Annotated in this window: 113 protein-coding genes and 1 tRNA gene (2 of these 114 running past the window's edge); 66 read left to right on the forward strand and 48 right to left on the reverse strand. The window is 63.5% G+C overall.

The annotated features are described in order from the left end of the window. The 5 genes from NLY33_RS05955 to NLY33_RS05975 all read left to right on the forward strand — a co-directional run. Positions 1-82: the 3' portion of an ABC transporter ATP-binding protein gene (locus tag NLY33_RS05955; protein WP_023706796.1), read on the forward strand. Its footprint begins 1814 nt before the window's first position; 82 of the gene's 1896 nt are visible here — the last part of the coding sequence; its start codon lies off the left edge, out of view; it ends in the stop codon at positions 80-82. Further along, positions 79-1977, forward strand: a complete 1899-nt coding sequence (locus tag NLY33_RS05960) for an ABC transporter substrate-binding protein (RefSeq protein ID WP_023692891.1) — start codon at positions 79-81, stop codon at positions 1975-1977. The genes NLY33_RS05955 and NLY33_RS05960 overlap by 4 nt, the downstream gene beginning before the upstream one ends. Positions 1978-1979: 2 nt before the next feature. Beyond that, positions 1980-2978 (forward strand): ABC transporter permease, encoded by a 999-nt coding sequence (locus NLY33_RS05965; protein ID WP_023672136.1) that lies wholly within the window; start codon positions 1980-1982, stop codon positions 2976-2978. Further along, positions 2975-4156, forward strand: coding sequence for an ABC transporter permease (locus NLY33_RS05970; protein ID WP_031196756.1), 1182 nt, complete (start codon positions 2975-2977; stop codon positions 4154-4156). The genes NLY33_RS05965 and NLY33_RS05970 overlap by 4 nt, the downstream gene beginning before the upstream one ends. 147 nt (positions 4157-4303) lie before the next feature. Beyond that, positions 4304-4783 carry a class I SAM-dependent methyltransferase gene (locus NLY33_RS05975; RefSeq protein WP_023672134.1) on the forward strand — a complete coding sequence of 160 codons (480 nt, stop codon included), beginning with the start codon at positions 4304-4306 and terminating at the stop codon, positions 4781-4783. A 15-nt stretch (positions 4784-4798) separates the two neighbouring features. Here the strand turns inward: NLY33_RS05975 and NLY33_RS05980 are convergent, their stop codons facing one another. Then, entirely contained in the window at positions 4799-6214 is a 1416-nt protein-coding gene (locus NLY33_RS05980) for an adenylate/guanylate cyclase domain-containing protein (RefSeq protein ID WP_023685078.1), read from the reverse strand. A gap of 298 nt (positions 6215-6512) precedes the next feature. Here NLY33_RS05980 and NLY33_RS05985 point away from each other — a divergent pair, with 298 nt between their 5' ends. The 3 genes from NLY33_RS05985 to NLY33_RS05995 all read left to right on the forward strand — a co-directional run bounded on the left by NLY33_RS05985 (position 6513) and on the right by NLY33_RS05995 (position 9362). Next, complete coding sequence (locus NLY33_RS05985) at positions 6513-7334, forward strand: hypothetical protein (protein ID WP_023706798.1); 822 nt, start codon at positions 6513-6515, stop codon at positions 7332-7334. Positions 7335-7470: 136 nt separating this feature from the next. After that, entirely contained in the window at positions 7471-7989 is a 519-nt protein-coding gene (locus NLY33_RS05990) for a GNAT family N-acetyltransferase (RefSeq protein WP_023698122.1), read from the forward strand. Continuing rightward, entirely contained in the window at positions 7989-9362 is a 1374-nt protein-coding gene (locus tag NLY33_RS05995) for a hypothetical protein (RefSeq protein ID WP_031196757.1), read from the forward strand. The genes NLY33_RS05990 and NLY33_RS05995 overlap by 1 nt, the downstream gene beginning before the upstream one ends. Before the next feature lie 20 nt (positions 9363-9382). Here the strand turns inward: NLY33_RS05995 and NLY33_RS06000 are convergent, their stop codons facing one another. Beyond that, on the reverse strand, positions 9383-11146 hold the full coding sequence (locus NLY33_RS06000) for an adenylate/guanylate cyclase domain-containing protein (protein WP_023706800.1): 1764 nt from the start codon (positions 11144-11146) through the stop codon (positions 9383-9385). Between the two features lie 289 nt (positions 11147-11435). Between NLY33_RS06000 and NLY33_RS06005 the strand changes: the two genes are divergently transcribed. Next, positions 11436-14720 (forward strand): adenylate/guanylate cyclase domain-containing protein, encoded by a 3285-nt coding sequence (locus NLY33_RS06005; RefSeq protein WP_023706801.1) that lies wholly within the window; start codon positions 11436-11438, stop codon positions 14718-14720. Positions 14721-14739: 19 nt separating this feature from the next. Continuing rightward, positions 14740-15420 (forward strand): redoxin domain-containing protein, encoded by a 681-nt coding sequence (locus tag NLY33_RS06010; protein ID WP_023672127.1) that lies wholly within the window; start codon positions 14740-14742, stop codon positions 15418-15420. A gap of 145 nt (positions 15421-15565) precedes the next feature. On the opposite strand, the gene NLY33_RS06015 is transcribed toward NLY33_RS06010, so the two are convergent. After that, positions 15566-17467, reverse strand: coding sequence for an SAM-dependent methyltransferase (locus NLY33_RS06015; protein WP_286439501.1), 1902 nt, complete (start codon positions 17465-17467; stop codon positions 15566-15568). A 323-nt stretch (positions 17468-17790) separates the two neighbouring features. Further along, positions 17791-17865 (reverse strand) — tRNA-Gly (locus NLY33_RS06020). 216 nt (positions 17866-18081) lie between these two features. Here NLY33_RS06020 and NLY33_RS06025 point away from each other — a divergent pair. The 4 genes from NLY33_RS06025 to NLY33_RS06040 all read left to right on the forward strand — a co-directional run bounded on the left by NLY33_RS06025 (position 18082) and on the right by NLY33_RS06040 (position 20723). Continuing rightward, a complete protein-coding gene (locus NLY33_RS06025; RefSeq protein WP_023672125.1) occupies positions 18082-18579 on the forward strand; it encodes a prolyl-tRNA synthetase associated domain-containing protein in 498 nt (165 codons plus the stop codon). An 80-nt stretch (positions 18580-18659) separates the two neighbouring features. Beyond that, positions 18660-19667, forward strand: a complete 1008-nt coding sequence (gene trxA / locus NLY33_RS06030) for a thioredoxin (protein ID WP_023672124.1) — start codon at positions 18660-18662, stop codon at positions 19665-19667. 111 nt (positions 19668-19778) lie between these two features. After that, positions 19779-20450, forward strand: coding sequence for an LON peptidase substrate-binding domain-containing protein (locus NLY33_RS06035; protein ID WP_023672123.1), 672 nt, complete (start codon positions 19779-19781; stop codon positions 20448-20450). A gap of 30 nt (positions 20451-20480) precedes the next feature. Beyond that, on the forward strand, positions 20481-20723 hold the full coding sequence (locus NLY33_RS06040) for a Trm112 family protein (RefSeq protein ID WP_023672122.1): 243 nt from the start codon (positions 20481-20483) through the stop codon (positions 20721-20723). A 120-nt stretch (positions 20724-20843) separates the two neighbouring features. Here NLY33_RS06040 and NLY33_RS06045 read toward each other — a convergent pair whose 3' ends face one another. The 3 genes from NLY33_RS06045 to NLY33_RS06055 are packed head-to-tail and all read right to left on the reverse strand — an operon-like array spanning position 20844 to position 26585. Beyond that, positions 20844-24116: an error-prone DNA polymerase gene (locus NLY33_RS06045; protein ID WP_023672121.1), complete on the reverse strand. Its 3273-nt coding sequence runs from the start codon at positions 24114-24116 to the stop codon at positions 20844-20846. Further along, positions 24113-25591 carry a DUF6504 family protein gene (locus tag NLY33_RS06050; protein ID WP_023706803.1) on the reverse strand — a complete coding sequence of 493 codons (1479 nt, stop codon included), beginning with the start codon at positions 25589-25591 and terminating at the stop codon, positions 24113-24115. The genes NLY33_RS06045 and NLY33_RS06050 overlap by 4 nt, the downstream gene beginning before the upstream one ends. After that, positions 25533-26585, reverse strand: coding sequence for an ImuA family protein (locus tag NLY33_RS06055; protein ID WP_023706804.1), 1053 nt, complete (start codon positions 26583-26585; stop codon positions 25533-25535). Before NLY33_RS06055 ends, NLY33_RS06050 begins: the two co-directional genes overlap by 59 nt. A gap of 221 nt (positions 26586-26806) precedes the next feature. Here NLY33_RS06055 and NLY33_RS06060 point away from each other — a divergent pair, with 221 nt between their 5' ends. After that, entirely contained in the window at positions 26807-27229 is a 423-nt protein-coding gene (locus NLY33_RS06060; RefSeq protein WP_023673918.1) for a metallopeptidase family protein, read from the forward strand. Positions 27230-27393: 164 nt separating this feature from the next. Here NLY33_RS06060 and NLY33_RS06065 read toward each other — a convergent pair whose 3' ends face one another. Next, positions 27394-27600, reverse strand: a complete 207-nt coding sequence (locus tag NLY33_RS06065; protein WP_023673921.1) for a DUF1737 domain-containing protein — start codon at positions 27598-27600, stop codon at positions 27394-27396. 39 nt (positions 27601-27639) lie between these two features. Then, on the reverse strand, positions 27640-28536 hold the full coding sequence (locus NLY33_RS06070; protein ID WP_023706805.1) for an HpcH/HpaI aldolase/citrate lyase family protein: 897 nt from the start codon (positions 28534-28536) through the stop codon (positions 27640-27642). A gap of 587 nt (positions 28537-29123) precedes the next feature. Between NLY33_RS06070 and NLY33_RS06075 the strand changes: the two genes are divergently transcribed. From NLY33_RS06075 to NLY33_RS06090, 4 genes are read left to right on the forward strand one after another with little or no spacing between them, the layout of a single operon-like run. Next, entirely contained in the window at positions 29124-30650 is a 1527-nt protein-coding gene (locus NLY33_RS06075) for a DUF4153 domain-containing protein (protein WP_023706807.1), read from the forward strand. Positions 30651-30654: 4 nt separating this feature from the next. Further along, on the forward strand, positions 30655-31350 hold the full coding sequence (locus NLY33_RS06080; protein WP_023706808.1) for a response regulator transcription factor: 696 nt from the start codon (positions 30655-30657) through the stop codon (positions 31348-31350). Then, positions 31338-32933: a sensor histidine kinase gene (locus tag NLY33_RS06085; protein ID WP_023694560.1), complete on the forward strand. Its 1596-nt coding sequence runs from the start codon at positions 31338-31340 to the stop codon at positions 32931-32933. The genes NLY33_RS06080 and NLY33_RS06085 overlap by 13 nt, the downstream gene beginning before the upstream one ends. A gap of 29 nt (positions 32934-32962) precedes the next feature. Continuing rightward, positions 32963-34129 carry an NAD(P)/FAD-dependent oxidoreductase gene (locus tag NLY33_RS06090; protein WP_023706810.1) on the forward strand — a complete coding sequence of 389 codons (1167 nt, stop codon included), beginning with the start codon at positions 32963-32965 and terminating at the stop codon, positions 34127-34129. A gap of 207 nt (positions 34130-34336) precedes the next feature. Here the strand turns inward: NLY33_RS06090 and NLY33_RS06095 are convergent, their stop codons facing one another. Both NLY33_RS06095 and NLY33_RS06100 read right to left on the reverse strand, forming a co-directional pair. Further along, positions 34337-35068 carry a DUF72 domain-containing protein gene (locus tag NLY33_RS06095; RefSeq protein WP_023687646.1) on the reverse strand — a complete coding sequence of 244 codons (732 nt, stop codon included), beginning with the start codon at positions 35066-35068 and terminating at the stop codon, positions 34337-34339. A gap of 144 nt (positions 35069-35212) precedes the next feature. Beyond that, positions 35213-35638 (reverse strand): GNAT family N-acetyltransferase, encoded by a 426-nt coding sequence (locus NLY33_RS06100; protein ID WP_023709754.1) that lies wholly within the window; start codon positions 35636-35638, stop codon positions 35213-35215. Positions 35639-35800: 162 nt separating this feature from the next. Between NLY33_RS06100 and leuD the strand changes: the two genes are divergently transcribed. The 5 genes from leuD to leuB all read left to right on the forward strand — a co-directional run bounded on the left by leuD (position 35801) and on the right by leuB (position 39700). Next, positions 35801-36406: a 3-isopropylmalate dehydratase small subunit gene (gene leuD / locus NLY33_RS06105; protein WP_023694556.1), complete on the forward strand. Its 606-nt coding sequence runs from the start codon at positions 35801-35803 to the stop codon at positions 36404-36406. 64 nt (positions 36407-36470) lie between these two features. Beyond that, positions 36471-37394 (forward strand): Ivy family c-type lysozyme inhibitor, encoded by a 924-nt coding sequence (locus NLY33_RS06110; protein ID WP_023706811.1) that lies wholly within the window; start codon positions 36471-36473, stop codon positions 37392-37394. A 307-nt stretch (positions 37395-37701) separates the two neighbouring features. Next, positions 37702-38085, forward strand: a complete 384-nt coding sequence (locus NLY33_RS06115; RefSeq protein WP_023683820.1) for a RidA family protein — start codon at positions 37702-37704, stop codon at positions 38083-38085. A gap of 12 nt (positions 38086-38097) precedes the next feature. After that, positions 38098-38448 carry a VOC family protein gene (locus NLY33_RS06120; RefSeq protein ID WP_023706812.1) on the forward strand — a complete coding sequence of 117 codons (351 nt, stop codon included), beginning with the start codon at positions 38098-38100 and terminating at the stop codon, positions 38446-38448. A 148-nt stretch (positions 38449-38596) separates the two neighbouring features. Then, complete coding sequence (leuB, locus tag NLY33_RS06125; protein WP_023706813.1) at positions 38597-39700, forward strand: 3-isopropylmalate dehydrogenase; 1104 nt, start codon at positions 38597-38599, stop codon at positions 39698-39700. Positions 39701-39708: 8 nt separating this feature from the next. Here leuB and NLY33_RS06130 read toward each other — a convergent pair whose 3' ends face one another. Beyond that, entirely contained in the window at positions 39709-40107 is a 399-nt protein-coding gene (locus NLY33_RS06130; RefSeq protein WP_245259985.1) for a MarR family winged helix-turn-helix transcriptional regulator, read from the reverse strand. Between the two features lie 49 nt (positions 40108-40156). Then, positions 40157-40585: an SRPBCC family protein gene (locus NLY33_RS06135; protein ID WP_023708789.1), complete on the reverse strand. Its 429-nt coding sequence runs from the start codon at positions 40583-40585 to the stop codon at positions 40157-40159. A gap of 263 nt (positions 40586-40848) precedes the next feature. On the opposite strand from NLY33_RS06135, the gene NLY33_RS06140 reads away from it, so the two are divergent. After that, the gene (locus NLY33_RS06140; protein WP_286439502.1) at positions 40849-42045 is read left to right on the forward strand and encodes an IS256 family transposase; all 1197 of its coding nucleotides are present in this window, start codon (positions 40849-40851) and stop codon (positions 42043-42045) included. 82 nt (positions 42046-42127) lie between these two features. Here the strand turns inward: NLY33_RS06140 and NLY33_RS06145 are convergent, their stop codons facing one another. Continuing rightward, the gene (locus NLY33_RS06145) at positions 42128-42850 is read right to left on the reverse strand and encodes a DUF805 domain-containing protein (RefSeq protein ID WP_023683826.1); all 723 of its coding nucleotides are present in this window, start codon (positions 42848-42850) and stop codon (positions 42128-42130) included. 324 nt (positions 42851-43174) lie between these two features. Then, positions 43175-45016 carry a DEAD/DEAH box helicase gene (locus tag NLY33_RS06150; RefSeq protein WP_023709358.1) on the reverse strand — a complete coding sequence of 614 codons (1842 nt, stop codon included), beginning with the start codon at positions 45014-45016 and terminating at the stop codon, positions 43175-43177. Between the two features lie 190 nt (positions 45017-45206). On the opposite strand from NLY33_RS06150, the gene NLY33_RS06155 reads away from it, so the two are divergent. From NLY33_RS06155 to NLY33_RS06170, 4 genes are all read left to right on the forward strand, one after another. Then, on the forward strand, positions 45207-45332 hold the full coding sequence (locus tag NLY33_RS06155; protein ID WP_023671697.1) for a hypothetical protein: 126 nt from the start codon (positions 45207-45209) through the stop codon (positions 45330-45332). Between the two features lie 106 nt (positions 45333-45438). Next, entirely contained in the window at positions 45439-46473 is a 1035-nt protein-coding gene (locus NLY33_RS06160; RefSeq protein WP_023671698.1) for an aspartate-semialdehyde dehydrogenase, read from the forward strand. 227 nt (positions 46474-46700) lie between these two features. Next, positions 46701-46916, forward strand: coding sequence for a GNAT family N-acetyltransferase (locus NLY33_RS06165; RefSeq protein WP_023706770.1), 216 nt, complete (start codon positions 46701-46703; stop codon positions 46914-46916). A gap of 11 nt (positions 46917-46927) precedes the next feature. Continuing rightward, positions 46928-47152 (forward strand): GNAT family N-acetyltransferase, encoded by a 225-nt coding sequence (locus NLY33_RS06170; protein WP_023706769.1) that lies wholly within the window; start codon positions 46928-46930, stop codon positions 47150-47152. 3 nt (positions 47153-47155) lie between these two features. Here the strand turns inward: NLY33_RS06170 and NLY33_RS06175 are convergent, their stop codons facing one another. After that, positions 47156-47557, reverse strand: coding sequence for an ACT domain-containing protein (locus tag NLY33_RS06175; protein ID WP_023694551.1), 402 nt, complete (start codon positions 47555-47557; stop codon positions 47156-47158). A gap of 357 nt (positions 47558-47914) precedes the next feature. On the opposite strand from NLY33_RS06175, the gene NLY33_RS06180 reads away from it, so the two are divergent. From NLY33_RS06180 to NLY33_RS06190, 3 genes are all read left to right on the forward strand, one after another. Beyond that, the gene (locus tag NLY33_RS06180; protein WP_023687655.1) at positions 47915-48325 is read left to right on the forward strand and encodes a DoxX family protein; all 411 of its coding nucleotides are present in this window, start codon (positions 47915-47917) and stop codon (positions 48323-48325) included. A 14-nt stretch (positions 48326-48339) separates the two neighbouring features. Then, a complete protein-coding gene (locus NLY33_RS06185; protein ID WP_023706768.1) occupies positions 48340-48867 on the forward strand; it encodes an SRPBCC family protein in 528 nt (175 codons plus the stop codon). A 153-nt stretch (positions 48868-49020) separates the two neighbouring features. Beyond that, complete coding sequence (locus NLY33_RS06190) at positions 49021-49284, forward strand: YMGG-like glycine zipper-containing protein (RefSeq protein ID WP_023687657.1); 264 nt, start codon at positions 49021-49023, stop codon at positions 49282-49284. A gap of 87 nt (positions 49285-49371) precedes the next feature. Here NLY33_RS06190 and NLY33_RS06195 read toward each other — a convergent pair whose 3' ends face one another. The 7 genes from NLY33_RS06195 to NLY33_RS06225 form a co-directional block, all read right to left on the reverse strand. Next, entirely contained in the window at positions 49372-50217 is an 846-nt protein-coding gene (locus tag NLY33_RS06195; RefSeq protein ID WP_023709357.1) for an acyl-CoA thioester hydrolase/BAAT C-terminal domain-containing protein, read from the reverse strand. A gap of 87 nt (positions 50218-50304) precedes the next feature. Beyond that, positions 50305-50706, reverse strand: a complete 402-nt coding sequence (rpsP, locus tag NLY33_RS06200; protein ID WP_023671705.1) for a 30S ribosomal protein S16 — start codon at positions 50704-50706, stop codon at positions 50305-50307. 104 nt (positions 50707-50810) lie between these two features. Next, on the reverse strand, positions 50811-51137 hold the full coding sequence (locus NLY33_RS06205; RefSeq protein ID WP_023671706.1) for a chorismate mutase: 327 nt from the start codon (positions 51135-51137) through the stop codon (positions 50811-50813). Positions 51138-51144: 7 nt separating this feature from the next. Then, a complete protein-coding gene (gene ffh / locus NLY33_RS06210; protein WP_023706766.1) occupies positions 51145-52731 on the reverse strand; it encodes a signal recognition particle protein in 1587 nt (528 codons plus the stop codon). A gap of 383 nt (positions 52732-53114) precedes the next feature. Then, positions 53115-54065 carry a CPBP family intramembrane glutamic endopeptidase gene (locus NLY33_RS06215; protein WP_023706764.1) on the reverse strand — a complete coding sequence of 317 codons (951 nt, stop codon included), beginning with the start codon at positions 54063-54065 and terminating at the stop codon, positions 53115-53117. Positions 54066-54212: 147 nt separating this feature from the next. Continuing rightward, a complete protein-coding gene (locus NLY33_RS06220; protein ID WP_023683834.1) occupies positions 54213-54812 on the reverse strand; it encodes a DUF1236 domain-containing protein in 600 nt (199 codons plus the stop codon). 62 nt (positions 54813-54874) lie between these two features. Then, entirely contained in the window at positions 54875-55972 is a 1098-nt protein-coding gene (locus NLY33_RS06225) for a zinc-binding metallopeptidase family protein (protein ID WP_023706763.1), read from the reverse strand. A 293-nt stretch (positions 55973-56265) separates the two neighbouring features. Between NLY33_RS06225 and NLY33_RS06230 the strand changes: the two genes are divergently transcribed. Then, entirely contained in the window at positions 56266-57063 is a 798-nt protein-coding gene (locus tag NLY33_RS06230) for a lytic murein transglycosylase (RefSeq protein WP_023671711.1), read from the forward strand. A gap of 91 nt (positions 57064-57154) precedes the next feature. Here NLY33_RS06230 and NLY33_RS06235 read toward each other — a convergent pair whose 3' ends face one another. Together NLY33_RS06235 and NLY33_RS06240 are read right to left on the reverse strand one after the other, a co-directional pair. Continuing rightward, positions 57155-57733, reverse strand: coding sequence for a hypothetical protein (locus tag NLY33_RS06235; RefSeq protein ID WP_023698860.1), 579 nt, complete (start codon positions 57731-57733; stop codon positions 57155-57157). A 139-nt stretch (positions 57734-57872) separates the two neighbouring features. Further along, complete coding sequence (locus NLY33_RS06240) at positions 57873-59105, reverse strand: argininosuccinate synthase (RefSeq protein ID WP_023706761.1); 1233 nt, start codon at positions 59103-59105, stop codon at positions 57873-57875. 187 nt (positions 59106-59292) lie between these two features. On the opposite strand from NLY33_RS06240, the gene NLY33_RS06245 reads away from it, so the two are divergent. Further along, on the forward strand, positions 59293-59934 hold the full coding sequence (locus NLY33_RS06245; protein WP_023706760.1) for a LysE family translocator: 642 nt from the start codon (positions 59293-59295) through the stop codon (positions 59932-59934). Here the strand turns inward: NLY33_RS06245 and NLY33_RS06250 are convergent. The 5 genes from NLY33_RS06250 to NLY33_RS06270 all read right to left on the reverse strand — a co-directional run bounded on the left by NLY33_RS06250 (position 59906) and on the right by NLY33_RS06270 (position 63307). Next, the gene (locus NLY33_RS06250) at positions 59906-60373 is read right to left on the reverse strand and encodes a hypothetical protein (protein ID WP_023694539.1); all 468 of its coding nucleotides are present in this window, start codon (positions 60371-60373) and stop codon (positions 59906-59908) included. The genes NLY33_RS06245 and NLY33_RS06250 overlap by 29 nt on opposite strands. Next, on the reverse strand, positions 60370-61602 hold the full coding sequence (gene rlmN, locus NLY33_RS06255; RefSeq protein ID WP_023671717.1) for a dual-specificity RNA methyltransferase RlmN: 1233 nt from the start codon (positions 61600-61602) through the stop codon (positions 60370-60372). The genes NLY33_RS06250 and rlmN overlap by 4 nt, the downstream gene beginning before the upstream one ends. 110 nt (positions 61603-61712) lie before the next feature. Then, positions 61713-62216, reverse strand: a complete 504-nt coding sequence (locus NLY33_RS06260) for an invasion associated locus B family protein (protein ID WP_023671718.1) — start codon at positions 62214-62216, stop codon at positions 61713-61715. Between the two features lie 313 nt (positions 62217-62529). After that, positions 62530-62892, reverse strand: a complete 363-nt coding sequence (locus NLY33_RS06265) for a YkvA family protein (protein ID WP_023706759.1) — start codon at positions 62890-62892, stop codon at positions 62530-62532. 118 nt (positions 62893-63010) lie between these two features. Next, positions 63011-63307 (reverse strand): 4a-hydroxytetrahydrobiopterin dehydratase, encoded by a 297-nt coding sequence (locus NLY33_RS06270; protein ID WP_023706758.1) that lies wholly within the window; start codon positions 63305-63307, stop codon positions 63011-63013. Between the two features lie 104 nt (positions 63308-63411). On the opposite strand from NLY33_RS06270, the gene NLY33_RS06275 reads away from it, so the two are divergent. Beyond that, positions 63412-63939: a low molecular weight protein-tyrosine-phosphatase gene (locus tag NLY33_RS06275; protein ID WP_023708751.1), complete on the forward strand. Its 528-nt coding sequence runs from the start codon at positions 63412-63414 to the stop codon at positions 63937-63939. Here NLY33_RS06275 and thpR read toward each other — a convergent pair. After that, positions 63843-64439, reverse strand: a complete 597-nt coding sequence (thpR, locus tag NLY33_RS06280) for an RNA 2',3'-cyclic phosphodiesterase (protein ID WP_023683839.1) — start codon at positions 64437-64439, stop codon at positions 63843-63845. The genes NLY33_RS06275 and thpR overlap by 97 nt on opposite strands. A 273-nt stretch (positions 64440-64712) precedes the next feature. Next, entirely contained in the window at positions 64713-65375 is a 663-nt protein-coding gene (locus NLY33_RS06285; protein ID WP_023706756.1) for an arylesterase, read from the reverse strand. Positions 65376-65461: 86 nt separating this feature from the next. Between NLY33_RS06285 and NLY33_RS06290 the strand changes: the two genes are divergently transcribed. The 4 genes from NLY33_RS06290 to NLY33_RS06305 all read left to right on the forward strand — a co-directional run bounded on the left by NLY33_RS06290 (position 65462) and on the right by NLY33_RS06305 (position 70391). Continuing rightward, positions 65462-66163 (forward strand): ABC transporter ATP-binding protein, encoded by a 702-nt coding sequence (locus NLY33_RS06290; RefSeq protein ID WP_023709354.1) that lies wholly within the window; start codon positions 65462-65464, stop codon positions 66161-66163. After that, positions 66163-68712 (forward strand): ABC transporter permease, encoded by a 2550-nt coding sequence (locus tag NLY33_RS06295; protein WP_023708752.1) that lies wholly within the window; start codon positions 66163-66165, stop codon positions 68710-68712. Before NLY33_RS06290 ends, NLY33_RS06295 begins: the two co-directional genes overlap by 1 nt. Before the next feature lie 239 nt (positions 68713-68951). Further along, a complete protein-coding gene (locus NLY33_RS06300; protein ID WP_023671726.1) occupies positions 68952-69692 on the forward strand; it encodes a Bax inhibitor-1/YccA family protein in 741 nt (246 codons plus the stop codon). Between the two features lie 117 nt (positions 69693-69809). After that, entirely contained in the window at positions 69810-70391 is a 582-nt protein-coding gene (locus tag NLY33_RS06305) for a GNAT family N-acetyltransferase (RefSeq protein WP_023698867.1), read from the forward strand. A 112-nt stretch (positions 70392-70503) separates the two neighbouring features. On the opposite strand, the gene NLY33_RS06310 is transcribed toward NLY33_RS06305, so the two are convergent. The 3 genes from NLY33_RS06310 to acnA form a co-directional block, all read right to left on the reverse strand. Next, the gene (locus NLY33_RS06310) at positions 70504-70890 is read right to left on the reverse strand and encodes a DUF2794 domain-containing protein (RefSeq protein WP_023683844.1); all 387 of its coding nucleotides are present in this window, start codon (positions 70888-70890) and stop codon (positions 70504-70506) included. A gap of 610 nt (positions 70891-71500) precedes the next feature. Further along, the gene (locus tag NLY33_RS06315) at positions 71501-72280 is read right to left on the reverse strand and encodes a DUF1223 domain-containing protein (RefSeq protein WP_023706752.1); all 780 of its coding nucleotides are present in this window, start codon (positions 72278-72280) and stop codon (positions 71501-71503) included. A gap of 462 nt (positions 72281-72742) precedes the next feature. Next, positions 72743-75433 (reverse strand): aconitate hydratase AcnA, encoded by a 2691-nt coding sequence (gene acnA / locus NLY33_RS06320; protein WP_023706751.1) that lies wholly within the window; start codon positions 75431-75433, stop codon positions 72743-72745. A gap of 285 nt (positions 75434-75718) precedes the next feature. Between acnA and ccmA the strand changes: the two genes are divergently transcribed. From ccmA to NLY33_RS06340, 4 genes are all read left to right on the forward strand, one after another. Beyond that, complete coding sequence (gene ccmA / locus NLY33_RS06325; protein ID WP_023706750.1) at positions 75719-76324, forward strand: heme ABC exporter ATP-binding protein CcmA; 606 nt, start codon at positions 75719-75721, stop codon at positions 76322-76324. A 229-nt stretch (positions 76325-76553) separates the two neighbouring features. Continuing rightward, the gene (ccmB, locus tag NLY33_RS06330) at positions 76554-77219 is read left to right on the forward strand and encodes a heme exporter protein CcmB (protein WP_023687678.1); all 666 of its coding nucleotides are present in this window, start codon (positions 76554-76556) and stop codon (positions 77217-77219) included. A 122-nt stretch (positions 77220-77341) separates the two neighbouring features. Continuing rightward, positions 77342-77533: a heme exporter protein CcmD gene (gene ccmD / locus NLY33_RS06335; protein WP_023671735.1), complete on the forward strand. Its 192-nt coding sequence runs from the start codon at positions 77342-77344 to the stop codon at positions 77531-77533. Then, positions 77530-78111, forward strand: a complete 582-nt coding sequence (locus NLY33_RS06340) for a DsbE family thiol:disulfide interchange protein (RefSeq protein WP_023706749.1) — start codon at positions 77530-77532, stop codon at positions 78109-78111. Before ccmD ends, NLY33_RS06340 begins: the two co-directional genes overlap by 4 nt. Positions 78112-78296: 185 nt before the next feature. On the opposite strand, the gene NLY33_RS06345 is transcribed toward NLY33_RS06340, so the two are convergent. Continuing rightward, a complete protein-coding gene (locus NLY33_RS06345) occupies positions 78297-78464 on the reverse strand; it encodes a hypothetical protein (protein WP_023687680.1) in 168 nt (55 codons plus the stop codon). 284 nt (positions 78465-78748) lie between these two features. On the opposite strand from NLY33_RS06345, the gene NLY33_RS06350 reads away from it, so the two are divergent. Both NLY33_RS06350 and NLY33_RS06355 read left to right on the forward strand, forming a co-directional pair. Further along, on the forward strand, positions 78749-79669 hold the full coding sequence (locus NLY33_RS06350) for an SMP-30/gluconolactonase/LRE family protein (protein WP_023706748.1): 921 nt from the start codon (positions 78749-78751) through the stop codon (positions 79667-79669). A 162-nt stretch (positions 79670-79831) separates the two neighbouring features. After that, the gene (locus NLY33_RS06355; protein ID WP_023683852.1) at positions 79832-80038 is read left to right on the forward strand and encodes a tautomerase family protein; all 207 of its coding nucleotides are present in this window, start codon (positions 79832-79834) and stop codon (positions 80036-80038) included. Between the two features lie 83 nt (positions 80039-80121). Here NLY33_RS06355 and NLY33_RS06360 read toward each other — a convergent pair whose 3' ends face one another. From NLY33_RS06360 to NLY33_RS06395, 8 genes are all read right to left on the reverse strand, one after another. Further along, positions 80122-80670: an NADPH-dependent FMN reductase gene (locus NLY33_RS06360; protein WP_023702607.1), complete on the reverse strand. Its 549-nt coding sequence runs from the start codon at positions 80668-80670 to the stop codon at positions 80122-80124. A gap of 58 nt (positions 80671-80728) precedes the next feature. Beyond that, the gene (locus NLY33_RS06365; RefSeq protein WP_023706747.1) at positions 80729-81349 is read right to left on the reverse strand and encodes a pyridoxamine 5'-phosphate oxidase family protein; all 621 of its coding nucleotides are present in this window, start codon (positions 81347-81349) and stop codon (positions 80729-80731) included. A 60-nt stretch (positions 81350-81409) separates the two neighbouring features. Next, complete coding sequence (locus NLY33_RS06370) at positions 81410-82081, reverse strand: septation protein A (protein ID WP_023687683.1); 672 nt, start codon at positions 82079-82081, stop codon at positions 81410-81412. Positions 82082-82142: 61 nt separating this feature from the next. Beyond that, entirely contained in the window at positions 82143-84128 is a 1986-nt protein-coding gene (gene ftsY, locus NLY33_RS06375; protein ID WP_023708754.1) for a signal recognition particle-docking protein FtsY, read from the reverse strand. A 12-nt stretch (positions 84129-84140) separates the two neighbouring features. Further along, positions 84141-85460: a tRNA (N(6)-L-threonylcarbamoyladenosine(37)-C(2))-methylthiotransferase MtaB gene (mtaB, locus tag NLY33_RS06380; protein WP_023706745.1), complete on the reverse strand. Its 1320-nt coding sequence runs from the start codon at positions 85458-85460 to the stop codon at positions 84141-84143. Further along, on the reverse strand, positions 85460-86344 hold the full coding sequence (gene dapF / locus NLY33_RS06385) for a diaminopimelate epimerase (protein WP_023706744.1): 885 nt from the start codon (positions 86342-86344) through the stop codon (positions 85460-85462). The genes mtaB and dapF overlap by 1 nt, the downstream gene beginning before the upstream one ends. A 73-nt stretch (positions 86345-86417) precedes the next feature. Further along, complete coding sequence (locus tag NLY33_RS06390; protein WP_023683859.1) at positions 86418-86579, reverse strand: DUF1328 family protein; 162 nt, start codon at positions 86577-86579, stop codon at positions 86418-86420. A gap of 94 nt (positions 86580-86673) precedes the next feature. Next, entirely contained in the window at positions 86674-87240 is a 567-nt protein-coding gene (locus NLY33_RS06395; protein WP_023706743.1) for a hypothetical protein, read from the reverse strand. A gap of 434 nt (positions 87241-87674) precedes the next feature. Between NLY33_RS06395 and NLY33_RS06400 the strand changes: the two genes are divergently transcribed. Continuing rightward, complete coding sequence (locus NLY33_RS06400) at positions 87675-88214, forward strand: protease inhibitor Inh/omp19 family protein (RefSeq protein WP_023687689.1); 540 nt, start codon at positions 87675-87677, stop codon at positions 88212-88214. A 184-nt stretch (positions 88215-88398) separates the two neighbouring features. Further along, positions 88399-89583, forward strand: a complete 1185-nt coding sequence (gene zapE / locus NLY33_RS06405; RefSeq protein ID WP_023699243.1) for a cell division protein ZapE — start codon at positions 88399-88401, stop codon at positions 89581-89583. A gap of 208 nt (positions 89584-89791) precedes the next feature. Here zapE and NLY33_RS06410 read toward each other — a convergent pair whose 3' ends face one another. Next, on the reverse strand, positions 89792-90217 hold the full coding sequence (locus tag NLY33_RS06410) for a GNAT family N-acetyltransferase (protein WP_023708755.1): 426 nt from the start codon (positions 90215-90217) through the stop codon (positions 89792-89794). 234 nt (positions 90218-90451) lie between these two features. On the opposite strand from NLY33_RS06410, the gene mdh reads away from it, so the two are divergent. The 11 genes from mdh to lpdA all read left to right on the forward strand — a co-directional run bounded on the left by mdh (position 90452) and on the right by lpdA (position 102175). Further along, a complete protein-coding gene (gene mdh / locus NLY33_RS06415; protein WP_023670541.1) occupies positions 90452-91420 on the forward strand; it encodes a malate dehydrogenase in 969 nt (322 codons plus the stop codon). 33 nt (positions 91421-91453) lie between these two features. Beyond that, on the forward strand, positions 91454-92647 hold the full coding sequence (gene sucC, locus NLY33_RS06420; protein ID WP_023706741.1) for an ADP-forming succinate--CoA ligase subunit beta: 1194 nt from the start codon (positions 91454-91456) through the stop codon (positions 92645-92647). Between the two features lie 6 nt (positions 92648-92653). Continuing rightward, on the forward strand, positions 92654-93025 hold the full coding sequence (locus tag NLY33_RS06425; RefSeq protein ID WP_023706740.1) for a cupin domain-containing protein: 372 nt from the start codon (positions 92654-92656) through the stop codon (positions 93023-93025). 3 nt (positions 93026-93028) lie between these two features. Continuing rightward, on the forward strand, positions 93029-93520 hold the full coding sequence (locus tag NLY33_RS06430; protein ID WP_023706739.1) for a DUF1579 family protein: 492 nt from the start codon (positions 93029-93031) through the stop codon (positions 93518-93520). A 12-nt stretch (positions 93521-93532) separates the two neighbouring features. Further along, positions 93533-94438, forward strand: coding sequence for a succinate--CoA ligase subunit alpha (sucD, locus tag NLY33_RS06435; RefSeq protein ID WP_023708756.1), 906 nt, complete (start codon positions 93533-93535; stop codon positions 94436-94438). Positions 94439-94559: 121 nt separating this feature from the next. Further along, the gene (locus tag NLY33_RS06440) at positions 94560-97547 is read left to right on the forward strand and encodes a 2-oxoglutarate dehydrogenase E1 component (protein ID WP_023706737.1); all 2988 of its coding nucleotides are present in this window, start codon (positions 94560-94562) and stop codon (positions 97545-97547) included. Positions 97548-97593: 46 nt separating this feature from the next. Beyond that, positions 97594-98886: a 2-oxoglutarate dehydrogenase complex dihydrolipoyllysine-residue succinyltransferase gene (gene odhB, locus NLY33_RS06445; protein WP_023683869.1), complete on the forward strand. Its 1293-nt coding sequence runs from the start codon at positions 97594-97596 to the stop codon at positions 98884-98886. A 10-nt stretch (positions 98887-98896) separates the two neighbouring features. Then, positions 98897-99481, forward strand: a complete 585-nt coding sequence (locus tag NLY33_RS06450) for a hypothetical protein (RefSeq protein ID WP_023706736.1) — start codon at positions 98897-98899, stop codon at positions 99479-99481. Beyond that, complete coding sequence (locus NLY33_RS06455) at positions 99478-99993, forward strand: hypothetical protein (protein ID WP_023706735.1); 516 nt, start codon at positions 99478-99480, stop codon at positions 99991-99993. The genes NLY33_RS06450 and NLY33_RS06455 overlap by 4 nt, the downstream gene beginning before the upstream one ends. Then, on the forward strand, positions 99990-100745 hold the full coding sequence (locus NLY33_RS06460; RefSeq protein ID WP_023706734.1) for an SDR family oxidoreductase: 756 nt from the start codon (positions 99990-99992) through the stop codon (positions 100743-100745). The genes NLY33_RS06455 and NLY33_RS06460 overlap by 4 nt, the downstream gene beginning before the upstream one ends. Before the next feature lie 23 nt (positions 100746-100768). Then, positions 100769-102175, forward strand: coding sequence for a dihydrolipoyl dehydrogenase (gene lpdA / locus NLY33_RS06465; RefSeq protein ID WP_023706733.1), 1407 nt, complete (start codon positions 100769-100771; stop codon positions 102173-102175). 848 nt (positions 102176-103023) lie between these two features. Here lpdA and NLY33_RS06470 read toward each other — a convergent pair. Both NLY33_RS06470 and NLY33_RS06475 read right to left on the reverse strand, forming a co-directional pair. After that, positions 103024-104088: a TraB/GumN family protein gene (locus tag NLY33_RS06470; protein WP_023706732.1), complete on the reverse strand. Its 1065-nt coding sequence runs from the start codon at positions 104086-104088 to the stop codon at positions 103024-103026. A 73-nt stretch (positions 104089-104161) separates the two neighbouring features. Then, positions 104162-105100 (reverse strand): tyrosine recombinase XerC, encoded by a 939-nt coding sequence (locus NLY33_RS06475; RefSeq protein ID WP_023706731.1) that lies wholly within the window; start codon positions 105098-105100, stop codon positions 104162-104164. 118 nt (positions 105101-105218) lie between these two features. Here NLY33_RS06475 and rimM point away from each other — a divergent pair, with 118 nt between their 5' ends. Together rimM and trmD are read left to right on the forward strand one after the other, a co-directional pair. Then, positions 105219-105818, forward strand: a complete 600-nt coding sequence (gene rimM, locus NLY33_RS06480) for a ribosome maturation factor RimM (protein WP_023706730.1) — start codon at positions 105219-105221, stop codon at positions 105816-105818. Further along, positions 105815-106513 (forward strand): tRNA (guanosine(37)-N1)-methyltransferase TrmD, encoded by a 699-nt coding sequence (gene trmD / locus NLY33_RS06485; protein ID WP_023706729.1) that lies wholly within the window; start codon positions 105815-105817, stop codon positions 106511-106513. Before rimM ends, trmD begins: the two co-directional genes overlap by 4 nt. Here the strand turns inward: trmD and NLY33_RS06490 are convergent. Further along, positions 106495-107247, reverse strand: a complete 753-nt coding sequence (locus NLY33_RS06490) for a sulfite exporter TauE/SafE family protein (protein ID WP_023706728.1) — start codon at positions 107245-107247, stop codon at positions 106495-106497. The two genes, trmD and NLY33_RS06490, sit on opposite strands and share 19 nt — an antisense overlap. 325 nt (positions 107248-107572) lie before the next feature. Between NLY33_RS06490 and rplS the strand changes: the two genes are divergently transcribed. The 6 genes from rplS to NLY33_RS06520 all read left to right on the forward strand — a co-directional run. Further along, the gene (gene rplS, locus NLY33_RS06495) at positions 107573-108112 is read left to right on the forward strand and encodes a 50S ribosomal protein L19 (RefSeq protein ID WP_023683875.1); all 540 of its coding nucleotides are present in this window, start codon (positions 107573-107575) and stop codon (positions 108110-108112) included. Positions 108113-108264: 152 nt separating this feature from the next. Beyond that, positions 108265-108693, forward strand: a complete 429-nt coding sequence (locus tag NLY33_RS06500) for an organic hydroperoxide resistance protein (RefSeq protein WP_023706727.1) — start codon at positions 108265-108267, stop codon at positions 108691-108693. Then, the gene (locus NLY33_RS06505; protein ID WP_023683877.1) at positions 108690-109187 is read left to right on the forward strand and encodes a MarR family winged helix-turn-helix transcriptional regulator; all 498 of its coding nucleotides are present in this window, start codon (positions 108690-108692) and stop codon (positions 109185-109187) included. The genes NLY33_RS06500 and NLY33_RS06505 overlap by 4 nt, the downstream gene beginning before the upstream one ends. A 237-nt stretch (positions 109188-109424) precedes the next feature. Then, a complete protein-coding gene (locus NLY33_RS06510; protein WP_023687705.1) occupies positions 109425-110225 on the forward strand; it encodes a transporter substrate-binding domain-containing protein in 801 nt (266 codons plus the stop codon). Between the two features lie 169 nt (positions 110226-110394). After that, positions 110395-111210, forward strand: a complete 816-nt coding sequence (locus tag NLY33_RS06515) for an amino acid ABC transporter permease (RefSeq protein WP_023706726.1) — start codon at positions 110395-110397, stop codon at positions 111208-111210. Between the two features lie 58 nt (positions 111211-111268). Beyond that, a protein-coding gene (locus NLY33_RS06520) for a class I SAM-dependent DNA methyltransferase (protein ID WP_023706725.1) crosses the window boundary here: on the forward strand, positions 111269-111608 show its 5' portion. Its footprint extends 296 nt past the window's final position; 340 of the gene's 636 nt are visible here — the first part of the coding sequence; the start codon lies at positions 111269-111271; its stop codon lies off the right edge, out of view.

Consider the following 111608-nt stretch of genomic DNA (forward strand, 5'->3'; position numbering starts at 1 on the left):
TATGCTGTCGCCGCTCGATCTCGGCGGCGGCCATCTCGTGCTGGCCCGACGTTCGGCCGATGTCAGCGAGTTACGCCATTGATCAGCCGCCGCACTGTCCTTGGTCTCATGGCTTCGGCATTTCTGCCGGGCACGGCGCGCGCCGGCGATCTGGAGCCGGATTTTCTTCAGCCGCAGCTGAAAGCCAGGGCTCTGCCGCCACTCGCGGAGCGCCTGCCCAAAAGCCCGCGCGCGTTGAACCTCGCGGCGATGGGCCGGCAGCCCGGCCAGTATGGCGGCACGCTGCGTACGATCATCGGCAGCCAGAAAGATATCCGGATGATGACGATCTACGGGTATTCCCGGCTGGTCGGCTATGACGAAAAGCTTAACTTTCAGGCCGACATTCTCGAAAGTTTCGACGTAAAGGATGATCGCGTCTTCACGTTCAAGATTCGTGAAGGCCATAAATGGTCAGACGGCAGCCTGCTGACGCCGGAGGATTTTCGTTATTGCTGGGAAGATGTCTGGCTGAACGATGAGCTTTCGCAAGGGGGGCTCGCCCCTGCCCTGCTGGCGGACGGCAAGCCGCCACGTTTCGAGATCGTCGATCCGTTGACGGTGCGCTACAGTTGGGACGCGCCCAATCCCGACTTCCTGCCCAAACTTGCCGCTGCTTCGCCGACACCGCTTGTTTTGCCAGCCGCCTATCTCAAGCAGTTCCACAAGAAATATCAGGATCCATTCCGGCTCGCCGGCCTGATGAAGGAGAACCGGACCGCAAAATGGACGCTGCTGCACATCCGCATGTCGCGGCAGTATCGCCCGGAGAACCCGGATCTGCCGACACTCGACCCCTGGCAGAACCGGACCAAGCCGCCGGCCGAGCAGTTCATCTTCGAGCGCAACCCGTTCTTTCATCGAACAGACGAGAACGGCCGGCAACTGCCCTATGTCGACCGGATCATCATGAATGTCAGCTCGTCGGCGATCATCTCCGCCAAGACCGGTGCGGGCGAGAGCGACCTGCAATGCATGGGAATCGACTTCAGCGACTACTCCTTCCTGAAGGACGCGGAGAAGCGCTACCCGGTGAAGATGCATCTGTGGAAACGCACACAGGGTTCGCGGCTGGCGCTCATGCCCAATCTGAATTGTGCCGACCCGGTGTGGCGTGGCCTTTTGCGTGACGTGCGCGTGCGCCGCGCACTTTCGCTCGCTGTAGACAGGCGCGAGATCAACATGGCCGTCTTCTACGGATTGGCGCAGGAAAGCGCCGATACGGTCTTGCCGGAGAGCCCGCTCTACCGGCCGGAATTCGCGAAAGCCTGGGTCGCCCACGATCCCGACCAGGCCAATGCACTGCTTGACGAGGTCGGGCTTCAGGCCCGTGACGATGACGGCCTGCGGCTACTTCCCGATGGACGCCCGGCGCAGATCATCGTGGAAACGGCCGGCGAAAGCACGCTGGAAACCGATGCGCTCGAACTCATCACCGATCACTGGCGCAAGATAGGCATCGCTTTGTTCATCCGGACTTCGCAGCGCGACATCTTCCGCAGCCGCGCGCTTGGTGGCCAGATCCTGATGTCGATGTCGTCGGGCATCGACAATGGCGTGCCGACCGCCGACATGAATCCATACCAGCTGGCCCCCACCATCGACGACCAGCTGCAATGGCCGCTCTGGGGCGCTTACTATCTGTCGCATGGCAAGATGGGTGAGGCGCCCGATGTTCCTGAAGTGGTCGAGTTGATGGCTTTGCTCAAGCGCTGGAACGGATCGACCCAATCCAGCGAGCGCGCCGAAATCTGGAACTCGATGCTGTCGATCTACACCGATCAGGTGTTCTCTATCGGTACGGTGAACGAAACACTTCAGCCGATTCTGGTATCCTCGCGGCTGCGCAACCTGCCTGACAAAGCACTCTACGGCTACGACCCGACCTCCTATTTCGGTGTCTACATGCCGGACACATTCTGGCTTGGAGGCTCCTGAGCGTGCTTCGATATCTTGTCTGGCGCATCGCCGTGATGGTTCCAACGCTGCTGGTCATATCGGCGCTTGTGTTCACCATCATCGAACTTCCACCGGGCGACTATTTCGACAGCTATGTCGCCGAGCTTCGGGCCCAGGGCGAAGCGGTGGATTCCGACCGCATCCAGATGATGCGCAAGGAATATGGTTTCGACCAGCCGCCGGTCATTCGCTACTTCTACTGGGTGGGCGGGATGCTGCACGGCGATTTCGGCTATTCCTTCGAATATGAGCTGCCGGTTCGCGACGTCGTCGGCGACCGAATGTGGCTGACCGTGCTGGTTTCCTTCGTCACGATCATCTTCACCTGGCTCATCGCCTTTCCGATAGGCATGTACTCCGCCACGCATCAATACAGCTGGGGCGACTACGGCCTGACTTTCTTCGGCCTTCTCGGCCTTGCCATTCCGAATTTCATGCTGGCGCTGATCCTGATGTATTTCGCCAACATCTGGTTCGGCACGTCCATCGGCCACCTCATGGACCAGCAATATCTCGGCGAGCCGATGAGCTGGGCCAAGGCGAAGTCGATCCTCGCCCATCTCTGGATCCCGGTCCTGATCATCGGCACCGGCGGCACGGCGAGCATGATCCGGCGGCTGCGCGCCAATCTGCTCGACGAACTGCACAAGCAATATGTCGTGACGGCGCGCGCCAAGGGCCTGCATCCGTTCAAGGCGCTGGTCAAATATCCGCTGCGCATGGCGCTCAATTTCTTCATTTCCGACATCGGCTCGATCCTGCCGGCCATCATCTCCGGCGCTGAGATCACGGCTATCGTTTTGTCTTTGGAAACGACCGGGCCGATGCTGATCAAGGCGCTGCAAAGCCAGGATATGTATCTGGCAGGGTCATTCCTGATGTTCCTTGCCTTCCTGACGGTTATCGGCGTGCTGATTTCCGACCTGGCGCTGGCGCTGCTTGATCCACGAATTCGTTTGCAGGGTGGCAGCACCAAATGAAGCAGGACTCGCCGCTGCCCGCTCCGGGTGCTCCACTGCAACACTACATTTCCGGCGCGCCCTTCGACCTGCAGTCGGTCGAGGCGATGACGCCGGAGCAATCGAAGGTCTTTCAGGCATCGCAGTTGCGGCTGATGTGGTGGAAATTCCGCAAACACCGGCTTGCGCTTATATCCGGCATATTCCTGGCAGTGCTGTATTCCGGGATACTGATCTGCGAGTTCCTGGCGCCCTACAATCTGCACTCGCGCAACATGGACTACATCTATGCGCCCCCGCAGCACGTGCATCTGTTCCACAATGGCGAGTTCGTCGGGCCGTTCGTCTATGGCCGCCAGATGACGCTGGATATGGACACGCTCAAGCGGAACTACATCGAGAAGCACGACGATGTTCAGCGGCTCCGTTTCTTCTGCAAGGGCGACACTTATCGGTTCTGGGGCCTGATCGAAGGTGACAGGCATTTTGTCTGTCCTGCCGAAAACGGGCAGCTGTTTCTGGCCGGCACCGACAGGCTGGGGCGCGACGTGCTCTCGCGCATGATCTATGGCGCACGCATTTCACTGACTATCGGCCTCGTCGGCATCAGTTTCAGCTTCCTGCTCGGCATCGTCATCGGCGGGCTGGCCGGCTATCACGGCGGTATCTTCGACCTGATCGTCCAACGGATAATCGAAGTCCTGCAATCGATTCCCAGCATTCCGCTATGGCTGGCCCTGGCGGCGATCATGCCGATAACCTGGAGTCCGATCCTGATCTATTTCGGCATCACCGTCATCCTCGGGCTGCTCGACTGGACCGGACTGGCGCGGGCCGTGCGTTCAAAGCTTCTGGCCTTGCGAGAGGAGGATTACGTTCTGGCGGCGCAGTTGATGGGCGCCGGAAGCAGCCGCATCATCAGGCGGCATCTCATTCCCGGCTTCATGTCGCATCTGATCGCGACGGCGACGCTCTCCATCCCTGGCATGATCCTGGGCGAAACGGCGCTGAGCTTCCTCGGGCTCGGCCTGAGGGCGCCGATAACCAGCTGGGGCATCCTGCTCACCGAGGCGCGCAGCGTCAGCGTGATCGCGTTCTATCCATGGCTGCTTTTGCCGATGCTGCCGGTCATCCTCGTTATCATGGCGTTCAACTTCCTCGGCGACGGCTTGCGGGACGCCGCAGACCCCTACAAGTGATATCGCTGTTCCACCGCCCGGCCTGCCGAACACTCCACCCGGTATGACGCTTGTCGGCGGCCGGTTGCGTTATTGCAGGGTTCGTCGTTCGCCTTTATATGCAGCAAGCCTCGATCGGGGCTGCTGGTTCAGGACACACAATCGCATATGAGTCGCCTCGATAATTTCATCAGCAGGATGACCGCGCAGCGCGACATTCTCAATCGAATCTGCCCCGAGGTGGCGAAGATGGAGGGGCTTGTGCTTGAGCTCGGCCTCGGCAATGGCCGGACATTCCACCATCTGCGCGAGCTTCTGCCCGGGCGCCGGATCGTGGTGTTCGACCGCGAAGTTGGCGCGCACACTAGCTCAATTCCCGAAGCTGAAAACCTCGTGCTCGGCGAAATACGCGAGACGGGCCGCAAGTTCATTGGCATCGAAGCCGCCCTTGTTCATGCCGACATTGGCACCGGCTATGACGATCGCGATGCAGTGACCGCTACCTGGCTTCCCGATCTGATTGCGAGCCTGCTTCGCGTCGGCGGCTTCGCGGTCAGTGGCACGCCGCTCGATCACCCGCTGCTGCAACACCTCCCGGCGCCCACTTCGGAGCCCGCCGACCGTTATTTCCTCTGCAAGCGCGTGTGAGCGGCAGAGAACTCTTCAGGGGATCGTATAAACCGCAATCTCCCGCTCGATGCCGCGCAGCGAGACCTCGTGCGGCACGGGCGTCAGCGCGTTCCTGTGCAACAGATCGGCGGTGAGATTATCGTCGACCACCGCACGCGTGGCGAAGATCGCCTGTGCGTTGGCGAGGTTCTGGACCCGCGAAGCAATGTTGACCGTCTGGCCGAAATAATCCTGCCGCTCGTTCATGGACACGGCTATGCAGGGGCCGGCGTGAACACCGATCTTGAGCAGAAGGTCCTCGCGCCCGCTTTTGTCATTGAGCGCCCGCATGGCGTCGCGCATCCGCAGCGCCGCGGCAATCGCACGGTCAGGCGTCGCGAAGGTCGCCATCACCGCATCGCCGATCGTCTTCACAACCGCGCCTGCCTCCGCCGCGACGATCTCGTGCAGAACCTGGAAGTGCTCGCGTACGAGATCGAAGGCTGAAAGATCGCCCACCCGCTCGTAAAGCTCGGTCGATCCGCGCAGATCGGTGAACAGGAAGGTCAGGCTGGTGATCTTCAGGCGCTGGTTGATGTCGAGCGTATCCGTGCGATAGAGATCCCGGAACGTCTGGTTGGTGAGCAGGCGCTTGGCGGTCACGAAGGGCCGGCGCTTGCCCAGGAAATCATGCAATACCGGGCAGGCGATGAAGACCGTCGGCAGCACGCGCGTGTCGGTCCTGTTTTCCAGCGAAATGCGCAATGGGCCGGGTTGCATCTCCAGCGTCTGGCTCTGGACATGGTCCCGGTCGAAGGCCAGAGAGAGGTTTCGCCGCTCTTTTGCCGGTTCGCCCTTCGCGTCGATGAACTGGGCCGAATGCGTGACCGGCTCGAAGACGATGATGAATTGGGGCGGAAGCTGGATGTGCAGAACCGCCTTTTCACCGGGCGCAAGCTCGATATCTTCCAGCGAGAACGCTTCCATCTTTTCCGCCAGATCCTCGTCCGGCAGATCGGCCCCGGACGCCCAGTAGATCTGGCGGTAATATTCCACCAACGGCAGTTCGTGTGGATTGTGGGCGGCAATCCTGCGCACGCGGGGACTGACGGTGAATGTCACCTCGACCATCTCGTCGAGGGTCGGCGAATAGCCCTGGGAGCACAGCGCGCAGGTGTATTCGTCCTTCTGCATGGTTTTCAGCGTGGCGTTGGTGTCGAGCACGCCGCCACAGCCGGGGCACAGAACATTCCAGGAAATGTCGAAGATGCCCACCCGCGCCGCATGGAGAAAGGCGCTTATGGTGCGTTCCTCGTCGAGGCCATGCTTGCTGGCGAAGGCCAGCGCATTGATGCGGCAAAGTTCGCGGTCCTTGCCCTCGGCGATGGTTTGCCGGATTGCGTCGATTGCCTGCGGATCGACATCGGTCGATTGCCGCAGAAGCGAGAACAGATCCTGAGCTTCGGTCATCGTGCAGGCTCCGGAAATTGCGCCGCTAGAGCATGATGCCGAAAGGTGTGAAGCGGTTTTCGGACGACATCATGCTCTTCCTGATTCAGAGGCGGATTCAGATTTCAGGTCGGACAGACCTGAAATCATCCGGCTCTAGGCGTGTTGGCCGGACCGATCTTCGACCCGAACGCTCCATCATACTGCTAAACGGACCGGACGGCCATTCGAATGGACAAGCCTGGTGACAGGTCAATTTCCATTTGTTGAATTCCAAACTATGATAGCCCATGGGGCATTCATCTCTGGGGTTTTCTCCATGCCGACACGCGACAACCCGCCATTTCCGGCGGCCCTGCGCCTTTTCTCGGCGGGGGTCATCATCGTCCTGATCGTCGGGGCCGGCCTGTTTTTCGCGCCTGCGCTGGTCAAGCCGCGCTGGCCCTGGGCCGTCACGCCGTTCAATGCCCGCTTCCTCGGCGGCTTCTACACCGCCGAAATGGCAGTGATGGCGGCGCTGCTGGTCTGGAATCGCTGGTCGCCCGGCAGGCTCGTGCTGGTCATGGCCTTCATCTTCACCGTCATCGTGTCGGCGGCTTCGTTCATCAATCTCGGTTATTTCAACTTCGAGCGCAAAGCCCCCTGGCTCTGGTTTCTGGTCTATCTTGCGTCAGCCGCGGTATCCGGGCTGTTCCTGTGGCGGGCAAGGGCCCGCCCTTCTGCAAAAGGCGTGATCTTGAACCCCGCATGGCGCGCCTACCTACCGGTGGAAATGACGATCCTCGGGGCCTACGGCGTCGGCCTGTTGCTGTTTCCCCTGACATTCGGTGGCTTCTGGCCATGGCCGATCGATGCTTTTCACGCCCAGGTCTACAGCGCCATCTTCCTCGCGGGTGCAGGCGGCACCTATCTCGTCTGGAGAAGTGCGCCGCGTGAGGAATTGCTGGTGCTCGGCCTGGCGCAGTTTCTGGTTGGCCTGCTTGCCGTCCTTGGCCTCGTCATCACCGACGCCGCCGTGCACCGGATCGACTGGACGGCGGCCGGGACATTGTGCTGGCTCGCCCTTTTCGGCTGGATCGGCGTCAGCGGTATCCTCAAACTCTACGCCGCCCCCCGGCATTTTGCCGCGCAATCGGCATAGGTCGCAGAGACGGCTGGATTTTCAGGTGACGTCCGGTGCATCGTGCCGGGCATATTGCCTCTGTCCTTTGTTCTGACGCAATTCCGGACGGAAAACCGCTCACACTTTTCCTGGAATTGCTGTAGCCGGAAAAGCCATGACCAGCACGCCACCCCTAGAGAAAATCCAGCCGCAGCTCCGGGCCGTCCGGCCAAGCGATGCCGAGGCGCTTTGCGCTATCTTCAATATGCCGGGCTTCCGCTGGGGCACGCTCAGGATGCCGTTCGAGATGGTGGAGCAGGTGGAGCGGCGCATCGCCAAGTCCGGCCCGGAAACCACCTGGATCGTTGCCGAGTTGGACGGCAAGGTTGTCGGCCACGGCAGCCTGGTCGCGCAGGGTTCGCCGCGCCGCTCGCATATCGGCGAGATCAATATCGGCCTCGACGATGGCTTTGTCGGCAGAGGCATCGGCTCTGCCATCCTTGGCGCGCTGCTCGACGTGGCCGACAATTGGCGCGCCCTGAAGCGGGTCGAATTGAGCGTCTATGCCGACAACGAACCGGCCATCCGTCTCTACACAAGCCACGGCTTCGAGGTCGAAGGCCGGCATGTGAAGGCCGGTTTTACCGACGGGCAGTACCACGACCTCCTGAGCATGGCCCGGCTGCGGTTCTGATGACCACCGTCCCTGCCCTTGCCCCTCCGGTGGACATTTTGGCCGTGCTGTCGCTGCTCTGCCCGGAGGTCGTGCGTGACATCGAGCAGAACTGGAATGCACCGGTTTCCGATTACGCCCGCCATCTGTGGCGGCCGGTGGCAAGGCCTGGATCGGCCCCGTCGATCGCTGCCCGCTCGATCCTGCGCGACGTCCTGCAGCAGCGCCTCGGTGCGATCATGCAGCCTGAAGCGATCGGCAAGGCCCTCGACGAATTCGACCACAGACCGGTTATCCAGTCCGGCCTGCACTGCCTGCTTCTGATGGATCGCATCACCTTCGATGCCCTGCTGCTTGCCTGGCTCGGCGCGGTCGAAAACGGGCTGTCGGCTTTTTTCGGCTTCATGGGAACGACCATGACCATGGAGACAACCGGCCGGGAGGGGCCGGGATGGCTCGATGTCGGCGACGACAAGGTCAATTTGTTTGGCATGGGGCGCCACAAACTGTGCCGCAAAAGCGCCTGCGCGGCCGGTCCCGTCACCCTCAACGGGCGCGCGCTCGAAACGGTGGGCAATGAGACGGATGCCAGAAGCTGGCTGGGCACGCTGCTTGCCAGCCAGGACAAGGTGTTTGCAACAGCCGCCGATGCGCTGACAGAACTCAACGAGCATCTGGTCGCCGATTGGGATCGTTCCGGCATGGCCCGGCCGGTTTTCATCGATGATAGGCTGGCCGCGACTGTCGTGGCGCGGCATCTGGAAGATGAAGGCAGTCTTCTTTCCAGGCTGCTCCTCGAGCCCGCAAGGCGCCGGCGTCTCGACCATGCCTTGCAAGAAGCCGCATCGGGCCCATTTGGCAGGTTCCTGCCCAATGCCACGGCCTATTTCTGGGGCATCCGCGAGCAGCGCGTGCGCAAGCTCGTCCTCGAGAACGGGCGGCTGATCGAGCCTGACAGGCCGCATGGTCTTTCCATCCCGTTCGAGCGGCCGCATCTCCAGCAGGCACTGCTGGACGGCATGCTTTTGCCGGACTTGTTCCTGATGTTCCTTGCCCTTGCCATATTGCCGCGCGTGCGGGTTGTGGGCGGCCTGAGACAGATTGGCTATGTCGCGCTTTTTCACTCGATCCTGCTGGCTGCGCTTGATGAAAACGCGCCAGAAGAGCGCGATCTGGCCGCCGAGCTGCAGGTTCGGGAAAATGCCTGGGGCATGCGGGTCATCGATGAACAAATCTCGGTCCGCGAGCAGCTTGCCGGACTGCCGGAAGGGGCGCTGTTCCCGGACCTGCTGCGGCAATACCGGTTGCGGACATTTGCCGAGACGACCGATGACCTGAAACCGGTTCGCGAAAACGCCCGATGGCGCAAGATCGGCCGGGCCTCAGGCCTCTGATCCGGCCGGGCTTTAGCCCGTCATTGCACCACGCCGGCCTTGCGGAGCCCCTCGACCATGAGTTCGAAATCGGCAGGGTTCTTGTAAGGCAAGACCTTGCGACGGTGTTCCAGCGAATAGGCGGGATTGACGCGAAGCAGGTCCTGCCATGCCGTATGGGCCTCCTCCAAACGGCCCAGATGGCCGTAGCATGCGGCCAGAAGCGCACGCGAGACGTCGGTGACAGCGTTGCGAGCCAGCCGTTGCAGCAAGAGGTCGACGGCCTCTTCGTACCTTCCCAGTTGAAACGATGCCAAAGCCTGGAAGTGCAGAAGCACATCCGGGAAGTATGGATTCAAGGTCTTTCCCCGGGCGAAACTCTCTAGCGCCTCCGCGGGCCTACCCGAATAATACAGCGCCTCGCCGCGGGCGACGTGCGCTTCGGCGAAGTTCGGATTGAGGGCTATCGCGCGCTCGACCTCGCCGATGGCCTCATCGTGCCGTCGTGTGTAAAGCTTGGCCGATGCCAGCGCCCAGTGCGCCCAGGGATCGCTGTCATCCAGCGTTACCGCTCGCGTTGCGGCCTCTTCCGCTTGCGCCATCGAGTCCGACGCACCCCACCTGTTGAGGTAATCGAGCCCGTACGTGAGGGCTAGGAAAGCGTGGGCAGAGGCAAATTTCGGGTCCAGTTCGATGGCCCGCTGCAAGAGCTCGCGGGCCACGACGTTCGTGTCCTTCGTCAGCCGGTGCCATAGCTCCCGGCCCCGCAGGAAACAGTCATACGCCTCCGGGTTGCGCTGGTGTTCGGGCGCCAGCCGCAGACGGTCATCCTCGGTCAGATTGAGCGCCAGCGCACCGACGATGTGCTGCGTCACGTCATCCTGCACGGCGAATATGTCGGTCAGATCGCGATCGAACCGCTCCGCCCAAAGATGGCCGCCTGAGATTGCATCGATGAGCTGCGCGGTGATGCGTACCTTGTTCCCCGACTTGCGTACGCTGCCTTCAAGGACATAGCGCACGCCGAGCTTCGTGCCGACATCCTGCACATGGACGTTCTGGCCCTTGAAGATGAAGGACGAATTGCGAGCGATGACGAAGAGCTGTGACAGTTTGGACAGCGCCGTGATGATGTCTTCGGAGATGCCGTCGGCGAAGTAGTCCTGTTCGGCATCACCGCTCATATTGGCGAACGGCAGCACGGCGATCGACAGTTTCGGCGGCGCTGCCGCAGCCGGAGGGCTCGTCGGGGTTTGCGAGGTCACGGCCACCTTGGCCCCGGCGCCGACCTGCAGCGAATACACCCGGATCGGCTCGGCGATGTTCTTGAGCTGTGTGCTGCCGAGATCGCTGACCGAGAGGTCAAGCCTGGCCTTGACCTGGCGATAGGCATCCTCGGACAGGCAGATGGCGCCGGGCGCCGCAACGCCCTCCAGACGCGAGGCGATGTTGACGCCGTCACCCATCAGGTCGCCATCGCTCTCTTCGACCACGTCGCCCAGATGGATGCCGATCCTGAACTCGATGCGGCGCTCCTGCGGTACGCCGGCATTGCGCTCAACCATACCGTTTTGAATCTCAACGGCGCAGCGCACGGCATCGACCACACTGCGAAACTCAACCAGTGCCCCGTCTCCGGTACGCTTGATAACCCGCCCGTGGTGCACTGCAATGATCGGATCGATCAGGTCGCTGCGCAGTGCCCGCAACCGCGCCAAGGTACGATCTTCGTCCGCGCTCGCGAGCCGGCTGTATCCGACCACATCTGCAGCCAGGATTGCGGCCAGCTTACGGTTCTCGCTCATGGGTCGCCTCCTCATCTCCATCATAGCAGGAAGACGGCGGGACGAGGGAATTTTCGCAAATCACGGCCACGCGGCCGCCCGTATCGGCAGTGCTCCACCGCCAACCCAGACCGATGCCCATTTGTGCTGCCGCTTGCCGGTTGACGACTATCGGTTCATCCTTGTGAATACCCCGGCCGTGACGAGCGTGGCGAGATCACGCGTCATGGCCCAAGGTCAAAGAGATAGAGCATGATGTCGTCCGAAAACCGCTTCACACTCTTCGGCATCATGCTTTGGTGAGGTGTCCATGAACTGCTCTGGCTGCGGTTTCGAGATCGAGGGCGGTTACGCCTTCTGTCCGAAGTGTGGCCGCCGCCAGCCCGTGCCATGCGCCAGTTGCGGCTACGCCTGCGCACCTGATTTCGAGTTCTGTCCTAAATGTGGGGCAAGCGTGGGTGCGTCCGCAAAAGCTGCCGAACGGCCTGCTCCGACACCAAGCCGCACCATTGCGCAGCCCTCTCGAGCTCCGTCGCCGAACATCGAAAGCGAAGAGGGGCCGCATTCCGTCTCCGACGCCGATCGACGAACGGTAACGGTGCTGTTCGCCGATCTCTGCGGCTTCACGACACTCAGCGAGCAGCTCGACCCCGAGGTCATGCAGGCGCTGCAGAACGAACTGTTCAAGGAATTGACGGCGGCCGTGCAAGGCTTTGGTGGTTTCGTCGACAAATTCATCGGCGACGCTCTGCTCGCCTTGTTCGGTGCGCCGGTCGCGCATGAGGACGATCCGGAACGTGCGCTTCGAGCCGCTCTCGACATGATCGCCCGGACGGCGCGGCTCGGTGAAAGCACCCGCCACTCCGGCTCGCCGCTGCTGCTCCACATAGGCATAAACACGGGTCCGGTCGTTACTGGCGGATTGGGCATCGGCACCGCCAAATCCTATTCGGTGACCGGCGACACGGTGAATACGGCGCAACGCCTGCAATCGCTGGCTGCACCGGGTGAGGTGCTGGTGGGCGAACTCACGCACAGGCTGACCCGGCATGCCTTCTCGTACGAGTCGCTGGGCGATGTCGTCTTTCGCGGCAAGGCTGGCAGTGTGCTCGTCCACCGACTGGATGCACCGCTTGCGGCGCCGCGTGCAGCGCGCGGGCTCGAGGCGCTCGGCCTCAGTGCGCCCATAATAGGTCGTGATGCGGAGCTCAACAGAATGCTGGCGAGCCTTGACTTGGCGTGCGGCGGCTCGGCCCAGCTTGTCCGCCTCGTCGGCGAAGCCGGTATCGGGAAGTCGCGGTTGGTGAAGGAGTTCGTCGCCCGCGTCGGCGACGAGGATCGTTTTCGCAACGTCGCCGTGCGGCAGGCCACGTGCTCACCGCTGGGTGAACAATCATTTGGCGCCCTGGGTGCAGTGGTGCGCAGCGCTGCCGGGATGATGCAAAACGACAATGGGGACGAAATGCGGGGCAAGCTCGCAGCCTTGCTTGCCGATCTCGGCCTGCAGGGCGAGGAGGCGAAGCGGCTGATGCCTTTGCTCTACCATGTGCTTGGCCTCGGCGACCCCGATGCCACCTTGCAGCATGTCGAGCCCGAGCAGCTGCGGCGGCAAATTCTCTACGCGGTCCGCACAATCATGGAACGGCGGCTTGCGTTGTCGCCGCTGTTGATTGTCGTCGAAGACCTGCACTGGGCCGACTCCGTCTCGCTCGAGGCACTGCGTTTCGTGATGGACAGACTGGAACGCACGCGGCTGATGTTGCTGGTCACGCATCGTCCGGCGTCGGACAACGACCAACTCGACTCAAGTCGGGTCAGCCACACAGCGCTCAGGCTTTCGCCGCTCGACAGCGATGACGGACGCCGCCTGGTGGCGGCGCTTTTCGGCGAGAGCTGGGTAAACGCCGCAGGAGGGCTTCTCGACCAGATCCTCGAGCGCGCGGGCGGCAACCCGCTTTTCTTGGAGGAGATCGTTCGCGGCCTTATCGATCGCGGTGTATTGGTGCGCGAGGGCCAGCAATGGCGGACCGTGGCAGGCGAAGTCGCAACCGGCATCCCCGCCACGATCCAGGCAATGTTGCTTGCTCGCGTCGACCGGCTGCCGCAAGGGGTGCGCCGGTTGGCCCAGGAAGCCGCGGTAATCGGCCCGCGCTTCGATGCCACGCTTCTGAAAGCCGTGGCAGCCGACCCCGGCCGACTGGAAGCGGGCTGCGAACTGCTTTGCGATGCGGAAATCATCGAGGAAGTTGCCGGATCAGGCTCGGTCTCGTCGCAAAGCTACCGCTTTACACAAACATTGCTGCAGGACGTGATCTACCAGAATCTGCTCCTGCAACGCCGGACCGACATCCACGGCCGGGTAGGTGCCGCCCTGGAGCAACTGTGCGGCGACAAGCCGGAACGGTTCGAGGATCTGGCCGTGCTCGGTCACCATTTCGCTCAGAGCGCCGAGCGGGAGAGGGGCGCGCATTACCTGCAGGCGGCGGGAGATCGCGCTCGCATGATATACGCCAATGACGACGCCCTTCGTTTCTACGAGCGAGCACTGACTGCGTTGGGCGCGATCGGGCAAACACCGCTCAAACTGGCAATTGCAGAGCGCATTGCCGATTTGAGCGGCCCGGCAGGCCGCCGCGAGATTGCACACCGCCACTACGAGGCGGTGCTGCAGGCCTATCGCGAGTCAGCCGATCGTGTCGCGGCGGCGCGCGTTTTGCGCAAGATCGGTCGGCTGTTTTGGGACGTGGGCAAGCGGGACGACGCGGAATCGCGCTACGCTGAAGCGGCAGCGCTCCTCGATGGAGCGGATGCCCCGATCGAGCAGGCGCATCTCTGGCAAGAACGTGGCCGACAGGCGTTCCGCAGCGGAGATCACACTCTCGCGGCAAAATGGGCAGACGCGGCGCTGGATTGCGTACGCTCTCTGACAACGGAACATGTCTCCGATGATGCCACCCTCGTGACCGCCGAGGCACTTAATACCAAGGCTGTTGCGCTGGCTCGCCTTGGGCGAAACCATGAAGCCGTGCGTGAGGTTGAGCGCAGCATTGAATTGGCCGAAGCCGCCGGTCTGCTGGGCGCGGCCTGCCGCGGCTACACCAATCTCGGGGTGCTCTACACGACCATCGATCCGGCGAAGGCGATGGAGGTCTGTCGGCGCGGTCTTGAAGTGGCGCGCCGTATTGGCGATTTGGGTTTCCAGGCGCGCCTCCTCGCCAATCTGGCGGTAGCTTGTTGTACTTTCACGGATCGCTGTCCAACGGAGGGCGTGCCTGCTGCCGAGAAGGCCATCGAGATTGACCGGGCGCTCGACCAGCGCGAGCACCTGCCAGTGCCGTTGATCGTGCTTGGGCAGATCCACCAGTGCAACGGCCATCCGGAACTGGCGATCGGCTTGTTCCACGAAGCACTGGAGGTAGCCCGCGAAACGGGCGAGCCCCAACTGCTGTTTCCGTGCTATGATGGACTCGCAACGCTTAATCTCGACCTCGACAATCTGGCCGAGGCCGAACGCTACTTTTCCCTGGCGCAGGGTATATGCGCCCAGCACGGGCTCGACCCGGAAGCGCTTGTGGTGCTGCCTTTTCTCGACTAGCCGGGATAGGGGGTTGGACATGTCCGCGCCTAGTGGATTGATACCGCTTCAACCGGGCGACCGGGCGCCGAACCTGATACTCGACGCCATTACCCAGGAAGGCAAGATTGCGCTTGACGACTTTCGCGGGCAAAAACCGGTGCTGGTCGGCCTGTTTCGAGGTCTGCATTGTGCGTTTTGCCGGCGCCACATCGCCGCTCAGGCGCGTCTCGATCCGGAGCTGCGCGAAAAGGGCGTGGAGAGCCTGACGGTGGTCAACACGCCGATCGAACGGGCGCGGCTCTATTTCCGCTACCATCCAATGCCGAACCTGCTTGCGGCGTCGGACCCGGAACGCGCTTCACATCGTGCTTTTGGACTGCCCAATCTCGAATTCACCGAGAACGAGACGAACTGGCCGTACAAGGTCGCGATGGCAGCGGCACAGGACATGCGGGTCGACATACCTGGCGAATTGCCCGGTCCCATGGATCCGATGACAGCCGCCGCAATCCTCGACAAGAAGGACCACTACGAACTGACCGAAGCCGACGAGCAGATGATGGCCACGGGACACGGACAACTGGTTGGTCAGTTCCTGCTGGACCGGCAGGGGATCGTCCGCTGGAGCTTCACGGAGGTCCCGGAGGGTGGGCGATACATGTTTGGCGCCCCAAACCCGAAGGAGCTGATGTCAGCCGTGTCGCAAGTCGCCCAATAATGAACTGACAAGTTCACCGTTTATCCGAGCACGGCCTCGACAGTGGCGACAAAGTCATCGAGCGAGCGGTCGCCGCGAATCTCGATGCGCGGAAGGTCGATGAGATCGCTATGGAGGTCCGCCGGCCCGTGCCTGCGGCCGAAGCCTACTCGATAGCCGCACTCCCTAGCCAGCCGGCCAAGCCGTCGGTCGGTGACGGAGAAGGGGCCGCGAACGCCCTGGTTGGCCGGCCGGTCCAGCGTTCGATGAACAGACGAGAGCGCAGGAGCTCGGCGGCCAGGTCAGCGCTCGACAGACCATCTATGGCGCGATGCGTCGCCATGTGGCTGCCGAAGAAGGCGCCTTCGGCAGCGAGGCGTCGCACCGTCCCGGCGCCCATAAGCGGCGTCGGCGGACCGATGTCGGTGTCCCACTTTGCACTTTCGCCCACCAGGTCCGTCACCAGGAACACTTCCGCGTTCAGGTCGTTGGCGCGCAAGATCGGCCAGGCATGGTCGGCGAAGTTCTGGAAGCCGTCATCGAAAGTGATGAGCACCGGGCGGCCGACGAAAGGCTGACGGTTGGCGATGGATGCTTCCAGCTGCTCGGAGCCAATGGCGTGAAAGCCATTGGCGCGCAGCCATCCCATCTGGCTGGCGAATGCGGCGGGCGTGAGCCGAAAGCGAGCGAGCGCGGCCGGACCTTCATCGGCAACGCCGTGATACATGAGGACAGGGATATGCCGGCGCTGCTCGTTACGTGCGACGTCGCGGCGCAAGGCTCGCGCCCCACCCCAGACGATATTTCGCGCGACGCCGATTTCGATGGGCGCGCGGATCGGCACATGATCGATCACCGGGTCCGTCGCCACATCGCCCGGCGATAGGCGGCGGAAGCGGTCTATGCGGTAGAGCTCGGTCTGGATCGATTGCTCGAGCACCAGGCCTTCGGTCGCTGCCAGCGTCTCGGAGATCGCCTGGGCACCGAATGTGTTCCAGTCGAAGCCCGTCTTTTCGACATTGTCACGCAGCACGAATGCGTGTGCGCTGATGAAACTACCGCCAGGCGCCAACGCCTCGGCAAATTTCTTGGCGATGCGCCGCAACTCGGCGAGATCGTCCAGATAGTAGAGCACCTCCGAACAGAAGATCAGATCCATCTCACCCGGCAGCGTGTCGGCAGCGAAATCGAGTACGCCGAACTCGACATTCGCCTGATTGTTGCATCGGGCGCGGGCTCGCTCGATGGCTATGGCGGAGATGTCGGTTGCGGTCAGATGGCCCACGCGCGGCGCCAGCTGCCGCGTGAAATGGCCCTCCGCACAGGCCAGCTCAAGCGCCCGGCCGATGGGACCGGCAGGCAGGATCTCGATCTGCCGCTCATATTTTTCCTGCTCATAGAGCGAGCTGTAGTTCCAGGGATCCTCGGTCGCGAAATAGCTGTTCCAGAACGCCGTGCGATCCTTGTCGTGCTTGTCCGCGACCCGTGCGCGGCGCGGCGTAACAGGCTCTGACGGTTCAGCGCTCGACCGAACCAGGTCATGCGCCTGTGCGGCCAATTGCGCGAGTTTGCCGAAGTGGCTGTCCTGATCGGGCTCGCTTCCCGCCATGGCAAACGATACCTCGGCTGCAGGCGTGTTTGACGTGGTCGCGCCGGCGCCCTTTTGCGGTGCAGGCGATCCTCCCGCAAGCCGCTCAGCAGGCACTACATCCAGGATCAATTCAATCCAATGATCGCTTGTCACCGTCCCGAGTGCACCGAACTGCACGACAGCCTCGATCCGGCCATCCAGCATCAGATGGGCATAGATCTGATCGATGCCTTCCGGCAGTTCGGTCGCGGTCGGATTGCGAGCGTCGACGCGAACTCCGAGCGTTCGCGCCAGCCTGCGCGGCGCGGCAAGATCGTCGGCTTCGAGAAGCATTTGCTCAAGCTGGTACTGGACGCGGCGAGCTGCTGCGGGATTGTCCCAGATCTTGCCGAGTTCGATGATCAACGCGGTGGTTGCGCTGCCGAACCTCGCCCATCCGGCAGCCAATTGTGCCGGCACCGACAGGCTTCCTGCCATGAGGCCATCGAAGATTACCTTGGCAATCTCATGCGCCCACTTGCGTCCCGCCGGGAGTGCGCGCAGGGGCTGCGGGTCGACCAAGCGCGAGCCTGAGCCGCATTCGGACGCGGCGTTCCGCAACGCCAGCCAAGCAAGCGCTTCGGATGCGCTGCCGCCGTTCGCCGAACTGGAAACCAAGGGATTATGCGCCACGCCGTACTACCCGCGCCTGGTTCTGAGGGAGAACAAGTGTCCCGCAACGCGCTTACATCGCCGGTCTGGAAAAAGCAAAAGGCGCCCCGAAAGGCGCCTCTTCATCGCTTGATTCCCCTAGAGGAAACTGGAGCGGGTGAAGCGATTCGAACGCTCGACCCCAACCTTGGCAAGGTTGTGCTCTACCCCTGAGCTACACCCGCTCACACGGCCCTTTGGCCGCAAGCCGGGCCTATATGGCTGAAGAGCGCGGCGATTGCAACAGGGAAATGACGGGCTTTTTGGTCGCGCCAAATCGCTTGGCGGAACCTTGTCGGCCACGCGGGTGGTTCATCGACTTCCCGCATGACGGTCTTGTCTCGGCGGCATCATTGGCCGTAAACGGCTTTGCCGCGCGCCGATACAGGGGAAGACCACCAATGCCGAAGACCGAAGCCGAGCTTTTCGCCTTTCTTGCCGATCTCGGCATATCAGTGTCGACCGTGCGCCATCCGCCGCTCTATACGGTGGCCGATTCGCAGTCGCTGCGCGGCGAGATACCGGGCGGGCACACGAAAAATCTGTTTCTCAAGGACAAGAAGGACAATTTCTTCCTGGTCAGCGTCGGCGAGGAGGCGGTCGTCGACCTGAAGCAGATCCACACGATGATCGGCGCCGCCGGCCGGGTGTCGTTCGGCAAGCCGGAGATGCTGATGGAGCTGCTCGGTGTCATTCCGGGCGCGGTCACCGTGTTCGGGCTGATCAACGACACCGAAAGACGGGTCAAAGTGGTGCTCGACCAGGATTTGATAGCACATGCGACAGTCAACGCGCATCCGCTGACCAATGAGGCGACGACGTCGATCGCGTCCGCCGACCTCATCAGATTCGTCGAGGCAACCGGACATGATGCTGCTATCTTGAAAGTCTCGGCTTGATCGCCACATGGATGGCGAAAACTGACCTCTAGTTAAGGACGTCGCGCTGCTCCGCTGGGCGCGATCGGAAGGGCGACGACATGAGCGACAACAACAATCCGTTTGGCGGCCAATTCGGCGGCAATTCTGGCCAGTACACCACGTCCGTGCAATATGGCGGCGCCGAGCCGGCCAAGTCGGCACTTGGCCCGACACCCGGCGCAGCACCTGCCGCTGGCGAGCTGATCAAGGACACCACGACCGCCACTTTCGCCGCCGACGTCATCCAGGAATCGCGCAAACAGCCGGTACTGGTCGATTTCTGGGCGCCGTGGTGCGGGCCCTGCAAGCAGCTCACGCCGCTTCTGGAAAAGGCGGTCAAGGCCGCCGGCGGCAAGGTCAAGCTGGTCAAAATGAACATTGACGATCATCCCTCGATCGCCGGCCAGCTCGGCATCCAATCGATCCCGGCGGTCATCGCCTTCAAGGACGGCCAGCCTGTCGACGGCTTCATGGGCGCCATCCCCGAGAGCCAGATCGCCGAGTTCATCACCAAGGTCGGCGGCAAGGGCAATGGTGCGCCGCCGGTGGCCGAAGCACTGGCCGCGGCGGCGGAAGCGCATGCGGCGGGCGATGCGCAGACCGCAGCCGACATTTACGACGCCATCCTGGCGCAAGCGCCGGAGACGATCGAGGCGATTGCCGGGCTGGGCGAGCTTCTGTTCGAGGCCGGCGACAGCGACGGCGCCGAGGCGCTGCTGGCAACGGCGCCGGAGGCCAAGAAAAATGCGCCGGCACTTGCCGCGCTGCGTGCCAAGATGACGCTGGCTGCGGAAGCGGCAGCACTTGGCAATCCAGCTGAATTCGAGCAGCGACTGGCCGCCAATCCCGGCGACCACCAGGCGCGTTTCGACCTCGCCATGATCCAGAACGCCAAGGGCGAGCGCCATGCGGCGGCCGACAATCTTCTGGCGATTATAAAAGCCGACCGGACGTGGAACGAGGACGGCGCCAGGGCGCAGCTGCTGAAACTGTTCGAGGCCTGGGGCATGACCGACGAGGCGACGCTGGCGGCACGGCGCAAATTGTCGTCGCTGCTGTTTTCCTGAGCCGTTTGCCGGCCAAATTGCCGGGGCGTGGCTGTCGGGCCTTGCGGTCGGCGGCCGCCGCGCCAGATTAGGCCGATAACATCGCGCCCGAAGCGGGTCGGAGGAGTGAAGGTGCAGGTCGGAAACGCATTTTACCGGGTCGGCAAGGATCTGCCGGCAACCATTCCGGTGTTTCCGCTTGCCGGCGCGCTGCTGCTGCCGGGCGGGCGCATGCCGCTCAACATCTTCGAGCCGCGCTACCTGCAGATGGTGGATGAGGCGATCGCCGGCGCGCGGCTGATCGGCATCGTCCAGCCCAGCCTCAATGGCGCGTTGCGCGCCGACGGGGAGCCGGAACTGTGCAATGTCGGCTGCGCCGGGCGCATCATCTCGATGGCCGAGAGCGGCGACGGCCGCTATCTGGTTTCGCTGCAGGGCGTCTGCCGTTTCCGCATCACCAGCGAATTGCCGGTGAAGACGCCTTTCCGGAAATGCAAGCTGGCGCCGTTCCTCACCGATCTTGCCGAAGACCAGGCGGCAAGCGAGGTCGACCGGCCGGCGCTGTTGAAAGCGTTTCGCGCTTATCTGCAGGCCAACGATCTCGAAGCCGATTGGGAAAGCGTCAGCCGCGCCGAGAACACCATGCTGGTCAATGCGCTGTCGATGATGGCGCCCTACGGACCGGCCGAGAAACAGGCGCTGCTGGAGGCGCCCGACCTGAAAGCCCGCGCGGAGACGCTGATCGCGATCACCGAAATGGCGCTGGCGCGCGAGAATGAGGACTTTGGCTCCAGCCTGCAATAAGGGCTGAGCCGATGGCTGAAGGGGGATCCAATGGCTGCGGATGGGCGTGACGGCAAGTCGGTCAATGTCGATCCAAAATTGCTGGAGCTGCTGGCCTGCCCGCTGACCAAGGGGCCGCTGGCCTGGGACCCGGTGCGCGGCGAGTTGATCTCGCGGCTTGCCAAGCTCGCTTATCCCGTGCGCGACGGCATCCCGATCATGCTGCCCTCGGAGGCGCGGACTATTTCGGCGGAAGACGTGCTGTCGCCGCCGCGATTGGGTGGGCCGGGCTGAAGGGCCAGGGGTGGTTCAAACGGACCTCAGCCTAAGAAGCCATTCTGTTGGCGATCCTTCGCGCCCCCCTCTGCCCTTGCCGGCATTAATGTCATGGGCTCCCGACCGCCCTGCACTTGCCTACTGAAAATTCCGCCCCTTGGGCATGACCCTTTCAGCTTTGTCCGAGAGGGTGGCAATGTCGGGCCGGGCAGCCGGCGTCATCTCTTCCAGCAGCACCGTCAGCCACGGCGTCAAATCCTCGATCTTCTCGGCGACGATGTGGATGACGTCGGATTCCGACTGCAGCTTGCCGGTGACCTTGACGAAGCGCGCGCCCATGACGATGGGCCGGAAACGGGTAAAGGTCCGCTCCCAGAAAATGACGTTGGCGACGGCCTTGTCGTCTTCCAGCGTCAGGAAGATCGCATTGCCCTTGCCGGGCCGCTGCCGCACCAGCACCAGGCCGGCGACCGAGACCCGCCTGCCGTCGCGCACCGAGCCGAGATTGGCATTGGGAATGACGCCGGCGCGGTCGAGCCGCTCGCGCAGGAAGGCGACCGGATGCGCCTTCAGCGACAGGCCGAGCGCGCGGTAGTCGTGGATGACGTGCTCGCCGAGCGGCATTGTCGGCAGTTTTGTCTCGGGCTCGAGTTCGCGCAGCCGGATCGCCGGCTGGTCGAACAGCGGCAGCCGTTCGGCGGCGCTCTTGCCATCCAGCGCGCGCACCGCCCACAAGGCTTCACGACGGTCGAGGCCGAGCGAGCGGAAGGCGTCAGCCTGCGCCAGTCTTTCGATTTCGCCGACATCGAGGCCCGAGCGCAGCCACACATCCCTGACGCTTGTATAGCCGGCGCCGCGCCGCGCGGTGAAAGCTTCCATACGCTTCTCGGCCAAGCCCTTGATCTGACGGAAGCCAAGCCGGACGGCGTACCGGGTCTTGATGACACCGCGCATTTCGGCATGGCGCCCCAGGATGCGGCCCGGATCGAATTGGGCTTTCTCCAGGGTGCAGTCCCAGTCGGAAAAATTGACGTCGACGTCGCGGATATCGACGCCATGGTCGCGCGCGTCGCGCACCAGCTGGGCCGGCTGGTAAAACCCCATCGGCTGCGAATTCAGGATCGCGGCGCAGAACACGTCGGGATAAAAGGTCTTGAACCAGCAGGAGGCATAGACGAGCAAAGCGAAGGAGGCGGCGTGGCTTTCGGGAAAGCCGTATTCGCCGAAGCCTTCGATCTGCTTGAAGCAGCGCTCGGCGAAGTCTTTGGTGTATCCCTTGCCGACCATGCCGTCGATCATGCGCTGGCGGTAATTGCCGATGGTGCCGGTGCGCTTGAAGGTGGCCATGGCGCGGCGTAGTTCGTCGGCTTCGCCGGGTTTGAAACCACCGGCGACGATTGCAATATTCATCGCCTGTTCCTGAAACAGCGGCACGCCGAGTGTCTTCTTGAGAATAGCCTCCAGCTCTGGCTTTTGATATTCAGCCGCTTCCTTGCCCTGCCGACGGCGCAGATAGGGGTGCACCATGTCGCCCTGGATCGGGCCGGGCCGCACGATCGCCACCTCGATGACCAGGTCGTAGAATTCGCGCGGGCGTAGACGCGGCAGCATCGACATCTGCGCGCGCGATTCGATCTGGAAGACGCCGAGCGTGTCGGCGCGGCAGATCATGTCGTACACGTCGTTCTCTTCCGGCGGCAGGGTGGCCAGCACATAGGGTCGGCCGTAATCATCCCGGGCCTTCGGATAATGGTCGGTGAGCAAGGTGAAGGCGCGCTTCAGGCAGGTCAGCATGCCAAGCGCCAGAATATCCACCTTCAGGATCTTCACCGCGTCGAGATCGTCCTTATCCCACTCGACCATCTTGCGCGCCTCCATCGCCGTCTTGACGATGGGGACGATCTCGTCGAGCCGGTCGCGGGTAATGACGAAGCCGCCGACATGCTGCGACAGATGCCGGGGAAAGCCCATGATCTCGTTGGCGTGGGCGATCACGTGACGGGTCGAGGTCTCGTTGCGGTCGAGGCCGCCGGCATGCGCCTCCTTCTCGCCGAGCTCCGAGGTCGACCAGCCCCAGATCGAACTGGAGAGCGCAATGCGGACATCGTCCGATAGGCCCATGGCCTTGGCCACCTCGCGCAGCGCCGAGCGGCCGCGATAGCTGATGACGGCGGCAGCCAGCGCGGTGCGCTTGGCGCTGTATTTGGAGTAGATGTACTGGATCACCTCCTCACGCCGCTCATGCTCGAAATCGACGTCGATGTCGGGCGGCTCGTTGCGCTCCTCGGAAATGAAGCGCTCGAACAACGTGTCGATGCGCTCGGGGCCGACCTCGGTGATGCCGATGCAGTAGCAGACGATCGAGTTGGCGGCCGAGCCTCTGCCCTGGCACAGAATGCCCTCATTGCGGGCGAACTGGACGATGTCGTAAACGGTCAGGAAATAGCGCGCATAATTCAGACGCTCGATCAGAGCGAGCTCCTCACTGATGCGCTGCAAGACGGAAGCGGGGACGCCCGCCGGATAGCGCGTGGCGGCCCCCTCCCTGGCCAGACGCTCTAGCTCGGCCTGCGGCCCAAGCCCTGATTGCGTCGGCTCGTCGGGATAATTGTACTGGAGGTCGCTGAGCGAGAAGGTCAGTTCGCCGGCAAAGCGCAGCGTCTCGGCCAGCGCCGGTGGATGGCGGCGGAAGAGACGGGCCATTTCCAGCGGCGGCTTCAGATGGCGCTCGGCGTTGGCCGTCAGCTCCAGCCCGACCTCGGCGACCGGCAAATTGAGGCGGATGGCGGTGAGCACATCTTGCAGCGAGCGGCGCTCGGCGCTGTGATAAAGCACGTCGTTGGTCGCCATCAGCGGCACGCCGGCGATGTCCGCCATGCCCGCCGCCTGCTCGATGCGGAAACGGTCATTGCCGCGATAATCCGGCGCCATGCCTAGCCGCAAATTAGCGCCGAAACGGTCTTTCAGTTGACGGACCAATGCCAGGGGATCGTCGGCATTCGCCGAGAGATCCGGCAGCACCGCCAGCGACAGCAGGTCGCCCCATTCGAGCAGGTCGCTGCGCTGGAGAAGGGTCGCGCCCTTCTCGTTTTCATCGCGCAAATTGGCTTGCGTCAGCATGCGGCAGAGATGGCCCCAGCCCTTGCGGTTCTGCGGATAGGCGAGAATGTCCGGCGTGCCGTCGCCGAACACCAGGCGGCAACCGGGGTGATAGGCGAGCTTCTCGACCTTGGCCTGCTGCCAGGCGCGCACGACGCCGGCCACCGTGTTGCGGTCTGCCAGTCCGATCGAGGAAAAGCCGAGGAATTTGGCCGCCACCACCAGCTCCTCCGGCTTGGAGGCGCCGCGCAGGAAGGAGAAGTTCGACTGGATGCCGAATTCCGCATAGGGGATGACGGTCAGCGCGTTCATGCGAAGACTCCATGCATGAACCAGCGCGGCGGCACCTGCGGGTTGCCATAGAGGCCTTGCCGGTAGAGCCAGTAGCGGCGGCCGTCGGCATCCTCGATCCGGAAATAGTCACGCGTCGATGTGAGCGGATCGCTTGACGTTTCACGCCACCATTCCGGCGCGATGCGTTCCGGCCCCTCGGCGCGCGCGACCCGGTAGAGCGCGCGGCGCCAGCGGAAATTCATCGGCGGACCCTCAGGCATTTCGGTGGCCGGCACCTCGATCGGCTCGGGCGAACGGAACAGCCGGATCGGCCGTTCCGGCGGGAAGATGGTTGCGCGCGGCGCGTCTTTCGAGCCCGGCTTCCTGAGCGGTGTTTTGCGTTGTGGCGCTTCCGAGAACGGGATGGTGGCGATGGCGCGCTCCGGCAGATGGCTCTCGAGGGCGACCGGTTTCAGCACCGCACTGTCGCCGAGCCTGGCGCGGATGCGGTCGGCAAAGAGTGCCATGTCGGCGCCGTCATCCTCGGTCTCGCCGGTCAAATCGGCCTGCTGCATGTCGAAGCCGGCGGCCGCCAGCACCGAAAGCCGCACCAGGTCGAAGCCGTAGCCGGCATCGATGTCCTGTTCGAGCGCGGCCAGCCGCTCATGGAACAGGCGCTGGATAAGCTTGGGTTCGCGCAACGGTCGCGAGGTACCGACAGCGATGCGGCTGACGGCGCCGTCGACGCGAAACAAAAGCAGCGCCAGCATCCTTGCGCCCTCGCCGCGGCGTTCGAGATCGGCCTTCAGCGTCACCGCCAGCAAGAGCACCAGCCGTTCGATCTCGGCGGTCAGCACGACCGGCTCGGCCAGGTGGCGTTCGACCGAAAGCGGGGCCACGGGCAGGCGCGGCGATACCGCCTCGTCGAGGCGGCCGAGCGCCTGGTCGAGCCGCAACAGCAAGGTCGGGCCGAAGCGACGGGCGAGCGGCGCGCGCGGCGCTGCCATGACCGCGCCGGCGGTCCGCAGGCCGACGCTTTCCAAGCTGGCGCGGATATCGGCCTCGATGCGCAGTGCCGCCAGCGGCAAGGGGGCGAGCAGCGCTTCCTCCTCGCCGGAGACAACGATGCGGTTGCCGCAGAAGCGCGCCGCCGCCCAGGCTGCACCCGGCGTCGCGGCCAACCCTGCGCGGACATCGAAACCCTGCTGGAAAAACCGCGCAAGGATGTCGTCCAGCATGGCGCGCTCGCCGCCGAACAGATGCGTGCAGCCGGTGACGTCGAGATAAAGGCCATCAGTACCGTCGAGCGCCACCAGCGGCGTATAGCGATCGCACCAGTCGGCGAGGCCTTCGAGCAGCCGGCGATCGGCGTCCGGATCGGCCTCGACGATGTCGATCGAGGGATGCATGGCGCGCGCATCGGCAATGCCCATGCCAGGCTTCAGATGCAGCGCCTCAGCCCGCTCGTCGAGGGCCGATATGCGCTGGGCGTTGCGGTCGCGATGGCTGATCACGAGCGGTGGGTGAGATGGCGGCAGATGATCCGAAGGCCGGGAACGCCACGACCGTCCCAGGCGCTGGCGCAGGATCCGTTCTGCCGCCAGATGCGGGAACCACAGCGACAGAATTCTCTGCCCGTTTTTCGCGGGGCTTTCTTTCTTCGAATGCGTGTTCATCGGGGTTCCACTCCAGTGTGAATTGTCCAGGCAGAGCGGTGCGGCTCTTGCCGATGCTGACGGTGAAGGCAGGCCGGCCGATCGAGCCGGCGAGCGACCCGGCGATCGTCCGGCGGCTCGCCGCTGGTGCAGCCGACACGATGAGGCGCACCGGGGCGGCGGTCGGCTCGGCTTCGCCGGCCTGGCGCAGCAGGAACACCGGCCGGCCGGCGTTTTGGGCGCGCGCGTGCAGCCGGCGCGTCGCGGTGAGGTCGAGCCGCTGCGGGCTGCCACGGATTTCGAGGATGATTGCGGCGAGCGCCGTCATCTTCGCGGCCTCCTCGGCTACCCACAGCGCATCGGTGAGTTTCGGCGCCTCGGAAAACAGCAATTGCTCCGGTGCGATACCGAACATGCCCTGCAATCCCCTGGCATAGGGAAAGCCGGCCTCGCGAAAAATCTCCGATGTGCCGATCCACAGCACGGGCAAGGGCTGGCCCTTGAGGATCAGGCTGACAAGCGACAGCACAAAGCCGGCGACGGCCCCGGCATTGCGGGTCTCAAGGCCATGGATTTCACTCAAGGCGGCTTTCGGCAGGCCGCCGCTCAGCGCCGCATCGAGGTGCTCGACGCCGGTCGCCAGGAAAGCATTCGGCGAAGCCACGGCAAGCCCGCGCCGGATGATGGTGACATCGGCATTAGGTTCGGGCGCACCGCCGATAGCGCTGTCAGCGCGCGCACGAGGTCGCTCGCCGGCCGGCGCGGCCAGGCGCTCGGGCAGCGTTCCCTCGATCTTCGCGATCTGGCGGCGCAGGGCAAAAACAGTCTCCCGCGCCACGGCTGATGTCGCCATGACGGTCAATTTCTCTCATAATTGTTCCTGTTATGTTCTTATAGATTCCAGAGGGTGCCGAAAGAGTCAAGCGGAGTCAGAAGGAATTTATTCCTTGATCAAAGGTGGCGAGGCCAACCTTGGACTTTGGTCGCAGCCATTCGGCGCAAAGAATTGGCCAGGTACCCGTCCATTTGCCGAGTCCGGAGGGAAAGCCTATATGCCGGATCAAAGGACAAAGCATGGCCCGCATCTACAAGACCCGCACCTGGCACGATGAACTCTCGCCTTCGATCGAGGAGATCGAGTTTCTGGCGCTGGAGGCGTACGCACATCTGCCCGACGATTTTCGCAAGCTGACCGGCGAGATCGTCATCATGATCGCCGAATTCCCGACCGACGAGATCATGGACGATCTGTCGCTGGAGACGCCGTTCGACCTGCTCGGCCTGTTCGAGGGCCGCGGCATCGCCGAGCGCTGGAACCCGCAGACCGGCGAAGGCCCGAACCGCATCACCCTCTACCGCCGCGCCATCCTCGACTACTGGGCCGAGAACGAAGAGACGCTGGGCGACATCGTCACCCATGTGCTGATCCACGAGATCGGTCACCATTTCGGCCTGTCGGACGACGATATGGAAAAGCTTGAAGAGGCGGCGGAGTAAGGCTGTGCGATATTCAGGTGGCGAGCCGGCCTGCGAACGGCAGCTTCCTGCGCTTCCGGTGCTCGCGTACTTTAAGTACGCTCCGCTCCGGTTCTCGGAAACCACTGTTCTCGGCTCGGCCTGACCTGAATCTCGACACAGCCTGCGTCCGTGCCTGGCAAAGCCTACCAGTCGCTCAGCTTGGTATCCGGCCCGTATTCCTGGCCGTCGATATCCTTCACCACCGCCTGGCCGCAGCGCATCGATTTGGTCTTCTTGTCGTAGGCGTAGGTCGGCGAGCCGTACAGGTGCCAGCCCTTGTTCAGCGCCGCGGTCACCTTGTGGCAGAAGGTTGAATCGTCGGGGGCGGACAAAAAGCGGTAAAGTCTCATGGGTCAGATCCTGTCGTGAGTTCGTCTTTTCGGGGCGGATCATGCGCCGATGGCGGCGGCCTTCGCCAGCAATTTCTCGGCCTGCGCCAGGTGCAGCCGCTCGACCATCCTGCCGTTCAAAGCAATCACGCCCTTGCCGGCATTTTCCGGCAAGGCGAAGGCATCCTTCACCGCGCGCGCCTGGGCCAAGGCTTCGGGCGCGGGCGCAAAGGCTCGGTTGGCGGTTTCGATCTGGGCGGGGTGGATCAGCGTCTTGCCATCGAACCCCATGGCAGCGGCTTCCGTGCATTCGCGCGCAAACGCGTCGAGGTCGCGAAAATCGTTGGAGACGCCGTCGAGCATGTCGATGCCGCCGGCCCGCGCCGCCAGCACCATCTGCATCAGCCAAGGCACGAGGTAGCGCCGATCAGGCGTCGCCAGAATGCCGGTTTCCTTGACCAGATCGTTCGTTCCGGCCACGAAACAAGCTAGGCGCGAGGCCGGGTCGCGGCCGAGTTCGGCAATGGCGCCGATGTTGAGCATGGCCTTGGGCGTCTCGATCATCGCCCAGAGCTTGACGCTGTCGGGGGCAAAATTATCGTCGAGCACGTCGCCGACTTCGAGGATGTCACGCGGCGTGGCGACCTTGGACAACAGGATGCCGTCGGGCTCGAATTTCGCCGCGGCCAGCAAATCGTCGTTGCCCCATTCGCTGGACAGCGCGTTGACGCGCACGATCATTTCGCAGCGGCGCCCATGCTGATTGGCAACTGGTCGGCTGGCGAAAATGCCGGCCAATTTGTCCCGCGCTGCGATCTTGTCTGAGGGCGCGACGGCGTCTTCGAGGTCGATGATCACGGCATCGCAGGCCAGCGTCGCGATCTTGGCCAGCGCCTTGTCGTTGGAGGCGGGGACGTAAAGCACCGAGCGGCGCGGGAGGTAAGGTTCGCTTGTCATGGCCGATCTATGCCGCGTGGGGGCGGGTGAGGCAAGCGTCCGACCGGTACCTGATGACGAGCCAACCGCGAAAGCTTGCGCTGCCCCGCCCGTCCCGCAGCAGTTGCGGAAGGGGGCCTTTCCTCTCCCCCGTCGATCGGGGGAGAGGTGTCGAGCGAAGCTCGACGGAGTGGGGGTTGACCCTTGGGCGCAACTCGAGCAAGGCGCTCAGTGCCCTTCCGATGTCCGTTCGCGGCGATTGCCAGGTGGTTCCCCCACTCCGTCTCGGCTTCGCCGAGCCACCTCTCCCCCCTCCGGAGGGAGAGGAAAAAGGAGCCCGGCCGTAAGCGCAGGTCCTGCACGAAAACTGCACATCCCTGCGGAAAACCTCCTCCGCTCCGCCCCGCCGTTTCCATGCGAGCCCGCGACAACAGCGGCATGCAACAGCGAAACGCTCACCTTTGGTCCTTGCCCTATCGCCTGCGCAGCGAAAGCTGGTGGTTGGTCGATCCGCCCCGGGCGGCGGCCCGCCCTTACCTGGAAGCGAGCCTGCTCCCTTTTATCCGCCCACCGGCCGAGCGGACCCAGCCCATCAGGAAAATCCGCGCATGACATCGTTTGCAAGCTTTTCCAGCCGCTTCGGCATCGCCGTCCTGCTCGTGGCGCTGGCGGATTTTTTCTTTTACGGCCAGCCCGCCGGGATCACGGTGCTGCTGTTTGCCATCCTGATCGCCGGCGCGGTGGTCGCTGTGCATCCTGCCGCGCTGAAATCCACCCGACCCTGGCTCAAGCCGGCCGCTTTGTTCGTCGCGCTGCTGCCGCTGACCGAGAACGTCAGCCCGCTGTCGGTGGCGATAGCTGTCGTGGCGCTGGTGGTGTTTGCGCTGTCCCTGTCCGGGCGGCTACGGCACGGCATCGCCCGCATTGCCGGCCAGGTGGCGCTGTTCCTGCTGGCGGCGCCGCTGCGCCTTATCCGTGACTTTTTCCAATGGCGCCGCACGGTGCGCCGGCTTGGCGGCCGCCGCATCCGCCTGGCGTCCATCATCGTCTGGGTCATGCCGGTGACGCTGGGCGCGGTGTTCCTGTTCTTGTTCGGCGCCGCCAATCCGGTCATCGAATACTGGCTGTCGCTGATCGACCTGATGAAGCTGCTCGATCTCATCCAACTGGCGCGGATCGTCTTCTGGCTGTTCGTGATCGCCGGCGTCTGGGCTTTCCTGCGGCCTCGCCTGCCGCGTTTCCCGCGCCGCCTTCCACCTTTGACGCCGCCTGCAGCCGTGGCCGCACCGGCCGCGACTAAACCAGCGACAACGATCGAGGCCGTCGTCTTCGGCAAGGCCGCGATCCTGCGCGCGCTGATCGTCTTCAACGCCTTGTTTGCGCTGCAGACCGGGCTCGACGCAGCCTATCTCTGGGGTGGGGTCGCCCTGCCGGACGGGTTGAGCTATGCCGCCTATGCGCATCGCGGCGCCTATCCACTGATCGCCACCGCGCTGCTGGCCGCCGGCTTCGTGCTGGCGGCGCTGCGGCCGGGCAGCGAAACCTCAGGCGATCCGCTGATCCGCCGGCTGGTCTATGCCTGGGTGGCGCAGAACATCGTGCTGGTCATCTCGTCGATTCTCAGGCTCGATCTCTATATCGGCGTCTATGCACTGACCTACTGGCGCATCGCCGCCTTCGTCTGGATGGGGTTGGTGGCGTCAGGGCTTGCACTGATCATTGCCCGCATCGCGGTTGGAAAATCCAACGAATGGCTGCTCTCCGCCAATCTTGCGACGCTATCGGCGACGCTTTATGCCTGCTGCTTCATCAACTTCGCCGCAATGATCGCCAATTTCAATGTCGACCATTCCCTTGAAATGACCGGCGACGGCACGCCTATCGATACCGAATATCTGCGCTCGCTCGGCGCTGCCGCCATGCCGGCGCTGGACCGCCTCTACATGCACCAATTCGGAAACCAAACGACCTATCTGGCCCACCAAATGATGATCGACGACACTATCGCCGAGCAGAAGCAGTGGCGCGCCTGGAGCTTTCGCGGCTGGAGGCTCGTGCAGGTTCTCGACAAGAGAGGTCCGCTCGTGCTTCCTCCACCTACCCAGCCCTCGCAACCTTCAGTGCCGGACCGTTAGATCCATGCCGCATCAGATCCTGGTCGCCGACGACGATCCGCACATACGCGAGATCATCTGCTTTGCGCTGGAAAAGGCCGGGATGAATACGCAGGCCGTGTCCGACGGCGCCGCGGCCCTGCAGGCGATCGAGCGCCGCGTGCCCGATCTCGTCGTGCTCGACATCGGCATGCCGGAGATGGACGGGCTGGAAGTCTGCCGGCGGCTGAGGCAGCGCTCCGACGTGCCGGTTCTGTTCCTGTCCGCGCGCGACGAGGAGATCGACCGCATCCTCGGGCTCGAAATGGGCGGCGACGACTACGTGACGAAACCGTTCAGCCCGCGCGAACTGGTGGCGCGCGTCAACGTCATCCTGCGCCGCGCCCGCCCCGTGGCGCCCGACCCCGCCGACGACAAGAACTTCGCGCATGGCAAGCTCAGCCTGGCGCCGGCCAGCCACGGCGCCAGTTTCGACGGCAAGGCGCTGGCGCTGACGGCGATCGAATTCTCGATCCTCAGGGGATTTCTGGCGCGGCCGGCGCATGTGCTGGGCCGCGACCTGGTGGTCGCCAGCGCCTATGCCGCCAACATCCATGTCGCCGACCGTACCGTCGATAGCCACATCCGCAACATCCGCGCCAAGCTGGCGGCGGCGGGCTGTCTCGACGCCATCGAAACCGTGCATGGCGTTGGTTTCCGGCTCGGCCGATGCGGCGCCTGAGCGACGCCAAATGGATCGGCACCAAATGGCGGCCAAGGCTGGCCACGGTGGTTCTCGCCATCCTCATCATGGTGCTGGCGCTGCCGCTGGTCGGCCTGTTCTTCTTCCGGCTTTATGAAAACCAGCTGATCCGCCAGACCGAGGGCGAGTTGATCGCGCAAGGCGCCGTCATCGCCGCCATCTATGCACAGAATATCAGTGACGCCGCCATTGCCCCGGAGAAGCTAGGGGTGCCGATGCAGGCTGACAGCGGCGATGCCAGCCGCGGCGACGACTCGCCTTACCAGCCGATCGAGCCGAGCCTCGATCTCGCTTCCGACTATCTGCTGCCGACCCGGCCCGCCGGCATTGCCGCCGCCACCGATCCAGCCTTCACGGCCATCGGCGCGCGACTGTCCGGCATTCTCGACACGACGCAAAAAACCACGCTGGCCGGCTTCCGGCTGCTCGATCCCAAGGGCGTCGTCATTGCCGGGCGCGACGAGGTCGGACTATCCCTGGCCAATGTCGAGGAGGTGCGCGAGGCCCTTGCCGGCCGCTATGCCAGCGCATTGAGGCAACGAATCCCCGATCAGCCGCCGCCGCCGCTCTATTCGGTCAGCCGCGGCACGAAAGTTCGTGTCTTCGTCGCCATGCCGATTGCGGTCGCTGGCCACGTCGCCGGCGTGATCTATCTCTCCCGGACGCCGAACAACATCGTCAAACATCTCTATGGCGAACGCGGCAAGGTGACGCTGGCGGCCATTGCCATGCTGTTCGGCACGCTGCTGATCGCGCTGGTCTTCCTGCGCACCGTCAGCCGGCCGATCTACGCGCTGATGGAGCGCACCAGGCGCATCGCCGCCGGCGACCGCGACGCGATCCGGCCGCTCGACCATCACGGCACGCGCGAAATGGCGGAGCTGTCCGCCGCCTTTCTCGACATGGCCGAAAAGCTGCAAGCGCGCTCCGACAGCATCCAGACTTTTGCCACCCATGTCTCGCACGAGCTCAAATCGCCGCTGACGGCGATCCAGGGCGCGGCCGAGCTGCTGCGCGATTCCGGCGAGGCGATGGATGCCGCCGAGCGCAAGCGGTTCTCCGGCAACATCGTCAATGACGCCGGCCGGCTCAATCTGCTGGTGCGTCGCCTGCTCGACCTGGCGCGCGCCGAAAATCTGGCGCCGAGCGGCGAAAGCACATCGCTCGATGCAGCGCTGGCGCTGCTTCCGGTCGATGGCCGGCTGGCGGTCAACATTGAGGCGGGTGGCGAAATCGGCCTGCGGATATCAGCCGAGAATGCGGCGATCGTGCTTGCCAATCTGATCGACAATTCGGCCAGGCACGGAGCCACCCAGGTTCTTCTCTCTGCGGCCACCGCCGACGGCAAGGCGACCGTTGCGGTCAGCGATGACGGCGCCGGTATTTCGCCGAGCAACAGGGCCCGCATTTTCGAGCCGTTCTTCACCACGCGCCGTGAGTCCGGCGGCACCGGCATGGGCCTCGGCATCGTGCTGGCCCTCCTGAAAGCGCATGATGGCACGATCGCGCTGGTTGACTCCGGACGCGGCACGCGCTTCGAGATCATTGTGCCGGCGGCGTGAAGCATACCGGCGGCCGGATCGGAGAAAACGTGCGCTACGACATTGTCATCATCGGCGGGGCCATCGTCGGCTCCTCTGTCGCCTATTATCTGCGCGAGGAAGGCTTTACCGGCTCGATTGCGCTGATCGAACGCGATCCGCAATTCGCCCATGCGGCAACGACGCTGTCCATGGCCTCGATCCGTCAGCAATTCTCGATCCCGGAAAACATCCGGCTGTCGCAGTTCACGCTAAACCTGTTCCGGCGGCTGAAGGAGACCTTCGGCGCCGATGCCGATATCGGCTTTCGCGAGGGCGGCTATCTCATCCTGGCCGGCGAGGCCGGGTTGCCGATCCTGAAAGCCAACCACGAGGCGCAGGTCGCCGAGGGCGCCAACATTCTGCTCGAGGATGCCGACCAGCTGGCAAAGCGCTTTTCGTGGCTGTCGACGGAAGGCATCAGCGCCGGCGCCTTCGGCCGCAGCGGCGAGGGCTGGTTCGACGCTCATGCGATGCTGACGCTGTTCCGCAAGGCGCTGCGCGACAGACAAATCGATTTCATCGCCGCCGACGTCACCGGCATCGAGAGGCAGGGCAACCGCGTCACCGGCGTGGACCTCGACAATGGCGAAAGACTGCAAGCCGGCATCGTCGTCAATGCCGCCGGGCCGAATGCCGGCAGGGTGGCCGGCATGGCGGGACTCGTGCTGCCCGTCGAGCCGCGCAAGCGCAACGTTTTCGTCTTCGAGGCGCGGGAAAAATACGCCGACATGCCGCTGCTGGTCGACCCATCCGGCATCTATGTCCGGCCGGAAGGCTCGGTCTATCTCACCGGCGGCGCCGAGCCGGAGGAGGGCGATGGCCCCGCCGACCCCCGGGATTTCGGCGTCGACTGGCCGCTGTTCGAAGAGGTGATCTGGCCGGTGCTGGCAACCCGCATTCCGGCTTTCGAAGCAATCAAGCCGACCCGCGCCTGGGCCGGCCATTACGACTACAACACGCTCGACCAGAACGCGGTCATCGGACCGCATCCCGAGGTCGAGAATTTCATCTTCGCCAACGGTTTTTCCGGCCACGGCCTGCAGCAGGCGCCGGCCGTCGGCAAGGCGCTGGCGGAGTTGTTGGTGCATGGCGGGTATCGGACGGTGGATTGCTCGGCGTTTGGGTACGAACGGGTGGCCGAAGGTCGGGCGTTTCGGGAATTGAACGTGATTTGAGGCGGGCGGAATAGGATCGCTCTGTCGAGTTCCCGCCCACCCCCTCTGCCCTGCCGGGCATCTCCCCCGCAAGGGGGGAGATGGCAGCTTCGGCGAAGGCGCCATTCTTGCAACGTCGGAGATTGGCGAAAACGGTCGCGGCATCTGATCTCCCCCCTTGCGGGGGAGATGGCCGGCAGGCCAGAGGGGGTGCTGTCCCGCGAGAGTCTAAGCAACCATCGCACTGACAGCCATCGCGTTGCCCAGCGCATGCCCGTTGGCCGTATTGTCAAAAATCCCCCACACCTCGGCGCCGGAATCTGCTGCTGCTTCCACTTGCCGCGCAAACCGGTCGAGCGTTTCGGCATCGTAACCCGAATAGTAGATCCGCGGCGCGCCGTGCCAGCGGAAATAGGCAAGGCCGGGCCAGCCACCTGGCCCTGCTGCCTCCGGAACCGAAGCCGGGTCGGCGGCGACCCGTGCGACCTGGTGACCGGCCAGCAGTGCGTCCGCCTCGGCACTGAACCAGGTGGGATGGCGCGGCTCGCATGCCAGCCTTGCCCGGATACGCCTGCCCAACATGTCGAAGAAGCCGCCGGCGACCTCCGGCTCGAAGGGCAAGCTCGGCGGCAGCTGCACCAGAAGCACGCTCAGCTTTTCGCCGAGACCTTCGACCTGCCCGAGAAAGTCCTCCGTCAGCCCCTCGCAATCGGCGAGGCGATGATCATGGGTCATGTTCTTCGGTGCCTTGACCGCGAAGCGGAAGTGCTCCGGCACGGCGTGCGCCCAGCGCTCATAGGTCTCGCGGCGGTGCGGCTTGTAGAACGTGGTGTCGATCTCGACGGCCGGAAAGCGTTTTCCGTAACGTTCGAGATGCGAACCGGATTGCGGAAAGTCAGCCTTGTATCGAGACGGAATTCCCCAGCCGGCGGTGCCTATCAGAGATCGGCGATTTCCCATCCTGCGGATTTGGATCGGATGAAGCGCGGGTCAAGGGCGACAAAGGAGGCGTTGCTCCGCGGTGTCCTGAACACCGTTCCGCATTGCCGAGAACCTTGCCCGCCTTGACTGCCCAACCCGATCGGCAATTGCGCTCGACGCTCGTCAGCCCTCGCGGGAGAACCAGAACGCGTCGGCCATTCGCGTCATGCCGATACGCTCATAGAAGCCGACGGCGTCGGGCATCGAGATCAGGCTGATGGCGACCGAAGGCCCAAGCTGCCGGCGGGCCGCGTCCATCAGGCCCTTGCCGATGCCGAGGCCTTGCGCAGATTGGGATACGGCGAGCTCTGAGACATAGCACACCCAGGAAAAGTCGGTGATGGCCCTGATAACGCCTATCAGCGGCCTGCCTTCGATGTCGAGCCGCGCCGTGAGCACCAGGTTCGCGCCTGAAAGCATCGCTTGCAGCCGGGCGTCGTCATCGACGGGGCGTGTTTCGCCGAGCGTGGATTCGACCAGCACGCGGCGGAATTCAGCGACGTCGAGCTCAGGCTCACTGGCATAGATAATATTCGATTGTGCGGTCATGGGCGCAAGGTGCACCAGCGGCGGCCGGTTTTAAAGACGTTTGCCGCCGATCTTTCGATCGGGCCGCGCACCAACAGTTGCCTTTTATTTGCCGGCGGCTTTGTGTAAACCGGGCGCAGCAAACCCTGACGCAACGAATTCGATCAAGAACGGGCAAAAGCCATGGAAAAATTCACCAAGCTCACCGGCGTCGCCGCACCGATGCCGATCGTCAATGTCGACACCGACATGATCATCCCCAAGGATTATCTCAAGACGATCAAGCGCACCGGGCTCGGCAGCGGCCTGTTCGCCGAAATGCGCTACAAGGACGATGGCTCGGAAAACCCCGACTTCGTGCTCAACAAGCCAGCCTACCGCAAGGCGCAGATCCTGGTCGCCGGCGACAATTTCGGCTGCGGTTCGAGCCGCGAACACGCGCCGTGGGCGCTGCTCGATTTCGGCATTCGCTGCGTCATCTCGACGTCGTTCGCCGACATTTTCTACAACAACTGCTTCAAGAACGGAATCCTGCCGATCACCGTCAGCCCCGAAGACCTGGAGAAGCTGATGGACGACGCCTCGCGCGGCTCCAATGCGACGGTGTCGGTCGACCTCGAGGCCAAGGAAATCCGCGGCCCCGACGGCGGCGTGGTCACCTTCGACCTCGACGACTTCAAGCGCCACTGCCTGCTGAACGGTCTCGACGATATCGGCCTGACCATGGAGAAGGCCGGCGCCATCGCCTCGTTCGAGAAGAAGAACGCTGCCGAGCGTCCTTGGGCCTGAGTGGTACGAGATGGCCCGGCCGCCACAAAGCCGGGTTCGTGGCGGCTGAACGGAGGGGACAGTCATGACACGTTTTCTTCTTGCCGGCGCCTGCGCGCTGGCGTGGATGCTGATGCCGGTGGCCGGCGCGCAAGCACAGACCGACACGGTCCTCGTGCCGGCAGAAGATCCGTCCGCCGCCGATCCGGGCGCGTCGAGCAATGCGGCCCTGGCGGACGATGACAGCCAGGGGCCGGTCCCGTTCGAGGGCGGGCAGCTGACCATCACCCAGCCGGAGCAGGATGGCGAAAAGGTGCTGGCCTATGACGGCAAGCAGCTGGCCAGCAATTACGACGTGTTCTTCGACAGAACAGTCAAGGTCGGCGGCGTCGACGTGGCGCTGGTCGATGTCGGCGACGGCGGCAACCAGTGCGGCCCGGCCAAGGTCATCGTCTGGAAGCCGGAAGGCGGCGAGATACAAAGCCTCAAGGTCGAACAGGACGAAGGCGGCGCGCCGCCGGCGGCGGTGGCCGACAACGCCATCTTTTTCGTGCCGTATCTGTTGCCGGGCGATACGAAGCAAGCGCTGCAATGGTCGCCCAGCGACGGGCTGACGATCTCGGGCGACCTGACCTACGCGCCGGAGCCGGGTACGGACTGGAAGGACGTCGATCCGGCCAAATACCAGAACATCATCGACGCCTTCCACAATGAGGCCGTCTACAAGGCGGCGCAGACGCTGCTCGGCGACACCATGCCCGACATGGCGACCAGCCTGCTGGTCGGCGGCGGCACCGAAAAGACGGCGTCGGGCGCCTTCTACGCCACCGGCTGCGTGCCGCACGCATGCGGCAGCAATGACGGTTTCATGGCGGTCGACCCGGCCAAGCACACGCTCTACTTCGCCCGGCGCGGCGACAATGGCGAGCCGCAGGCGTGGCCTGACGTGAAGACCTGGCCTGCGGATGTGAAGGAAGCAATGGACAAGGCGCAGGAGTCGGGGAACTAGGGTTCGCGGCAGCGCGGCGAACACTCGGTGTTCATGCTTGTTCCGTCGCGATCCGTCACACCCCCCTCTGCCCTGCCGGGCATCTCCCGCTCAAGGGGGGAGATCAGACGTCACTCTGGCTTTCGCCAATCGCAAATGTGGAAAGCGAGAAAGGCGTCCGAACTGCTAATCTCCCCCTTGAGGGGGAGATGGCCGGCAGGCCAGAGGGGGGTGCTGTCCCGCCGACGACCAAGATTTGCACCTGACTTGGCCCATGGCCCGGCCGGCCCTTTCCCTGCAAAAGTGTCCGAAACCACAGCGAGGCTCCATGCGCACACTCATCTCCACCGGTTCGCCCTTCGAAAAAACCGCCGGCTATTCGCGCGCGGTGGTGCAGGGCGACTGGTGCTTCGTGTCGGGAACGACCGGCTACGACTATGCGACGATGACCATGCCGGAAACGGTGGAGGCGCAGACGCGCAATTGCCTGGCGACCATCGCGGAGGCGCTGAGGGATGGCGGCTTCGACATGGCCGATGTGGTGCGGGCGCATTACTACATCACAGACCGGGCCATCGTGGACGTCGTCTTCCCCATCCTCGGCGAGGCTTTCGGCGAGATCAGGCCGGCGGCGACGATGATCGTGTGCCAGCTCAACAAGCCGGAAATGAAGATCGAGATCGAAGTCACGGCGCTGCGGCGTACGGCTTGAGGAGGCAAAGCCATGACGGTCCGGCGCATCGTGGCCAATATCGGGACACCAGACGCGGCAGCGGCGAAACGCTTCTATCAGGACGTGCTTGGCCTCGATGTGCTGATGGATCAGGGCTGGATCGTCACCTTAGGCTCCGACGCACGGATGCAGGTGCAGATCAGCTTCATGGCCCAGGGCGGCTCCGGCACGCCGGTGCCGGACCTCTCCATCGAGGTCGACGATGTCGATGCGGCGCTGCAAGGCATGAGGGCCGCCGGCTTTGCCGTCGAATACGGTCCGGCCGACGAGCCGTGGGGCGTACGGCGGTTTTATGTGCGCGATCCGTTCGGCCGGTTGGTGAATATTTTGTCGCACAAGTGATTTGTTCCTCTCCCCCGCCTCTGGCCACGGCGAGGAACCCAGGTCTTGAGAGGCGGGCGCCGTCGTAGCGTTCTTCATCCCCTTGCGCCGCAAGCTCTTGGCGTTTAGCAAGGCCGCGGTTTCTCCAAACAGCATCGGACGGTTCTCCATGGCTTCGAAAAATCTTCTCCTGCTCGCCGGCGACGGCATCGGCCCCGAGGCGATGGCCGAGGTGAAGAAGCTGATCGCGGCCATGAACGCAAAGCTCGGCAGCGGTTTTGCCACTGATGAAGGCTTGGTCGGCGGCTGTGCCTACGACGCGCATGGCGCGGCGATTTCGGATGGCGACATGGCAAAGGCGATGGCTGCGGACGCCGTGCTGTTCGGCGCCGTCGGCGGGCCGAAATGGGACAAGGTGCCTTACGAGGTGCGTCCCGAGGCCGGGTTGCTACGGCTGCGCAAGGATATGGAGCTGTTCGCCAATCTCCGGCCCGCCATCTGCTATCCGGCGCTGGCCGCGTCGTCCTCGCTGAAGCAGGAAGTCGTCGAGGGCCTCGACATATTGATCGTGCGCGAGCTTACCGGCGGAGTCTATTTCGGCGAGCCGAAGCAGATCATCGATCTCGGCAACGGCCAGAAGCGCGGCATCGACACGCAGGTCTACGACACGTTCGAGATCGAGCGCATTTCCGGCGTCGCTTTTGAGCTGGCGCGCACGCGCAAGAACCACGTGACATCGATGGAAAAGCGCAACGTGATGAAATCCGGGGTGCTGTGGAACGAGGTCGTCACCCAGACCCACGCAGCCAGATATGCTGACGTCAAGCTCGACCACATGCTGGCCGATGCCGGCGGCATGCAGCTGGTGCGCTGGCCAAAGCAGTTCGACGTCATCGTCACCGACAATCTGTTCGGCGACATGCTGTCCGACATCGCCGCCATGCTGACCGGATCGATCGGCATGCTGCCGTCGGCCTCGCTCGGCGCGCCCGATGTGAAGACCAGGAAGCGCAAGGCGCTGTACGAGCCGGTGCATGGCTCGGCGCCCGACATTGCGGGACAGGGCATCGCCAACCCGATCGCCATGATCGCGTCGTTTGCCATGTGCCTGCGCTACTCCTTCGGCATGGTCGATGAGGCCGACAAGCTCGAAGGCGCCATAGCCGCCGTGCTCGACGACGGGCTGCGGACGAAGGATATTATGTCCGAGGGCATGACCGAAGTCGGCACTGTCGCAATGGGCGATGCCATCATCGCCAAGTTCCTGGCTTAGCGGCCGACTCAGCGGATCTCGCCGGCCAGCCGTTTCAGCAGGCCGACGAGTTGCGCCTCATCCACGGCTGAGAAAAAAGCAGCGTCGGCGGCTTCGACGGCGACGATAGCGCGCTGGACTGCGGCCGTCCCCGTCGTGGAGACGCGGATCACCTTGGCGCGGGAATCCCGCGGGTTGGTGTCCCGCACAATCAGTCCCTTTGCCTCGAGCCGGGCGACGACGTCCGACGTCATCTTCACCTCGGTGCCGGCCTGGGCGGCGAGCTGCACCTGGTTGGGCGGCTCGCCATAGCGGCCGAGCCACATCGCCGAAGCCAGCAGCACGAACTGGACATGGGTAAGGTCAAGCGGGGCCAGCGCCGCCGTCATGACGCGCTGCCAGCGCATGGTGGTTCGCCAGAGCAGCAAGCCGGGGCTCTCGGATGGTCCGCTGAAGCGCGTGTTCAGATCCCCTTGATCAGCCACCGTTCGCCAACACCATTGCCTGCTCGAACAGTTTGGCCATCGAAGTGTCGAAATCGCCGCTGATCTGCGGCCCGAGCTCTGGTCCGACCTCGGCGGCCGATGGGCCGGAAATCTCGAGGCGATGAGTCACTTGAGTGCCACCCTCGACCGGCGTCAGCGTATGCCTGAATAGCAGTTTCGTGTCGCCGAACGAGGTCTCGTCGGCATAGGTTACAGCGTCGACGAGGTCGACGATCGTCGATTCGAAGGTGTCCTGCCCGACGGGCGTTACAGAGACGCGGGTGCCCTTGGCGAACGGGCCGTGCAGCACGAAGGTATCGGACCCTTCGTAGGTGAGGCGGCCTTCGTGCAGCGCCTTGAGCGCGTTCCAGATGGCCTGCGCCGAAAGGGGGGAAATTGCGGTGTACTCGTTGGTCCACATTTGTCTTGGCTCCATCATCCGTTTTCGATCGTCGATTTGATGATTGCACAGATTATCTGTGCACAGACTAAATGGCAAGAGAAATATTCCGTTCGTCCGGTCTAAACAGCAGCTGCCTTCCCGGCTGCGACCTAAGCCATTGTTATAGCACGGCTGTCCGCAAACGGTAGTGTGCTGAGAGTTCTGCAAATTCGCTGAGAGGGGGCGGTCATGGCAGGCTGGTGATTGTTCACGTCACCTGATTCCCGCGAAGGAACGCCACCATGACCAAGACTGAAGTTAAGACCGCCAGCGCTGCCGTCAAAGACATTTTGCTTTCGAACCCGGATGGATTGCACGAAGTGCTCCGTGCGGTGATGCAGGAGGTGCTTGAGGCCGAGATGGACGAGGCGCTGGGTGCCTCGAAGAGCGAGCGCACGCCCGAACGGCTTGGCTATCGCTCGGGCTATTACGGCCGTACCCTTGTGACGCGGGTCGGCAAGCTCGAGCTGCGGGTTCCGCAGGACCGGGCCGGGCGCTTCTCCACCGAGCTGTTCGAGCGCTACCAGCGTTCCGAGCGGGCCTTGGTGGCGACACTGGCCGAGATGTATGTGCAGGGCGTGTCGACCCGCAAGGTGAAGGCGATCACGGAAGAACTGTGCGGCCATGCCTTCTCGGCCTCGTCGATCTCGGCCATCAACAAGCGGCTGGACGAGAGCCTCGCTGCCTTTGCCAGGCGCCCCCTTCAAGAGCCGTTTCCTTACCTCATCCTCGATGCGCGCTACGAGAAGGTGCGTGAAGCCGGTGTTGTCATGAGCCAGGCGGTGCTGATCGCGGTCGGTATCGACTGGGACGGAAGGCGCCAGATCCTGGCCGTGGAGATGGCCAATCGCGAGAGCCGCTCGGCCTGGAGGGACTTCCTCGTCGGCCTCAAGGCGCGCGGCCTCAAGGGCGTCGAGTTGGTTGTGTCCGACGATCACGCCGGCCTGGTGGCAGCGATCGGCGAGGTGATCCCCGAAGCCGCCTGGCAACGCTGCTACGTGCACTTCCTCAGGAACGCGCTCGATCATCTGCCGAGGAAGCACGGCGACGACTGCCTGCAGGAATTGCGCTGGCTCTACGACCGGCGCGATCTCGCAGAGGCCAGGGCTGATCTTGCCGCATGGCTTGCCAAATGGTCGGCACGCTATCCGCGCCTGACAGGCTGGGCCGAGGATGCCATCGAACAAACCCTGACCTTCTTCAGGCTGCCGAGACAGCACCACAAGCATCTCAAATCCACCAACATGCTGGAGCGGCTCAACGAGGAAATCCGCCGGCGCACCTATGTCGTGCGCATCTTCCCGAACGCCGAAAGCTGCCTGCGCCTGGTCAGGGCGCTGGCCGTCGAAACCAACGAAAACTGGATGGAGGCCAACCGCTATATCAACATGGATGATCTGCGCGAGCACAAGAAGCTCGCTCTGCGCCAAGCCGCATGACCAGCATCATGATCGCCCATTTTGCAGAACTTGACGCACACAACCTCCGCAAACAGCCGGCTGCTCATTTCTTGGTGCGGGTCTAGGCTCCGCCTCCTCCAGGCACCGGCCCCCACTGGTTTTCGTGGGCCTGGGTCGGGATCAATCCGAGTATCAGCGCGAGGATCAGCGTAGCCGGAGCGAACATGAAGGTGATTGCGAAGTAAGGTATTGCCAGCCAGCCGGTCAGGCCGATGTCGTGCAAGCGGCGCACGACGAGCCCGACCCAGGGCAGGAACGTCGCTAGCCAAAACAGCCCCCAGACGCCGATCATCACAATTGGCCAGTTGCCGGCATCGAAATTGCCGACGGCCTGGTCGGCGAGGGCGCCGGCAATTCCGACCAGGATGAAGCTGACGGTCCAGAACAGGCAGTAGCCCCAGAATTCCTTGCGGCGGGCGCGTTCGGCGAAGTTGATGTAGTTGCGCGTCACGCCTCGCCAGAAATAACCCGGCAGTCCGCTATCGCGAACCGCGCCGTCTTCCGCCAGGCGGCCGAAATGCTGTGGCGCGGCTGAAGCGGCAGCCGCCTTGGGCGGCGCTGCGCTTGCCGCTGGCGCAGCGGTGGCGGGACTGGCGGGCTGGGCGCGGATTGAAAAAACGTCGCGCGCCTGACCGCTTGCCGGCAGAAACTCGACCACAGCGCCGTTCGCGATCACGGTATCACGGCGCAGATCCTCGCGCGCGAAGGTGTAGCGGTTGCCGTCCGCCCCGGTGATGAAGCCGAAACCCTGGGCCTCGTCATAGTGAAGAACTTCGCCGCGCATTTAGCCTCGCCCCCGTGCAGGCACAGACTGTTCAAAGTTGCGGCGGACTGCAAGGGGGTGGACGAAATGGAGGGCAAACGGTTCAGGCATGAGTTGCTTTATTTTCCGGTGCGTTGGCGCTGCCCCTCACCTGCCTGCCGGCATCCCCTCCCCGTATAGTGACGGGGAGAGGGGTCGCTGTTATCGACGATTCCGCCAATCACCAACGCTGCAAGAAGAGCGCCAAGGCTGCGGTCCGCCCTTTCTCCCGTCACTATACGGGGAGAAACGCCAGGCAGGGCAATGAGGGGCAGCGCCTGCATTTGTAATTGGCCGATAAGAGCCTCAAACCGGCCGCTTCTTCGGCTTCTTGTTCTTCGGCGGTCCCGCCTTGTCGAATTTCGGTTTCCCGGCCCAAGGCTTTGCATTGCCGGCGGGCCGTTCCCGCTTCTCGAATTTCGGCTTGTGTGCGCTTTGCGGCGCCTCGAATGGGCGCTTGCCGCGATGCGGCTTCTTGTCGGGCTTCGGCGCCTGGTAGCCGGCGCGCGACAGGTCGGGCGTGCCGTCCAGCCGCTTCACCACGATGTTGCCCTGCAGCTTCTTGTCGGGGCCGATGGCGGCGAGGAAGCGATCGGCCCAGTCGGCCGCGATCTGCACGTAGGTCTCATCCTGCTGCATCTTGATGGAGCCGATCTCGCGCTTGGAGATGTTGCCGGTGCGGCACAGCATCGGGATCAGCCAGCGCGGCTCGGCATTTTGCTTGCGCCCGATCGACAGCGAGAACCAGACACTGTCGCCGAAGTCGTCGCGCCGGCTTGGCGCTTCATCGCGGCGCTCGAATTTTTCGCCCGCCGGTTTGTCACGCGAAGGCGTGAACGGTGCGACATCCGTAAGCTCCTCGGGCGCCGAGCGGCTGGCGCGGCATTGGCGCACGAAGGCGGCCGCAATCTGTTCGGCGCCATGCCTGGCCAGAAGCGCGTCGATGAAGCCGCGCTCGTCCTCGGCCACCGGCTCGTCGAAGGCTGGATCGGCAAGGATGCGCTCGTCGTCGCGCTTGATCACGTCGTCGGCCGAGGGCGGGCTCGCCCATGTCGCCTTCAGCCCTGCATTCTGCAGCAGGCGCTCGGTGCGCTTGCGGGCGCCGTTGGGTACGATCAGCGCGCTGACGCCCTTGCGTCCCGCCCGGCCGGTGCGGCCGCTGCGGTGCAGCAGCGTTTCGGGATTGGTCGGCAGGTCGGCGTGGATGACCAGTTCGAGATTGGGCAGGTCGATGCCGCGCGCGGCGACATCGGTGGCGATGCAGACCTTGGCGCGGCCGTCGCGCATTGCCTGCAGAGCGTGGGTGCGCTCGTTCTGGCTGAGTTCGCCCGACAGCGCCACGACCGAAAAATTGCGGTTGTTGAAGCGTGCCGTCAGATGATTGACGGCGGCGCGGGTGTTGCAGAACACCAGCGCGTTCTTCGCCTCGTAAAAGCGCAGCACGTTGATGATGGCGTTCTCGCGGTCGGGATAGGCGACATTCAGCGCCCGGTATTCGATATCGAGATGCTGCTTTTCCTCGCCGCCGGCCGAGATGCGTACGGCGTCGCGCTGATAGCCTTGCGCCAGCGTGGCGATCGAGCGCGGCACGGTGGCCGAAAACATCAGCGTGCGGCGCTGAGCCGGTGCGGCATCGAGGATGAATTCGAGGTCCTCGCGAAAGCCGAGGTCGAGCATCTCGTCGGCCTCGTCCAGCACCACGGCTTTCAGCGCCGACATGTCGAGGGAGTTGCGGGTGATGTGGTCGCGCAGGCGGCCGGGCGTGCCGACGACGATGTGGGCGCCGCGCTCCAGCACGCGCCGTTCGGAGCGCATGTCCATGCCGCCGACGCAGGACGCGACGGTGGCGCCGGTCGGCGCGTAGAGCCATTGCAATTCGCGCATCACCTGCAGAGCGAGCTCGCGCGTCGGCGCCACGGCCAGCGCCAGCGGTGCGCCAGCCTGGTCAAAACGCTCGGCGCTTCCAAGAAGGGTCGGCGCCAAAGCGAGGCCGAAGGCGACGGTCTTGCCTGAGCCGGTCTGCGCCGACACCAGAGCGTCGGACTCGCCGAGCTCCAGCACGGCCTTCTGCACTGGCGTCAGCTCGGTATAGCCGCGTTTTTCCAGCGCTTCTGCCAGCGCAGGAACAATAGCTTCGAAATTGGACATCTCACTCTTTCGGAATTCAGGGTCTGGGCTCATCATGGAGCACATGCCGGGGCTGACGCACGCCAGCCAAACACTATTTGGGCGTTCGTACTTCTTGCGGCCGCTATTGTACAGGGCAGGCGTGTGCCTGGCCGCAATTGACTCCTGACGCAAACCGCGTAAAAGCCGGCATCGAACGGGATCATTTTCGATGCGCGGCCTTCTGATGGCTCTTCTTGCCTTCGACTTCCCCGGCCACAATCATGGGGCCGGGCGCGTCGGCGCGTCTTACCGTTCCAGCAAAACCATGGCCAAAAAAACCACCACCACGGTGTGATTCCCTTGGCCTAACCACCCTCTCCCGGGTCCGGCCCGGGGGACGGACCCGCATTGGCCGGCGGGTTTTCTCCAAAAACCAAGCGGAGAGGGACAGGAGATTTCTGATGAGTTTCAAGGTTGCGGTAGTCGGCGCCACGGGCAATGTGGGTCGCGAAATGCTCAACATACTGGAAGAGCGCGGCTTTCCGGTAAGCGAAGTCGTGGCGCTGGCCTCGCGGCGCAGCCAGGGCACCGAAGTGTCGTTCGGCGACCGTTCGCTGAAGGTCAAGACGCTCGACCAGTATGATTTTTCCGACACCGACATCTGCATCATGTCGGCCGGCGGCAACGTCTCGAAGGAGTGGTCGCCGAAGATCGGCAAGCAGGGCTGCGTCGTCATCGATAACTCGTCGGCCTTCCGCTATGATCAGGACGTGCCGCTGATCGTGCCGGAAGTGAACCCGGATGCGATCTCGCTGTTCACCCGCAAGAACATCATCGCCAATCCGAACTGCTCGACGGCGCAGCTGGTCGTGGCGCTGAAGCCGCTGCACGATGTCGCCACCATCAAGCGCGTCGTCGTCGCCACCTATCAATCGGTATCCGGCGCCGGCAAGGAGGGCATGGACGAACTCTTTACACAGACCCGCGCGGTGTTCGTCGCCGATGGCGTCGAGGTCAAGAAGTTCACCAAGCGCATCGCCTTCAACGTCATTCCGCATATCGACGTCTTCCTCGACGACGGCTCGACCAAGGAAGAGTGGAAGATGGTCGCGGAGACCAAGAAGATGCTCGACCCCAAGATCAAGCTGACGGCGACCTGTGTGCGCGTGCCGGTGTTCATCGGCCATTCCGAAGCCGTCAACATCGAGTTCGAAAAGCCGATCACCGCCGACGAGGCGCGCGATATCCTGCGCGAAGCGCCGGGCTGCCAGGTCTTGGACAAGCGCGAGGATGGCGGCTACATCACGCCGCTTGAATCGGCCGGCGAGGACGCCACCTTCATCTCGCGCATCCGCGAGGATTCGACCATCGACAACGGCCTGTCGATGTGGATCGTCTCCGACAATCTGCGCAAGGGCGCGGCGCTCAACGCGGTGCAGATCGCCGAGCTTCTGGTCGAGCGCGGCCTGATCCAGCCGAAGAAGAAGGCGGCCTGACGGCTGGTTTGTTTTCGCTCACGGGGTTCGGCCTTCGGCCGATTCCGTTTATTCGCTCACGGGCCGTATCGCCGCTGCCGCGGCGGGCCCTCCGCGGGGGCGCCGGAAAGCCGGCGGCCCGCAGTCGCGGGCTCGGCCTTCGGCCGAAGCCTTCCTTCTCCCCGTTCACGGGGAGAAGGTCCCGGCAGGGGGATGAGGGCAGCGCTGACCTCTGTTGAGAAACGCCTTTGAACGATCCCACCAAAATCGTGCTGCGCCCCGCCACGGCTTTGGATGCCGCGACCATCGCCATTGTCATGCGGGCCGCACTTGGCTCGTTCTCCTGGATGCCGGTCATCCACACGCCGGATGAGGATCTTGCCTTCATCCGCGAGATCGTGCTGTCCCGGCAGCAGGTGACGGTCGCCGAGGCCGGCACGGCATTGTCGGCTTCATTGCCCTGAGCGGCGATTGGGTGGAACAGCTCTATCTCGACCCCGCCTGGATGGGGCAAGGCATCGGCAGCCGGCTGCTGGTGCAAGCGACCGCCGCGCTACGGATCGTTAAACTGCATTGTTTCCAGGCCAACACCGACGCGCGTCGCTTCTACGAGCGCCATGGCTTTCGCCCCGAGGCGTTCGGCGCGGGCACCACCAACGAAGAAGGCCTGCCGGATATTCTCTACGTGCGTCGAGCTTGATATTCAGCCGGCGTTATCCTTGGCCAGTTGGCGCAATAACTCCATCGCTTCCTCGGCCCGCTCAGCGGGCACGAACAGATGGTCATGATAGAAAGCAGAGACCGGATTGACGCCCATGCCGGCGGCGGCCAGCCGGGCGGTGATGGCGGCGAGGAAGCCGACGGCTTCCAGCGAGGAGTGGACGTTCAGGGTGATCATGCGGCAGCGGAAGGCGGACTGCAGCCCGGCGGCCTGGTCTTCGGGCAAGATCAGCGTCGTGCCCTCCTTCTCGCGAAACAGCATCACCGGATTGAGCGTCTCGGGAACCGGTGCACCGGGGACCAGGGTGGCGAAGACATGGACGCCGGGAAGCAGTTCCGGCGTCATCGCCGCCAGCAGCTTTTTCAGATCAGTCTCGCCGGCCATTCGCTCGTCTCTCGCCCAGCCCTATCAATAGCCGTGACTGGTGGATGTCGATAGTCCGTCAAGGTCGAGGGACAGCACCCCCCTCTGCCCTGCCGGGCATCTCCCCCGCAACGAGGGAGATCGGCGGTTTCGATGCTCCGCTCATTCATGGAACATTGCCGAAGCGGTCGAGCGTGTAATCTCCCCCCTTGCGGGGGAGATGGCCGGCGGGCCAGAGGGGGGTGTGAAGGATCGCCACGCAGCGGCTTTTGCTTGCTGCTACCCAAAAAGAATCCGCACCCTGTAGGATCGCCGCCCCATCGCTCGTCCTTGGTCCGAAGCCAGCAAACGGCTCGAACCGCTTAGGAGGGAACACCCGTGAGTATTTCTCAAACCATGCCCGTCTCATCGGGCGCCCTGTGGACCGGCCGCGTGCTCAGCGGCCTCATCATCCTGTTCATGATCTTCGACGGCGTCATCAAGCTGCCGCCGCTCGATGTCGTCACCCAGACCATGGTGCCGCTCGGCTGGCCGGCCGATGTCAATGTCGCGCGCACGCTCGGCATTATCGGGCTGATCTCGACCGCGCTCTATGCGCTGCCCCGCACCTCGGTGCTCGGCGCCATCCTGCTCACCGGCTATCTCGGCGGCGCCATCGCCACAAACATGCGCGTCGGCAGCCCGTTGTTTTCGCACACGCTGTTTAGCGTCTATCTCGGCATCATCCTGTGGGGCGGTCTCTATCTGCGCGACCCAAGCGTGCGCGCCCTGATCCCGTTCAGCCGTTAAGCGAGGAGAAAAACATGCTCAGCACCATTCTCATCCTCCTGGTCGTCATCATCGCCGCCGTGCTCATCTATGCGGCGACGAGGTCGAATGATTTCGTCACCGCCCGCACCGCCAGCATCAAGGCCGCGCCGGAAGCGATCTTTCCGCTGATCAACAATTTCAAGCAGTGGCCGGAATGGTCACCCTACGAAAAGCTCGACCCGCTGATGAAGCGCACGCTGTCGGGCGCTGATGCCGGCAAGGGCGCCGCCTACGCCTGGGAAGGCAATGCCAAGGCCGGCAAGGGACGCATGGAGATCGTCAATTCCGTGCCATCCTCGCTGGTGTCGCTGAAGCTCGACTTCGAGAAGCCGTTCCGGGCCAGCAACAGCGTCGACTTCACCCTGAAGCCCTCGGGCGACACCACCGCAGTCACCTGGGCAATGCGCGGCAGCCGGCCCTTCATTGCCAAGCTGATGGGCCTGTTCATGAGTTTCGATACGCTGATCGGCAAGGATTTCGAGGCTGGCCTCGCCAATCTGAAAAAGGCAGCCGAAAGGTAGAAAAGCCTGGATTTTCAACAAGCTCGGCGGCGGTCGGCACGAATGTGACCGGCGCGGACACCGCGATCTCTCACGTCATCGGGATCAAATCAGCCGTCTGGGAGTTAGAGCCGTGGCGGCGAGGACGGCGATCCGCGTGAGAGAGGAACGATAATGAAAAGAGCGATGATCATTCTGGTACTGGCGACCGCGCTGGGCGCGTGCTCGCAAACCGAAAAGGGTGCCGCGGTCGGCGGCCTCGGCGGCGCGGCGGTTGGCGCAGCTGTGGCAAATGATCCGGTTCAGGGCGCCGTCGTCGGCGGCGCCGTCGGAGCCGTGGCCGGCGCGCTGATCGGCCGTGCCAGCGAAAGCGGTCAATGTCGCTACCGCGGCCGGAACGGGCGCACCTATATCGCCAGCTGCCCCGACGGTTATTGAACACAGCCAGGTCCAACATCGGAAACCGGCGGCTATAGATCGCCGGTTTCGCTGTTGCCCAAGGCAGCTGGACCATGGCTGCCTGCGCTACAGCAATCCCCGGATATGCTCCCAAGCCAGGCGGCCCAGGCGCGTGTCGGCGTCGTCATTCCCGCCATGGGCATGCAGCCTCGAGCGCGGCGTGATTTCGCCCGGCAGCAGAATGCGGTGGCCGGCGTCGGGCACTGAGACGAGGCAGGTGGTCATTGCGGTGTCCTGGCGACGCCGAACGATCGACTGGGCAAAATCCAGCGATGGCCATAGCGCGTCGTCGCCGCCCGCAACCAGAACAATGTCGCCTGAAATAGCTTCGACGGGAATGGCAGCCTTGGCCGCTGCGTCCTTGAAGGTTTGCAAGGCACGCAGGAAGAGCCCCCGGTAGGACACCAGACCATCGACATACTCAGCGTTCCAAGCGGGATTGCTTGGGACAAACGGCAACGGAATCCCCTCGAGCGTCCACGACGATCGTTCCGGCCAGCTGACGCCGTCGCGGCCCGGCCCGATATTGCCCCAGACCACCGATGTCGGGCTGATCGCAACCACGAGGCCGATGCGTGGATCGTGAGCCGCCGCAAGCAGGGAGGCCTCGGCGCCTTTCGAGGTCCCGACATAGACGATGCGCCGGCATCCCATCTGGACAAGATAGTCGGTCGCCGCGAAAAACGTTTCGAGCGGGATCTCGCAAATGCCGGGCACCTGACCTTCGCCGTCAAACCATTGCAGCGCGAGAGCGGATGCTCCTTCCTTGGCAAAGAGCCGGGCGCGGGTGACGTCGATGCGGCCGCTCGATCCGCTGAGCACGACGACGCCTGTCGTGGCGCCGGCGCATCGCAACAGCGTTCCGGCTACGCCGCCGAAAAGGGTCTCTTCCGTGACGGTCCGCTCAGTCATCTTTCGTTCGAACGCATATGACATCGCCGCACATTAGCAAAACGGCGGGCACAGGCCCGCCGTTTTGTCGATGCGATGACGCGATGCTTATTCGGCGGTGGCGGCTTCCGCTTCGGCCGGGGCTGCAGCAGCGGCGGCAACGGCGGCGGCAGCGTCTTCCTGGGCCTTCTTCAGCAGAGAGGCGCGTTCCTGCGCCTTCTTGCCGGGCTCGGCCTTCTTCGGGTTGGAGCGGGCTTCGCGCTTGAGGAGGCCGGCCTCATCGAGGAAGCGCAGCACGCGGTCGGTCGGCTGAGCGCCGTGCGACAGCCAATGCTTGACGCGGTCGGCGTCGACCTTGACGCGCTCGCCGTCCTTGGGCAGCAGCGGGTTCCACGAGCCGATCGACTCGATGAACCGGCCGTCGCGCGGCGAACGGGCGTCGGCAATGACGACGTGGTAGTAAGGGCGCTTCTTCGAGCCCGCACGGGCCAGTCTGATCTTCAAGGGCATTTCATTTCTCCTAAATTTCTGATTTCAGTGTTGGGTTAATGGCTTTGTCTGGTGCAGGTCGTTGTCCCAAAACCGCTGCGCACTTTTGGGCGACATGCACTTTGTTAGCCGGTTTTGCTTGCGCCGTTGGACGCGGCGATCTGCTCGTGATGGCGGATCACTTCGCGGACGACGAAGTTGAGGAATTTTTCCGCGAAATCGGGGTCGAGATGAGCGTCCTTCGCCAGCTGGCGAAGGCGGGTGATCTGCTCCTGCTCGCGCGCCGGGTCGGCGGGCGGCAGGCCATGCTCGGCCTTGAGCACGCCGACCGCCTTGGTGCAGCGGAAGCGCTCGGCCAGCATATGAATGAGGGCGGCGTCGATGTTGTCGATCGAGGCGCGATAGCCGGCCAGGATGGTGCGTGCGTCGGCCATGTCTTTTTCTTCGTTCATAGCGTCCTCACTTCTTCTTGCTGAGGCCGGGCAGACCACCGCCGCCAAGGCCGGGAAGCTTCATGCCGCCGGGCAGACCGGGCAGGCCACCGCCGCTCGGGGCGGGCAGGCCCTTCATGCCGCCAAGGCCGGGCATCTGCTTCTGCAAGGCTTCGAGCTGCTTGGGATCCATCTTGGATAGGTCGGGCATGCCGCCACCCATCATGCCGCCGGGGCCACCCGGCATCATGCCGCCGAGGCCCATCTTGGAGGCAAGGCCGCCCATCATGCCGCGCATCAGGCCGCCGCCTTTGCCCTTGCCGCCCATCGCCTTCATCATGTCGGCCATGCCGCGATGCATTTTCAAGAGCTTGTTGATCTCGGCCGCATCCGTGCCTGAGCCGGCGGCGATGCGCTTCTTGCGCGAATGTTTCAGCATGTCCGGATTGGCGCGCTCGGCCTTGGTCATCGACGAGATGATGGCGAGCTGGCGGCCGAACATCTTGTCGTCGAGGCCGGCGGCGGCCATCTGGTCCTTCATTTTGCCCATGCCGGGCATCATGCCCATGATGCCGCCCATGCCGCCCATTTTCGACATTTGCTGAAGCTGGCCGGCAAGGTCGTTCAGGTCGAACTTGCCCGACTGCATCTTCTTGGCCATCGCCGCCGCCTGCTCGGCGTCGATGTGTTCGGCGGCCTTTTCGACCAGCGAGACGATGTCGCCCATGCCGAGGATGCGGTCTGCAATACGCTTGGGGTGGAATTCCTCCAGCCCGTCCATCTTTTCGCCGGTGCCGATCAGCTTGATCGGCTTGCCGGTGACGGCGCGCATCGAAAGCGCGGCACCGCCACGGCCGTCGCCGTCCATGCGAGTCAGCACCAGGCCGGTGATGCCGACGCGCTCATCGAAGCTTTTGGCAAGGTTGACGGCGTCCTGGCCGGTCAGCGAATCCGCGACCAGCAGGATTTCGTGCGGGCTCGACATCTTCTTGATGTCGGCCATCTCCACCATCAGCGGCTCATCGATATGGGTGCGGCCGGCGGTGTCGAGGATGACGACGTCATGACCGCCGAGCTTGGCTGCTTGGACGGCGCGCCTGGCGATGTCGACCGGGTTCTGGCCGGCAATGACAGGCAGCGTCGCGACTTTGACCTGCTCGCCGAGCTGGCGCAGCTGCTCTTGTGCCGCGGGCCGCCGCGTGTCGAGCGAGGCCATCAGAACCTTCTTGTTCTGGCGCTCGGTCAGGCGCTTGGCGATCTTGGCGGAGGTCGTCGTCTTGCCGGAGCCCTGCAGGCCGACCATCATGATGACGACCGGCGCCGGCGCATTGAGGTCGATGGCGACGCCCTCGGCGCCGAGCATGTCGACCAACTCGTCATGGACGATCTTGACGACCATCTGTCCGGGCTTGATCGACTTGACGACAGCCGCGCCGACGGCCTTCTCGCGCACCTTGTCGGTGAAGGAACGCACCACTTCCAGCGCAACGTCGGCTTCGAGCAGCGCACGGCGCACCTCGCGCAACGCCGCCGAGACATCAGCCTCCGACAGCGCGCCGCGGCCTGTCAGGCCGTTCAGGATGGAGCCAAGGCGCTCCTGAAGTGATTCAAACATTGGTCAACCCGCCGCGCGAGAGCGCCTTGGATTCATGGTGATCCCTGTCGGGCCGATGGCCCTCCACGCCTCTTGTGCGCTCCTGCAGCGATTCAAACATTCCGCTTCCTTTTTCTCAGGCACCCCGATGGTGCCCGAGAGGTAGTGCGTTCGCGCCGCTCATCCAAGCAAAGCTCAAAACCAAAAAGCACCCGGGGGCGCTCAGCGCTGCCGGGTGTTGGCCTCCAGGATCTGTTTACAGCACCCACCTCAAAAGGTTTTGGCGTCCTGGTCGGCTTGCTCGGAGGGATACTCGTCGCGGATTTCGGGGCTGTAGACAGGAAATCGGCCGAAGAGTCAAGACAAGGGCGGCTTCCCGGTCTCTGGATCGGTCCCTGTTTAGTTCACCCTGCATCCCGAGGGTCGGCCGTAACCTTCAGCGGCGAGCGCGGGTGCAGAAGCAGCAGGATCGTCAGCAAGGTGCAGACGATACCGATGGCGGCGATGATGACGGCATCCGTCGTCGTCCAGTCCGGACCTTCCAGCGGCTTGGCGTTGAACAGGGCGAAGGAATTGTAGTTCTCCTGATGCGAGATCAGCAGGAAGCCGGTGAGATTGTTGCCGAGATGGGCGCCGAAGGCGGCGCCGAGATTGCCGGTGACATAAACCACCAGCGTCAACAGCAAGGCGAAGGCGGCGATCGAGGCCAGCACGCAGGCGTTGATGGCGGGGCTCGAGCCCGGGCTCCAATGCAAGGAGGTGAACAGCAAAGCGGGCAATAGCGCCCACACGTAAGGGCTCTCGAAGCGCCTGGCCAGGCCGCGCAGCAGATAGCCGCGAAACAGCATCTCCTCGGACGAGGTCTGCAGCAGGGTCAGCGCCACGATCGGGAGCAGGAACAGCAGCCAGGTCGACAGGTTGATCGTGCCGCGGGCGATTTCGGGCTGTAGCCAGTAGAGCAGGATTTCGGAAAGCGCCGATGTGATCAGCACCGCAACCAGGCCCTTGAGGAAGCCCGACAAGGACACGCGGCGACTGGCGCCGAAAAGCGCCGAGAGCGGCTCGCCATGGACGAAACGCATGGCAAGCCAGAGGCCGAGCCAGATGCCGGTAAACGAGGTGAGTGCGGTGAGTATGCCGATGGGCGAGGCCAGAAAGCCCTGAAGCGGCCCGCGCGGATCGTCCGGCAATACATGCCAGACGATCGCGACATAGGTGCCGCCAAGCACCACAACCAGGGTGATCGCCACCCAGAACAGGACGACGACCGCCGTTCCAATTATCAGCCGCGGCAGGTTCGTCTTTTCGGTGGCCGTGTTGCGATAGCGCTCGAAGGCGGCTGGATCTGATATCACGCGAGTTCCTCTGCCGAACGCATCGGGTCGCATGATCTAGGGGATCGTCGGCTCTCGCGCAATTGCTGCTGTTCAGCGACCCTTTTGCCGCCCTCAGCCTCGGCAGGAGGGCGGCACGAGTTCACTTGTCATTCTTTCCAGGCAAAATCAGCGCACGACGTACATGATGCGCCGTGTTTGCGGGTCGACCAGCGCCTGCTGGCCATTCACATAGACGTAGCGGTAGCGGTAGTCGGGGATTTCGCGCAGTTCGACCGTGTCGGGCAAGGTGGCACCGGTCACCACCTCGCCCTCGAGATAGACAGGATCGAGCCGGTGCGTGCTGACATAGGTGCCGACTTCCGCCGGTGGCCTGTCGATGGCGTCGACGGGGCCGTCGTCGGACAGAATCGCACCGGTATAGGTATCGGGATAATCATCCTGCGGCGGTGTAACCACGGTGATGGCGGCGTCGGCGGGGCGGCGTGTCAGAACGACCCGGTTGCCGCCGAAATCGGCCGTGACATAGTCGGAATAGACCCAGCCCTGGCCTCCGGCTTCGGCAATGGTGCACCATTTGCTGTTTTCGATGCAGCCATTGAGCGTCGCCGACTGGCCGGCGGCGAGCACGCCGATCACGGGATATTGCGGGCCGGGGCCGGCGCGCACATTAAGATCGGTGACGGCCGAGACGGCGGTATCGGCGAGTGCCGCACCCGACATCGCGACAAGCGCCCCGGCGACGGCCGGAAACAATATGCGTCTCATGGTTTCTCTCCCTTTCATGGTCCCTCGCGACACCCAACGAAACCAGAGCGCATGCGTTCCGGCTAAAATACCGACGCCAGCTCACGATTTGTTCCGGTTTCTTTCGGCAAACCGGTCAAAAGCTCATGCACGAAGCTGAGTTTCTGCGCCGTCACGTCCGAAATGACGAAGGGATAAAGATCGGGCAGGCCCATGCAGCGGTTGATCGAGTTGGAGGCTTCCGAGAGTACCAGCCAGCGGGCGAGAATCTTTCCGAACGGCTCGGGCACGGCGTTGGGTTCCGCGGGCGCCGCCTGCAACCGGCCGCCGGTGTCGCCTTGCGGCAGCACATTGGTCTCCATCGTCTCAAGCTGGCCGAGTGGAAAATTCAGCGCGTGCACCATCTCCAGCGTGTCGGTGATGTGGAGATGGTGCGCCCAGGTCTCGGCCCAGTCCTCCCATGGATGCGACGTCGCATAGGCGGAGATGTGGTTCTGCTGCCAGTCGGGCGCAGCGCCATTGGCGTAATAGGCCTTCAGCGCCTGCTCGTAGTCCGGGCGTTCGTCGCCGAACAGCGCCCGGAAGGCTTCGAGCCGTTGCGGCACGTCGCGGATCAGCCGGTCCCAGTAGTAATGGCCAAGCTCATGACGGAAATGACCGAGCAGCGTGCGGTAATTTTCGCCCATCTCGACGCGCCGCCGCTCGCGCTCGGCCGAGTCCGCCTCGGCGACGTTGAGCGTGATCAGGCCGTTGTCGTGGCCGGTAAGGATGCGTTCGCCGCCGGGACCGCCGCCGATCGGATCGGCAATGAAGTCGAAGGCGAGGCCGATTTCATCGCCGGGGTTGTGCTTGGGCGCTACCGGAAGGCCGAAGGCGAGCAGCGAATAGACGGCGCGCTTCTTGGCCGCCTCGACGCGAATCCAGCGGCGGCGGTTGCCGTCGACGGAGAGGTCGGGGATCAGCTGGTTCAGCACGCAGGCGCGGCAGTAGGTATGGCCCGGTTCGGCCATCCAGTTGCAGGCGCATTCATCCGCATTGGTGCAGTGGAAGATGCCGTCGACATCAGACAAGGCAAAGCGCGCATGCTCGGGATCGTAAAGCACGAGACTCCCGCAATTCAGGCACTGCGCATTCTCGAAGTAGAGGCGGTGGCCGCAATGCGGGCAGTCGAACAGTTTCATGTCGATCTCGATGCGTCAGGCGTTGGCGTATGGCGTCAGAGGAGGAATATGGTGCGGAGCGGCGCCTCGCCCAAACGCCCGCCACGGGCCGCCGTTCCATGCCCCCGTCACCTCTTTTTACCCGAGCAGCGAATTCGCCTGCCCGGCGCCGGGCGTTTCGGCCACAATAAGCACTTGATCGTAAGCAAATTCCGCTGCATTGGCCAGGGTAGCGCCGGGGGTACGGTGACAATGGCGCGTTTCGCTGGCAAGTTCGCAACCGGGACGTGATTCAGGCAATCAGGAGAGAAAGCATGGCATTGCTTGCCAAGGGAAAGATTATTGCTGCCGCGGTGGTCGCGGTACTCGCGCTGGCGACGGGCGCGCAGGCGGCGGCCAGCTGCGGCAAGACCGGCGCGGGCTTCGAAGCGTGGAAGCAGGACTTTGCCGCGCAGGCCAGGTCCGAAGGTGTTGGTGGGAAGGGTCTGGCTGCTCTGGCCGGTGCCAGCTACGCGACAAAGACAATCTCCGTCGACCGCGCCATCCACAAGGCGTTCAGCGGTTCGGTGGACGCCTTCATGAAGCGCCGTGGCGGAGCTGCGATCATTTCCAGGGGCCGTGCGCTGAAGAAGTCGAATGCGGCGATGTTCGACAGGATCGAGAGCAATTACGGGGTGTCGCCGGGCGTGTTGCTGGCCATCTGGGGCATGGAAACCGGCTTCGGAGCCTCCCTGGGCAACCAGAACACGGTCTCCGCCATTCTGACGCTTGCCTATGATTGCCGTCGCCCGGGGTTCTTTTACCCGCACGCCATTGCGGCGCTGAAGCTGGTCGATCGCGGCGCGCTGAGCGCCTCGTCGGTCGGCGCTGCGCATGGCGAGATCGGCCATACGCAGTTCCTGCCCGGCAATGTCCTGAAGTATGGCGTCGGCAACGGAAATCTGCGCGACAAGGCGACGGCCTTGGCTTCGACGGCCAACTTCCTCAAGGCTCATGGCTGGCGGGCGGGTGCGAGCGCGAGTGCGAATATGGGGGCCATCGCCGGCTGGAATTCCGCCAGCGTCTACCAGCAGGCCATCGCCCAGATCGCCGACGCGATCGACGGCGGCTGACAGAAATATCCAGATCGAAGAACGGAAAGCCCGGCCATGCGCCGGGCTTTTTGTTGGTGCGTGAGGCAAGAGCGGCGAGCGCCTGGGTTCCTCAATTGCCCACGTAGCCGCCGCCCGACGGGCATTTCTCGGAAGCGGGAACCTCGAAGGAGCCGCTGTAAACATTTGAGCAGGTACGGAACTTGGAGTTCCTCCGCATTGGCGGAACCGCCTTTGGCCTGCCCTCTATATCGATTTTGGTCGGTTGGTCGAGCTGAGCGTAGCCGCTCACTGGGCATTTGCGGGAAGCGGGAATCTGGTAGGTACCGGTAATACCGTTGCAGGTACGGAAGTTGGAGTTCCGCGGCGCTGGCGCGGCCCTGGCAGCCGCCTTTGACTTGCCCTTGATGACCAGCCATATCTCGGTGGGCAGGTCTAGCTGCACTCTGTTCAAATCGGAGTAGCTGATCCGCCCGCTGCGGACCCCTTCGCCAAGGCGCTGGCAGAACAGGGCTGGCATGCGCTCCTGCGAGACGCCCATGAAAGAGGCGATTTCGTGCTTGAACGTGATGCTCCACAAATGGACTGCGGAGATGCACCCGTCCTGCTCGCGTTTCGCGGCCGCCTGCGAGGACTGGCATCCGGTAAAGACGATGGCCGCCGCAAGCATGAGAAAAATGGCGTTTTTCACGATCAGAATCCCTCGTCCCGCGAAGGAATTTAGATGAGGCTTTTAAAAGGTCAAACGGAAACCATGTCAGCCAGCTTGGCCTCTTATATTAGAGGTACCAAATAAAAACCCTGCGTGACCGCCGGGTTTTCCTGGAACACTAGTTTGGTTCACCCTTGCGGCTCCTTGCCGCCAGCGTCCTCAGCCGCAGCGCATTGAGGCGGATGAAGCCGGCGGCGTCCTTCTGGTCGTAGGCGCCGCGGTCATCCTCGAAGGTGACCAGCGCGTCGGAATAGAGCGTCTTCTTTGACTTCCGGCCGGTGACCATGACATTGCCCTTGTAGAGTTTCAGGCGCACCGTGCCTTCGACGTCTTCCTGGCTCTTGTCGATCATCGCCTGCAGCATCAGCCGCTCGGGCGAGAACCAGAAGCCGTTGTAGATCAGCTCGGCGTAGCGCGGCATGAACTCGTCCTTGAGGTGGCCGGCGCCGCGGTCGAGCGTGATCGATTCGATGGCGCGGTGGGCGACGATGAGGATGGTGCCGCCGGGGGTCTCGTAGACGCCGCGCGATTTCATGCCGACGAAGCGGTTCTCGACCAGATCGAGCCGGCCGATGCCATTGTCGCGGCCAAGATCGTTAAGCGCCGTCAGCATCTCGGCCGGCGACAGCTTCTTGCCGTTCAGCGCAATCGGATCGCCCTTCAAAAATTCGATCTCGATCTCGGTGACCTTGTCCGGCGCGTCCATCGGCGAGACGGTGCGCTGATGGACGAATTCCGGCGGCTCGCTCCACGGGTCTTCCAGCACCTTGCCCTCGGAAGAGGAGTGCAGAAGGTTGGCGTCGACCGAGAACGGCGCCTCCCCCCGCTTGTCCTTGGCCACCGGGATCTGGTGCTGCTCGGCGAAGTTGATCAGGTCGGTGCGCGACTTGAACGACCAGTCGCGCCACGGCGCGATGACCTTGATGTCGGGATTCAGCGCATAGGCCGACAGCTCGAAACGCACCTGGTCGTTGCCCTTGCCGGTGGCGCCGTGCGCAATGGCATCGGCGCCGACCTCCTGGGCGATCTCGACCAGGTGCTTGGAAATCAACGGGCGGGCGATCGAGGTGCCGAGCAGGTAGGTGCCTTCATAGACGGCGTTGGCGCGAAACATCGGGAAGACGAAATCCGAGACGAATTCCTCGCGCACATCGACGACGCGGATATCCTTGATGCCCATCATCTCAGCCTTCTGGCGCGCCGGCTCCAGCTCGCCACCCTGGCCGAGATCGGCGGTGAAGGTGACGACTTCGGCGCCGAGCTCGGTCTGCAGCCATTTCAGGATGATGGAGGTGTCGAGACCGCCGGAATAGGCGAGCACGACCTTCTTGACGTCTTTTGTCTTGGGCATTGCTGGGGACATTTTGGCGGTTCCGCGCGTGAGTTTCGCGGGCGAGGTATCACGGCATTTCCGGCCAGCGCAAGGGATGAACGGGCGCCGGCCGCCGCAGCCGCTGGACCAGATGCGACGCCAGTCAGTTGCTGGCGTGAGCGGGGAGGCTGCGTTATAGACCGACGATCATTCGCCAGGGGCACCGATGTCCTTCATTCCCGACACCACAACACTGATCCAGTTCGCCATCGCCACCATGATCCTGGCGATCACGCCGGGGCCGGATATGACGCTGTTCGTCTCGCGAACACTGAGCCAGGGCCGCGCCGCCGGCTTTGCCTCGCTGGCGGGTGCTCTGTTCGGCACGCTGATCCATACAACTTTGGTGGCGGTCGGCATCTCGGCGCTGATCGTCGCCTCGCCGATGGCCTTCCTGGTGCTGAAAATCTTCGGCGCCGCCTATCTGGTGTTCCTGGCCTGGCAGGCGATGACCAAGGGCTCGGCGTTTTCACCGCAGAAGAAGAACGGGCCGCAGATTTCGCTGTTCCGCAGCTGGGCCGCCGGACTCGGCGTCAATTTGCTCAACCCGAAGATCATCCTGTTCTTCATGACGTTTCTGCCGCAGTTCGTCTCGGCTCACGATCCGAACGCGCCGGGAAAACTGTTCTCCCTCGGCCTCATGTTCATCGTGCTGTCGATCCCTGTGACGGCGCCGATGGTGTTTGCCGCGGAAAGGTTTTCGGCGGCGATGAAGGCCAGCCCGCGCGTAACGCGGGTCGTCGACTATCTCTTTGCCGGTGTGTTTTCGGCCTTCGCGCTCAAGATCCTGACCGCTCAGGCGAAGTAGCGGCCTGCCACCAGCTTCCGGCCCAGCGGCCGGCGCTTAGCCAGTAGAAGATGCCGCCGACCATGCCGCAGCCGATCACCGCGGCGATGGCGCGCGGTTCGGTGACGTCGAAATCCACGTTCTGGTGGACGAAGCCGAGGAAGGCCGCGGCCACCAAGCCGCCCGCGAGTGCATAGAACAGCCAGTCGCGGCGGCTGAGGACCTCGGAGATCAGGATTGCGACCACCGCCGGTATGAAAGCGAAATAGGCGACAAACAGCGCCACGAACGGGATCGAAAAATACAGCGCCGCGGCCGCCGCTGGGTGCGCATCGTCCGGCATATAACCGACGGAAGCCAGGAACAGCACGTTGAGAAAGGCGCTCGCCGCCAATGAGGCGACGACATAGCCGAACAGGATGACAGCGAAACGGAGGATATAGGCGAAGAGGCGGCTCACGCCTCGCCATGCCCCGCAATCATCATGGCTTCCAGCGCCAGGCGGTCGACTTTGCGCATGCGTTCGGATTCGGATTTGAGCTGCCCGCAGGCGGCCAGGATGTCGCGGCCGCGCGGCGTGCGGATCGGCGAGGCATAGCCGGCATTGTTGATGTAGTCGGCAAATTTCTCGATCGTCTCCCAGTCCGAGCACTGATAGTTGGTGCCCGGCCACGGGTTGAACGGGATCAGATTGATCTTGGCTGGAATGCCTTTGAGCAGCTTGATCAGCCCCTTGGCGTCCTCGATGGAATCGTTGACGTCCTTCAGCATCACATATTCGAAGGTGATGCGCTTGGCGTTGGACAGGCCGGGATAGGCGCGGCAGGCCTCGATCAGTTCCTTCAGCGGATACTTCTTGTTGATCGGCACAAGCAGGTCGCGCAGATCGTCATTGGTGGCGTGCAGCGAGATCGCCAGCATGACCCCTATCTCCTCGCCGGTGCGGAAGATCTCGGGCACCACGCCGGAGGTCGAGAGCGTAATGCGGCGCTTCGACAGCGACAGTCCGTCGCCGTCGGAGGCAATCAGCAGCGCCTTCTTCACCGCCTCGAAATTGTAGAGCGGCTCGCCCATGCCCATCATGACGACGTTGGAGACTTTTCTGCCCTCGGCAGGGACGATGGCGCCGTCGGGTGTGTCGCGGTCGGGGAAATCGCCGAGCCGGTCGCGGGCGGTGAGCAATTGCGCCAGGATCTCTTCCGCCGTCAAATTGCGCACCAGCTTCTGCGTGCCGGTGTGGCAGAACGAACAGGTCAGCGTGCAGCCGACCTGCGAGGAGATGCAGAGCGTGCCGCGGCCTTCTTCGGGGATGTAGACGGTCTCGATCTCGACGGGACGGCCGGCACCGCGCGGCGGAAAGCGGAACAGCCACTTGCGCGTGCCGTCGGAGGAAATCTGCTCCTCGACGATTTCGGGCCGGGCGACGGTAAAATGCTTGTCGAGTTCGGCGCGCAGATCCTTGGAGATGTTGAACATGCCGGCAAAATCGGAGACGCCGCGCACATACATCCAGTGCCAGAGCTGCTGGGCGCGCATTTTCGCCTGGCGCTCGGGCACGATGCCGGCACTGACAAGGGCTTCACCGAGCTCGGCCCGGGTCAGGCCGATCAGCGACGGCTTCTCGGGCGTGGCGCGAGCGCGCAACGCGTCGCGTGCGCCCTCAGTGGTGAGATCGAAGGAAAGGGTCATATCAGCGCCAATATAAGCGAATTGCGGCCGATTTCATCCATCGTGCCGAAAAGAAGCGCGGCGCATAGCACAGGTTGCGGCGAGAGTCATGCGGCGGGAACCGCGCTAGCCTACTTGCACTTGGCGATCGACGTCAGCGCGGCCGAGATGCCTTTCAGCGAAAACACATAGGTCGTCGGATTGCCGCGGCCAGACTTCGCCGAGACCTTCATGTCGGTGCCGGTCTTCATGGCGGCGATCAGCACCGGCTCTTCGGCGGCGTTCTCGACCCAGGCCGACTTGCCGCGGGTGAACATCGAGAACGTCTTCTTGTCGATGGTGACGGTGGCCTTGGAGCCTTCCTGGAATGTGTAGCCGGCGATGAATTGCGGCTCGTAGGACACTTGCTGGCCCGGCCGCTGGCTGACGAAGAAGAACATGTCGCCGTGATCGAGCGTCGGCGGCTGCTTGTCGGTCGGCACGGTGAGCACATAGCAGACCTTGCCGCCCTGCGCCTGGTAGCTGTAGGTGCCCCAGGCATTGTGCTGGCCGATCTTGGTCGCCTGCTGCGCCAGCGCCGGCGCGGCAAAAGCCACCAGGACCAGGCTCGAGACTAGTGCAATCAATCCGCGCATCGCTTTTCCCGTATTCCAAATGGTGCGGGGCAGGCCGGCTTGGCGTCCTGCCCGTCGCTTCATTTTGATTTAATCTGGGTTACCAAACGGTGAATTTCCCTCGGAAAAGGACATTCACCCATGGAAACCACCGCCATTCCGCGCCGCTTCTTGAAAAAACGGCTTTCGCAATGTCCCTGCGGCGACTTGGAGGCCACGAAAGCGGCAAGAGTTTGACTTTTCCAACGGCCGCAGCGGAACCCGAAGCCAAGCCGCTATCGTCCTGTTTGAGCGGAGGATTTCTTCTGAACCCAGTTGCCAACGCGACGCCGATTCAGCTCTTGTCGGCGATCGCCTCCTTGGCGGCCTTGCGGTGCGCAGGGGTGATATGGGCGCTTACCGTGGAGATCGCGGCGGTCAGCACGGCGATGTCGTCGGTGAAGCCGAGGCCGAAGACGAAATCGGGTATGACGTCGACCGGCAGCACGAAATAGCCAAGCGCTGCCAGCAATATGCCCTTGGCACGCAAAGGCGTCTTCCTGTCGAGCGCGCAATAATAGCCGGCGACGACCTCTTCCATGAACGGAATCTGCCGGGCGGCCTTCTTGGCCGTGCGCCAGAATTTGGCGCGCACTTCACTCTCGTCGCTGAGCTTGCTGCCGAAGCCGAAGAAATCAAAACCGGGCTGCTGCGCCATCAATCCTCTCCTTGCCGGCCGTCGCGCTACGCGTTGCGCGCGGCCGCCACGGAAAATGTGGTGAAAGTCCCGGTCCACTGCAAGAGGATGGCGCCGATTTGGCGTTGCCGCCCAGCGTTCAGCCGCCAGCATACCCATTCATCTTCTTGGCCAGCGCGATGTCGAGCGCAGTGACACCACCGGCATCATGGGTGTTGAGCGTCACGTCGACAGTCTTGTAGACGTTCGACCAGTCGGGATGATGGTCCATCTTCTCGGCGGCCAGCGCGACGCGGGTCATGAAGGCGAAGGCTTCGGAAAAATTCTTGAAGACAAAGCTGCGCTTGATGGAGGCGCCATCGGCTGCCTGCGACCAGCCAGGCAGTTCGGCCAGTGCGGCGGCGATGGCGTCCTTGCTGAGTTTCTCTCTCTTCATGATGATTTCCCGTGCTATCCCAGATATCGACCCTCACCATAATGCAAGTCGCCCAAAAGTCCTTTGCGTTTTGGGCTTCCAAATGCACGAACGGCGCATATCGAATGAGCGTAAAGCCGATAAATTCCATACTCTTCGTCTGCCTCGGCAACATCTGCCGTTCACCCCTGGCCGAAGGCGTGTTTCGCGCCGTGCTGGCGGAGCGCGGCCGCGACATGGTGCTGGACGATATTGTGCTGGACTCTGCGGCGACCGGCGGCTGGAACCTCGGCGAAGCGCCCGACCCGCGCTCGATCGCGATTGCGGCCCGCCACGGCATCGACATATCAGGGCAGCGGGCACGCAAGGTCAGGCCGGAGGATTTTTCGCGCTTCGACCTGATCCTCGGCATGGATCGGCAGAATGTCCGCGACCTCAAGGCGTTGGCGCCGGCCGGTGCGCGGGAACGTATTCATCTCTTGGCAGAGTTTGCGCAGAGCAAAACCCGCGACGTGCCAGATCCCTATTATGACGGGGCCGAAGCGTTCGCTTCGGTCTACCGCATGATCCGCGAAGCGTCGGAGGCGCTGGCGACGAGGTTGGTGGCGCGGGCGTCGACGCCGGAGAGCGGCCACGCCTCCTCGACAATGTAGGGACCGCCGCCGACCGAATCGCGCGACGACATCAGCACGAAGCGGCCGACGCGAAACGGCAGCGTCGAAAAATTGCCGCGCGCCGACAGGTACTGGGCGACGTCGAGCGGGCTCGAATTGCGCAAGCGTGCCAGCGTAACATGCGGGGTGAACTTGCGCGGGTCGGCGGGCAGGCCGAGCCGCTGGCAGATGCGGTCGATTTCGCCTTGCAGCGCCGAAAGGTCGGGCGAGGCGAAGACGCCGGCCCAGACGGCGTGCGGCTTCTTCTGGCCGAACGCGCCAACTCCGGACAGGGTGAGCGAGAAGGATGGGCGGTGCACCCGGTCGAGCGCGTTGGCGATTTCGTCGGCGACATGGCCTTCGACGTCGCCGATGAAGCGCAGCGTCAGATGGTAGTTTTCGACATCGATCCAGCGGGCTCCGGGCAGGCCGCCCCTGAGCAGGGACAGCGAAAGAGCGGCGTCACGCGGTATTTCGAGGGCGGTGAAAAGACGCGGCATGGTGAGCCTCCCTTCCTCGAATCGAACTGTGCCCCTAGCGAATCATCGATAGTCAAACGGGGCAAGTGGTTTGTTGGTTGCAGGCATTTTTACGAACAGGCGCCTCCAAGCGATGACTAAGCACTATTGCCGTGCCGCTTCGGCGCTTGCATTACCCAGATGCTGCATATGCTCTTCGAGCGCAGCATGAATGACTCGGGTCATCGGCAGCCCGGTCTTTTGTTTCAAAGTTCGCGCGAGGCGAACGCCGCGTTATTCTCGTCAGGCCGGCGTTCAACCGCCACCCTGAACTGCCGCAACAGCCTTCTCCACGGCGGGCAGGATGCGCTCGACCATCACTGCGACGCCCTTCGGATTGGGATGCAGGCCGTCCTCCAACTGCAGGCCGGACTGTCCGGCGACGCCATCGAGAAAAAACGGATAGAGCGGCACATCGTATTTCGCGGCCAGCTTTGGATAGATCGCATCGAAGGCGTTCTGGTAGTCGGCGCCGAGATTGGGAGCGGCGCGCATGCCGGCCAAAAGCACCGCGATCTTGCGCGCTTTCAGCTTCGCCAGCATGTCGTCCAGGTTCTTTTCCGTAATGCTGGGCGAGACGCCGCGCAGCATGTCGTTGGCGCCGAGTTCGAGGATAACCAGCCTTGTCCCATCCGGCACCGACCAGTCAAGCCGCGCCAAGCCGCCGCTCGAGGTGTCGCCTGAAACGCCGGCGTTGGCTACGGTGACGTCATGGCCTTTGGCGCGCAGCGCAGCTTGCAATTTGTCGGTAAAGCCATCGCCAGGCCCGAGGCCGAAACCGGCCATCAGGCTGTCGCCGAACCCGACGATGGTGAACGTCTCGGCGCGTACCGACGAAATGGCGCCGCAAAGGGTGACGAAAAAGACGAGCCCTGCGGCATTCAAGCGTTTGAAAGATATCTTGCGTTTGAAAGACATGTGGCAGGCCCCATATACCCGAGGAATTCTTCCGGCGACGGCTTCCGGCAAGCAGAGCCTTCATCCTGATATAGGACGCTTTAATTGTGACAGAAGCCGTCATCGCGCTTAAAGACATATCCCTGACCCTGGGCCAAGGGGCTTCGTCTGTGCATGTGCTGAAAGGCGTCAGCCTTGACGTGACGCGCGGCGAGGCGACCGGCATTGTCGGCCCTTCGGGTTCCGGCAAGTCGACCTTGCTGATGGTGCTGGCCGGGCTGGAGCGGGTCGATTCGGGCACGGTGCGCATTGCCGGCGAATTGCTGAACGGCCAAATCGAGGATCAGATCGCCTCGTTTCGGGGCCGAAACATAGGCATCGTCTTTCAGTCCTTCCATCTCATTCCCAACATGACGGCGCTCGAAAATGTCGCGGTGCCGCTGGAACTGGCCGGCCATGCCGATCCGTTCGGCGTCGCCGCGCGGGAGTTGGCGGCCGTCGGCTTGAGCGATCGCGTCACCCACTATCCGGGCGAGCTGTCCGGCGGCGAACAGCAGCGCGTGGCAATCGCCCGCGCGCTGGCGCCGTCGCCGCGCATTCTGATTGCCGACGAGCCGACCGGCAATCTCGACCAGGCGACGGGGCGGCAGGTCGCCGACCTTTTGTTCGCCAAAGCGGCCGAGCGCGGCATGACCTTGGTGCTGGTCACGCACGATCCGGCCCTTGCGGCGCGCTGCTCGCGCCAGGTGTCGATGCGCTCCGGCCGCATCGAGGATGCGCCGGTAGCGCAGGTCAAGGTGCCGGCCTGATGCCACTGTCGCAGACGCTGAAGCTCGCGTTCCGCTTCTCGCTGCGCGAGATGCGCGGCGGGTTGTCGGGTTTCCTGATCTTCCTTGCCTGCATTGCGCTCGGCGTCGCTGCAATCGGCGGGGTCAATTCGGTGGCGCAGGCGATCACCGCAGGCTTTGCAGACCAGGGCCAGACGCTGCTTGGCGGCGACTTGCGCTTCCAGCTCAACCAGCGCGATGCGACGCCAGCCGAAAGCACCTTCCTCGACCGCCTCGGCACTGTGTCGCACAGTGCCAATATGCGCTCGATGGCGCGGCTGGAAGACGGCTCCGACCAGGCGCTGGTCGAGGCCAAGGCCGTCGACGACGCCTATCCGCTCTATGGCGCGATCGAGACCGCGCCGCAGCTTGGCAGAAAGGATTTGTTCGGCGAGAAATCAGGCGTCTTTGGCGCCGCCGCGCCCGACCTGTTGTTCGACCGGCTGAATGTGGAGATCGGTGACCGGCTGAAGGTCGGCAGCGCGACATTCGAATTGCGGGCCAGGCTGGTGAGCGAACCGGATGCGGTGTCGGACGGTTTCGGCTTCGCGCCGCGGCTGATGGTCTCGACCGCGGGGCTTGCCGCGTCCGGCCTGATCCAGCCGGGCAGCCTGGTCGAGAATGCCTACAAGGTTCGGCTGCCGGCCGGCGCCAGCCAAGCCGATCTCAAAGCCATCCAGGATCGGGCGGCGAGCGATTTCCCTGAAGCCGGCTGGTCGATCCGCACGCGTTCCAATGCGGCGCCGGCGCTGTCGGCCAACATCGAGCGCTTCTCGCAATTCCTGACGCTGGTCGGGCTGACGGCGCTGGTAGTCGGCGGCGTCGGCGTTGCCAATGCGGTGCGCGCCTATCTCGACGGCAAGCGCGGCGTCATCGCCACCTTCAAGAGCCTTGGCGCCTCGGGCGGCTTCGTCTTCACCGTCTATCTCGTGCAAATCCTGATGATCGCCGGCCTCGGCATCGCGCTTGGCCTCATCCTCGGCGCCGCCATGCCGTTTGCAGCCAGCGCTGCGCTCCAGTCGGTCATTCCGGTGCCGGCTGAAGGCGGCTTCTATCCCGGTGCGCTGGCTCTTGCCGCGCTGTTCGGGCTGCTGGTGACGCTGGCCTTCGCGCTGTTGCCGCTCGGCCGCGCCCGCGATGTGCCGGCGACCGCGCTGTTTCGCGAAATGGGTTTTGAGGGCCGAGGCTTTCCACGCCTGCCCTATCTTGCCACGGCGGTCGGCATCGCGGTCGCTTTGGCGGCGCTCGCCATCCTGTTTTCCGGCGACCGGCGCATCGCCTTGATCTTCGTCGGCGCGACGGTCTTTGCCTTTCTGGTGTTGCGCCTGGTCGGTGCGCTGGTGCAGTGGGTGGCGCGCAAAAGCCCGCGTGTGCGCTCGGTCGCGCTCAGGCTCGCCATCGGCAACATCCACCGGCCCGGCGCGCTGACGCCGTCCGTCGTGCTGTCGCTGGGCCTCGGGCTGACGCTTTTGGTGACGCTGGCGCTGATCGACGGCAATCTCAGGCAGCAGATCTCCGGCAGTCTGCCGGAACGGGCGCCGAATTTCTTCTTCGTCGACATCCAGAATAGCGAGGTCGATGCCTTCTCGACATTGATCGGCAATGAGGCGCCGAAGGGAACGCTGGTCAAGGTGCCGATGCTGCGCGGCCGGGTGATGGCGCTGAACGGCGTTAGTGTCGACAAGGCCAATGTGCCATCGGAAGGCGCCTGGGTGCTGCGCGGCGATCGCGGCCTGACCTACGACGCCAAACAACCGGCCAATGCGACATTGACCGAGGGCAGCTGGTGGCCGGAGAACTACAGCGGCGAACCGCTGGTCTCGTTCTCCAACGATGAAGGCAAGGCGCTCGGCCTGAAGCTCGGCGATACCGTCACCGTCAATGTGCTCGGACGCAATGTGACGGCCAGGATCGCCAATTTCCGAGAGGTGCAATGGGAGACGATGGGCATCAACTTCGTCATGGTGTTCTCGCCCAACACTTTTGCAGGCGCGCCCCATGGCTGGCTGGCGACGCTGACCGAAAAGGATGCCACGGCAGCAGAGGATGCCCGCCTGCTCAACGCCGTCACCCGCGCCTTCCCGGCGGTGACGACAGTTCGGGTCAAGGACGCGCTCGACGTCGTCAACCGGCTGGTCGGCCAGCTCGGCACGGCGATCCGGGCCGCGGCCGGCGTGGCGATGATCGCTTCGGTGCTGGTGCTGGCCGGCGCGCTCGCCGCGGGAAATCGCGCCCGCATCCACGATGCCGTGGTGCTGAAGACGTTGGGCGCCACGAGGCGCACGCTGATCGCGGCGTTTTCGCTGGAATACATGCTGATCGGCCTGGCCACCGCGGTGTTTGCGTTGGCTGCCGGCGGCATCGCCGCCTGGTACATCGTTGCCCGCATCATGACGTTGCCGTCGCATTTCATGCCGGAGGTGGCAGTGGCGACCTTGGTGTTTGCGCTGGTGATCACGGTCGGCATCGGCCTTGCCGGCACCTGGCGGGTGCTCGGGCACAAGGCGGCGCCGGTGCTGCGCGACCTCTAGGCCCAAAACGGCAAGGTTGGCCGAATCTGCCGTTTCCGATTAAATCTTGGTAATGTGCAGTCATGGAAGCCCAAGAAAACCGGCTTCCGGAGATTCACCAAGCGTTGCAGCCCGTTACGGTCTTGTTCTTGACGTCAAGAACCATCATATTTCGCCACAGGCATGCTGGAGCCCCGCCAGCGGCGCCCAGGTCCGAAAGGGCCTGACACCGTACGGGGCAGAAGCAACAGAGGATTCCAATGGCTGAGCCCATTCGCAACTACCAGACTTCGGCCGTGCCGGGCGCGCGCGCCGACATCGACCAAGGCCTGCGCACTTACATGCTCAAGGTCTACAATTTGATGGGGCTTGGCCTCCTCATCACCGGCGTCGCCGCCTGGGGCGCTTTCCAGCTCGCCGTCACCGGCGACGGACAGCTGACCGCTTTCGGCACGCTGATCTATGCCAGCGCCTTCCGCTGGGTGGTCATCCTGGCTCCGCTCGCCGCCGTCTTCTTCCTGTCGTTCAGGATCCAGTCGATGAGCGTGGCCGCGGCGCAAACCACCTTCTGGGTCTATTCGGGCCTGGTCGGCCTGTCGCTGTCGACCATCTTCCTGGTCTACACCGGCGCCTCGATCACTCAGACCTTCTTTGCCACGGCGGCCGCCTTCGGCGCGCTGTCGCTCTACGGCTACACGACCAAGCGCGACCTTTCGGCGTTCGGCTCGTTCCTGGTCATGGGCGTGGTCGGCCTGGTGATCGCCATGCTGATCAACATCTTCCTGCAGTCGTCGGCGCTCGGCTTCGCCATCTCGGCGATCGGCGTGCTGATCTTCGCCGGGCTCACCGCCTATGACACGCAGACCATCAAGGAAATGTACTACGAAGGCGATCAGGCCGACGTTGCCGGCCGCAAGGCGATCATGGGCGCGTTGAGGCTATATCTCGACTTCATCAACCTGTTCATGTTCCTGCTGCAGTTCATGGGCGATCGCCGCTAGGCGGTCTTCCCATCAGGCAACTGGACCAGCTGATATCAAGAGGGCGGCCAACGGCCGCCCTTTTCTTTTGTGCCGGCCTTTGCTGTCATGGAGGCAGATGAATCGTCTGCATAAATCATGAGCACTATTTCCATCCGCGCGGCCTTGGAAGGCGACCTCGGCCGAATCACCGAGATCTACGGCGATGCCGTGACGCATGGCACCGCGAGCTATGAGCTCGAGCCGCCCAGCCGCACTGAGATGGGTGGGCGCTTCGACAGCCTGACGGCGGGGGGCTTTCCCTATCTGGTGGCGGAACGAGATGGCGCGCTGCTCGGCTACGCCTATGCCGGCGCGTTCCGGCCGCGCCCGGCCTACCGCTTCATCGTAGAGGATTCCGTCTATGTCGCGCCTGATGCGAAGGGCCAGGGCGTCGGGCTGCTGCTGATGCAGGCGCTGATTGAAGCCTGCCGTATGGCGGGCTTTCGCCAGATCGTCGCGGTGATCGGTGACGGTCATGCAGACAGCGCCTCGGTGCGGCTGCATGAAAAGCTCGGCTTTCGCCATTCCGGTCGCCTGGAAGGCTCCGGCTACAAGCATGGGCGCTGGCTTGACACGGTGTTCATGCAGCTGTCGCTGAATGGCGGCGCAACGGTTCCGCCCGATCCGCATTCGCTGCCGGAGCGGAAGTTTCGTGAGAGCCTGAGGAGCGGGAATTGAGGAGTTGAAGAACTGAAGAATTGAGGATTTGAATAGCAACAAACCCGGCGGTATTTCGACCGTTACATCCTCTTTTTTCAATTCTTCAATTCTTCAATTCCCCAATTCTCAATTAGGCCTGGACAATCTTCAGCTTAGCATCGAAGACGTTGAGCACGCGACCGAGTTCCTGGCCGCGCTTGAGGATTCGGCCGCCGGCGGCGATGACGGCGAAGGCGCCTTGCCGGCGCGCCAGTTTCGGATCCTTGACGATCTGGAACAGCGGCACTTCGCTGGCCCGGCGGAAGACTGAAAACACAGCCCGATCAGACAGATGATCGATGGCATAGTCGCGCCATTCGTTGGCGGCGACCATGCGTCCGTACAGCCTCAGGATCTCATCGAGTTCACGCCGGTCGAAACGGACCGGCTGGTCGAGGCGTTCGCGTCGCGCCTCGTGCAGCGGGATCAATATTGCGGATGCGTCCCCATCCTCCGTCCCACCGCTGCGATCGGTCATCCCGCGATCCCTTTGAAAATGAATCTCGCTTGCAGAAGTTGGCGTGTTCGCCGTGGAATTGCAAGGCCCGGCTAACCATCCCGGGACCGCGCTGTTTTCGCAACGTCCAGTCACTTTTATAAAACGCGGTGTTTGAATTGGTGATGCCTCGCCACATTTCCGCCCTTTTTTATCCGCGCTCATGCCCCAATGTCCGACGAATTTACCGGCGTTGCCTGAGACGGTTCGGTCCGGCACCGGCTCGTAAACCCCAAGCCCCCCGCCCACGGGTCTGCGTCGGATCGAACCAACCTCGGACTTTCCTCAGGGAGAGACCGGGTGCGACGATCCCAAAGCCTAAATGACCGACGTCAGAAGCAAGCTGACGTCGGTTTTTTTGTTGGGCGGCGCCAGACACTTGTCGTCGTGATCCTTCACACCCCCCTCTGTCCTGCCGGACATCTCCCCGCAAGGGTGGAGATCAGATTTCGCGTTTGCTTTCGCCAATCTCAAACGTGGGACAGGATGGCGGATGTGGCGAAGCTGCCAATCTCCCTCCTTGCGGGGGAGATGGCCGGCAGGCCAGAGGGGGGTGCTGTCCCGCCGATATCAAAAGGTATGGACCAGCCTCTTAAGGCTTGTGAATAAACGCCGCGCCCAGAATAGGCCCCGGCAGGCCGTCCTTGCCAACCGATTGCAGCAGCACGGCGCAGCCGCCTTTCTTGGCGATCTCGGTCATCGGCAATTCGTAGCGCTGCGCCTTGCCGTGCCACATGCCGGCGGTCTGGATGCCGGTGACGGCGTTCCAGTAGGTCATGCTGCGGCCGGTGTTCTCGCCCTTGGCGATGGTCACCGTCTGCGGTGGTTCGAAATAGACGATGACGACATGGGCGTCGCTCGGGCCGCTACCGGCGTCGCCGGCATCGATCATGACGCGATCGCTGGTGCGGCTGACCATGACGCTGACCCGCATGCCTTCACCGGATTTCTCCATGCGGGCAAGCGCGCCGTCGACCTCCTTGCGGCTGGCGCCGTTGACATGGCTGCGACCATTGATGACGGCTTGCGGCGTGTAGACGGAGCGGGTGCCGAAGGCGCGCATATAGTCATATTGCCGGTCGGTATTGTCCTTGCTGCTCAGCGTGTCCTGCCAGCCGAGATAGTCCCAGTAATTGACGTGGTAGGCGAGCGCGACGACGTTGTCCTTGGCCGCCAGCTCGGCAAAGAAAGCGTCCGCCGGCGGGCAGGAATTGCAGCCCTGGCTGGTGAACAGCTCGACCACGCCCAAGGGCCTGTCAATCTGCGGTTTGTCGGTCTGGGTCGTTCCCGATTCCTCGGCGAACCCGGTCCCGGCAAGCGCCGAGAAGGCCAGCGCAAAAGCCGCAAGCCGCAGAGGTTGTCGAGGTGCCATGATCGTTCCGATTCCCGCCGGTGACGCCGGCCTTGTTCTGGTTGCCCAGATTTGTGGCAGAAGCGACAGTCAACGGGAAGTCACGTTGCGGTGAAATTTTTGCTGCCGCAACCATGGGCATGGCCATCACAGGGGGAGCACTTCACCGCCCGGTTCGATCGGGAGCATGGCATCAGGAGCGTGGGGCAGATCTTGCTGAGCCCAGCCGGTTTTTACTCCTGTCGTACAGGGCGGGGCTTCGATCGGGTCGGGCAATGCTTTGGAAAGACTGGGAGTAGGGAGTAGGGAGTAGGGAGTAGGGAGTAGGGAGTAGGGAGTAGGGAGTAGGGAGTAGGGAGTAGGGAGTAGGGAGTAGGGAGTAGGGAGTAGGGAGTAGGGAGTAGGGAGTAGGGAGTAGGGAGTAGGGAGTAGGGGATGTCGTTCCCCGCTACCGCCCAATCCCTACTGCCTAAGCCCTGGCCGCTACGCGGCCAGATCGCGCAGCACGTATTGCAAAATGCCGCCATTCTTGAAGTAGTCGAGTTCGTCCAGCGTATCGATGCGGCAGATGATCGGCACGTTCTTCACGGTGCCGTCGCCATAGGTCACCTTGGCGATCATCGTCTGGCGTGGCTTGATGGTGCTTATGCCGTCGATCTCGACCAGCTCGTCACCCTTGAGGTTGAGCGAGGCCCATGAGGTGCCTTCCTCGAAGACGAAGGGGATGACGCCCATGCCGACTAGGTTGGAGCGATGGATGCGCTCGAAGGACTGGGCGATGACGGCACGGACACCGAGGAGATTCGTTCCTTTAGCTGCCCAGTCGCGCGAGGAGCCGTTGCCGTATTCGACGCCGGCGAAGATGACCAGCGGCACGCCTTCCTTTTTGTATCTCATCGCCGCGTCGTAGATCGATTCCTCTTCCTTCGACGGGTAGTGGATGGTGTAGCCGCCCTCGCGGCCGTTCTCGCCCAGCATGTGGTTGCGGATGCGGATGTTGGCGAAGGTGCCGCGCATCATCACCTCATGGTTGCCGCGCCTTGTGCCGTACTGGTTGAAGTCGGCAACGCCGACGCCATGGTCGGTGAGGTATTTGCCGGCCGGGGAAGCGGCCTTGATCGAACCCGCCGGTGAGATGTGATCGGTGGTGATCTTGTCGCCGAACAGGCCGAGCACGCGCGCGCCCTTGATGTCGCCGATCTTGCCGAAACCGGAGGTCATGCCGGCGAAATAGGGCGGGTTCTGCACATAGGTCGAGTTGTCGTCCCAGGCATAGGTCTGGCCTTCCGGCGCCTTGACGTTCTGCCAGTATTCGTCGCCCTTGAAGACGTCGGCATATTTGCGGGCGAATAGCTCACGTGTGACGTTCTTCTCGATGAACTCCTGGATCTCGGCCGAACTCGGCCAGATATCCCTGAGATAGACCGGCTTGCCGTCGCGGCCTTCGCCGAGTGGCTCGGTGGTCAGGTCCTTGGTGACGGTGCCGGCCAAAGCATGGGCTACCACCAGCGGCGGCGACGCCAGATAGTTCGCCTGCACGTCAGGTGAAACACGGCCTTCGAAGTTGCGGTTGCCGGAGAGCACTGCGGCGGCGATCAGGCCCTTATCGTTGATGGTCTTGGAGATCGGCGCCGGCAGCGGGCCGGAATTGCCGATGCAGGTGGTGCAGCCGAAACCAACCAGGTTGAAGCCGATCTGGTCGAGCTCCTTCTGCAGGCCGGACTTTTCCAGATATTCGGCGACCACCTGGCTGCCCGGCGCCAGCGAGGTCTTCACCCACGGCTTCTGCTTGAGGCCGAGCCGGTTGGCGTTGCGCGCCAAGAGGCCGGCGCCGATCAGCACGCTCGGGTTGGAGGTGTTGGTGCAGGACGTGATGGCGGCAATCACGACATCGCCATGGCCGAGATCATGGTCGGTGCCTCCGACGGCATAGCGCTTGTGGATTTCGGCAGCCTTCTTGTACTCGGTCTCCATCGCCTTGGCGAAGCCGGCCGGAATGCCTTCGAGCGGAACGCGGCCTTCGGGACGCTTGGGACCTGCCATCGACGGCACGACGCTGTCGAGCTCGAGTTCGAGCAGGTCGGTGAAGACAGGGTCGGCCGAGCCGGCGTCACGCCACATGCCTTGCGCCTTGGAATAGGCTTCGACCAGGGCGATGCGGCTTTCCTCGCGGCCCGACATTGTGAGGTAGCGGATGGTCTCGCCATCGACCGGGAAGAAGCCGCAGGTGGCGCCATATTCGGGCGCCATGTTGCCGATGGTGGCGCGGTCGGCCAGCGTCATGTTGGACAGGCCCGGGCCGAAGAACTCGACGAACTTGCCGACGACGCCCTTCTTGCGCAGCATCTGGGTGACGGTCAGCACCAGGTCAGTGGCGGTGATGCCTTCCCTGAGCTTGCCGGTGAGGCGGAAGCCGATGACTTCGGGCAACAGCATGGAAACCGGCTGGCCGAGCATCGCCGCCTCGGCCTCGATGCCGCCGACGCCCCAGCCGAGCACGCCAAGGCCGTTGATCATGGTGGTGTGCGAATCGGTGCCGACGCAGGTGTCGGGATAAGCGGTGGTTTCGCCGTCTTCCGTGTTGGTCCAGACGACCTGACCGAGATATTCGAGGTTGACCTGATGGCAGATGCCGGTGCCGGGCGGCACGACGCGAAAATTGTGGAACGCCTGCTGGCCCCATTTCAGGAATTTATAGCGCTCTTCGTTGCGCTCATATTCGAGCTCGACATTCCTGGCAAAGGCCAGTGGCGTGCCGAATTCGTCGACGATGACGGAGTGGTCGATGACGAGGTCGACCGGCACCAGCGGATTGATCTTCTGCGGATCCCCGCCGAGCGCCTTGAGGCCGTCGCGCATGGCGGCAAGGTCGACCACCGCCGGGACGCCGGTGAAATCCTGCATCAGGACACGCGCCGGGCGATAGGCGATCTCGACGCCAGCGGTGCCCTTGTCCGTCAGCCAGCCGGCCACAGCCTGGATAGAGTCCTTGGTGACGGAGCGGCCGTCTTCATTGCGCAAAAGGTTTTCCAGCAGCACCTTCATCGAATAAGGCAGCTGGGCAATGCCGGTGAGGCCGTTCTTCTCGGCCTCGACCAGATTGTAATAGACATAGCCCGCGCCACCCACGGTGAGGGTGCGGCGGCAATTGAAACTGTCGAGGGATTTTGACACGTGCGGTCCGTCCTTGTCTGTTCAGCCTGAAAGGGAACGGACGCCGATGGGCATGCAATCACGCGCAAAGGTGCGGGTACGGCCATTTCCGCTGTCCGTTCCCAGCCAACCCGAGCCGTTCAAGGCGGCGCGTGCGCTGGTTCGGCGCAAATTCTGTTCCCGTGCCGACCGCTGGCACGGATGTCCCGCATATAGAGAATTTTCTGGAATAGTTCTAGACAGTTGCGGAGCAAATTTGTGCGATGCGGCAGCTATCGCGCGGTAAAGTTTTCGGGACGGGCAGGCATGCGGCTGATTGCCGAAAATCTGGGCGGCGAACGCGGCGGCGAGACGGTCTTTTCCGGCATCGGTTTTGCGCTCGACAAGGGCCAGGTGCTGGTCGTCACCGGGCCGAACGGCTCGGGCAAATCGACGCTGCTCAGGGTCATCGCCGGGCTGCTACCGAAGGCGCAAGGCGATGTGCGCATCGAGGGCGGCGAAAGGTTTCCGACGATCGCTTCGGCGGTCCACTATCTCGGCCACCTCAATGCACTGAAGACGGCGCTCAGCGTGGCGGAGAATCTGCGCTTCTGGCGCGATTTCAACGGCGATGGGCAGTTGGGTGTCGGAGAGGCGCTGGAGACGGTTGGTCTCGGCGGCATCGGCCATCTGCCTTTCGGATATTTGTCGACCGGGCAAAGGCGGCGGGCGGCGATTGCGAAATTGCTGGTCAGTCATAAGCCGCTGTGGCTGCTGGATGAGCCGACGGCTGGGCTGGACAAGGCCTCGGAGGCGCGGTTTGCGGGGCTGATGACGAGGCATTGCGCAGAAGGTGGAATCATTGTCGCGGCGACGCATTTGCCACTGGGATTGGATGTAGCACAGGCATTGAGGATGGGAGCAACAGGGTGATGTCGGCATTCCCGCCCACCCCCCTCTGCCCTGCCGGGCATCTCCCCCGCAGGGGGGGAGATCAGATGTCATGCCGGCTTTCGCCAATCACCGGCATTGAAAAAGAGGCGTCAGCAGTGGAACTGCCAATCTCCCCCCTTGCGGGGGAGATGTCCGGGAGGACAGAGGGGGGTGTGAAGGAACGCCACCTTCGGCAAGATGGCGATCAAACCGCAGGCGCGGCTTGGCAATGCTAGCCCTCTTCCTGCGCGACATCCGCCTCTCCGTCCGCGCCGGCGGCGGAGCGCTCACCGGCGTCATCTTCTTCCTCGCCGTCATCGCCACCATCCCCTTCGGTGTCGGACCGGACCTGAAGCTGCTCGCCCGCATCGGTCCGGCGATCCTTTGGATCGGCGCTCTGCTCGCCTGCCTGCTCGGCCTCGACCGGCTGTTTCAGGCCGATCGCGAAGACGGGTCGCTCGATCTTCTGGTGCTGGGCAATGACCGCCACATGCTGGCGTTGACGGTACTGGTGAAGTGCCTGGCGCATTGGGCGGGCAGCGTTCTGCCGCTGGTGGTTGCGGCACCTCTGCTGAGCCTGTTCATGAACATGGAGCCGCTCAGCATCGGCGCCACCGCGCTCACGCTGCTGGTCGGCACGCCGGCGATCACTTTCATCGGCGCGGTCGGGGCGGCGGTGGCGGTGGCGCTGCCGCGCGGCGGGCTGCTGATCTCGGTGCTGGTGTTGCCGCTGACCATCCCGGTGCTGATCTTCGGGGTGTCGGCGAGCTACGGCGCGGTGGCCGACCCTGATCCGTTCCTGCAGCCCTTCCTCATTCTTGCCGCGCTGACGCTGTTTCTTGCCGTGCTGGGTCCGGTGGCAGCAGCACTGGCGCTGCGGCATGGAACGGACTGATATGACCGCTGCGGCGCGACGATCAATTGCGAAGCCCCAGCCGCAAAGCTAAGAAAGCCGCAAAGCTATGGGAAGGCCATGATCGAGCACGACGAAGTGACGGTGGAAGGGGAGCGAAGCGCATGAGTGCACACGCACTCTATGTCGCGGCCGCCTATGGCATCACGGTGATCGTGCTGGCCGGGCTGATCGGCTGGATCCTGCTCGACCAGCGGACCCGCAAGCGCGAACTGGCAGACCTCGAAGCGGCCGGCGTGCGGCGTCGCTCGGACAAAGCCGGTACTGGGGCCAGCACTGGGGCCAGCAAGCCATGAGCACGGAAACCGAAACGCCGGCGTCGCCGCGCCGCCGCCTGATCGTGCTGTTGCCGCTGCTGGTTTTTCTCGGCCTCGCCGGATTGTTCCTGTCGCAGCTTTTGTCGGGACGCGATGAGGCGGCAGTGCCGTCGGCGCTGATCGGCCTGCCGGCGCCGCAGACCAACCTGCCGGCGCTGGAAGGGTCAAACCTGCCCGGGCTGGATTCGAAAGCCTTCGCCGGCAAGGTAACGCTGGTCAACGTCTTTGCATCGTGGTGCGCGCCGTGCCGGGAAGAGCATCCGGTGCTCTTGCAGCTGTCGCAGGACAAGCGCTTGGTCATGGCCGCGCTAAACTACAAGGACCAAGCGCAAAACGCGCGCCGGTTCCTTGGTGATCTCGGCAATCCGTTCCAGGCGATAGGTGTCGACGAGGCCGGCCGCACGGCCATCGACTGGGGCGTCTACGGCGTGCCGGAAACCTTCGTCATCGGCAAGGACGGCAAGATTGCCTACAAGCATGTCGGGCCGCTGACACGGGAGTCGGCGAGGGATGTTCTGTTGCCGCAGATTGAAAAGGCGCTCGCGGCACCGGGCTGACGTTGGCGCCATGCCCCTCATCGGGCCGCTACGCGGCCCCCTCCTCCCCGTGGGGGAGAAGAGGGAAGCATCGGCACAGGCTAGCTCCTCTCCCCGGGGGGAGAGGTCGGATTGCCCGAATTGCTCATGCAATTCGGTTTGGCAATCCGGGTGAGGGGGCGGTGCCCCGCTGAGGTCTGAAATGCTCAGCCGTAGATCTGCCTGTGGACCTGGTAGAGCATTTCCGAGCGGTCGGCGCGCAGGTCGGCCAGATCGCGGCTCGTCAGGTTTTCGATTTCCGCGACGAGGCGGTTGTAGTGGCGGCGCTTGGCCATCGAGGAGCGCGCGCGGGAGAAGAGGTTGTCAAAAGCCATAGCAAGGGTCCTTTCGTGCCGCATATCAGCGGTGAATTTGTTCCTCCCTTGGTCGTTCGCAACATGACATAGGAATGGTGCGATGCAAAAAGAAGATGTTGCAATGCACCATTGCACAGGGCGCATAGCGGGTTAATACAGCGCTACAGCACCATAAACGGCCGGACAGGCTGGCGGGCCATGCCGGCCGGGCACCTTTTGTCTTACAATTGCGCCTGCGCCACCTTGCCATCGCGCCCGCAGGCTGGCTTGATCCGCGCGTCACGTGATGCCGGAGGAAATGCATGGCGACCGCAGACTATTACGAAATTCTCGATCCGCGTTTCGCGCGGCTGTTCAACGGCAACGCCCAGGTGGAAAAGCTGTTTACCGGATGTCAGTGGGCGGAAGGGCCGGCCTGGTTCGCCGCCGGCCGCTATGTCGTCTGGTCCGACATCCCCAACAACCGTATGCTGCGCTATGACGAGACCGACGGCAATGTCAGCGTCTTCCGTCAGCCCTCCGGCAATTCCAACGGCAACACCGTCGACCGCCAGGGCCGACTGGTGACGTGCGAGCATTCCGGCCGCCGCGTCAGCCGCACCGAGCATGACGGCTCGATCACCACCATCGCGGCCGAATGGAAAGGCAAGCGGCTGAATTCGCCCAATGACGCGGTCGTGAAATCCGACGGCTCGATCTGGTTCACCGATCCGAGCTACGGCATCGACACCGACTATGAGGGCGACAAGGCCGAAAGCGAGATCGGCGCTTGCAATGTCTACCGGGTCGATCCGGATACGGGCGAGGTCGAGGCCGTCATCACCGACATGGTCCGGCCGAACGGGCTTGCCTTTTCACTGGATGAAAGCCAGCTCTATGTCGTCGACACCGGCCGCACCCATGGCGCGCAGAACCCCGCGCATATGCGGGTCTTCAACGTCGGCAAGCACGGCAAGAAGGTGTCGGGCGGCAAGGTGTTCGCCGACTGCACGGCCGGCCTGTTCGACGGCTTTCGGCTCGACGAGGCCGGCCGCATCTGGACCAGTGCCGCCGACGGCATCCATTGCTACGATCCCGACGGCACGCTGATCGGCAAGGTCAAGGTGCCGGAAGTGACCGCCAATTGCGTGTTCGGCGGCAACAAGCTGAACTGCCTCTACATCGCCGGCACCACGTCGCTCTACATGGTGCGGCTGATGGTGAACGGGGCGAAGACGTATTGAGGTTGCTGGAAACGCTTCTCTGGCGGCCCTTGATGGCGTTTCTGCGCATGTCCGCGGCGCCTGTTGCGCGGCGGCCGCCGGAACGACCGACAAGCGATTCGCCGGAGCGGATTTCGGAGCCGCGGCGCGGCGCTATCAGACACAATTCAAGGGGAGGACATCATGCCATTCGTCAACATCCGCATCGTCAAGGAAGTGATCGCCGCTGATCCCGCTGGCAAGAAGGCCGACATTGCCAAAAAGGTCACGGCGGCCATCATGGACGCCACCGGGCTTAGCAATGACGACGTCTGGGTGGTGTTCGAAGAGGTCAACGCGCGCGACTGGTATGTCGGTGTGACCGATGTCGAGACGTTGCGGAAGGGGTAGCACTGCGGCACGTTGGGGTGCGCCGCACCCTTTCGTTCGTCATCCTAGGGTCTGCGCCGCGTCGCTTCGCTCCTTGCTCCGCCCTAGGATGACGAGGCAACGTTTGCGCGTATAAAACTCGCGAAAACCTGCACCGCTTCGCGCATGGCCCGCAGGTTCTCGTCCTCTCCCAGGATCGCTTCTAGCTCCGGCGGTTTCTTGCCGAGCAAGGCAATCTCCAGAACCGCATTCTCACAAAGCGCGAACGACATGGTGCGCATGATCTCGGCCAGCGCGGCGCGGGCATAGAGCGAGCGCGCGGAGGCGTGGGCCAGCATGGCGGGCTTGCCGACGGCGGCGTCGCGCGAGACCAGCCAGTCGAGCGCGTTTTTCATGCCGCCGGGCACGCCATGGGCATATTCGGGGCAGGAGACGATGATGCCGTCGGCGCTGGTGACGGCCTCGATCAGCCGCATGGCCTCGGCCGGTGTGCGCTCGCCTTCGTCATCCGGGTTGAAGATCGGCAGCAGGCCGAGCCCGTCATAGACAGTTACGCGGCAATCCGAAGGCGCGTTCGCGGACAGCGCCGCCAGCAGCGCCGAATTGGTCGAGGCGGCGCGCAGGCTGCCGGAGATGGCGAGGAGTTCGATCACGGGGAAACAGGGCTAGGGAAACCGGCAAAGGACCGCAATGGCGAATCGTACCCGAAATCTACCACAGGGTCTTGCTGTAGGCTTCGTCCAGCGAGCGGTCGAAATCGTCGGCAGTTTCGGCATGCGCCATCTGATCGGACAGGATCTGACCGAGCGTCGGCAATGTCGCGCGGTCGTGCCAGCTGTCCGGCTTCCACAATTCGGAGCGCATGAAGGCCTTGGCGCAGTGCATGTAAGCGGCCTTGACGCTCACCACGACGACGCTTTGCGGTTGCTTGCCGTCGACGGTGAGGCGCTCGCGCAAACCGGCATCGACGGTTATGCGGGCGTCGCCATTGATGCGCAGCGTCTCGTTCATGCCGGGGATGAGAAAAAGCAGCCCGACCGAAGGGTTGAGCAGGATGTTTTCCAGCGTGTCCAGCCGGTTGTTGCCGGGCCGGTCGGGAATGGCGATGGTCGTGTCGTCGAGGACAAGGGCAAAGCCCGGTCTGTCGCCTTTCGGCGTCACGTCGGCATTGCCGGCGCCGTCGGAAGAACCGATCAGCACGAAAGGGCTCTTGCCGATGAAAGAGCGGCAGTGGCCGTCGAGCGCCCTGAGTTCCTTGCGCATCGAGGTGTCGGTCGGCCGCGGGGTCTTGTAGATCGTCCTCAGTTCATCGCGCGTGGTGACGAATTCCATGGCCGTCTCCGTTTATTCTGACGCAATTCCGGACGGCTTCACACTTTTCCTGGAATTGCTCTACTTGCCGGCTTCTTCCACCTTCTCGGCCTTATCCTCGATCGAATGGTGCAGGATCAGCGGCATCTGGCTGAAGGTGAACAACAGGGTGATCGGCATGATGCCCCAGACCTTGAAGGTAACCCAGAAGTCGGTGGAAAAATTCCGCCACACCACTTCATTGGCAAGAGCCAGGAACAGGAAGAACAGGCCCCAGCGGAAAGTCAGCTTGCGCCAGCCTTCGGCATCGAGGCGAAAGGCCGAATCGAAGACATAGCCGAGCAGCGATCGGCCGAAATACAGACCGCCGAGCAGCACGCCGCCGAACAGGGTGTTGACGATGGTCGGCTTCATCTTGATGAACACGTCGTCCTGCAGATAGAGCGTCAGCGCGCCGAAGATGAAGACGACGACGCCCGAGACCATCGGCATGATCGGCAAGGTGCGCAGCAGCAGCCAGGAGGCGATCAGCGCGATCGCCGTCGCCGCCATGAAAAGGCCGGTGGCGACGAAGATCGGCCCGCCGAATTCGGCCAGGACAGGAAATTTCTGCACCAGCCAGGCGCCGCGTGCATTGGCGAAGAAGAACACCATCAGCGGCCCGAGTTCCAGCACCAGCTTGAGCAGCGGATTGACGCTTTCTTTCTTCTTTCGCGGGTCGGACGGGTCGCGTTCGAGGATGGGTGGGTTCATGACTTCCTTCTGACGCATGATCTTGTCCAAAAAGCCGTCAGCTCTTCGGGATCATTGCCTGTTACGCTACGCCGGCGATCGCCCTGGCGAATTCGCCGGCCGAGAATGGTTCGAGGTCGTCGACCTGTTCGCCGACGCCGATGAAGTAGACCGGCAGTTTGTGCTTTGCCGCGATCGCGACCAGAATACCGCCGCGCGCCGTGCCGTCCAGCTTGGTCATCACCAGGCCGTTGACGCCGGCGACATTGCGGAAGATCTCGACCTGATTGAGCGCATTCTGGCCGGTGGTGGCGTCGACCGTCTGCAGCACGGTATGCGGCGCTTCCGGATCGAGCTTGCCCAGCACGCGCACGATCTTTTCCAGCTCCGCCATCAGTTCGGTCTTGTTTTGCAGCCGGCCGGCGGTGTCGATGATCAGTACGTCGGAGCCGGCCTCCTTGGCGCGTTCGAAAGCGTCGTAGGCAAGGCCGGCGGCATCCGCGCCGATCTTCGAGGCGATGACCGGAGACTTCGTCCTCTCGCCCCAGATCTTCAGCTGCTCGATGGCTGCAGCGCGAAAGGTATCGCCGGCGGCCAGCATCACCGACAGGCCACCATCGGTCAGTTTGGCGGCGAGCTTGCCGATGGTCGTGGTCTTGCCGGTGCCGTTGACGCCGACCACCAGAATGACATGCGGCTTGTGCGACAGGTCGAGCTCCAGCGGCATGGCGACATGGGCCAGCACCTTCTCCACCTCGGCCGCCATGATGGTGCGGACATCCGCGTCGGAGACATCCTTGCCGTAGCGGCTGGCAGCGAGGGCATCGGTGACGCGCAAGGCTGTTTCCATGCCCAGATCGGCACGGATCAGCACGTCCTCCAGATCCTGCAGCGTCTCCTCGTCGAGCTTGCGCTTGGTGAAGACGCCGGCGATGTTGCCGGTGAGTTCTTTCGAGGAGCGGGCAAGCCCGTCGCGCATGCGCTGGAACCAGGAGCGTCGCGGCGCCGGTTCGGGCGCCTTTTGCGGCTCGGCTTTCTGCTCGACCTTTTTGGTGACGGTGACTTTGCCGGGAGCTGGTTTTGACTGTGGCGAAGGTTGCGGGGCCGGCGCGGGCGCTAGCTCGGCAACGATGGTCTTGGCTTCGACCGGCGCGGGTACAGCTTCAACCGACGTGCGCTTTACCTCCCCCTTGATGGGGGAGGTCCCAAGCGAAGCTTGGGGGTGGGGGTGATTTGCGCTGGCGTCGGCGCCATCACCCCCCCCCGCCGCTTCGCGTCGACCCTCCCCACCGAGGGGAGGGTGGGGCGCCTCGTCCTTCTCCCCGTGGCTATACGGGGAGAAGGTGCCGGCAGGCGGATGAGGGGCGGCGCTGACCTCTGAGGTAGGCTGTGCGGGAGGCGCGGACGGTTGCGGCACTTCGATCGGGGCGGCCGGTTCTGCTGGAGTCTCGGCAGGCGTCGGCGCTTCGACGGGAGCGGGCTCCAGCTGCGGTTCCGGACGCGATGGTTCGATCTCCGGCTCGGCCGGCGCCGGCGGCACTTCTTGGGGCTGCGGCTCGGGAGCCGGCTCCGGAACCGCTGGCGGCGCAGGAACTTCTTCCGGTGCAGGCGGCTCGGGTATCTCCGGCTCAGGCTGCGGTTCTTCTACCGGCGCGGGCTCCGGCAACGGTTCCGGCTCGGATGGGACGACCGGTTCCGGCGCGGGCGGGATGGTCGGCGCGGGTTTGGGCTTCGGTTCTTCTGGCGCCGACTGCGGCGCAGGCTTTACCTCCCCCTCGATGGGGGAGGTCCCAAGCGAAGCTTGGGGGTGGGGGTGAGTGGCGCCGGCGTCGGCGCTCTCACCCCTCCCCGCCACTTCGTGGCGACCCTCCCCATCGAGGGGAGGGTGGGGCGTCGGCGGCTCGGGCTCCTCGCGCTTCAAGAACTCCGGAACGACCTGCTCGGCCGCCGGCTTCAGCGCCTCAAGCGCATCCCATTTGATCGGCGGCAGGGGAGCGGTTTCGTCGATGCGCTCCTCGACGACTTCCTTCTTGCCGAACGAAAATATGTTCTTGAAAAAACCGGCCATGCTTCAATCGTCTCAGGGGGCGCGGGCAGTGAGCGGGGCTGCTATCAGGCGCGCGCCGTCATGGCCGGTGATGTCTGCCTCGACGATCTCGCCCGGCGCGCCTGTGCCGAGCGCGGCAAGCGTGAACCCTTCGGTGCGGCCGAGGCCGTCGCGCTCGATAAGGATCGTTTGGCGCGTTCCCGGGAGGGATGACAGATGGCGGCGATACGCAGCCTCACCAGCGGCGCGCAGCTGGGCCGCGCGCTGCTTGACCAATTCGCGGCGGACCTGCGGCATGCGCGCGGCGGGCGTGCCTTCGCGCGGCGAAAACGGGAAGACATGCAGGTGCGTCAGCCCACATTCCTCGACAATATTTGTCGAATTCTCGAACATTTCCTCGGTCTCGGTCGGGAAGCCGGCGATGATGTCGGCGCCGAAGACGATTTCGGGGCGCAGCTTGCGCACATCCTCGCAGAAGCGGATCGACTGGTCACGCAAATGCCTGCGCTTCATGCGCTTCAGGATCATGTCGTCACCTGATTGCAGCGACAGATGCAGATGCGGCATCAGCCTGGGTTCGGTGGCGATGGCGTCGAGCAGATCATCATCCGCCTCGATCGAATCGATTGAGGACAGCCGCAGCCGCCTCACATCAGGCACCTGCTTCAGGATGGTCTTCACCAGCTTTCCCAGCTTCGGCGCGCCCGGCAGGTCGGCGCCGAAGCTGGTCATGTCGACGCCGGTCAGCACGATCTCGGCGTAGCCGTTGCCGGCCAGACGCTTGACCTGCTCGACAACCGCGCCCATCGGCACCGAGCGTGAGTTGCCGCGGCCATAGGGGATGATGCAGAAGGTGCAGCGATGGTCGCAGCCGTTCTGCACCTGGACGAAAGCACGCGCCCGGCCCTCAATGGCGTCGACCATGTGGCCGGCGGTCTCGCGCACCGAGAAAATGTCGTTGACGCGCGCCTTTTCGGTGTCGTTGACGCCGAAATCCGGCAGCGCGCGATAGGAGTTCGCCTTCAGCTTCTCCTCATTGCCGAGCACGAGGTCGACCTCGTCCATGGCGGCAAAATTCTGCGGTTCGGTCTGCGCGGCGCAGCCGGTGACGATGATGCGCGCCGCCGGGTTTTCGCGGCGGGCTTTGCGGATCGACTGCCTGGCCTGGCGCACCGCTTCCGAAGTGACGGCGCAGGTGTTGAAGATGATAGCCCCGCCTTTGAGCGCGCCGAGGCCGGCACTTTCGGCCTCGCGCCGCATCACCTCGGATTCATAGGTGTTGAGACGGCAGCCGAAGGTGACGACGTCTATGCCTTGGGAGTTGAGGCCCTTGGTATCGGCAAGTGCAGACATCAGGCCGCGCTTTCGGTGTCGCGGGCCCAGGTGCCGGTCGACGGATCGAAACTGCCGGAAAATTCCCATTCAGCGGCACCGGTCAGGATGACGTGGTCGTCGTCGCGCCATTCCACATGCAGCGAGCCGCCGCCGGGCGTCATCAGCGTAACGCTGCGGCCGGTGCGCCGGGTGCGGGCAGCGGCGACGACGGAAGCGCAAGCGGCCGAGCCGCAGGCCTTGGTCAGGCCGGCGCCGCGTTCCCAGGTGCGGATGATCATCGTCTCCGGCGACGTTACCTGGGCGATAGTGATGTTGGCGCGCTCGGGGAAGATCGGATGGTTTTCGAGCAGCGGGCCGAAACGCTCGAGTTCGTAGGACCAGACATCGTTTTCGACCCAGAAGATGGCGTGCGGGTTGCCCATCGAGAGAGCCGAAGGCGAATGCAGCACCGGCGCGTCGATGGGGCCGATCTGCAACTCGATCATGCGGGTGTCGCGGAATTCCTCAGCCAGCGGGATATCCTGCCAGCCGAAGCGCGGCGTGCCCATGTCGACCGAGATGGTGCCGTCGGCATGTTCGACGGCGTTGAGGATGCCGGCGCGGGTCTCAAAGGTGAAAGTCTTCTGGCCGGTTTCGGCGGCCAGCGCCTGGACGACACAGCGCATGCCGTTGCCGCAGGCCTGCGCGCCCGAGCCGTCGGAATTCAAGATGTCGATGTAAAAGGCGGTGCCCGGCGTGCGCGAATCGTGGATCGCCATGATCTGGTCGAACCTAGTCGCCGCATCGGCGTTCAGCGCGACAGCCGACGCCGCCGTGACCCTATCGGCACGGCCACGCATGTCGGCGACGATGATTTCGTTGCCGATGCCGTTCATCTTGGCGAAGGGGGCAGTGCCTGCCATGATCTGAGGTAATTCCTGTACGTTTCGCCGCTATATGGCGGAAACGGGCGGGAATTACCAGTGTGGGCTGCGTTTAGGTTACCGCGAAAACGCCGAGCACGATCAGCAGGAAGATGACGAGAACGATGCCGATCAGCACGCGCGCGCCGGTGGCGGCGGCACCGGCCAGCGCCGGCATGCCGAGCAGGCTGGCGGCGGCAGCAACGATGAGAAGAATGATGATCCATTTGATCATGGACAATGCCTCGCAAATTGACTGCAGCGGCCTAAGAACGCATCTGCCGCGCTCTGGTTCCCTCTTGCCGCGAGGCTCTCTCCGACTGGGCGCGCTATTCGGCAATCTCGAAGTCGGTCGTGAAAGGCGCCGTCTTTTGCGAGTTCTCGTCATGCATGAGGAAATCCGCTCGGTATTTGCCGGGGGGAACGCCATCCAGGGAGACGTTTAATTTGAAGAACATCTCTCGGTTATGCGAGCGCGAGGCGAGCTGGACCCGGCCAAGCTTTTCGACGGTTCCCAGCTTCTCGCCCGACTGGGAAAGCACGGTAAGGTCAACGTAAAGCGCGATCTGGTTGTTGCCGAGCCCATCCGAGCCGTAGCCGTAACCGACCGGCTCCATATAAAGCACAATCTCTTCGCCCGGCTTGTAGACATGGTTCGGGCGCTCGGCGTAGGCGCCGAACCCGCTGGCCGACAGGATATGCTTCACATTTTGCACGCCAAGCGGCATCGCTTGCCACAGAGCGTCCTCGGCGCTGCGGAATTTGTCCAGCGCGCCGGCGCCATCACCCGCCTGCAGTGCCTTTTCGGCTTCAGCGGCGCGATCGGTGATTTCACCCGCGAAAGCGGCCGGCGTCGAAATTACCAGCGCGATCAAAACTGCCAAGATTGATTTCATCTGTTCCCCCTGTTGCGATAGACCATCGGCTAAAATGGCAGTGCCGTAAACGGCCAAATGCAGACTCCAGCCGCGCTCGATCTCGGGAACGTCCCAAACCTCGCCCGGACACAAGGCGCGAAACCGCTCACGCGCCAGGCCTTGCGCCTCAAGCGCTTCAGTCAGTTTTGCGCCGGCAGTTGCGCTCGACCGCCGATGCGCCGACCTGCTGCGGGCTCCGGTGCCGCTTTCGCAACCAATGTACTGGTTGGAAGCGCGCTAGAGCGAAGACATGCCTTTTGTCCGCCAGCCATTTTGCGACAAATTTACAACAATTCGTGGTGCAAACCCTATTTTAACCATATCGGGTTGAAATTTCGCCACCTTCTCCATCTTGGTGAGGGGTGAGATTGTGCGGACGGCTTCCCCCCCAGCCGGATCCGACGGAGGTTTGAATGATTTTTTCGAGAAGCGGGCTGATGGCCGTATCGCTGGCAGCGCTCGTTGCGAGCGGCTGTTCGACCTCGCGTTTTTCATCGATGGATGACCAGCAGCCCGCCCCGCTGCAGCCCGCGCCCGCCGGCACGGTGAGCGGAAGCCAACTGCCGCCCCCGGCAGCGCCGGGCACCACCGACCCATCGCAATTCCCGACCGCGCCGGCAGGCGCGCAGGTCGCCTCGCTGCCGCCGGACGGATCGGCGCCGGCCGGAGCCTCCGACCTTACCGCTGCGAGCGTTGCCGGCGTCTGGAACGCCAGCGTGTCCGGACAGAGCTGCAAGGTGGCGACGCCGCAGACCAAATTCGGCGCCGGCTTCCGCGCCGGGCCGCTGCATTGCCCGCCGCCCATCGACGGCATCAAATCGTGGAACGTCGCCGGCAAGCAGCTGACGCTCTATGACGAGAATGGCGGCACGCTGGCGCGGCTCTATTCCTCGGGCGGTTCGAAATTCGACGGCCAGACTACCAACGGCTTGCCGATATCGCTTACAAGGTAGGCAGGGTATGCTGATATTCAGGTGAGGCCGGCCTGCGAACGGCGGCTTCCTGCGCTTCCGGTGCGTACTTAAGTACGCTCCGCTCCGGTTCTCAGGAGCCACCATTCTCGGCTCGGCCTGACCTGAACCTCAACACACCCTGATCTTTCCTGGAGCAATCCGCTCAAAGTAAGCGACGTGACCGATGCATCTGCGTGACGGCCTCCAGACCCATGCGACCGTCAGGCAGCGCTACGACCATCTGGTCGCAACCGGCGCCATCGAGCGCGATCCTGCGCAGGAGCGCATCGCCGCCGCGCTCGACCGGCTGACCGACGAGATCTCGGTCAAGCGGCTGGCGCACAAGTCGAGCGCGCTCGGCTGGCTGTTTGCCCGCAAGCGCGAGACGCGCGAGGTCGTCAAGGGCCTCTACATTCATGGCGGCGTCGGTCGCGGCAAGACCATGCTGATGGATATGTTCTTCGAGCTGTTGCCGGTCAGGCGCAAGCGCCGCGTTCATTTCAACGACTTCATGGCCGATGTGCAGGACCGCATCCAGAAGCACCGGCAGGCGCGCAAGAACGGCGACGTCAAGGAGGACGACCCGATCCCGCCGGTCGCGCTTCAGCTTGCCGAACAGGCCTGGGTGCTGTGCTTCGATGAGTTTTCGGTCACCGACATTGCCGATGCGATGGTCCTGTCGCGGCTGTTTTCGGCGCTGTTCGCCAATGGCGTGGTTCTGGTCGCCACCTCGAATGTCGCGCCGCAGGACCTTTATCGCGACGGGCTGAACCGCCAGCTTTTCCTGCCCTTCATCAGCATTCTCGAGCGCCACGCCCATGTGCTGACGCTTGATGCCGACAAGGACTACAGGCTGGAAAAGCTCGCCCGCACGCCGGTTTATGTCACCCCGGCGGATGCCGAAGCCGACCGTGTGCTCGACGAGGCCTGGCAGGCGATGACGCGTGGAGCGCTGACGGCCGAGACCTCGCTGACGCTCAAGGGGCGGCAAGTGAGGATACCGGCTGCCGCCGGGGATGCAGCGCGGTTTTCCTTCGCCGACCTCTGCGAAAAGCCGCTCGGCGCACGCGATTTCCTGGCCATTGCCGGCCGCTTCTCGACCGTCTTCATCGATCACGTGCCGGTGCTGGGCGAAGGCAAGCGCAACGAGGCCAAGCGGTTCATCCTGTTGATCGACACGCTCTACGATCATCACACGCGGCTGGTGGTGAGCGCAGAGGCTCCCCCGCCTGAGCTTTACACGGCCAGGCGCGGCGTCGAGGTGTTCGAATTCGAACGCACCGCCTCGCGGCTGATCGAGATGCAAAGCCGCGACTGGCTGGAGGACTGGGCGGAACGGCAGAAGGACAACGCGGAAGCGCAGGTCTGAGGGTTCCAAGAGGTCATTATGTAGTGATCCTTCGCGCCCCCCTCTGTCCTGCCGGACATCTCCCCCACACGGGGGGAGATTGGCGGTTTCGGCGCTCCGCTCATTCCTGCGGCCATTGGAGATTGGCGAAAGGTCGCGTGACGTCCGATCTCCCCCCTCGTGGGGGAGATGCCTGGCAAGGCAGAGGGGGGCGCTGTCCCGCCGACGCCTAAAGCTCGTACACATACATCACAAACGACTCCGCCGGCCCATGCACCTCCCGCGATTCATAAAGCGCGCGCGCTGGGACATTGTCCGGTTCGGTGCCGACCCAGGCTTCGCCGCATCCCTGCTCGCGGCCGAGCGCGAACATGGCGTCGAGCATCTTTCGCGCGATGCCATGGCGCTGGTAGGCGGGTGAGACGCCGACCTCGTCGATGTAGAGTTCGCTGACCTTGTCCAGGTGGCGGTGGATGACGGCAGCACACTGGCCGACGACGACGCCATCGGCCAGTGCCACAATCATCATATGACCTGAGGAGGCGAGGTAGGCGGACAGTCTGTCGGCCCGTACCGGTTCATCGAACACGTCTTCGGCGATGCGCTTCACAAGGGCGTCATCGCCTGGATATAGTCTTCTGATTTCCACGCTCATTGGGTAAAATCTCCCAAGCTGGCCTACAAACTTTGACGTTTACGTAAGTACCAATGTTTCTAACCGATTGAAATCATTCACTCGAAAATAATCGATTGAATATATTTTCCACCGGGGCTACTGGATGCGGCGAAATCTAGCTGAGACCATAGCATTCCGGCCTCTTCCTCGACGCCGTCAACAGATCGCCAGGGATTTTGGGCGTCGTCACAGACAAAGGGAAAATTTCCTCACATGGCACGCAACAAGATAGCGCTCATCGGCTCCGGCATGATCGGCGGCACGCTCGCTCACATGATCGGCCTCAAGGACCTCGGCGACGTGGTGCTGTTCGATATTGCCGAGGGCATCCCGCAAGGCAAGGGGCTCGATATCGCGCAGTCGTCGCCGGTCGACGGTTTTGATTCCCGGCTGACCGGCGTCAATGATTATGCCGGCATCGAGGGCGCCGACGTTTGCATCGTCACCGCGGGCGTGCCGCGCAAGCCAGGCATGAGCCGCGACGATCTGCTGGGCATCAACCTCAAGGTCATGGAACAGGTCGGCGCCGGGCTGAAGAAATATGCACCCAAGGCCTTCGTCATCTGCATCACCAACCCGCTCGACGCCATGGTCTGGGCGCTGCAGAAGTTTTCCGGCCTGCCCAAGACCCATGTCGTCGGCATGGCCGGCGTGCTCGACAGCGCGCGCTTCCGCTATTTCCTAGCCGAGGAGTTCAAGGTCTCGGTCGAGGACGTTACCGCCTTCGTGCTCGGCGGCCACGGCGATTCCATGGTGCCGATGATCCGCTACTCCACTGTGTCAGGCATTCCGTTGCCCGATCTCATCAAGATGGGCTGGACCTCGAAGGAAAAGCTCGACCAGATCGTCCAGCGCACCCGCGACGGCGGCGCCGAGATCGTCGGTCTGCTCAAGACCGGCTCGGCCTTCTACGCGCCGGCAGCCTCGGCCATCTCGATGGCCGAATCCTACCTCAAGGACAAGAAGCGCGTGCTGCCTTGCGCGGCGCATCTCTCGGGCCAGTATGGCGTCAAGGGCACCTATGTCGGCGTTCCCGTTGTGATCGGCGCCGGCGGCGTCGAGCGCATTATCGAGATCGACCTCAACAAGGCCGAGCAGAAGATGTTCGACGCCTCGGTGGCGACGGTGCAGGGCCTGACCGAGGCCTGCGTCAAGATCGCCCCGCACCTCGCCTCGAAGTGATCCCCCCAAGCAGCCGATCCGGAGACCATCCAGATGAACATCCATGAATATCAGGGCAAGGCGCTGCTGAAGAGCTTTGGCGCGCCGGTGGCCGAGGGCGTGCCGGTGTTCAAGGCAAGCGAGGCGGAAGCCGCGGCACAAGCGCTGCCCGGTCCGCTCTATGTGGTGAAGAGCCAGATCCATGCCGGCGGCCGCGGCAAGGGCAAGTTCAAGGAACTGTCGCCCGACGCCAAGGGGGGCGTGCGGCTGGCGAAGTCGGTGGCCGACGTCGTCGCCAACGCCAATGAGATGCTCGGCCACACGCTGGTCACCAAGCAGACCGGCCCGGCCGGCAAGCAGGTCAACCGCCTTTATATCGAGGACGGCGCCGACATCGATCGCGAGCTTTATCTGTCCATCCTGGTCGACCGCTCGGTCGGCCGCATCGCTTTCGTCGTCTCGACCGAGGGCGGCATGGACATTGAAGGCGTCGCCCACGACACGCCGGAAAAGATCATCACCCGCGCCATCGACCCGCTGGCCGGCGTGACGACCATCGACGTCGACATATTGGTGGAAGCGCTGGGCCTCACCGGCGATGCCGCCAAGGATGCCGGCACGCTGTTCCCGATCCTCTACAAGGCCTTTGTCGAGAAGGACATGAGCCTGCTCGAGGTCAACCCGCTGATCGTGATGAAGAACGGCAGGCTGCGCGTGCTCGACGCCAAGGTGTCGTTCGACAACAATGCGCTGTTTCGCCATCCCGAGCTGATGGAACTGCGCGACACCACCGAAGAGGACGAGAAGGAGATCGAGGCGTCGAAATACGACCTCGCCTATGTCGCGCTCGACGGCAATATCGGCTGCATGGTCAATGGCGCCGGCCTTGCCATGGCGACGATGGACATCATCAAGCTCTATGGCGCGGAACCCGCCAACTTCCTCGATGTCGGCGGCGGTGCGTCCAAGGAAAAAGTGACGGCAGCGTTCAAGATCATCACCAGGGACCCGGCGGTCAAAGGCATTTTGATCAACATCTTCGGCGGCATCATGAAGTGCGACATCATTGCCGAGGGCGTCATTGCCGCGGTCAAGGAAGTCGGCCTGGAAGTGCCGCTGGTGGTGCGCCTCGAAGGCACAAACGCCGAACTCGGCAAGAAGATCATCAACGACAGCGGCCTCAACGTGGTGTCGGCGGACGATCTCGACGACGCAGCCAAGAAGATCGTGGCGGCGGTGAAGGGCTGAAGGCGAATGCCTCCGCGCAAGATAAACCTCGTCGAGGCGGCGGATCGAACGATCACCAAGGTCTTCGATCCGCATATTGCCGGCGACGTCAATGACAGCCAGGCCAAGGTCGCCAAGTTCGGCGAGACCTTCGACTGGCATGCGCACGAGCATGAGGACGAGGCTTTTCTCGTGCTGCGGGGCAAGATCGCCATCGATTTTCGCGACGGCCCGGTCGAGCTCGGCGAGGGCGATTTCATTGTCGTGCCGAAGGGCGTCGAGCACCGACCGCGGTCGCTGACCGCCGAGCCGGTGGTGCTGATGTTCGAGCCGGCGACGACGCTCAACACCGGCAACGCCAAGAGCGACCTTACCGTCTCCGATTTGAAGCGGCTCTGACCCATGAACGCGTTCTCCTCGCTCTCGGCCGATCACCAGCGCCTGCAGGCACTGGTCGGCGCTTGGCGCGGCGAGGAAGAGGTGGCGGAAACGCAGTGGGCCGATGGCGGACCGGCGGCGTCGGAAGTGCTGGCAGAGCCACAGTTCGGCGGCCTGTTCGTGGTGCAGCGCTATCGCCAGCGCCGCGACGGCACGGTCTCGTTCGGCTCGCACAGCGTGTTCGGCTTCGACCAGCCAAACAGGCTCTTCACCATGCACCAGTTCGACTCCATGGGTTTTGTGCCGGCCTCGCCGGCCACAGGAACGTGGAACGGCGATGAGCTGGTTCTGGAGCGGTCGTCGCCGCGTGGCTCAGCACGCGTGACGTATATTTTCGACAATGTCGATGCCTACCGGATGCGACTGCATTTCAAACCTGCCGGCAGCGACAGCTGGCAAGACATGGTGAGCGGCGTCTACCGGCGCGTTTCGCCTTCCTCGATCAACGGTTTTTAGAAAAGGGCTCCGATGTCCATTCTCATCGACAAGAACACCAAGGTGCTGATTCAGGGCCTGACCGGCAAGACCGGCACGTTCCACACCGAGCAGGCCTTGGCCTATCACGGCACCAAGATGGTGGGTGGTATCCATCCCAAGAAGGGCGGCGAGACCTGGACCGGCGCAAAGGGCGAGAACCTGCCGATCTTCGCTTCCGTTGCCGAGGGCAAGGAAAAGACCGGCGCCAATGCCTCGGTGGTCTATGTGCCGCCGGCGGGCGCCGCCGAAGCCATCCTCGAAGCCATCGAGGCCGAGATCCCGCTGATCGTCTGCATCACCGAAGGCATTCCGGTGATGGACATGGTCAGGGTCAAGGCGCGGCTCGACCGCTCGACCTCGCGGCTGATCGGCCCGAACTGCCCCGGCGTGCTCACCCCCGACGAATGCAAGATCGGTATCATGCCCGGCAACATCTTCCGCAAGGGCTCGGTCGGCGTTGTTTCGCGCTCGGGAACGCTTACCTATGAGGCAGTGTTCCAGACCACCAATGTCGGCCTCGGCCAGACCACCGCCGTCGGTATCGGCGGCGACCCCGTCAAAGGCACCGAGTTCATCGACATGCTCGAAATGTTCCTCGCCGACGACGAGACCAAGTCGATCATCATGATCGGCGAGATCGGCGGTTCGGCCGAGGAAGACGCCGCGCAGTTCCTCAAGGACGAGGCCAAGCGCGGCCGCAGGAAACCGATGGCCGGCTTCATCGCCGGGCGCACCGCGCCGGCCGGTCGCACCATGGGCCATGCGGGCGCGGTCATCTCCGGCGGCAAGGGCGGCGCGGAAGACAAGATCGCGGCGATGGAATCGGCCGGCGTCAAGGTATCGCCATCGCCGGCCCGGCTGGGCACGACGCTGGTCGAGGCGATCAAGGCTAAGTGAGTAGCGAGTAGTGAATAGCGAATAGGGAAAAGAGAGTAACGGCGCGACCCGGGAAAAATCGCTACTCGCTACTCACTATTCGCTTTTGAAAAGGAGACGGAGCCAGGCTCCGCGGACAAAAATGGCAAGACAAGATCAGGCCAACGACCAATTTTCGCTCACCTCTTTCCTCTATGGCGGCAATGCCGACTATATCGACGCGCTGTACGCGTCCTATGAGGACGATCCGGAGTCGGTAAACCCCGAATGGCAGGACTTCTTCGCCGGGTTGAAGGACGATGCCGGCGATGTGCGCAAGAACGCCAAGGGCGCTTCCTGGGCAAAGCCGTCCTGGCCGCTGCAGGCCAATGGCGAACTGGTGTCGGCGCTGGACGGCAATTGGGGCATCGTCGAGAAGCATCTGGAAAAGAAGGTCAAGGACAAGGCGGTCACCAATGGCGTCGTGCTGTCGGATGCCGACGTGCATCAGGCGACGCGCGATTCGGTGCGCGCCATCATGATGATCCGCGCCTTCCGCATGCGCGGCCATCTGCATGCCAATCTCGACCCGCTCGGCATCGCCAAGCCGCTTGAGGACTATAACGAGCTGTCCCCGGAGAATTACGGTTTCACCGCAGCCGACTACGACCGGCCGATCTTCCTCGACAATGTGCTCGGCCTCGAATTCGGCACCATCCGGCAGATGCTGGAGATCCTGACCCGCACCTATTGCTCGACGCTCGGTGTCGAGTTCATGCACATTTCCGACCCCGAGGAGAAGGCCTGGATCCAGGCGCGCATCGAGGGTGCCGACAAGGAGATTTCCTTCACCGCTACGGGAAAAAAGGCGATCCTGCAGAAGCTGGTCGAGGCCGAAGGCTTCGAGCAGTTCATCGATGTCAAGTACAAGGGTACCAAGCGCTTCGGCCTCGATGGCAGCGAAGGCCTGATCCCGGCGCTGGAGCAGATCATCAAGCGCGGCGGCCAGCTCGGCATGAAGGAGATCGTGCTCGGCATGGCGCATCGCGGCCGGCTGAACGTGCTGTCCCAGGTGATGGCCAAGCCGCACCGCGCCATCTTCCACGAATTCAAGGGCGGCTCGGCCGCTCCTGACGAGGTCGAGGGCTCGGGCGACGTCAAGTACCATCTCGGCGCCTCGTCGGACCGCGAATTCGACGGCAACAAGGTGCATCTGTCGCTGACCGCCAATCCCTCGCATCTGGAAATCGTCGATCCGGTTGTGATGGGCAAGGCGCGCGCCAAGCAGGACTATCTGTTCGGCCGCAGCCGCGAGGAGATCGTGCCGCTGGAAGAGCGCGCCAAGGTGCTGCCGCTGCTTCTGCATGGCGACGCCGCCTTTGCCGGCCAGGGCGTGATCGCGGAAATCCTCGGCCTGTCGGGCCTGCGCGGCCACCGCGTCGCCGGCACGCTGCATTTCATCATCAACAACCAGATCGGCTTCACCACCAATCCGCGCTTCTCGCGCTCGTCGCCCTATCCGTCCGACGTCGCCAAGATGATCGAGGCGCCGATCTTCCACGTCAATGGCGACGACCCGGAAGCGGTGGTGCATGCCACCAAGGTGGCGATCGAATTTCGCATGAAGTTCCACAAGCCGGTGGTGGTGGACATGTTCTGCTATCGCCGCTTCGGCCACAATGAGGGCGACGAGCCGGCCTTCACCCAGCCGATCATGTACGCCAACATCCGCAACCACAAGACGACGGTGCAGATCTATGGCGAGCGGCTGATCGCCGAGGGCCATATCAGCCAGGCCGAACTCGACAAGATGAAAGCCGACTGGCGCGCCCATCTGGAATCCGAATGGGAAGTCGGCCAGCACTACAAGCCCAACAAGGCCGACTGGCTGGACGGCGCCTGGTCCGGCCTGCGCACGGCCGACAACCAGGACGAACAACGCCGCGGCAAGACCGCCGTGCCGGTCAAGGTGCTGAAGGACATCGGCAAGAAACTGACCGAGGTGCCGAAGGGCTTCGAGGCGCACAAGACCATCATCCGCTTCCTCGAAAATCGCCGCCAGGCGATCGACTCCGGCGAAGGCATCGACTGGTCGACGGCCGAGGCGCTGGCCTTCGGCGCCATCCTGCTCGACGGCAATCCGATCCGGCTCTCCGGCCAGGATTCAGAACGCGGCACCTTCTCGCAGCGCCATTCCGTGCTCTACGACCAGAAAGACGAGACCCGCTACATCCCGCTCAACAATCTGTCGGCGGCACAGGCCGGCTACGAAGTCATCAACTCGATGCTGTCGGAAGAGGCGGTGCTTGGCTTCGAATATGGCTACAGCCTGGCCGAGCCGAAGGCGCTGACGCTCTGGGAAGCGCAGTTCGGCGATTTCGCCAACGGCGCCCAGGTGGTGTTCGACCAGTTCATCTCGTCGGGCGAGCGCAAGTGGCTCAGAATGTCAGGCCTAGTATGCCTGCTGCCGCATGGCTATGAGGGCCAGGGTCCGGAGCATTCTTCGGCCCGGCTCGAGCGCTTTCTGCAGCTTTGCGCCGAAGACAATATGCAAGTCGCCAACTGCACCACGCCGGCCAACTACTTCCACATATTGCGCCGGCAGCTGAAGCGCGACTTCCGCAAGCCGCTGATCCTGATGACGCCGAAGTCGCTGCTGCGCCACAAGCGGGCAGTGTCGACGCTGCCGGAAATTTCGGGCGAAAGCTCGTTCCATCGGCTGTTGTGGGACGATGCCCAGCTGTTGCAGAACCAGGCGATCAAGCTCACCAAGGATTCCAAGATCCGCCGCGTCGTGCTGTGCTCGGGCAAGGTCTATTACGACCTCTACGAGGAACGCGAGAAGCGCGGCATCAACGACATCTATCTCTTGCGCGTCGAACAGCTCTACCCGTTCCCGGCCAAGGCCCTGATCACCGAGCTGTCGCGCTTCCGCAATGCGGAGATGGTGTGGTGCCAGGAAGAGCCCAAGAATATGGGCGCCTGGTCGTTCATCGATCCGTATCTGGAATGGGTGCTGGCTCATATCGACGCCAAGCATCAGCGGGTGCGCTACACCGGCAGGCCGGCGGCGGCGTCGCCGGCGACCGGGCTGATGTCGAAGCATCTGGCACAGCTCGCCGCCCTGCTCGAAGACGCGCTGGGCGAATAGAACAAACCCGGCGAATAGAACAGACAGAGAAGAAACGGACAGCACAATGGCTACCGAAATCCGCGTTCCCACTCTCGGCGAATCCGTCACCGAGGCGACCATCGGCAAGTGGTTCAAGAAGGTCGGCGATGCCATTGCCGTCGACGAGCCGCTGGTCGAGCTCGAAACCGACAAGGTGACAGTGGAGGTGCCTGCCGCCGCCGCCGGCACGCTTGGCGAGATCACCGCCAAGGAAGGCGAGACCGTCGGCGTCGGTGCGCTGCTCGGCTCGATCTCGGCAGGCGTCGCTACGGCCGCCCCGGCGTCCAAGCAGGAGACCAAGCCGCAAGCTGTGTCGCAGGCGTCGAGCCCCGACGCGGCACATACGACCAAGCAGGCCGCGGCCGAGACCGCCAAGATCGCCGGCGATGCCGGGCCGGTCGAGCCGCGCACAATGCCGCCGGCGCCAGCTGCCGCAAAGCTGATCGCCGAGAACAATCTGTCGGTCGACCAGGTTTCTGGCTCGGGCAAGCGCGGCCAGGTGCTGAAGGGCGACGTGCTCGACGCGATTTCCAAGGGCGCGCCGTCGCAGCCGGCCGAAATTCCGAAGGCCGCACCGGCTCCGGTCGCCGTGCGTGCGCCGTCCTCGGGCGACGATGCGTCGCGCGAGGAGCGCGTGCGCATGACCAAGCTGCGCCAGACCATTGCGCGCCGGCTGAAGGAAGCGCAGTCGACCGCCGCCATGCTGACCACCTTCAACGAGGTCGACATGTCGGCGGTGATGGCGCTCAGGACCAAGTACAAGGACATCTTCGAGAAGAAGCACGGCGTGAAGCTCGGCTTCATGGGCTTCTTCACCAAAGCGGTTACGCACGCATTGAAGGAAATCCCCTCGGTCAATGCCGAGATCGACGGCACCGACATCATCTTCAAGAACTATGCCCATATCGGCGTTGCCGTCGGCACCGAAAAGGGTCTCGTCGTGCCAGTGGTGCGCAATGCCGACCAAATGTCGATTGCCGAGATCGAAAAGGACATCGGCCGGCTGGGCATTGCCGCGCGGGACGGCAAGCTGTCGGTCGCCGACATGCAGGGTGGTACGTTCACCATCTCCAATGGCGGCGTTTACGGCTCACTGATGTCGACGCCGATCCTCAATGCGCCGCAGTCCGGCATTTTGGGCATGCACAAGATCCAGGACCGGCCGGTCGTGGTCGGCGGCCAGATCGTGATCCGGCCGATGATGTACTTGGCGCTGAGCTACGATCACCGTATCGTCGACGGCAAGGAAGCCGTGACCTTCCTGGTCCGCGTCAAGGATAGCCTGGAGGATCCCGAACGGCTGGTGCTCGATCTGTGAGTGATCCGGGATGGCCGAGCCCGCCCAGCCGATCGACCTGTTCGAACTCCTGACGACTGGCCGCGCGGGTCCTCTCGAACTCGGCAAAAGCAGCCGTGAGGCGGTTCGACAACTGATCGACGCGGAGGATGTGCGGGTGGACGGTCATTATCGCCACGGGGACACGGAGTCCGCGTGGTGTATCTATGGCGCCAATTGCGAATTCTTCTTCAGCCCCGATTTTCGCTTGCGATCGATCAGCGTCGAGCCTTCCAAGACCGCCTTGGCACTCAATGGCATGATGGCGACCTGGCGCGGCGATTTCGAACTCAATCTGGGAAGACATCCAACCATTCTGGCTGGCAACGACCCGATTGCATTTCACGCGTTGCCGAAAGCGCTGCAGGTCCTGAACAAGCCTGAGTTCAATTGGACAATCGGTGGCGGCGATGAGCGCGACATCTATATCGAACTGTCGGAAGGCTCCCGCTATTTGACCCTCAAGTATGAGATCAACACCATTCCGGTGGACGGGGATGCGAAAATTGTCTTTGAGATAGATTACTTTCTAGCAGCGGTCTTCCTTGTCGACCGGGATGTTCAGGGCGACGAATGACAATCCGGTCCTTCCGCATTTCGCAGCGTGTTCTGGCCCTGTCGCTAGCAGCAGCGGTGGCGACGCCGATCCCCGCACACGCCGCCTGCCCTCTGGCGCTTGCCGTTTATGGCGATGCCGAGAGCGATGCCGGAATCGATTTTCGGCCGACGATGGGTGCGGCCACCGTCACCAATACCTTCAAGATGGTGCTCGACAAGGGCATCGTGCTCGACGGCATCGTCATGTGGACATCGGGCGTTTCGCGGCCGCATGGATCGCTGATGTACAAATGCCCGACCGGCGACGTCACCGGTGACGAGCTTGCCGGCTGCACGGTGTGGCAGGGTGTCGTCTACAGCGCCGACGACAAGGGCAACATTGCGCTGCTGGCAGCCGAAGGCACGGACGCGCCGCAGAGCCTGATCTTCCCCGATCTCGGCCCGTCGCTGCAGATGTCGTCGGCCTTCGGTCCGAAAGGCTTCTCGAAACTGCCGTGGGATGTGTTTCTGCTGAAGGGCTGCCAGGAATGAGTGCATCGCAAAAAGTGCTTCTGGTCACCGGCGGCAGCCGCGGCATTGGTGCGGCCACTTGCCGGCTTGCGGCGAAGGCCGGCTACCGCGTCGCGGTCAACTATGCCGCAAACGAGGCCGCGGCCCAGGCGCTGGTCGCCGAGATCGAGGTCGGTGGCGGTGAAGCGATAGCGGTCAAGGGCGATGTCGGCGTCGAGGCTGACATCGTCGCCGTGTTCGAAGCCGTCGATGGCGCCTATGGCCGGCTCGACGCCCTGGTCAACAATGCCGGAATCGTCGACGTCAAGGCGCGTGTCGACGAGATGAGCCTGGCGCGGCTGGAGCGCATGATGCGCATCAATGTCATCGGCTCGTTTCTGTGCGCCCGCGAAGCGGTGCGGCGCATGTCGAGCAAGCATGGCGGCCAGGGCGGCGCCATCGTCAACATCTCGTCGGCTGCGTCGCTACACGGCTCGCCAGGCGAATATGTCGACTATGCCGCGTCCAAGGCGGCGATCGACACCTTCACGCTCGGACTGGCGCGCGAAGTCGCGACCGAAGGCGTGCGGGTCAATGCGATACGGCCGGGCATCATCGACACCGAGATCCACGCTTCGGGCGGCCAGCCGGACCGGGTCGAGCGGTTCCGCGACATGCTGCCGATGAAACGAGCCGGCACGGCGGATGAAGTCGCGCATGCCGTTCTCTATCTTTTGTCGGATGAAGCGTCCTACACGACGGGCGCAATCCTGAATGTAAGCGGCGGCCGCTGAGCCCCAAGCTAAGGGAAACGAACATGGCTTATGATGTCGTTATCATCGGGTCGGGACCGGGCGGCTATGTCTGTGCCATCAAGGCGGCACAACTCGGGCTCAATGTCGCGGTGGTCGAGAAGAACGCCACTTTCGGCGGCACCTGCCTGAACATCGGCTGCATCCCATCCAAGGCGCTGCTTTATGCCTCGGAGATGTTCGCCGAGGCCGGCCATTCCTTCGATGCGCTGGGTGTCGAGATACCGGCGCCGAAACTCAATCTGAAGAAGATGATGGCGCACAAGGACGCGACCGTTTCGGCCAACGTCAATGGCGTCGCCTTCCTGTTCAAGAAGAACAAGATCGACTCGTTTCGCGGCACCGGGAAGGTGGTCGCGGCCGGCAAGGTGTCGGTGTCGGCTGAGGATGGCAAGGTCGAGGAGATCGAGACGAAAAACATCGTTATCGCCACGGGCTCCGATGTCGCCGGCATTCCCGGCGTCAAGGTCGACATCGACGAGAAGGTGATCGTATCGTCGACCGGCGCGCTGTCGCTGGAGAAAGTGCCGGGACATCTGGTGGTGGTCGGCGGTGGGGTCATCGGTCTGGAGCTCGGCTCGGTCTGGGCACGGCTCGGCGCCAAGGTCACCGTGGTCGAATTCCTCGACACCATCCTGGGCGGCATGGACGGCGAGGTCTCCAAGCAGTTCCAGCGCCTGCTTTCCAAGCAGGGTTTCGAGTTCAAGCTCGGCGCCAAGGTGACAGGGGTGACCAAGGCCAAAAAGGGCGCCGCCGTTACCTTCGAGCCGGTCAAGGGTGGTGCGGCCGAGACCATCGAGGCCGACGCGGTGCTGATCTCGACCGGACGCCGGGCCTATTCCGACAGCCTCGGGTTGAAAGAAGCCGGCGTCGAGGTCGACGAGCGCGGCCGGGTCAAGACCGACGGGCATCTCAGGACCAACGTGGCCGGCATCTACGCCATTGGCGACGTCATCGCCGGGCCGATGCTGGCGCACAAGGCCGAGGATGAAGGCGTGGCGGTGGCCGAGACCATTGCCGGCCAGGCCGGCCACGTGAATTACGACGTCATTCCGAGCGTCGTCTACACCAGCCCGGAAATCGCTTCGGTCGGCAAGACAGAGGAAGAGCTGAGGAAGGCCGGCATCGACTACAAGATGGGCAAATTCCCGTTCACCGCCAACGGCCGCGCGCGCGCCATGCTGCACACGGACGGCTTCGTGAAGATCCTCGCCGACAAAGCCAGCGACCGCGTGCTCGGCGTCCACATTGTCGGCTTCGGCGCAGGCGAGATGATCCATGAGGCGGCGGTGCTGATGGAGTTCGGCGGCTCTTCCGAAGACCTCGCCCGCACCTGCCACGCGCATCCGACAATGTCGGAAGCGGTGAAGGAAGCAGCGCTGGCGACGTTCTTCAAGCCGATCCATATTTAAGGAAACGCTGGAGGGACAGCACCCCCCTCTGGCCTGCCGGCCATCTCCCCCTCAAGGGGGGAGATTGGACTTCACCGCCGCGTCGCGAGCTTTCAAGTTTCTCACGTTTCTAACCTGGCGCTGTTCGTGAACTGCCGATCTCCCCTCTCGAGGGGGAGATGTCCGGCAGGACAGAGGGGGCGGTGAAGAATCGCGACGCTCGCCGATAGGTGCCCCAAACAAAACGGCCCGCTTTTCAGCGGGCCGTTCTTGGCTGGAATCAAGATGCCAGATCAGTTGGCCAGATTACGGGCTCGGCGCCGGAGCAGGCGCGGGTGCCGGAGCTGGCGCAGGAGCCGGTGCGGGCGCAGGGGCTGGTGCGGGAGCCGGTTCGGCGGGCTTCATCGGCTCAGCCGGTGCAGGTGCGGGCGCCGGTGTGCTGGCTGCCGGCGGCTCTGCGGGCGCAGGATGTTCGCCGCTTCTGCCGAAAACATAGTACGCGACAATCGCAAGGATGACGACGACCAGCGCAATCAGCCAGCCGCTGCCACCACCCGACCTGGGCGCTGGATCGTTAGGGTTCGCCATAAAAGTGTCCTCCGTGGATGAAAAGCATCAATCAACACCCCTCAACGCGCAACCGTTGAACGGGTTCATACTAGGCCTTCAAATTGACGAACGCAGGAAAATTCTGATTCGCAACCGCTTGTTGGCCTGTATTTCCCCCGCAAAATCAATCACGAACGAGGTAGAACGAGCTTAGCTGGCCTTTTCCGCCAAAAATAGGGCCAACCGCCTCCGCTTTGCGAATCAGTTGCGCACCGCACAGAGCCGGGCTTACGTGATTCGGTATTCAAGACGGGCGCTGCTCAGTCGACGGCGGTGACGGTATAGCCGGCCTTGCGAAAATCCTCGACCAGGCCTTCGGGGCCGGGAAGATGCATGGCGCCGACGGCCATGAAGGCATTGCCCTTGGCCAGGATCGGTGCGGCATGGTCGGCCATGACCTTGTTGCGGCCGGTGATCATCGTCCGGTCGAATTCGGCGTAACCTGCGTCGTCGTCTTCGTCGGGCGAGATCGAACGCAACAGCGGCCAGAAGGTGCCGGTGTCGCCGCGCTGGTAAAGCACGATCATGGTTTCGTTGATGTCGTTTATCTTGTCGCCGAGCTTCAGGGTCTCGACCAGCCCTTTGATGTGGAACGCAATCGGCAGCGAGGCCATGGCGTGCAGCTGGCTGGCAGCGGTCTCCAACCCTTCCACCGGCTTCCCCAAGGCCTTGGCGTCCTGCGCCAGCTTGACGTCCAGAACCGGTGCGCCGCCTGCCTGACGGGCGACCTCACAGACCGGCAGCGCGACCATGGCCGACAGCAGCCACGGCTTCATCTTGGAGACGCTCGCCGGCGGAATGCCGCGCGCATCGAGCCCTTTGTTCACCACCGCCGCATCCTCCGGCGACAACAGCGACGACAACGTCGTGTTGTCGGTGAACATCATCAGCTCGGGTTCCTTGAGCATGGCCTCCATCATCTTCTGCTTGTCGAGCACGTCGGTGGTCTCGATGATGATGGTGCCGGCAGCGTCATAGGCTTTCCTGGCTGCCGGCGGCAGAGTGGTCACGCGCGGGTCGGTCATGTGCATGGTGCCGAACAGGAAGGACGGCTTTTCGCCTGATTTCTCCAGCTTCCACAACAGGCCCTTGCCGTTCAGCGTCGCTGCTGCTTCCGTCTCGATCCTGGCATAGGCGGCGGGGTCTTCCTTCTGCAGGGCCGATAGCAGATCGGCGCCGGCGCAGGCCGGGGCTTCGGCATGCGCCTTGCCCATGGCAAGCAGCAACGCGACGAGAAAAGACAGGAAAAACAGGGCGTTGAGCGCGACGAGCAGCTTCAGCGACACAAGGGCCGCGCGGTCGGCGATGGCAAGGGCGCGTTTCATGGTGCGGTTCTAGGACTGAAAAGCGGCGAAACGGTTAACCGGCGTGGGGAAATTGTCCTGGACTTATACAGTGTCACGCGCGGGGATGGGCGGATTCGTAGATCTCGAGCAGCCTTGCCGTGTCGACGCCGGTATAGACCTGCGTCGTCGACAAGCTGGCGTGGCCGAGCAGTTCCTGGATGGTGCGCAGGTCGCCGCCGCGCCCGAGCAGATGGGTGGCGAAGGAATGGCGCAACGCGTGCGGCGTCGCGGTGTCGGGCAGGTTCAGCGCCGAGCGCAGCCTGGCCATGTCGCGCTGGACGATGGCCGGGTTGAGCGGCCCGCCCCGGGCGCCGCGAAACAGCAGGCCCTTGGGATCGAGATGGTAGGGACACAGTTTTCGGTATTCGGCGATGGCCCGCAGCGCCACCGGCAGCACCGGCACCAGCCGTGTCTTGCCACCCTTGCCGGTGACGCGCAGCACGGTGTCGGCTTCCGATGCCAGGTCGGCGGCGCTGAGGCCCAGCGCTTCGGAAATGCGCAGGCCCGATCCATAAAGCAGCGTCAGCACGGCGGCGTTGCGGGCGGCGATCCAAGGCTCTTCAGCCAGCTGGCCTTCCACCGACACGACATGTTTGGCATCGCTGGCGGTCAGCGGCTTGGGCAGCGATTTCGGCTGGCGCGGCGCGCGCAACGCCGCGGCACCGGCGGCATTGGCGAGACCGCGCCGTTCGAGGAAGCGCAGCAGCGAGCGGATGCCGGCGAGGCCGCGTCCGAGCGTGCGGGCGCCGGCGCCGGCGTTGCGCCGCGCGGCAAGAAAGCCGCGCAGATCGGCCGGGCGGAGAGTGGCGATGTCGGAAAGACCAGGCGAGCCGCCGCAATGCCCTGTGAGGAAATGCAGGAACTGGCGCGTGTCGCGCTCATAGGCTTCGACGGTCGCCGGCGACAGCCGGCGCTCGCGCGCCAGCATCTTCAGCCAGCTTTCGCGCGCTGCCTGGAGGTCGGGTTTTGCCGGGATGAGAAATTCCTGCATGCCGCCATTGTCAGGCAGCCGGGTTAGGAAGCGGTGAAGAACCTGTCATTGAAATGGCCACGAGCGATCATTGAAATGACGCCGGTAGGGCGTTAGAGCAGGGCAAAGGATATCAGCCATGTCGAAGCCCCAGAACCCCGTGCAAATGGCCGTGATCGGCGCCGCCCACGGCATCAAGGGCGAATTGCGGGTGAAGACCTTCACTGGCGAGCCGATGGCGCTGGCCGATTATGGGCCGCTCTATGCCAAGGACGGCCGCGCCTTCCAGATCACCGACATAAGGCCGGCCAACACCGTCGTGGTGGTGCGCTTCAAGGGCATTGCCGATCGCAATGCCGCCGAGGCGCTGGCCGGAACCGAGCTGTTCGTCGACCGCTCGATGCTGCCCGACGATGGCGAGGAGGACGAATTCTACCACGCCGATCTCGTCGGACTTGAAGTCCGCGACGATAAGGACGCGGTCATCGGCAAGGTGGTGGCGGTGCACAATTTCGGCGGCGGCGACATTCTCGATGTCACGCTTGGCGGGCGCAAAGGCGTGCTGATCCCGTTCACGCAGGCTGCCGTGCCGCAGGTGGTGGTTGCCGAAGGTTTTGTCCGTGTCGATCCGGCGGCGGCCGGGCTGGTCGAGGACGAGGATGGCGAGGCGCCGCGCGAAGAAGACTTCGACGCGAAGGGCCGGCCGCGCGGGCCACGCGACGCCGGGGGCAACCGGTGACGTTCAAGGCTTCGGTGCTGACGCTCTATCCCGAGATGTTTCCGGGCGGGCTAGGCCTGTCGCTGGCCGGACGGGCGCTCGAAGTCGGGACATGGTCGCTGGAAGCTATCCAGATCCGCGACTTCGCCAGCGATCGCCATCACACCGTCGACGACACGCCGGCCGGCGGTGGCGCCGGCATGGTGATGCGCGCCGATGTGCTGGCCAAGGCGATCGACCACACGTCGCCGGCGGGCGATCCGCGGCCGCGTTTGCTGATGAGCCCGCGTGGAAAGCCGCTGACGCAGGCGCGCGTGCGCGAACTGGCTGGCGGGCCAGGCGCCGTCATCGTTTGCGGCCGGTTCGAGGGCGTCGACCAGCGGCTGATCGAGGCGCGTGGACTGGAAGAGGTCTCCATCGGCGATTTCATCCTGTCGGGCGGCGAGCCGGCGGCGCTTGTGCTGCTCGACGCCGTTGTGCGGCTGTTGCCCGGCGTCATGGGCAATGCGGTGTCGGGCGAGGAAGAAAGTTTCGAGAACGGCCTGCTCGAACACCCGCATTACACGCGGCCACAGGAGTTCGAGGGCAGGCCGATCCCCGACGTGCTGGTCTCCGGCAACCACAAGAAGATCGCCGCCTGGCGGCGTGCGGAGTCCGAGAAGCTGACCAGGGAGCGCCGGCCGGATTTGCTCGCCGCTCAGCCCTTGGCAAAATAGTAGACGGCGAGAAACAGGCCGACGGCGATGACGAAGCCGCGTACTGCGTTTTGCGGCACGCGCTTGGCGATCCATACGCCGGCATAGCCGCCGAGCGCGCCGCCGGGGATCATGATGATTGCCTGAGGCCAGGCAACAACGCCGCCGGAAACGAAGACCAGTATGGCAACGGCGGCGATGACCACGGCCAGCATGTTCTTCAGCGCGTTCAGCCGGTGATAGTCGCCGGCTTGCGTCAGGCCGAGCGTCGCCAGCATCATCACGCCCATGCCGGCGCCGAAGAAGCCGCCATAGATGGCGGTGGCGAACTGTGCCAGCGAACCGGCCAGCGAGCCGACCGTGGCTTCATGCCCAGGCTTCGGCGCCGGTTTCAGCCACGGCCCGGCGGCGAACAAGGCGGTTGCGGCCAGCAGCAGCCACGGCACCAAGGCGCGGAACGACGGGTTGGAGAGCGCCAGCAGGATGAGCGCACCGGCCAGCGCACCCAAAGCCGAGATCAGACAGAGCAGCAGCGCGCCGCGCCAGAAATGCTTGATGTCGGTCCAGTAAGCCAGCGTCGAGGTGATGTAGCCGGGAAACTGCGTCACCGAAGAGGTGGCGTTGGCGACGATCGGCGGCAGGCCGGCCAGCGTCATGGCGCCGAAGGTGATGAAGGTGCCGCCGCCGGCAACGGCGTTGACGGCGCCTGACAGAAAACCCGCGAGGAAGAGCAGGACTGCGTCGAAAACAGACATTGTGAGGCCGCCGGACAAGAGTGCTGCCCCCGGATTAGGAAGCTTGAAGGGTCGGCGCAACCCCGCACTGGACGATTGCGTGGTGGCATGCGACCAAAAAAGACAGGGCCAAGGCGTGACAAAGCCTCGAAATAGCTGTATGTGCCCGCCCGTACTGGCGAGAAAAATCTCCCGGACCCGTCAACAATGACGGTGTAGTCGCCCCTGCCCAATGTTTCGAAGACAAGATGTCTCTGGACAAAAGGCATAGCCGAGCGGTCATAGGAACTGCAAGGCGAGTGTCGGACGCTCTGACTGTCGGAAGAACAAGAAGTGGATTACTGACATGGATATCATCCGTCAGCTCGAGGCCGAACAGGCCGCCAAGATCGAAGCCAAGCGCAAGCTTCCCGAATTCCAGCCCGGCGACACCGTGCGCGTCCAGGTCCGCGTGACCGAAGGCACCCGCACCCGCGTCCAGGCCTATGAGGGCGTCGTCATCGCCCGCGCCGGCGCCGGCTTCCAGGAAAATTTCACCGTCCGCAAGATCTCCTACGGCGAAGGCGTCGAGCGCGTGTTCCCGGTCTATTCGCCGATGGTCGAGGGCGTCGAGATCGTGCGCCGCGGCAAGGTGCGCCGCGCCAAGCTCTATTATTTGCGCGACCGTCGCGGCAAGTCGGCCCGTATTTCGGAAAACACCGGCGTGCGCGCCCGCAAGCTCAACGATGAAGAACGCGACGCGCTGAACGCCGAGAAGGCCCGCATCGAAGCCGAGAAGGTTGCCGCTGCCCAGGCGCTGGCCGCCGAGACGGCCGCCAAGGAAGCCGCCGAGAAGAAGGCCGCCGACGAGGCTGCAAAGGCGGCGGAAGCGACCCCGGCCGAATAAACCTGGTCCAAGGATTTTGAAAAGGCGGCTTGGCCGCCTTTTTTCGTTTCACCAGACTGTGAACGATTGCCGGCCGAGAGTTTGGCCACGGCTGTTGACCCGAATTACATTGTACACTAAATAATCGTTTACAAACCAAATGGAGAACTGACATGGCACTCTACACCACACAGGCTCGCGTCACCGGCGGCCGCGCCGGCCACGGCGAGACCAGCGACGGCCTGCTGAAGGTCGACCTCGCTTTGCCGAAGGAGCTCGGCGGACAGGGTGGCGCCACCAATCCCGAGCAGCTGTTCGCGGTCGGCTATGCCGCCTGCTTCGAAAGCGCCATCCGCTTCGTCGCGCGCAAGCAGAAGCTGCCGCTGCAGGATGCGGCGGTGAGCGCCACCGTCAGCCTGCTTCCCAATGGTGAAGGCTTCAAACTTGGTGTCGCACTCGCCGCGGAGACGAAAGGCCTTGATCAGGCGGTGGCGGAAGCGCTTGTATCGGCCGCGCATCAGATTTGCCCCTATTCCAATGCGATCAAAGGCAATGTCGAGGTGGCGCTTTCGACCGTGGCGCTTCCGGCAAAGGCAGCATGACGACGAAGACCGAAACCAGGGCCAGCGAAGTCCCGGCGGACACCGCCGGGAGGATCGCCGTTCCGCGCCTCGACCAGCAGCTCTGCTTCGCGCTCTATTCGGCGAGCGGGCTGATGACCAAGCTCTATCGGCCGCTGCTTGACCCGCTCGGCCTGACCTATCCGCAATATTTGGCGATGCTGGCGCTGTGGCAGCATGCGCCGAGCACGGTCGGCGAACTCGGCGAGGCGCTGGGGCTGGATTCGGCGACATTGACGCCTCTGCTCAAGCGGATGGAAGCGGCTGGTCTCGTCACTCGCCGTCGCGATCCGGCCGACGAGCGCCGCGTGCTGGTCGAACCGACTGCCAAGGGCCAGGCGCTGCGCGCCCGCATCAAGGACGTATCCGCAGGCCTTGCCTGCGCCATGCCGCTGGAAGTCGAGGAGCTGAAGTCGCTGCACCGGACCTTGACCGGATTTGTCGCCAAGCTGCGTGAGGCTACGTCACCATCCTGATCCGTCATCTGACGGGTTCCCGTGTCCAGGAGGGGCCTGGTTTGCCGGCGGCGCAATCACGGAATAAATTCCGACCACGGGACGTTCTAAAACCGCGTTGGTTGAAGGCATTGGAATCCGCTTTCACCGGACGCTGAGCACCGGACCGGCTTGCAAGCCGTCTGCGGACGGCTAAAGTCGCGCCTGGATTTTCATGCGAGCCCGGCTGCAAGCGGGCTTCTCATCCTGGAGCGTGTCATGACCAAATCGAAGCTGCTGCTGGCCGCCCTCGCGGCCTGTTTCCTCGCGCCCGTCGCTGCATGGGCGGCCGATGCGCTGCCCGATCTCGGCGGCAAGAAGGTCGTGGTGGTGACGGAAAACGCCTATCCGCCGCTGCAGTTCATCGACGCCAAGACCGGCAAGCAGATCGGCTGGGAGTATGACGCGATGGACGAAATCGCCAAGCGGCTGAACTTCAAGGTGGAGTACCAGAACACCTCCTGGGACGCGATGATCCAGGCGGTTTCCGACAACCAGTACAACATTGGCATGACCGGCATCACCATCAAGGACGACCGAAAGGAGAAGGTCGATTTCTCCGACCCCTATATGCGTTCGGAGCAGTTCATGCTGGTGCGCGCCGATGAAAGCCGCTTCACCGACGCCAAGACCTTCGCCGCCTTCAAGGACGGGTTGATCGGCGCGCAGGCCGGAACGACGCCGTTCTACACCGCCGTCTACAGCGTGCTCGACGGCAATGAGCAGAACCCGCGTATCAAGCAGTTCGAGACCTTCGGCGCTTCGGTGCAGGCACTGAAATCCGGCGACGTCGATGTCGTCCTGACCGACGGCACCGCCGGCAAAGGCTATGTCGATGCCTCCGGCGGCAAGCTCAAGCTGATCGGCGGCCCGCTCGGCACCGAGGATTTTGGCTTCATCTTCCCGAAGGGCTCGGACCTGGTGAAGCCGGTCAACGCGGCGATCGCGGCGCTGAAGGCCGACGGCACGATCGAGGCGCTGAACAAGAAGTGGTTTCTCGACTACAAGATGGGGCAGTGATGTCCGACTCCTTACCCTCCCCCTTGTGGGGAGGGTCGATCCGCGAAGCGGAGCGGGGTGGGGGTGCCAGCGCCGGCGCTTTGTCACGACCCCCACCCCGGCTCACCAGCTTTGCGATGCAAAGCTTGTTCGCCGACCCTCCCCACAAGGGGGAGGGTGAAGCGCCCTGATGGCCACGCCCCCCGCTTCGACTCTCAAACCCGATTTTCCCTGGTGGCTTGCCGCCGCGATCGCGCTCGCCGTCGTCGCTGCGCTCTCCATTGCCGCCAGCGATCTCTACGCCCAGGTTTTTGCCACCGTCGCCAAAGGCATCGGCATCACCATTCTTGTCACCGTGGTCGCCTTCGCGCTGGCTTCCGCCGTCGGGCTCGGCATTGCGCTGATGGGGTTGTCGGGGTCGCGTTGGCTCAGGCAGATCGCTCGTTTGTATGTCGAGATCATCCGCGGCGTGCCGATCCTGGTGCTGTTGTTCTGGATCGCCTTCGCCGGCGCGCCGGCCTTCGTAGCTGCGTGGAATGCCCTGACCGCACCGCTGCAAAACGCCGGCTATCTCGGCGAGCTTTTGGTGCGCGACGTGTCGCTGTTGTGGCGTGCAATCATGGCGCTGACCATCGGTTATTCCGCCTTCATCTCCGAGGTTTTTCGCGCCGGCATCCAGTCGGTCGAGAAAGGCCAGATCGAGGCTGCCAAGGCGCTCGGGCTGACGCGCTCGCAGCGCTTCCGGCTGATCGTCTTCCCACAGGCGATCCGCACCATCCTGCCGCCGCTCGGCAATGACTTCGTCGCCATGGTCAAGGATTCCTCGCTGGTCTCGGTGCTCGGCGTCGCCGACATCACCCAGATGGGCAAGATCTACGCCGCCGGCTCGTTCCGCTTCTTCGAGACCTATTCGATCGTCGCCTATATCTATCTCATCCTCACCGTCAGCCTGTCGCTGGCGCTGCGGGGGCTGGAGCAGCGACTGCGGCGGGCGCAGCAGGAATAGAAGTCCGACGCGGGCACGGCTACGATCGCGGGGGACAGGATTCCGGAGGATGCATGCGATGACGATCGACAAGGCCAATGCGGCGCTGGGCACCGTCTATTCGGCCGACACGCCGGAAGGGCTGGCCAAGGCCTATGCGGACTGGGCCGCGACCTATGACGGCGAAACCGCTTCGCTAGGCTATCTGCTGCCGTTCCTGATCACCGCCTGGGTGGCGCGCCATGTGCAGGTGGGCGAAGGACCGCTGCTCGACGCCGGCTGCGGCACCGGCCTGTCGGGCCCGTCATTGAAGGCGCTGGGTTATCACGACATTGCCGGGCTCGACCTCTCCGACGACATGCTGAAGATCGCCGGCAGCCGCAATGCCTATGGCGATCTGAAGCAGGCAATGCTCGGCG

Origin of the sequence: Mesorhizobium sp. C432A (assembly GCF_030323145.1) — a bacterium.
In the GTDB taxonomy this organism is placed as follows: domain Bacteria; phylum Pseudomonadota; class Alphaproteobacteria; order Rhizobiales; family Rhizobiaceae; genus Mesorhizobium.

Coding starts and splice junctions, on each gene's coding strand:
- NLY33_RS05970 (WP_031196756.1), top strand. CDS start 2,975: ATGAAGCAGGACTCGCCGCTGCCCGCTCCGGGTGCTCCACTGCAACAC.
- NLY33_RS05975 (WP_023672134.1), top strand. CDS start 4,304: ATGAGTCGCCTCGATAATTTCATCAGCAGGATGACCGCGCAGCGCGAC.
- NLY33_RS05980 (WP_023685078.1), bottom strand. CDS start 6,214: ATGACCGAAGCTCAGGATCTGTTCTCGCTTCTGCGGCAATCGACCGAT.
- NLY33_RS05985 (WP_023706798.1), top strand. CDS start 6,513: ATGCCGACACGCGACAACCCGCCATTTCCGGCGGCCCTGCGCCTTTTC.
- NLY33_RS05990 (WP_023698122.1), top strand. CDS start 7,471: ATGACCAGCACGCCACCCCTAGAGAAAATCCAGCCGCAGCTCCGGGCC.
- NLY33_RS05995 (WP_031196757.1), top strand. CDS start 7,989: ATGACCACCGTCCCTGCCCTTGCCCCTCCGGTGGACATTTTGGCCGTG.
- NLY33_RS06000 (WP_023706800.1), bottom strand. CDS start 11,146: ATGAGCGAGAACCGTAAGCTGGCCGCAATCCTGGCTGCAGATGTGGTC.
- NLY33_RS06005 (WP_023706801.1), top strand. CDS start 11,436: ATGAACTGCTCTGGCTGCGGTTTCGAGATCGAGGGCGGTTACGCCTTC.
- NLY33_RS06010 (WP_023672127.1), top strand. CDS start 14,740: ATGTCCGCGCCTAGTGGATTGATACCGCTTCAACCGGGCGACCGGGCG.
- NLY33_RS06015 (WP_286439501.1), bottom strand. CDS start 17,467: ATGGCAGGAAGCCTGTCGGTGCCGGCACAATTGGCTGCCGGATGGGCG.
- NLY33_RS06025 (WP_023672125.1), top strand. CDS start 18,082: ATGCCGAAGACCGAAGCCGAGCTTTTCGCCTTTCTTGCCGATCTCGGC.
- trxA (WP_023672124.1), top strand. CDS start 18,660: ATGAGCGACAACAACAATCCGTTTGGCGGCCAATTCGGCGGCAATTCT.
- NLY33_RS06040 (WP_023672122.1), top strand. CDS start 20,481: ATGGCTGCGGATGGGCGTGACGGCAAGTCGGTCAATGTCGATCCAAAA.
- NLY33_RS06045 (WP_023672121.1), bottom strand. CDS start 24,116: ATGAACGCGCTGACCGTCATCCCCTATGCGGAATTCGGCATCCAGTCG.
- NLY33_RS06055 (WP_023706804.1), bottom strand. CDS start 26,585: ATGGCGACATCAGCCGTGGCGCGGGAGACTGTTTTTGCCCTGCGCCGC.
- NLY33_RS06060 (WP_023673918.1), top strand. CDS start 26,807: ATGGCCCGCATCTACAAGACCCGCACCTGGCACGATGAACTCTCGCCT.
- NLY33_RS06065 (WP_023673921.1), bottom strand. CDS start 27,600: ATGAGACTTTACCGCTTTTTGTCCGCCCCCGACGATTCAACCTTCTGC.
- NLY33_RS06070 (WP_023706805.1), bottom strand. CDS start 28,536: ATGACAAGCGAACCTTACCTCCCGCGCCGCTCGGTGCTTTACGTCCCC.
- NLY33_RS06075 (WP_023706807.1), top strand. CDS start 29,124: ATGACATCGTTTGCAAGCTTTTCCAGCCGCTTCGGCATCGCCGTCCTG.
- NLY33_RS06080 (WP_023706808.1), top strand. CDS start 30,655: ATGCCGCATCAGATCCTGGTCGCCGACGACGATCCGCACATACGCGAG.
- NLY33_RS06085 (WP_023694560.1), top strand. CDS start 31,338: ATGCGGCGCCTGAGCGACGCCAAATGGATCGGCACCAAATGGCGGCCA.
- NLY33_RS06095 (WP_023687646.1), bottom strand. CDS start 35,068: ATGGGAAATCGCCGATCTCTGATAGGCACCGCCGGCTGGGGAATTCCG.
- NLY33_RS06100 (WP_023709754.1), bottom strand. CDS start 35,638: ATGACCGCACAATCGAATATTATCTATGCCAGTGAGCCTGAGCTCGAC.
- leuD (WP_023694556.1), top strand. CDS start 35,801: ATGGAAAAATTCACCAAGCTCACCGGCGTCGCCGCACCGATGCCGATC.
- NLY33_RS06110 (WP_023706811.1), top strand. CDS start 36,471: ATGACACGTTTTCTTCTTGCCGGCGCCTGCGCGCTGGCGTGGATGCTG.
- NLY33_RS06115 (WP_023683820.1), top strand. CDS start 37,702: ATGCGCACACTCATCTCCACCGGTTCGCCCTTCGAAAAAACCGCCGGC.
- NLY33_RS06120 (WP_023706812.1), top strand. CDS start 38,098: ATGACGGTCCGGCGCATCGTGGCCAATATCGGGACACCAGACGCGGCA.
- leuB (WP_023706813.1), top strand. CDS start 38,597: ATGGCTTCGAAAAATCTTCTCCTGCTCGCCGGCGACGGCATCGGCCCC.
- NLY33_RS06135 (WP_023708789.1), bottom strand. CDS start 40,585: ATGTGGACCAACGAGTACACCGCAATTTCCCCCCTTTCGGCGCAGGCC.
- NLY33_RS06140 (WP_286439502.1), top strand. CDS start 40,849: ATGACCAAGACTGAAGTTAAGACCGCCAGCGCTGCCGTCAAAGACATT.
- NLY33_RS06145 (WP_023683826.1), bottom strand. CDS start 42,850: ATGCGCGGCGAAGTTCTTCACTATGACGAGGCCCAGGGTTTCGGCTTC.
- NLY33_RS06150 (WP_023709358.1), bottom strand. CDS start 45,016: ATGTCCAATTTCGAAGCTATTGTTCCTGCGCTGGCAGAAGCGCTGGAA.
- NLY33_RS06155 (WP_023671697.1), top strand. CDS start 45,207: ATGCGCGGCCTTCTGATGGCTCTTCTTGCCTTCGACTTCCCCGGCCAC.
- NLY33_RS06160 (WP_023671698.1), top strand. CDS start 45,439: ATGAGTTTCAAGGTTGCGGTAGTCGGCGCCACGGGCAATGTGGGTCGC.
- NLY33_RS06175 (WP_023694551.1), bottom strand. CDS start 47,557: ATGGCCGGCGAGACTGATCTGAAAAAGCTGCTGGCGGCGATGACGCCG.
- NLY33_RS06185 (WP_023706768.1), top strand. CDS start 48,340: ATGCTCAGCACCATTCTCATCCTCCTGGTCGTCATCATCGCCGCCGTG.
- NLY33_RS06190 (WP_023687657.1), top strand. CDS start 49,021: ATGAAAAGAGCGATGATCATTCTGGTACTGGCGACCGCGCTGGGCGCG.
- NLY33_RS06195 (WP_023709357.1), bottom strand. CDS start 50,217: ATGACTGAGCGGACCGTCACGGAAGAGACCCTTTTCGGCGGCGTAGCC.
- rpsP (WP_023671705.1), bottom strand. CDS start 50,706: ATGCCCTTGAAGATCAGACTGGCCCGTGCGGGCTCGAAGAAGCGCCCT.
- NLY33_RS06205 (WP_023671706.1), bottom strand. CDS start 51,137: ATGAACGAAGAAAAAGACATGGCCGACGCACGCACCATCCTGGCCGGC.
- ffh (WP_023706766.1), bottom strand. CDS start 52,731: ATGTTTGAATCACTTCAGGAGCGCCTTGGCTCCATCCTGAACGGCCTG.
- NLY33_RS06220 (WP_023683834.1), bottom strand. CDS start 54,812: ATGAGACGCATATTGTTTCCGGCCGTCGCCGGGGCGCTTGTCGCGATG.
- NLY33_RS06225 (WP_023706763.1), bottom strand. CDS start 55,972: ATGAAACTGTTCGACTGCCCGCATTGCGGCCACCGCCTCTACTTCGAG.
- NLY33_RS06230 (WP_023671711.1), top strand. CDS start 56,266: ATGGCATTGCTTGCCAAGGGAAAGATTATTGCTGCCGCGGTGGTCGCG.
- NLY33_RS06240 (WP_023706761.1), bottom strand. CDS start 59,105: ATGCCCAAGACAAAAGACGTCAAGAAGGTCGTGCTCGCCTATTCCGGC.
- NLY33_RS06245 (WP_023706760.1), top strand. CDS start 59,293: ATGTCCTTCATTCCCGACACCACAACACTGATCCAGTTCGCCATCGCC.
- rlmN (WP_023671717.1), bottom strand. CDS start 61,602: ATGACCCTTTCCTTCGATCTCACCACTGAGGGCGCACGCGACGCGTTG.
- NLY33_RS06260 (WP_023671718.1), bottom strand. CDS start 62,216: ATGCGCGGATTGATTGCACTAGTCTCGAGCCTGGTCCTGGTGGCTTTT.
- NLY33_RS06265 (WP_023706759.1), bottom strand. CDS start 62,892: ATGGCGCAGCAGCCCGGTTTTGATTTCTTCGGCTTCGGCAGCAAGCTC.
- NLY33_RS06270 (WP_023706758.1), bottom strand. CDS start 63,307: ATGAAGAGAGAGAAACTCAGCAAGGACGCCATCGCCGCCGCACTGGCC.
- NLY33_RS06275 (WP_023708751.1), top strand. CDS start 63,412: ATGAGCGTAAAGCCGATAAATTCCATACTCTTCGTCTGCCTCGGCAAC.
- thpR (WP_023683839.1), bottom strand. CDS start 64,439: ATGCCGCGTCTTTTCACCGCCCTCGAAATACCGCGTGACGCCGCTCTT.
- NLY33_RS06285 (WP_023706756.1), bottom strand. CDS start 65,375: ATGTCTTTCAAACGCAAGATATCTTTCAAACGCTTGAATGCCGCAGGG.
- NLY33_RS06295 (WP_023708752.1), top strand. CDS start 66,163: ATGCCACTGTCGCAGACGCTGAAGCTCGCGTTCCGCTTCTCGCTGCGC.
- NLY33_RS06300 (WP_023671726.1), top strand. CDS start 68,952: ATGGCTGAGCCCATTCGCAACTACCAGACTTCGGCCGTGCCGGGCGCG.
- NLY33_RS06305 (WP_023698867.1), top strand. CDS start 69,810: ATGAGCACTATTTCCATCCGCGCGGCCTTGGAAGGCGACCTCGGCCGA.
- NLY33_RS06310 (WP_023683844.1), bottom strand. CDS start 70,890: ATGACCGATCGCAGCGGTGGGACGGAGGATGGGGACGCATCCGCAATA.
- NLY33_RS06315 (WP_023706752.1), bottom strand. CDS start 72,280: ATGGCACCTCGACAACCTCTGCGGCTTGCGGCTTTTGCGCTGGCCTTC.
- ccmA (WP_023706750.1), top strand. CDS start 75,719: ATGCGGCTGATTGCCGAAAATCTGGGCGGCGAACGCGGCGGCGAGACG.
- ccmB (WP_023687678.1), top strand. CDS start 76,554: ATGCTAGCCCTCTTCCTGCGCGACATCCGCCTCTCCGTCCGCGCCGGC.
- ccmD (WP_023671735.1), top strand. CDS start 77,342: ATGAGTGCACACGCACTCTATGTCGCGGCCGCCTATGGCATCACGGTG.
- NLY33_RS06340 (WP_023706749.1), top strand. CDS start 77,530: ATGAGCACGGAAACCGAAACGCCGGCGTCGCCGCGCCGCCGCCTGATC.
- NLY33_RS06345 (WP_023687680.1), bottom strand. CDS start 78,464: ATGGCTTTTGACAACCTCTTCTCCCGCGCGCGCTCCTCGATGGCCAAG.
- NLY33_RS06350 (WP_023706748.1), top strand. CDS start 78,749: ATGGCGACCGCAGACTATTACGAAATTCTCGATCCGCGTTTCGCGCGG.
- NLY33_RS06355 (WP_023683852.1), top strand. CDS start 79,832: ATGCCATTCGTCAACATCCGCATCGTCAAGGAAGTGATCGCCGCTGAT.
- NLY33_RS06365 (WP_023706747.1), bottom strand. CDS start 81,349: ATGGAATTCGTCACCACGCGCGATGAACTGAGGACGATCTACAAGACC.
- NLY33_RS06370 (WP_023687683.1), bottom strand. CDS start 82,081: ATGAACCCACCCATCCTCGAACGCGACCCGTCCGACCCGCGAAAGAAG.
- ftsY (WP_023708754.1), bottom strand. CDS start 84,128: ATGGCCGGTTTTTTCAAGAACATATTTTCGTTCGGCAAGAAGGAAGTC.
- mtaB (WP_023706745.1), bottom strand. CDS start 85,460: ATGTCTGCACTTGCCGATACCAAGGGCCTCAACTCCCAAGGCATAGAC.
- dapF (WP_023706744.1), bottom strand. CDS start 86,344: ATGGCAGGCACTGCCCCCTTCGCCAAGATGAACGGCATCGGCAACGAA.
- NLY33_RS06390 (WP_023683859.1), bottom strand. CDS start 86,579: ATGATCAAATGGATCATCATTCTTCTCATCGTTGCTGCCGCCGCCAGC.
- NLY33_RS06395 (WP_023706743.1), bottom strand. CDS start 87,240: ATGAAATCAATCTTGGCAGTTTTGATCGCGCTGGTAATTTCGACGCCG.
- NLY33_RS06400 (WP_023687689.1), top strand. CDS start 87,675: ATGATTTTTTCGAGAAGCGGGCTGATGGCCGTATCGCTGGCAGCGCTC.
- zapE (WP_023699243.1), top strand. CDS start 88,399: ATGCATCTGCGTGACGGCCTCCAGACCCATGCGACCGTCAGGCAGCGC.
- NLY33_RS06410 (WP_023708755.1), bottom strand. CDS start 90,217: ATGAGCGTGGAAATCAGAAGACTATATCCAGGCGATGACGCCCTTGTG.
- mdh (WP_023670541.1), top strand. CDS start 90,452: ATGGCACGCAACAAGATAGCGCTCATCGGCTCCGGCATGATCGGCGGC.
- sucC (WP_023706741.1), top strand. CDS start 91,454: ATGAACATCCATGAATATCAGGGCAAGGCGCTGCTGAAGAGCTTTGGC.
- NLY33_RS06425 (WP_023706740.1), top strand. CDS start 92,654: ATGCCTCCGCGCAAGATAAACCTCGTCGAGGCGGCGGATCGAACGATC.
- NLY33_RS06430 (WP_023706739.1), top strand. CDS start 93,029: ATGAACGCGTTCTCCTCGCTCTCGGCCGATCACCAGCGCCTGCAGGCA.
- sucD (WP_023708756.1), top strand. CDS start 93,533: ATGTCCATTCTCATCGACAAGAACACCAAGGTGCTGATTCAGGGCCTG.
- NLY33_RS06440 (WP_023706737.1), top strand. CDS start 94,560: ATGGCAAGACAAGATCAGGCCAACGACCAATTTTCGCTCACCTCTTTC.
- odhB (WP_023683869.1), top strand. CDS start 97,594: ATGGCTACCGAAATCCGCGTTCCCACTCTCGGCGAATCCGTCACCGAG.
- NLY33_RS06450 (WP_023706736.1), top strand. CDS start 98,897: ATGGCCGAGCCCGCCCAGCCGATCGACCTGTTCGAACTCCTGACGACT.
- NLY33_RS06455 (WP_023706735.1), top strand. CDS start 99,478: ATGACAATCCGGTCCTTCCGCATTTCGCAGCGTGTTCTGGCCCTGTCG.
- NLY33_RS06460 (WP_023706734.1), top strand. CDS start 99,990: ATGAGTGCATCGCAAAAAGTGCTTCTGGTCACCGGCGGCAGCCGCGGC.
- lpdA (WP_023706733.1), top strand. CDS start 100,769: ATGGCTTATGATGTCGTTATCATCGGGTCGGGACCGGGCGGCTATGTC.
- NLY33_RS06470 (WP_023706732.1), bottom strand. CDS start 104,088: ATGAAACGCGCCCTTGCCATCGCCGACCGCGCGGCCCTTGTGTCGCTG.
- NLY33_RS06475 (WP_023706731.1), bottom strand. CDS start 105,100: ATGCAGGAATTTCTCATCCCGGCAAAACCCGACCTCCAGGCAGCGCGC.
- rimM (WP_023706730.1), top strand. CDS start 105,219: ATGTCGAAGCCCCAGAACCCCGTGCAAATGGCCGTGATCGGCGCCGCC.
- NLY33_RS06490 (WP_023706728.1), bottom strand. CDS start 107,247: ATGTCTGTTTTCGACGCAGTCCTGCTCTTCCTCGCGGGTTTTCTGTCA.
- rplS (WP_023683875.1), top strand. CDS start 107,573: ATGGATATCATCCGTCAGCTCGAGGCCGAACAGGCCGCCAAGATCGAA.
- NLY33_RS06500 (WP_023706727.1), top strand. CDS start 108,265: ATGGCACTCTACACCACACAGGCTCGCGTCACCGGCGGCCGCGCCGGC.
- NLY33_RS06505 (WP_023683877.1), top strand. CDS start 108,690: ATGACGACGAAGACCGAAACCAGGGCCAGCGAAGTCCCGGCGGACACC.
- NLY33_RS06510 (WP_023687705.1), top strand. CDS start 109,425: ATGACCAAATCGAAGCTGCTGCTGGCCGCCCTCGCGGCCTGTTTCCTC.
- NLY33_RS06515 (WP_023706726.1), top strand. CDS start 110,395: ATGGCCACGCCCCCCGCTTCGACTCTCAAACCCGATTTTCCCTGGTGG.